Origin of the sequence: Streptomyces sp. NPDC047917 (assembly GCF_043204345.1) — a bacterium.
In the GTDB taxonomy this organism is placed as follows: Bacteria; Actinomycetota; Actinomycetes; order Streptomycetales; family Streptomycetaceae; genus Streptomyces; species Streptomyces sanglieri.
This window is the reverse complement of sequence record NZ_JBIDCA010000010.1, coordinates 1-115,343: the sequence shown is the minus strand read 5'-3', so window position 1 is coordinate 115,343 and position 115,343 is coordinate 1. Positions and strand designations below refer to the sequence as shown.

General features: G+C 70.8%; 86 protein-coding genes and 3 pseudogenes. 56 read left to right on the top strand and 33 right to left on the bottom strand.

Features of this window, described 5'->3' with window-relative positions; genetic code table 11:
* Positions 1 to 20: 20 nt before the first annotated feature.
* Complete coding sequence (locus ACGF8B_RS24490) at positions 21 to 464, top strand: HIT family protein (protein ID WP_392742277.1); 444 nt, start codon at positions 21 to 23, stop codon at positions 462 to 464.
* Positions 465 to 519: 55 nt separating this feature from the next.
* Here ACGF8B_RS24490 and ACGF8B_RS24485 read toward each other — a convergent pair whose 3' ends face one another.
* From ACGF8B_RS24485 to ACGF8B_RS24470, 4 genes are all read right to left on the bottom strand, one after another.
* A complete protein-coding gene (locus ACGF8B_RS24485; protein ID WP_392742274.1) occupies positions 520 to 861 on the bottom strand; it encodes a DUF5713 family protein in 342 nt (113 codons plus the stop codon).
* Positions 862 to 1,026: 165 nt separating this feature from the next.
* Positions 1,027 to 1,557 carry a hypothetical protein gene (locus tag ACGF8B_RS24480; RefSeq protein ID WP_392742271.1) on the bottom strand — a complete coding sequence of 177 codons (531 nt, stop codon included), beginning with the start codon at positions 1,555 to 1,557 and terminating at the stop codon, positions 1,027 to 1,029.
* A gap of 218 nt (positions 1,558 to 1,775) precedes the next feature.
* Entirely contained in the window at positions 1,776 to 2,405 is a 630-nt protein-coding gene (locus ACGF8B_RS24475; protein WP_392742268.1) for a GrpB family protein, read from the bottom strand.
* A 92-nt stretch (positions 2,406 to 2,497) separates the two neighbouring features.
* Positions 2,498 to 3,181, bottom strand: a complete 684-nt coding sequence (locus tag ACGF8B_RS24470; protein ID WP_392742267.1) for a TetR/AcrR family transcriptional regulator — start codon at positions 3,179 to 3,181, stop codon at positions 2,498 to 2,500.
* 261 nt (positions 3,182 to 3,442) lie between these two features.
* Between ACGF8B_RS24470 and ACGF8B_RS24465 the strand changes: the two genes are divergently transcribed.
* From ACGF8B_RS24465 to ACGF8B_RS24450, 4 genes are read left to right on the top strand one after another with little or no spacing between them, the layout of a single operon-like run.
* On the top strand, positions 3,443 to 3,991 hold the full coding sequence (locus tag ACGF8B_RS24465; protein WP_392742947.1) for a (2Fe-2S)-binding protein: 549 nt from the start codon (positions 3,443 to 3,445) through the stop codon (positions 3,989 to 3,991).
* Entirely contained in the window at positions 3,988 to 4,980 is a 993-nt protein-coding gene (locus ACGF8B_RS24460) for an FAD binding domain-containing protein (RefSeq protein ID WP_392742264.1), read from the top strand. The genes ACGF8B_RS24465 and ACGF8B_RS24460 overlap by 4 nt, the downstream gene beginning before the upstream one ends.
* Positions 4,977 to 7,220, top strand: coding sequence for a xanthine dehydrogenase family protein molybdopterin-binding subunit (locus tag ACGF8B_RS24455; RefSeq protein WP_392742261.1), 2,244 nt, complete (start codon positions 4,977 to 4,979; stop codon positions 7,218 to 7,220). Before ACGF8B_RS24460 ends, ACGF8B_RS24455 begins: the two co-directional genes overlap by 4 nt.
* Complete coding sequence (locus tag ACGF8B_RS24450; RefSeq protein WP_392742259.1) at positions 7,213 to 8,361, top strand: XdhC family protein; 1,149 nt, start codon at positions 7,213 to 7,215, stop codon at positions 8,359 to 8,361. The genes ACGF8B_RS24455 and ACGF8B_RS24450 overlap by 8 nt, the downstream gene beginning before the upstream one ends.
* Positions 8,362 to 8,374: 13 nt before the next feature.
* Here ACGF8B_RS24450 and ACGF8B_RS24445 read toward each other — a convergent pair whose 3' ends face one another.
* The 5 genes from ACGF8B_RS24445 to ACGF8B_RS24425 all read right to left on the bottom strand — a co-directional run bounded on the left by ACGF8B_RS24445 (position 8,375) and on the right by ACGF8B_RS24425 (position 12,758).
* On the bottom strand, positions 8,375 to 9,004 hold the full coding sequence (locus tag ACGF8B_RS24445) for a MarC family protein (RefSeq protein ID WP_392742256.1): 630 nt from the start codon (positions 9,002 to 9,004) through the stop codon (positions 8,375 to 8,377).
* A gap of 476 nt (positions 9,005 to 9,480) precedes the next feature.
* Positions 9,481 to 9,939: a hypothetical protein gene (locus ACGF8B_RS24440; protein ID WP_392742253.1), complete on the bottom strand. Its 459-nt coding sequence runs from the start codon at positions 9,937 to 9,939 to the stop codon at positions 9,481 to 9,483.
* 281 nt (positions 9,940 to 10,220) lie between these two features.
* Complete coding sequence (locus tag ACGF8B_RS24435; RefSeq protein ID WP_392742250.1) at positions 10,221 to 11,237, bottom strand: hypothetical protein; 1,017 nt, start codon at positions 11,235 to 11,237, stop codon at positions 10,221 to 10,223.
* 166 nt (positions 11,238 to 11,403) lie between these two features.
* Entirely contained in the window at positions 11,404 to 12,141 is a 738-nt protein-coding gene (locus ACGF8B_RS24430; protein ID WP_392742248.1) for a class I SAM-dependent methyltransferase, read from the bottom strand.
* A gap of 140 nt (positions 12,142 to 12,281) precedes the next feature.
* On the bottom strand, positions 12,282 to 12,758 hold the full coding sequence (locus ACGF8B_RS24425) for a hypothetical protein (protein ID WP_392742246.1): 477 nt from the start codon (positions 12,756 to 12,758) through the stop codon (positions 12,282 to 12,284).
* Between the two features lie 271 nt (positions 12,759 to 13,029).
* Here ACGF8B_RS24425 and ACGF8B_RS24420 point away from each other — a divergent pair, with 271 nt between their 5' ends.
* From ACGF8B_RS24420 to ACGF8B_RS24405, 4 genes are all read left to right on the top strand, one after another.
* Positions 13,030 to 13,791, top strand: coding sequence for a DeoR/GlpR family DNA-binding transcription regulator (locus ACGF8B_RS24420; protein ID WP_392742944.1), 762 nt, complete (start codon positions 13,030 to 13,032; stop codon positions 13,789 to 13,791).
* Positions 13,788 to 14,735: a 1-phosphofructokinase gene (gene pfkB / locus ACGF8B_RS24415; protein WP_392742244.1), complete on the top strand. Its 948-nt coding sequence runs from the start codon at positions 13,788 to 13,790 to the stop codon at positions 14,733 to 14,735. The genes ACGF8B_RS24420 and pfkB overlap by 4 nt, the downstream gene beginning before the upstream one ends.
* A gap of 142 nt (positions 14,736 to 14,877) precedes the next feature.
* Positions 14,878 to 16,887: a fructose-specific PTS transporter subunit EIIC gene (locus tag ACGF8B_RS24410; RefSeq protein WP_392742242.1), complete on the top strand. Its 2,010-nt coding sequence runs from the start codon at positions 14,878 to 14,880 to the stop codon at positions 16,885 to 16,887.
* Positions 16,888 to 16,981: 94 nt separating this feature from the next.
* On the top strand, positions 16,982 to 17,254 hold the full coding sequence (locus tag ACGF8B_RS24405) for an HPr family phosphocarrier protein (protein ID WP_392742240.1): 273 nt from the start codon (positions 16,982 to 16,984) through the stop codon (positions 17,252 to 17,254).
* A 106-nt stretch (positions 17,255 to 17,360) separates the two neighbouring features.
* Here the strand turns inward: ACGF8B_RS24405 and ACGF8B_RS24400 are convergent, their stop codons facing one another.
* A complete protein-coding gene (locus tag ACGF8B_RS24400; protein WP_392742237.1) occupies positions 17,361 to 18,011 on the bottom strand; it encodes a formylglycine-generating enzyme family protein in 651 nt (216 codons plus the stop codon).
* A gap of 310 nt (positions 18,012 to 18,321) precedes the next feature.
* Positions 18,322 to 19,494 (bottom strand): serine hydrolase domain-containing protein, encoded by a 1,173-nt coding sequence (locus ACGF8B_RS24395; protein ID WP_392742234.1) that lies wholly within the window; start codon positions 19,492 to 19,494, stop codon positions 18,322 to 18,324.
* A gap of 218 nt (positions 19,495 to 19,712) precedes the next feature.
* On the opposite strand from ACGF8B_RS24395, the gene ACGF8B_RS24390 reads away from it, so the two are divergent.
* Positions 19,713 to 20,708 carry a GNAT family N-acetyltransferase gene (locus ACGF8B_RS24390; protein ID WP_392742232.1) on the top strand — a complete coding sequence of 332 codons (996 nt, stop codon included), beginning with the start codon at positions 19,713 to 19,715 and terminating at the stop codon, positions 20,706 to 20,708.
* 101 nt (positions 20,709 to 20,809) lie between these two features.
* Here ACGF8B_RS24390 and ACGF8B_RS24385 read toward each other — a convergent pair whose 3' ends face one another.
* The gene (locus ACGF8B_RS24385) at positions 20,810 to 21,256 is read right to left on the bottom strand and encodes an NUDIX domain-containing protein (RefSeq protein ID WP_392742230.1); all 447 of its coding nucleotides are present in this window, start codon (positions 21,254 to 21,256) and stop codon (positions 20,810 to 20,812) included.
* 235 nt (positions 21,257 to 21,491) lie between these two features.
* On the opposite strand from ACGF8B_RS24385, the gene ACGF8B_RS24380 reads away from it, so the two are divergent.
* On the top strand, positions 21,492 to 22,193 hold the full coding sequence (locus ACGF8B_RS24380; protein WP_392742942.1) for a 2-phosphosulfolactate phosphatase: 702 nt from the start codon (positions 21,492 to 21,494) through the stop codon (positions 22,191 to 22,193).
* Positions 22,194 to 22,317: 124 nt separating this feature from the next.
* Here ACGF8B_RS24380 and ACGF8B_RS24375 read toward each other — a convergent pair whose 3' ends face one another.
* On the bottom strand, positions 22,318 to 23,202 hold the full coding sequence (locus tag ACGF8B_RS24375) for an alpha/beta fold hydrolase (protein ID WP_392742227.1): 885 nt from the start codon (positions 23,200 to 23,202) through the stop codon (positions 22,318 to 22,320).
* Positions 23,203 to 23,287: 85 nt separating this feature from the next.
* On the opposite strand from ACGF8B_RS24375, the gene ACGF8B_RS24370 reads away from it, so the two are divergent.
* Complete coding sequence (locus ACGF8B_RS24370) at positions 23,288 to 23,413, top strand: hypothetical protein (RefSeq protein WP_392742225.1); 126 nt, start codon at positions 23,288 to 23,290, stop codon at positions 23,411 to 23,413.
* Positions 23,414 to 23,531: 118 nt separating this feature from the next.
* Here ACGF8B_RS24370 and ACGF8B_RS24365 read toward each other — a convergent pair whose 3' ends face one another.
* Positions 23,532 to 24,710 carry a S1 family peptidase gene (locus tag ACGF8B_RS24365; protein ID WP_392742222.1) on the bottom strand — a complete coding sequence of 393 codons (1,179 nt, stop codon included), beginning with the start codon at positions 24,708 to 24,710 and terminating at the stop codon, positions 23,532 to 23,534.
* 359 nt (positions 24,711 to 25,069) lie between these two features.
* Between ACGF8B_RS24365 and ACGF8B_RS24360 the strand changes: the two genes are divergently transcribed.
* On the top strand, positions 25,070 to 26,488 hold the full coding sequence (locus ACGF8B_RS24360) for a nucleotidyl transferase AbiEii/AbiGii toxin family protein (protein WP_392742219.1): 1,419 nt from the start codon (positions 25,070 to 25,072) through the stop codon (positions 26,486 to 26,488).
* Between the two features lie 81 nt (positions 26,489 to 26,569).
* On the opposite strand, the gene ACGF8B_RS24355 is transcribed toward ACGF8B_RS24360, so the two are convergent.
* From ACGF8B_RS24355 to ACGF8B_RS24345, 3 genes are all read right to left on the bottom strand, one after another.
* Positions 26,570 to 26,839: a hypothetical protein gene (locus tag ACGF8B_RS24355; protein ID WP_259934195.1), complete on the bottom strand. Its 270-nt coding sequence runs from the start codon at positions 26,837 to 26,839 to the stop codon at positions 26,570 to 26,572.
* Positions 26,840 to 26,874: 35 nt separating this feature from the next.
* On the bottom strand, positions 26,875 to 27,366 hold the full coding sequence (locus ACGF8B_RS24350; RefSeq protein ID WP_392742215.1) for a MarR family winged helix-turn-helix transcriptional regulator: 492 nt from the start codon (positions 27,364 to 27,366) through the stop codon (positions 26,875 to 26,877).
* Between the two features lie 108 nt (positions 27,367 to 27,474).
* Complete coding sequence (locus ACGF8B_RS24345; RefSeq protein WP_392742212.1) at positions 27,475 to 28,026, bottom strand: glycoside hydrolase family 25 protein; 552 nt, start codon at positions 28,024 to 28,026, stop codon at positions 27,475 to 27,477.
* A gap of 135 nt (positions 28,027 to 28,161) precedes the next feature.
* Here ACGF8B_RS24345 and ACGF8B_RS24340 point away from each other — a divergent pair, with 135 nt between their 5' ends.
* Positions 28,162 to 28,875, top strand: coding sequence for an NADPH-dependent F420 reductase (locus ACGF8B_RS24340; RefSeq protein WP_392742209.1), 714 nt, complete (start codon positions 28,162 to 28,164; stop codon positions 28,873 to 28,875).
* A 108-nt stretch (positions 28,876 to 28,983) separates the two neighbouring features.
* Here the strand turns inward: ACGF8B_RS24340 and ACGF8B_RS24335 are convergent.
* A pseudogene (locus ACGF8B_RS24335) lies at positions 28,984 to 29,614 on the bottom strand (SDR family NAD(P)-dependent oxidoreductase).
* On the opposite strand from ACGF8B_RS24335, the gene ACGF8B_RS24330 reads away from it, so the two are divergent.
* Positions 29,499 to 30,149 (top strand): LysR substrate-binding domain-containing protein, encoded by a 651-nt coding sequence (locus tag ACGF8B_RS24330; RefSeq protein ID WP_392742207.1) that lies wholly within the window; start codon positions 29,499 to 29,501, stop codon positions 30,147 to 30,149. The pseudogene ACGF8B_RS24335 and the gene ACGF8B_RS24330 sit on opposite strands and share 116 nt — an antisense overlap.
* Positions 30,150 to 30,186: 37 nt before the next feature.
* On the opposite strand, the gene ACGF8B_RS24325 is transcribed toward ACGF8B_RS24330, so the two are convergent.
* Both ACGF8B_RS24325 and ACGF8B_RS24320 read right to left on the bottom strand, forming a co-directional pair.
* Positions 30,187 to 31,551: a radical SAM protein gene (locus ACGF8B_RS24325; RefSeq protein WP_392742204.1), complete on the bottom strand. Its 1,365-nt coding sequence runs from the start codon at positions 31,549 to 31,551 to the stop codon at positions 30,187 to 30,189.
* 180 nt (positions 31,552 to 31,731) lie between these two features.
* Positions 31,732 to 32,568, bottom strand: a complete 837-nt coding sequence (locus tag ACGF8B_RS24320; RefSeq protein WP_392742201.1) for a pentapeptide repeat-containing protein — start codon at positions 32,566 to 32,568, stop codon at positions 31,732 to 31,734.
* A 234-nt stretch (positions 32,569 to 32,802) separates the two neighbouring features.
* Between ACGF8B_RS24320 and ACGF8B_RS24315 the strand changes: the two are divergent.
* The 7 genes and pseudogenes from ACGF8B_RS24315 (at position 32,803) to ACGF8B_RS24285 (ending at position 41,767) form a co-directional block, all read left to right on the top strand.
* A pseudogene (locus tag ACGF8B_RS24315) lies at positions 32,803 to 34,169 on the top strand (FAD-binding oxidoreductase).
* Positions 34,170 to 34,256: 87 nt separating this feature from the next.
* Positions 34,257 to 34,748 (top strand): hypothetical protein, encoded by a 492-nt coding sequence (locus ACGF8B_RS24310; RefSeq protein WP_392742199.1) that lies wholly within the window; start codon positions 34,257 to 34,259, stop codon positions 34,746 to 34,748.
* Between the two features lie 88 nt (positions 34,749 to 34,836).
* On the top strand, positions 34,837 to 35,064 hold the full coding sequence (locus tag ACGF8B_RS24305) for a hypothetical protein (protein ID WP_266920213.1): 228 nt from the start codon (positions 34,837 to 34,839) through the stop codon (positions 35,062 to 35,064).
* 305 nt (positions 35,065 to 35,369) lie between these two features.
* Positions 35,370 to 36,536, top strand: a complete 1,167-nt coding sequence (gene rhaI, locus ACGF8B_RS24300) for an L-rhamnose isomerase (RefSeq protein WP_392742197.1) — start codon at positions 35,370 to 35,372, stop codon at positions 36,534 to 36,536.
* A gap of 69 nt (positions 36,537 to 36,605) precedes the next feature.
* The gene (locus tag ACGF8B_RS24295; protein WP_392742194.1) at positions 36,606 to 38,651 is read left to right on the top strand and encodes a bifunctional aldolase/short-chain dehydrogenase; all 2,046 of its coding nucleotides are present in this window, start codon (positions 36,606 to 36,608) and stop codon (positions 38,649 to 38,651) included.
* An 88-nt stretch (positions 38,652 to 38,739) separates the two neighbouring features.
* Entirely contained in the window at positions 38,740 to 40,218 is a 1,479-nt protein-coding gene (locus tag ACGF8B_RS24290) for a rhamnulokinase family protein (RefSeq protein WP_392742192.1), read from the top strand.
* 85 nt (positions 40,219 to 40,303) lie between these two features.
* Positions 40,304 to 41,767 carry an arabinose isomerase gene (locus tag ACGF8B_RS24285; RefSeq protein ID WP_392742188.1) on the top strand — a complete coding sequence of 488 codons (1,464 nt, stop codon included), beginning with the start codon at positions 40,304 to 40,306 and terminating at the stop codon, positions 41,765 to 41,767.
* 99 nt (positions 41,768 to 41,866) lie between these two features.
* On the opposite strand, the gene ACGF8B_RS24280 is transcribed toward ACGF8B_RS24285, so the two are convergent.
* On the bottom strand, positions 41,867 to 42,940 hold the full coding sequence (locus tag ACGF8B_RS24280; RefSeq protein ID WP_392742185.1) for an enoyl-CoA hydratase/isomerase family protein: 1,074 nt from the start codon (positions 42,938 to 42,940) through the stop codon (positions 41,867 to 41,869).
* 251 nt (positions 42,941 to 43,191) lie between these two features.
* Here ACGF8B_RS24280 and ACGF8B_RS24275 point away from each other — a divergent pair, with 251 nt between their 5' ends.
* Positions 43,192 to 45,324 carry a SpoIIE family protein phosphatase gene (locus tag ACGF8B_RS24275; RefSeq protein WP_392742183.1) on the top strand — a complete coding sequence of 711 codons (2,133 nt, stop codon included), beginning with the start codon at positions 43,192 to 43,194 and terminating at the stop codon, positions 45,322 to 45,324.
* A 102-nt stretch (positions 45,325 to 45,426) separates the two neighbouring features.
* Here the strand turns inward: ACGF8B_RS24275 and ACGF8B_RS24270 are convergent, their stop codons facing one another.
* The 4 genes from ACGF8B_RS24270 to ACGF8B_RS24255 all read right to left on the bottom strand — a co-directional run bounded on the left by ACGF8B_RS24270 (position 45,427) and on the right by ACGF8B_RS24255 (position 48,476).
* Positions 45,427 to 46,050, bottom strand: a complete 624-nt coding sequence (locus tag ACGF8B_RS24270; protein WP_392742180.1) for an LAETG motif-containing sortase-dependent surface protein — start codon at positions 46,048 to 46,050, stop codon at positions 45,427 to 45,429.
* A 180-nt stretch (positions 46,051 to 46,230) separates the two neighbouring features.
* Positions 46,231 to 46,719, bottom strand: coding sequence for a GNAT family N-acetyltransferase (locus tag ACGF8B_RS24265; RefSeq protein WP_392742178.1), 489 nt, complete (start codon positions 46,717 to 46,719; stop codon positions 46,231 to 46,233).
* A gap of 93 nt (positions 46,720 to 46,812) precedes the next feature.
* Positions 46,813 to 47,958, bottom strand: a complete 1,146-nt coding sequence (locus ACGF8B_RS24260; RefSeq protein WP_392742175.1) for a DUF6397 family protein — start codon at positions 47,956 to 47,958, stop codon at positions 46,813 to 46,815.
* 104 nt (positions 47,959 to 48,062) lie between these two features.
* Positions 48,063 to 48,476 (bottom strand): roadblock/LC7 domain-containing protein, encoded by a 414-nt coding sequence (locus tag ACGF8B_RS24255; protein WP_392742172.1) that lies wholly within the window; start codon positions 48,474 to 48,476, stop codon positions 48,063 to 48,065.
* Between the two features lie 272 nt (positions 48,477 to 48,748).
* Between ACGF8B_RS24255 and ACGF8B_RS24250 the strand changes: the two genes are divergently transcribed.
* From ACGF8B_RS24250 to ACGF8B_RS24240, 3 genes are read left to right on the top strand one after another with little or no spacing between them, the layout of a single operon-like run.
* Positions 48,749 to 49,114, top strand: a complete 366-nt coding sequence (locus tag ACGF8B_RS24250; RefSeq protein ID WP_392742169.1) for an ArsR/SmtB family transcription factor — start codon at positions 48,749 to 48,751, stop codon at positions 49,112 to 49,114.
* Positions 49,107 to 51,806 carry a magnesium-translocating P-type ATPase gene (gene mgtA, locus ACGF8B_RS24245; RefSeq protein ID WP_392742167.1) on the top strand — a complete coding sequence of 900 codons (2,700 nt, stop codon included), beginning with the start codon at positions 49,107 to 49,109 and terminating at the stop codon, positions 51,804 to 51,806. Before ACGF8B_RS24250 ends, mgtA begins: the two co-directional genes overlap by 8 nt.
* Complete coding sequence (locus ACGF8B_RS24240; protein ID WP_392742164.1) at positions 51,803 to 52,378, top strand: GNAT family N-acetyltransferase; 576 nt, start codon at positions 51,803 to 51,805, stop codon at positions 52,376 to 52,378. Before mgtA ends, ACGF8B_RS24240 begins: the two co-directional genes overlap by 4 nt.
* A gap of 7 nt (positions 52,379 to 52,385) precedes the next feature.
* Here the strand turns inward: ACGF8B_RS24240 and ACGF8B_RS24235 are convergent, their stop codons facing one another.
* Positions 52,386 to 53,825 (bottom strand): LCP family protein, encoded by a 1,440-nt coding sequence (locus ACGF8B_RS24235; RefSeq protein ID WP_392742161.1) that lies wholly within the window; start codon positions 53,823 to 53,825, stop codon positions 52,386 to 52,388.
* A 255-nt stretch (positions 53,826 to 54,080) separates the two neighbouring features.
* Here ACGF8B_RS24235 and tatA point away from each other — a divergent pair, with 255 nt between their 5' ends.
* From tatA to ACGF8B_RS24220, 3 genes are all read left to right on the top strand, one after another.
* On the top strand, positions 54,081 to 54,269 hold the full coding sequence (tatA, locus tag ACGF8B_RS24230) for a Sec-independent protein translocase subunit TatA (protein ID WP_392742159.1): 189 nt from the start codon (positions 54,081 to 54,083) through the stop codon (positions 54,267 to 54,269).
* A gap of 158 nt (positions 54,270 to 54,427) precedes the next feature.
* The gene (locus tag ACGF8B_RS24225) at positions 54,428 to 55,003 is read left to right on the top strand and encodes a TerD family protein (RefSeq protein WP_392742156.1); all 576 of its coding nucleotides are present in this window, start codon (positions 54,428 to 54,430) and stop codon (positions 55,001 to 55,003) included.
* A 216-nt stretch (positions 55,004 to 55,219) separates the two neighbouring features.
* Entirely contained in the window at positions 55,220 to 55,819 is a 600-nt protein-coding gene (locus ACGF8B_RS24220) for a class I SAM-dependent methyltransferase (protein ID WP_392742153.1), read from the top strand.
* A 23-nt stretch (positions 55,820 to 55,842) separates the two neighbouring features.
* Here the strand turns inward: ACGF8B_RS24220 and ACGF8B_RS24215 are convergent, their stop codons facing one another.
* Positions 55,843 to 56,745 (bottom strand): oxygenase MpaB family protein, encoded by a 903-nt coding sequence (locus ACGF8B_RS24215; RefSeq protein WP_392742150.1) that lies wholly within the window; start codon positions 56,743 to 56,745, stop codon positions 55,843 to 55,845.
* A 380-nt stretch (positions 56,746 to 57,125) separates the two neighbouring features.
* Between ACGF8B_RS24215 and ACGF8B_RS24210 the strand changes: the two genes are divergently transcribed.
* Positions 57,126 to 58,163, top strand: a complete 1,038-nt coding sequence (locus ACGF8B_RS24210; RefSeq protein ID WP_392742147.1) for a hypothetical protein — start codon at positions 57,126 to 57,128, stop codon at positions 58,161 to 58,163.
* 6 nt (positions 58,164 to 58,169) lie between these two features.
* Here the strand turns inward: ACGF8B_RS24210 and ACGF8B_RS24205 are convergent, their stop codons facing one another.
* Positions 58,170 to 58,352: a hypothetical protein gene (locus ACGF8B_RS24205; protein WP_124722584.1), complete on the bottom strand. Its 183-nt coding sequence runs from the start codon at positions 58,350 to 58,352 to the stop codon at positions 58,170 to 58,172.
* A gap of 83 nt (positions 58,353 to 58,435) precedes the next feature.
* Positions 58,436 to 59,545, bottom strand: a complete 1,110-nt coding sequence (locus ACGF8B_RS24200) for a fatty acid desaturase family protein (protein ID WP_392742144.1) — start codon at positions 59,543 to 59,545, stop codon at positions 58,436 to 58,438.
* 294 nt (positions 59,546 to 59,839) lie between these two features.
* Between ACGF8B_RS24200 and ACGF8B_RS24195 the strand changes: the two genes are divergently transcribed.
* The 8 genes from ACGF8B_RS24195 (at position 59,840) to ACGF8B_RS24160 (ending at position 71,011) form a co-directional block, all read left to right on the top strand.
* The gene (locus tag ACGF8B_RS24195) at positions 59,840 to 62,734 is read left to right on the top strand and encodes a DEAD/DEAH box helicase (RefSeq protein ID WP_392742141.1); all 2,895 of its coding nucleotides are present in this window, start codon (positions 59,840 to 59,842) and stop codon (positions 62,732 to 62,734) included.
* The gene (locus ACGF8B_RS24190) at positions 62,731 to 64,077 is read left to right on the top strand and encodes an SWF or SNF family helicase (protein WP_392742138.1); all 1,347 of its coding nucleotides are present in this window, start codon (positions 62,731 to 62,733) and stop codon (positions 64,075 to 64,077) included. Before ACGF8B_RS24195 ends, ACGF8B_RS24190 begins: the two co-directional genes overlap by 4 nt.
* A 169-nt stretch (positions 64,078 to 64,246) precedes the next feature.
* Positions 64,247 to 65,599, top strand: coding sequence for an esterase-like activity of phytase family protein (locus ACGF8B_RS24185; RefSeq protein ID WP_392742135.1), 1,353 nt, complete (start codon positions 64,247 to 64,249; stop codon positions 65,597 to 65,599).
* A gap of 635 nt (positions 65,600 to 66,234) precedes the next feature.
* Positions 66,235 to 66,828: an N-acetylmuramoyl-L-alanine amidase gene (locus ACGF8B_RS24180; protein WP_392742132.1), complete on the top strand. Its 594-nt coding sequence runs from the start codon at positions 66,235 to 66,237 to the stop codon at positions 66,826 to 66,828.
* A 105-nt stretch (positions 66,829 to 66,933) separates the two neighbouring features.
* Positions 66,934 to 68,184 carry a GAF domain-containing protein gene (locus ACGF8B_RS24175; RefSeq protein WP_392742129.1) on the top strand — a complete coding sequence of 417 codons (1,251 nt, stop codon included), beginning with the start codon at positions 66,934 to 66,936 and terminating at the stop codon, positions 68,182 to 68,184.
* A gap of 107 nt (positions 68,185 to 68,291) precedes the next feature.
* Positions 68,292 to 69,815, top strand: a complete 1,524-nt coding sequence (locus ACGF8B_RS24170) for an aldehyde dehydrogenase family protein (RefSeq protein WP_392742126.1) — start codon at positions 68,292 to 68,294, stop codon at positions 69,813 to 69,815.
* Between the two features lie 128 nt (positions 69,816 to 69,943).
* The gene (locus ACGF8B_RS24165; RefSeq protein ID WP_392742123.1) at positions 69,944 to 70,291 is read left to right on the top strand and encodes a transposase; all 348 of its coding nucleotides are present in this window, start codon (positions 69,944 to 69,946) and stop codon (positions 70,289 to 70,291) included.
* A gap of 276 nt (positions 70,292 to 70,567) precedes the next feature.
* Entirely contained in the window at positions 70,568 to 71,011 is a 444-nt protein-coding gene (locus tag ACGF8B_RS24160) for a Ser-Thr-rich GPI-anchored membrane family protein (RefSeq protein WP_392742119.1), read from the top strand.
* A 76-nt stretch (positions 71,012 to 71,087) separates the two neighbouring features.
* Here the strand turns inward: ACGF8B_RS24160 and ACGF8B_RS24155 are convergent.
* Positions 71,088 to 71,411 (bottom strand): annotated as a pseudogene (locus ACGF8B_RS24155) (transposase); the annotation flags it as partial.
* Positions 71,412 to 71,579: 168 nt separating this feature from the next.
* A complete protein-coding gene (locus ACGF8B_RS24150) occupies positions 71,580 to 72,266 on the bottom strand; it encodes an HAD family hydrolase (RefSeq protein WP_392742116.1) in 687 nt (228 codons plus the stop codon).
* A gap of 551 nt (positions 72,267 to 72,817) precedes the next feature.
* On the opposite strand from ACGF8B_RS24150, the gene ACGF8B_RS24145 reads away from it, so the two are divergent.
* The 12 genes from ACGF8B_RS24145 (at position 72,818) to ACGF8B_RS24090 (ending at position 98,387) form a co-directional block, all read left to right on the top strand.
* Positions 72,818 to 73,459, top strand: coding sequence for a ScbR family autoregulator-binding transcription factor (locus tag ACGF8B_RS24145; protein ID WP_392742114.1), 642 nt, complete (start codon positions 72,818 to 72,820; stop codon positions 73,457 to 73,459).
* Between the two features lie 639 nt (positions 73,460 to 74,098).
* Positions 74,099 to 76,627, top strand: a complete 2,529-nt coding sequence (locus ACGF8B_RS24140; protein WP_392742111.1) for a Pls/PosA family non-ribosomal peptide synthetase — start codon at positions 74,099 to 74,101, stop codon at positions 76,625 to 76,627.
* Positions 76,628 to 76,690: 63 nt separating this feature from the next.
* Positions 76,691 to 79,945, top strand: a complete 3,255-nt coding sequence (locus ACGF8B_RS24135; RefSeq protein WP_392742108.1) for an amino acid adenylation domain-containing protein — start codon at positions 76,691 to 76,693, stop codon at positions 79,943 to 79,945.
* Between the two features lie 23 nt (positions 79,946 to 79,968).
* Positions 79,969 to 80,973, top strand: a complete 1,005-nt coding sequence (locus ACGF8B_RS24130) for a TauD/TfdA family dioxygenase (RefSeq protein WP_392742105.1) — start codon at positions 79,969 to 79,971, stop codon at positions 80,971 to 80,973.
* Positions 80,970 to 82,040 carry a 2,3-diaminopropionate biosynthesis protein SbnB gene (sbnB, locus tag ACGF8B_RS24125; RefSeq protein ID WP_392742102.1) on the top strand — a complete coding sequence of 357 codons (1,071 nt, stop codon included), beginning with the start codon at positions 80,970 to 80,972 and terminating at the stop codon, positions 82,038 to 82,040. Before ACGF8B_RS24130 ends, sbnB (ACGF8B_RS24125) begins: the two co-directional genes overlap by 4 nt.
* A gap of 209 nt (positions 82,041 to 82,249) precedes the next feature.
* Entirely contained in the window at positions 82,250 to 83,257 is a 1,008-nt protein-coding gene (gene sbnA, locus ACGF8B_RS24120) for a 2,3-diaminopropionate biosynthesis protein SbnA (protein ID WP_392742940.1), read from the top strand.
* Between the two features lie 600 nt (positions 83,258 to 83,857).
* Positions 83,858 to 85,468, top strand: a complete 1,611-nt coding sequence (locus ACGF8B_RS24115; RefSeq protein ID WP_392742099.1) for an amino acid adenylation domain-containing protein — start codon at positions 83,858 to 83,860, stop codon at positions 85,466 to 85,468.
* A 148-nt stretch (positions 85,469 to 85,616) separates the two neighbouring features.
* Positions 85,617 to 89,039: an amino acid adenylation domain-containing protein gene (locus ACGF8B_RS24110; RefSeq protein ID WP_392742097.1), complete on the top strand. Its 3,423-nt coding sequence runs from the start codon at positions 85,617 to 85,619 to the stop codon at positions 89,037 to 89,039.
* Entirely contained in the window at positions 89,036 to 94,411 is a 5,376-nt protein-coding gene (locus tag ACGF8B_RS24105; RefSeq protein WP_392742094.1) for an amino acid adenylation domain-containing protein, read from the top strand. Before ACGF8B_RS24110 ends, ACGF8B_RS24105 begins: the two co-directional genes overlap by 4 nt.
* A gap of 88 nt (positions 94,412 to 94,499) precedes the next feature.
* Positions 94,500 to 95,639: a Glu/Leu/Phe/Val dehydrogenase dimerization domain-containing protein gene (locus ACGF8B_RS24100; protein ID WP_392742091.1), complete on the top strand. Its 1,140-nt coding sequence runs from the start codon at positions 94,500 to 94,502 to the stop codon at positions 95,637 to 95,639.
* Positions 95,636 to 96,598: an NAD(P)-dependent oxidoreductase gene (locus ACGF8B_RS24095; protein ID WP_392742088.1), complete on the top strand. Its 963-nt coding sequence runs from the start codon at positions 95,636 to 95,638 to the stop codon at positions 96,596 to 96,598. Before ACGF8B_RS24100 ends, ACGF8B_RS24095 begins: the two co-directional genes overlap by 4 nt.
* A 793-nt stretch (positions 96,599 to 97,391) precedes the next feature.
* Positions 97,392 to 98,387, top strand: coding sequence for a LuxR C-terminal-related transcriptional regulator (locus tag ACGF8B_RS24090; protein ID WP_392742085.1), 996 nt, complete (start codon positions 97,392 to 97,394; stop codon positions 98,385 to 98,387).
* Between the two features lie 85 nt (positions 98,388 to 98,472).
* On the opposite strand, the gene ACGF8B_RS24085 is transcribed toward ACGF8B_RS24090, so the two are convergent.
* Positions 98,473 to 107,334, bottom strand: coding sequence for an amino acid adenylation domain-containing protein (locus ACGF8B_RS24085; protein ID WP_392742083.1), 8,862 nt, complete (start codon positions 107,332 to 107,334; stop codon positions 98,473 to 98,475).
* Between the two features lie 367 nt (positions 107,335 to 107,701).
* Here ACGF8B_RS24085 and ACGF8B_RS24080 point away from each other — a divergent pair, with 367 nt between their 5' ends.
* The 6 genes from ACGF8B_RS24080 to sbnB (ACGF8B_RS24055) all read left to right on the top strand — a co-directional run bounded on the left by ACGF8B_RS24080 (position 107,702) and on the right by sbnB (ACGF8B_RS24055) (position 113,741).
* On the top strand, positions 107,702 to 108,172 hold the full coding sequence (locus tag ACGF8B_RS24080) for a cobalamin B12-binding domain-containing protein (protein WP_392742080.1): 471 nt from the start codon (positions 107,702 to 107,704) through the stop codon (positions 108,170 to 108,172).
* Positions 108,159 to 109,442 (top strand): methylaspartate mutase, encoded by a 1,284-nt coding sequence (locus tag ACGF8B_RS24075; protein WP_392742077.1) that lies wholly within the window; start codon positions 108,159 to 108,161, stop codon positions 109,440 to 109,442. The genes ACGF8B_RS24080 and ACGF8B_RS24075 overlap by 14 nt, the downstream gene beginning before the upstream one ends.
* Before the next feature lie 82 nt (positions 109,443 to 109,524).
* Positions 109,525 to 110,541, top strand: coding sequence for an asparagine synthetase A (locus tag ACGF8B_RS24070; RefSeq protein ID WP_392742073.1), 1,017 nt, complete (start codon positions 109,525 to 109,527; stop codon positions 110,539 to 110,541).
* Positions 110,538 to 111,764, top strand: a complete 1,227-nt coding sequence (locus tag ACGF8B_RS24065) for a glutamate synthase-related protein (protein ID WP_392742070.1) — start codon at positions 110,538 to 110,540, stop codon at positions 111,762 to 111,764. The genes ACGF8B_RS24070 and ACGF8B_RS24065 overlap by 4 nt, the downstream gene beginning before the upstream one ends.
* On the top strand, positions 111,761 to 112,708 hold the full coding sequence (sbnA, locus tag ACGF8B_RS24060; protein WP_392742068.1) for a 2,3-diaminopropionate biosynthesis protein SbnA: 948 nt from the start codon (positions 111,761 to 111,763) through the stop codon (positions 112,706 to 112,708). Before ACGF8B_RS24065 ends, sbnA (ACGF8B_RS24060) begins: the two co-directional genes overlap by 4 nt.
* Before the next feature lie 25 nt (positions 112,709 to 112,733).
* Positions 112,734 to 113,741 carry a 2,3-diaminopropionate biosynthesis protein SbnB gene (gene sbnB / locus ACGF8B_RS24055; protein ID WP_392742065.1) on the top strand — a complete coding sequence of 336 codons (1,008 nt, stop codon included), beginning with the start codon at positions 112,734 to 112,736 and terminating at the stop codon, positions 113,739 to 113,741.
* Positions 113,742 to 114,281: 540 nt separating this feature from the next.
* Here the strand turns inward: sbnB (ACGF8B_RS24055) and ACGF8B_RS24050 are convergent.
* Positions 114,282 to 115,343: alpha/beta fold hydrolase (locus ACGF8B_RS24050; protein ID WP_392742062.1), on the bottom strand; the 1,062-nt coding region annotated here is incomplete at its 5' end.

Genomic DNA, 115,343 nt, shown 5'->3' with positions numbered 1-115,343 from the left:
TGGAGCCTGGGGGGACATTCATGGCGGACGACGGATGCATCTTCTGCACGATCGTTCATGGTCGGGCGGAGGCCAGCATCGTCCATGAAGACGAATCGGTGATCGCCTTCATGGATCTCCGGCCCGTCAACCCCGGTCACCTGCTGGTCGTTCCCAAGACGCATTCGGCGGGGCTGGAGGATCTTCCGGAGGACGTCGGCGTCCAGGTCTGGAGGGTGGCGCACCGGCTCGGGCGGGCACTGCGCCGATCAGGTCTGCGGTGCGAGGGCGTCAACCTGCTTCTCGCGGACGGCGAAGCCGCGTTCCAAGAGGTCTTCCATGTGCACCTGCACGTCATCCCTCGCTTCACAGGTGATCCGTTTCGCATTGGCTCCGACGCGCGCGTCCATGAACGCGAGCAGCTCGACGTGGCATCTGCCGCCGTCCGTGGCGGCCTCGCCGTCCTGGATGCCCTGCAGCCTTGAGAGCCGGAGGGCGGCAGCTCCCAACGGTCGCATCAGCCGTCGGGAGCACATTCGCTCACCAATCCCTGGCGGCGATCAGCTCCTCAGCGTCCGCGTCCGCGAAGCCGTACGCCGTCGCCACGAACCAGAAGTCCTCGCCGATCTCCTCGCGCGCGACGGTCTCGATCTCGCTCCCCGCCGCCACGAACTCGGCTTCCAGCGCATTGAACTGCTCCGTCGCCACCTCCGTGAGCACGTACAGCGCCGGCAGGTCCGCCGGCTGCTCGGCCTCGATCCGCTCGCACAGATTCAGCAGGATCGCCTTGCCCTTGTCGAGGACATGGTCCGGAAAGTAGGCGTCCGCATACAGCGGCCGCAGAAAGGCGCGCTCAGTCACCTGCTGGTTTGTGATCGGCATGGTGCCCCATCTCCTCGAAGAGCCAACGCGCCGATCATGCACCACACCACTGACAGTCCCGGCGCATGCCCGGAAGCAGTACTTTCGTGGCCCGCCCCCGCGATCCGGTGCACGACGGCGAGTTGGCGGCTCCCTTGCCGCAGCCCCTGTGAGCGGCTTGGGCGTCTACCGCTCGTCGATGGCGTGTTCCCTCAGGAATGCGCCCGCGTGGGCGGCAGCCTCTTCCTTCGTCGCGTAGCACGAGGTGCTGTCGGCCTCGTCGCGCGTGCCGTCCGCCCCCTGTCCGGTCCACCGCCAGCCGCCCGATGACGGATCCCGGGACAATTGGGCACTGCCCCCGCACAGTTCGACGAAGCCGGCCTCCGCCGTCGAGACCGACCTGTCGATGGCTTCGGGCCACTTCTTGCGGGCACCCTGCCGGGTGATCCCCCAAGCAGCGCCCAACTGTTCATAGCTCGCGCCGTAGGAGCCGGCGGTCCTTGCCGCGATTGCTGTCAATCGCTTGACCTCCGCGTCCACCACCTTCCAGGTGGTGAGGATCGAGAGAGTGACGTCGACGGGGTCGGCATCCCACATGCGTTCTTCAGGAAGCCCGGTCGCTCGGGCACGCACGGCCGAGGCCAGTGGGTTGAGGGCATCCAGAAGAGCTTTGCCGAGGGCCGTCTCTTCCTCGGTGGTGATCTCAGGCGGCATCATGCGTGCAACTTTAGTTACCGGTAGACGATTTGGCAACCAAAGTTACCGGAGGCGCTACGGCGTGGAATCGATACTGATTCCGCGGCCCTGGTGGCTCGCGACACCGGCGGCCCCCTGGAGGTGGCCCACGTCCAGCAGACCGCCGTGTTCGAGGATCAGGCCGTCGACACCGAGACCGCCGACCGGGCGCGCCGCCGTAACCGCTCGTCTCGACCGGCTCACCGGGTGCCGTCGAAGTCCGCTCGCGTCGCGGGAGCCGTGCGCGGTGCGGGGCGCCCCGGAGGCGGCCGCCAGCCCGTTGCCGCCGCCCAGCGTTCGGCCGCGACCATCAGGATCTCGGTGGCCGGGGCCTTGATCCGCCCGTAGTCCAGAAGGTCCGGCACGCTGTGGGCCAGCCGCCGTTTGAACTCCCCCCACTGCTGTCGGGCAGCCTCGTCGGCACGCAGGTAGTCGCGGAACAGAAGCGCGAAACGGCAGTTCGGGTCGTACTCCCGGCGCAGGTGTACGTTGCACCTGCGCGCACCCACCGGTGGGGCGAGCACCAGCTTGCCGCACTCCTGTCCGCCCGAGAGCTCGGCCCGATTCCACGGTTCGGGCCGGCAGCGGAAACCGATCGCGGCGAGAAGCCCGGTCTGCCGGGCCTCTTCGATCTCGGCGACGCGCACCTGGACGTCCACACAGTCCTTGGCCGCCAGGCCCGGCACCGATGTCGATCCGATGTGGTCGATCGTGTGCGCCTCGCCGCCCAGCGCGTCGTACAACTTCACGGCCAGGCGGTCGAAGTCCACCGGCCACTGCGGTTGATACTCCAGTACGGCCACCGGAGCCGCTTCATCTGCGAAAGCCATGCCTCCAGCCTGCCCGCGCAACTGTTCCGGACGCCGGAACGGCGAAGAGAATCGGAACGAGCGAAGGGAATCGGACAGCTTCCGGAGAGGAGTCAGCCCGTCCCCCTGCCCACCGGTCCCGATACGCCCGGGTCCGTGCCATCCGTTGCGAGTCCGCCCGCGCCGGAGGCTTCCGCACCAGGAGCTCCCGCCCGCAGCCCGTCCATCACGAGGTCCAGGAGGCGCGTCGCGCGCGGCTGCCAGTCGCTGTGCGGGTCGATCTGCCAGAGCCCGGCGATGGCAAGTACGAAGTCGTCGGGAGTCATGCCCGGGCGGATGGTGCCTGCCTGCTCGTTGGCGGTCAGCAGCAGGGTGACCGCCCGGGTCACCGGGCCGTGCCCCAGCTCGGCCAGGCTGCCGCCGGAGTTCCTGGTGGACTTGCGCAACGCGTCCGCCAGACCGGCCTTGGCCATGGCGTACTGGGCCAGCCGGTCCATCCACTCCCTCAGGGCCCGGTCAGGTGCGCGGGTACCGAGCAGCTGGGCCGCGGTGTCTGCGACCTGCTGCATCTCGAAGCGGTAGACCTCCAGGACGAGGGCCTCCCGGTTGGGGAAGTTGCGGTAGAACGTCCCCTGTCCGACGCCCGCCTTCTTCGCGATGGTGCTCAACGGGGCGTCCGCCGCCCGCGTCAGCTCTGTCAGCGCGACTTCCAGAATGCGTTCACGGTTGCGTTGCGCGTCCGGCCGCAGAGGCGCGCCCTGCCCGTCGCGCATCTCGCCCCGTACCTCGTCCGGCATTCGTCCTCCTCACGGAAAGGGCAGCCGAACTCCCTGAAAGGGCAACCGAGTCCGGCCTTGCTGAGCGGACAACTGTCCGCTAGGTTCGACAACAAGTGGACAGCTGTCCGCTTGGACTCACCTTAGCGGCAGATCCGGCCGGTGTGACTGACCTGCGCCCACCGCCACCGGTTCATTCGTTCTCATCGCCCTCTCCCTCCCGTAATGTCCACCGGGATCGTCTCGCTCGACGCGCATCAGCAATGCGAAAGAAGGCTGATCATGACTCCATCGACGTCCAGTGCCATCACCCTGAACATCAATGGCGAAAAGTACACACTGCCCGTCGACCATCGCACCACCCTGCTCGACGCCCTGCGTGAGCACCTCGATCTGACAGGGTCCAAAAAGGGCTGTGACCTGGGTCAATGTGGTGCCTGTACGGTGCTGCTCGATGGGCGGCGAGCGGTTTCCTGCCTCCAGTTGGCAGTCGCGGCCGAGGGGCGCGCGATCACCACCATCGAGGGTGTGGCCGACGGCGAGCGGCTTCATCCGGTGCAGCAGGCCTTTCTCGACCTCGACGGCTATCAGTGCGGATACTGCACTCCCGGGCAGATCTGTTCAGCCATCGCGGTGATCGAGGAACACGCGGCGGGCTGGCCGAGCGCGGCGACCGACGATGTCCGGCCGGAGGCCGGGGTGCCCGCGCTCAGCGCTGAGGAGATCCGCGAGCGGATGAGCGGCAACCTGTGCCGCTGCGGTGCCTATGTGTCGATCGTCCAGGCAGTGGCGCAGGCGGCCGAGGCCCGGGACAAGGAGGCAGTGGCGTGAGGGAATTCGGCTACGAGCGGGCCTTCGATGTTCCCGGAGCGGTCGCCCTGATCGGTTCCGACCCCGACGCCCGCTTCCTCGGCGGGGGCACCAACCTCGTGGACCTCATGAAGACCGGCGTGGAACGGCCCGCTCTCCTGATCGACGTACGTGAACTTCCGCTCGACAGAGTCGAGTTGGACCGCGAAGGAGGGCTGCGGATCGGGGCAACCGTCACCAACAGCGACCTGGCCGCCCATCCCGACGTGCGGCGCCACTACCCTGCGTTGGCGCAGGCCGTGCTGGCAGGAGCCTCGGGACAGCTGCGCAACATGGCCACGGTCGGCGGGAATCTGCTCCAGCGGACCCGCTGCGGCTACTTCACCGACATCAGCAGGCCTTGCAACAGGCGTTCCCCCGGCAGCGGTTGTCCCGCTGTCAACGGCGAGCACCACAACCACGCCATTCTCGGCGCGTCCGAGCACTGCGTCGCCACCCATCCTTCGGACATGGCGGTCGCGCTCGCCGCCTTCGACGCCGTCATCTCGTACGAAACGGCGGACGGGCCGGGCGAGTTGCCGATCGACGCGTTCTACCCGCCGGTGGGCGACACACCGCACATCGAGACCGCGCTCCCGCCGGGCGCTCTGATCACCGGCGTCACGCTGCCGCCCGCCCCGGTAGCCGCCCGCTCGCGGTACCGGAAGGTGCGCGAGCGCGCCTCGTTCGCCTTCGCGATCGGGTCGATCGCCGGCGCGCTCGACGTCGAGGACGGCGTCGTACGCGAAGTCCGTCTCGCTCTCGGGGCTGTCGCCTCGATGCCGTGGCGGGCCCGTGCGGCCGAGCGCGTGCTGGTCGGCGGACCGGCGAGCGCGGAGGCGTTCGCCGCAGCGGCGGACGCCGAGCTGGCGGCCGCCGAGGCTCTTCCCGACAACGGATACAAGGTGACGCTGATGCGCAACCTCATCGTGGCCGTGCTGACCGAGCTCACCGAGGAGGTCTCCCGATGACCACGACGACCGGGATCGCCGGCGTGACCGGAGCCATCGGATCCGTCCGCACCCGGGTGGAGGGCCGAGACAAGGTCACCGGGGCGGCCCGGTACGCCGGAGAGGTCCCCTTCACCGAACTCGCCCACGGGTGGCTGGTGTTGTCGGCGGTGGCCCGTGGCCGGATCCGCTCGGTGGAGGACGGTCCGGTGCTGGCCATGCCCGGAGTCCTGACCGTGCTGCACCACGAGAACGCGCCTCGCGTCGACATCGAGTACATGGGCATGCTGGGGCGGCCGAACCCGATCGTCGGGATCTTCCAGCACGACCGCGTACCCTTCGCGGGCTGGCCGGTGGCGCTGGTGGTGGCCGAGACGTCGGAGCAGGCCAGGGAGGCCGCCGAGGCCCTGGTGGTCGAGTACGACGTGGAGCCGCACGATGTCTCCTTCCGTGCCGACCGCCCGGATGCCTACACACCGCAGAGCACTCCGATGGTGCAGCCGGAGACGGAGAAGGGGGATGTGGAGGCTCAACTCGACGCGTCCGCCGTCGTCGTGGATGCGGAGTACACCACTCCGGAAGAGCACCACAACCCTATGGAACCGCATGCGGCCACGGCCCGCTGGGACGGCGGCCGGCTCGACGTCGTCGACTCCAACCAGGGCAGCAGCTGGGTGGCGAACGAGCTGGCACAACTCTTCTCCCTCGATCCGGCATCCGTGCGGGTACGGTCGGAGCACGTCGGGGGCGCGTTCGGGTCGAAGGGGCTGAGTCCGCATCAGGTGGCGGCCGTGATGGCCGCCACCGTCCTCCAACGGCCGGTGCGTGTCGTGCTGACTCGCCGCCAGATGTTCTCCCTCATCGGCTACCGCAGCCCGACGGCGCAGCGGATCAGGCTCGGCGCCGACGCCGACGGCCGGTTGCGTGCGCTCGACCACCGGGCGCAGAGCCTCACGTCGACCGTGTACGAGTTCATCGAGTCGAGTGCCGTCCTGGCGCGTGTGCTGTACGACGCCGACGCGCATCACACCCTTCACCGGCTCGTGCGGCTCGATGTTCCGACCCCGACGTGGATGCGGGCGCCGGGCGAGGCACCCGGGTCTTTCGCCCTCGAATCGGCTCTTGACGAGCTGGCCGAGAAGTGCGGCGTGGACCCGATCGCGCTGCGCGCACGCAATGAACCCGCGACCGGCCCGGTGTCCGGGCTGCCCTTCAGCAGCCGCAATGTGCTCGCCTGTTTCGAGGAGGGCGCCCGCAGGTTCGGCTGGGCGGACCGTGATCCTCGTCCCGGCCTGCGCCGCGAGGGGCGCCGGCTGATCGGGACTGGTACGGCGGCGGCCACCTACCCCTCGGGGGTCGCTCCCTCCACAGCGGCCGTGACCGCGGAGCCGGACGGCACCTTCACCGTACGGATCAACGCGGCGGACGTCGGGACCGGGGCGCGGACGGCGATGCTGCTGGTCGCCGCGGACACGCTGGGCGTGGATCCGGATTCCGTACGGGTACGCATCGCGGACAGTGACATCGGCCCGGCGATGATCGCCGGCGGCTCGATGGGGACGCGCTCCTGGGCGTGGGCCGTGACGATCGCCGCGAACGAGCTGCGGGAGCGTCTGGCCCTGGGAGGTGGCATTCCGCCGGAGGGGATCACCGCCCGGTCGGACACGGCGGAGGCGATCGCCGCGCTCTCCCGGAAGGAGCGCCATTCGTTCGGTGCGCAATTCGCCGAGGTCGCGGTGGACATGGACACCGGTGAGGTGCGCGTACGACGGCTGCTCGGCATCTACGCGGCGGGCACCATCGTCAACCCGCTCACCGCGCGCAGCCAGTTCATCGGCGGAATGACCTGGGGCCTGTCCATGGCCCTCCACGAGGAGGCGGTCAGGGATCAGGTCTCGGGCGGCCATGTCGGCCCCGACCTCGCCGGCTACCACGTAGCCGCGCACGCCGACGTCCCGCTCATCGAGGCCGACTGGGTGGACGACCCCGTCCCGGGCGACCCGATCACGATCAAGGGCATCGGCGAGATCGGCATCGTGGGCGTCGCCGCCGCGATCGCCAACGCGGTGTGGCATGCGACCGGCGTACGTCACCGGGAACTGCCGATCCGTCCGGACCGCGTCCTGCGTGCGGCGGACGAGGCCCGTCGTCGGGCGGCGGAGGGAACTCCGCGCGGCCGGGACGAGGGCGGACCCCGGAGTGACCCGGCGGAGGGCGGAACTCCGGGCGGCGGAGCGGAAGGAGGAGCGCCGGGTGCTTGACATCGCCGAGGAGCTGAGCCGGTGGTTCGAGGAGGGCCGGGACTTCGCCGTCGCCACCGTCGTGGCCGTCAGCGGCAGCGCGCCACGCGGTCCGGGCGCCGCCCTGGCCGTCGACGGTGACGGCACCGTCATCGGCTCGGTTTCCGGCGGTTGTGTGGAGGGCGCGGTGTACGAGCTCTGCGTCCGGGCTCTTGGGGACGGGCGGCCGGTACGCGAACGGTTCGGTTACGACGACGAGGACGCCTTCGCGGTGGGGCTCACCTGTGGCGGCGTCATCGACATCCTGGTCACGCCGGTGCGCACGGACGCGCCGGTGTTCCGGGCGGGGGTGTCGGCCGCGGGCCGGGGAGAGGCCGCGGCGCTCGCCCGGGTGGCCCGGGGCCCGGTGGAACTGCTCGGCCGGGCACTGCTCGTCCGCCCGGACGGATCGTACGAGGGCAGCCTCGACGGGCCCTTGGAACTGGACCGCACTGCGGCCGCGGAGGCCCGGGCGATGCTGGACATCGGCCGCACCGGCACCGTCGAGATCGCGGAGGACGGGGCGCGTTGTCCGGGCGGCGTGACGCTGTTCGTGGAGTCGAGGGTGCCGCCGCCCCGGATGATCGTGTTCGGTGCGGTGGACTTCGCGACGGCATTGGTCCGGGCGGGCAAGTTCCTGGGCTATCACGTGACCGTGTGCGATGCCCGGCCGGTCTTCGCCACTCGCCTACGCTTCCCGGACGCCGACGACCTGGTGGTCGACTGGCCGCACCGCTACCTCCGGCGTACCGCGACCGACGCACGAACCGTCCTGTGTGTGCTCACCCATGACGCCAGGTTCGACGTTCCCCTCCTGGAGGCGGCCCTGCGGCTTCCGGTCGCGTTCGTCGGCGCGATGGGCTCGCGCCGCACCCACGAGGACCGCGACCGACGCCTGCGCGAAGTCGGCTTGACCGACCAGGAGTTGGCTCGTCTGCATTCTCCGATCGGCCTCGATCTCGGTGCGCGTACCCCGGAGGAGACCGCACTGTCGATCGCGGCGGAGATCGTCGCGGCTCGGCGCGGCGGAACGGGTGTTCCGCTGACCGGAGCGCGGACACCGATCCACCATGACTCCGACGGCAGGGAGGCCGGAGCCCCCCGCTCGCGAGCGGCGGCCTGATCCGGCCGGCCCCTCAGTGGCCGCGCCCGCTCAGCCCGGCGCCGAGTTCCGCCAGGCCGTCGAGGACCAGGTCGATGCTGACCGCGGCAAGCAGAAGCCCCAGAAGCCGGCCGAGCAGTTCGAAGGTCGCATGGTGCGCGGCGCGCAGCAGCCGTTCCAGGAGCAGGATGCAGACGAGGTCGAGCAGAATCACCGCCACGTACGCACCGGCCACCGTGGAGCGCCAGGTCCAGGACGAACGTGCTGTGGCCTCGATGAGCAGTGCTGTCATGGCCAGCGGACTGACGACGAACGGTACGAGAAGTTCACGCAGTCCACTGGTCACATCGGGGGCGTCCCGGTCCGGTGCGTCCATTCCGGTCGGAATCCCCAGGACGAGACCGACGGCGTAGAGAAAGAAGATGATGCCGCCCGCGAGCAGGAGCGCGGGTGTACTGATGTGGAAAAGGTCCAGCAGCAGAGGAGCGGTCAGGCTGGCCACCAGACCGATGAAGACCGCCGCGCCACAGGAGATGAAGGCGATGGTGCGCAATTGGCGAGTCGGGTGCAGCTCGGCGAGGTGGGCAAAGGAGATCAGGACCTTGGGCGGCCCGACGACCGAGACGAAGGTGATCAGAGCGGCGGAGAAGGTAAGCGCGTTCACCTACGAAATCTAGGCTGCGGGGACCGGCTGATCGTGGCAGGGCGAGGCTGGTGTCGCTCACCTCCTGGGGGGGGATCCGCCTCGCAGCCGAAGCACATCCCTGCCCCTGCCCCTGCCCCTGCCGCGGCCACTGCCGCGGCAACGGCAACTTGCTGCCCGGGCGATCGCAGTCGGCTCCAGCGCACATGCCCGGGTTTCCTGCTGCGGTTCCTGCCTTCACATCAACAGGCCCGCAGGCGAATACGAGTTCAGTTCTCTCCGCTGCTTGGCCCGGATCGGCGGGGCGGCCGAAAGCGTCGCCAGAGGCATACGGCCTGCCGCACCTGTGGGCAGCGGAGCCGGGCGGCGACCGGCGGACGGCCCGTGCCACCTGCCCGCAGGCGGGGACACGGGCCGACCGTACCTCGGACGCAGCCTCGACCTCGACCTCGGCCTCGGTCACCGCCGATGCTTCACTCAGGCTCGCGGAGGCCGGCTCAGAACACGAACGGGCCGGGCGACTGCGTGGATGTCGCGTTGCAGGTCGCGGTGATGCCGAAGACCACGACCTTGAGGGACGTGGCCACCAGGCTGTCGCCCGAGGCCACGGTCCCCTTGAGCGGTCCCGTCGACACAGGACTTCCGGCGGGTATGGCGGGGTTGGAGCTACCGGTGAACGTGACGGCTCCCGAGCCGTTGTTGGCGAGTGTGAGCGTCGACTTGACCGAGTTGGCCCCGACGCTGATCGGTGCCGTGATGGCAGACGTCGAGACGTCGATGGTCGCGGTCGTGCCGCTCTGGGAGGCGGTGAGGGTCGCGCTGCCCGAGCCGTAAGATCCACAGTCGAAGGAAATGGTCGCGGTGGTGGGGGTGACCGCGTCGGCCGTGGGTGCCAGTGCGAGCGTGCCTGCGGCGAAGGCGGAACAGAAGGCGAGTCGCCGTATGCCATGCCTCATGGTGATTGCCCTTCATGTGGGGGGACTGCCGACGCGTCGAATCGGGGAGCCGCGCCGGAATGCAGCAATTTCCTGACGAGCCGTCAGTCTGAATTGCCTTCCTCATTGAGGCACGACGACCTTGAAGCAACAAGGCACATCGCCATGATTCTTGACATGCTACGGCCAAATTCGGTCACGTTCGGACAGACCTCCGGGGCATGGGGCGCCCGCGCACGGGCGCCCTGCGGGCATCCGGGGTTCGCCGGGGATACGAACCGCCGGGCGTCAATCCGTACCGGTCAGGAGGGCAGCTTCAGGTCCGTGCATCCATGACGCTGTGCCGCCCGTTCGGCAAAGGCACGCAGGGCGGTACGGAGGTAGCCGCGCGACGGAGACGCGTATTCCGTGTCGTTGACGGTGAAGAGGGCGCGCGGGCCCCTGCCGCACGCGGCGCTCGCCCAGGCGCTGTGACGGTCACTACCCGCGTCGCCCCAATAGCCGTCGTCGGGGGTCCGCAGGCTCTGGGCGTACGGTCCGAACGAGGCTTCGAACCAGTAGAGTTCCTCGTACCGCGCCTTGGTCTCGCCGAGTGCGCAGGTCTCCAGGAGCGCGGTGCCGGGGGCGGTGACTCCACGGTGCCAGTCGACGGAGTCGTTGTCGGGGGCGGGTACCCCCGCGCAGGTGCCGGTGGTGTTCCCGGGAGTCGGGCTGTCGGATTGCACGGGGATGGGCGGCACCCGGGAGCCGTGCGGGGCGTCGCACGACCACCGTTCGGCGGCCCGCTCGGCGGTGGCCGTGGCCAGTCGGGCGATCTTCCCGGTCTCCTCGGCGTTCTCGTGCGACTCCTCGGCACTCACGGTCACCACGAGGGAGGCGGGCCGGTTGGTGCAGTTGAGCACGATGCCGGTGCCGCGGAAGTCGGTGTGGCCCTGCCAGCCGGCGCCGATGGCAACGGGCAGGTGGCCGGAACTTCCGTAGCGGAGCATCGAGAGCGGTTCCCCGGAGACGTATCGGTTGCGGACGGCGTCGTACGGGATCAGGGCGACCAGCAGTCGGGTGTCCGCCACGCCGCACTTGTCCCAGCGGTTGTCATCCGCACCACCCGTACGGTCCCCCGGTAGTCCGGGGTCGATGGAGTACGAGGTCAGGGCGGCGGATTCGACGGCCGGAATCAGACCCTCGCAGTATGTGGCGAGCCTGTCCTCGTACCGCCACCGCTTGCCGGTGTCGCTCATCCGGTACCAGCCGTAGCCGGCCGCGAGCAGCAGGACCAGTGGCAGCGCCACGTACAGCGCGATCCGGCGCATCGTCTTCATCGGGCGTCGCCCTCCCCCGTATCGATCAGGCGCCCTGCCTATCATCCCTGGCCCGGGGCCCGGCAACCTCCGTATCCGGAATGAGCGCTGCTGCGGGTTCTGAGCAGCGCGGAGCACACCGTCCGTCCGCACAGCCCGCCCGGTATCGCAGTACGGACGCGGACGGTCAGCGATCGATCGGGGGACGTCGGGCGAGGAAGACCAACTCGCGGCCGGGGCGGTCGGGAGCGTCGCGAACGTCGTCCACCACGAACCCCTGAGCGACCAGCTCCGCCTCGACCTCCCGCCGCTCACGGAAACGCAACGTGGAATTCGCAGTCAGCACCTGTCCGTCCGCGGTGAACTCGAAGGTCCAGCGGAAGGTCACCAGCGGCCCACGCACTTCGAGCAGTTGAACCCAGCTCGCGACCCCGCCGGCTCCAGGGATCTCCGTCACGCGGTAGGAGGCCTCACGCTTCCACTCCTCCCAGGCACGCCGGGCCGGATCCCGTGTCTCGAACACAAGGATCCCGCCGGGTCGCAGGGATTCGTACGCCGCCCGAAGCGTCATCCGCCACACCTGCGGGTCAACGATGGCCTGGGCCACGTTCGCCGTCATGGTCACGAGGTCCACCTGCAGGGGCGGCAGTGCCCCCGCATCACCGCAGACCCAGCGCACCCGTTCGCTGCCCGGCTTGCCACGGGCCACATCGACGGACGCCGTTGCCGGATCCACGCCCACGACCTCGATCCCACGTTCGGCCAGCAGAAGGGCGAACACTCCTGTCCCACAGCCGATGTCCAGGACCTGGCGCGCTCCCAGCTCCTCGGCCAGGCGGATGTAGGGGGCGAGATCACTCCGATCGGATTCGAGCACGTCGTAGAGCGCGGCCAGCTGGGGATGCGTGAAGCTCTCGTCAGCCATGCGGCCGAAGCTACGCAGGACCGACAACGAATGGCTACGGATTTACTCCTTCGGCAGGGGGCGGGCATACGGCCGACGACTTGCCGTCGCTCGCGAGCCAGGACTCCGGCCGCAGGTGGGACGCCGTCAGGAGGAGCCCGCTAAGCCGGCCACGTGATCCGCCCGTTCGCCACCTCGATCACTTCCGGCGTCAAGGATTCGTGGAACCTCAGGAGGCCGATCGAAACGACATCGTCCCCGTGCCGGTGGGTGTCCTGGACGCGCTCCGCCAGCCAGCAGAGCAGTTCACCGGCCTTGTCGAAATCATCGGGGTGGATCTCCTGCCGGGAGGTCAGCGACCAGCCTTTCCGCGGCAGGTCCGCGCGCCCCACCAGCGCCGAACCGAGCACACCGCCGATCCGCCGGGCCGCACCGCTGCCGGCCAGCAGCGGGCGGGGATCGTCCTCGATCACCGGCTCCCCCGCCTCGCCCTCCACCACGATCGGGAACTCGGTCACGACGGACAGGCGCTCCGGCCGCGGCCCGATTCCCAGGTGCCAGCGCAGATCGGCCAGCTCCGCCCCGGAGAGCTCGTCCCGCAGATCGACCGATACCGCCAGCTCATACACATCGCTCATGCGCCGCAGCCTACAAAGGACGACTGACACGGCGATCCGGGTCCGGGACAGGAGCACCCGTCGCATGTCACCCGCAGGCCCGCACCACCGCGGCCCTCCGCCCGAATCCGTACCCACGCCCGCTCCGGTGCTGCCGACAGAGACGGCCCCAGCCCCGGCGCCGTATGTCCGTTCAGGCCCGCGGATGCCCGAATCCATTTACATCCCCGAACTTCGGGCGTAACCTGACGACGAAACCACACACTCGGGCATGGAACGGATTCAAACCAACATGTATGCACCGGAGCGGCAGCAAGCAATCCTCCGCCTCGCCCGCGAGAGCGGCCGGGTCGAAGTGCTGTCCCTGGCTGAGGAATTCCAGGTCACGGCCGAGACCGTGCGGCGCGATCTGAAGAGCCTCGACCGGGCCGGGCTGCTGCGCCGCGTCCATGGCGGTGCGATTCCCGCCGGGCGGCTCGACTTCGAGCCGGATCTCGCCGAGCGCGATGCCGTCGCCATCGACGAGAAGGAACGCATCGCGTCGGCCGCGATCGGTGAGCTGCCCAACGACGGCAGCGTGATCATCGACGCGGGCAGTACGGCCGCCCGGCTGGCCGCGGTCATTCCGCTCGACGCCCGCCTCACCGTGGTCACCCATGCGCTTCCGGTGGCTGCCCGACTCGCCGACCACCCAGGCATCGCGCTGCATCTCGTCGGCGGCCGGGTCCGGCCCCGGACCCGCGCCGCGGTCGATGCCTGGGCGTTGAACGCCTACCGTGAGATCAACGCCGACGTCGTCTTCCTCGCCACCAACGGCTTCTCGCCGAAGGGCGGTCTCACCACACCGGACCTGGCCGAGGCCGCCGTCAAGCGGGCCATGATCTCCGCCGCCCGGCGGGTCGTGCTCCTGGCCGACTCCGCCAAGTTCGGCCAGGAGCATTTCGCCCGGTTCGGCGATCTCGCCCAGGTCGACCTGCTCATCACCGACACCGGACTCGGCTCCGACGACGCCCTCGCCATCGAGGGCCGGGGCACGGAAGTAGTGCGCGCATGATCCTTACCGTCACCCCCAATCCGAGCCTCGACCGGACGTACGAGCTGCCCCTGCTGACCCGCGGCTCCGTACTGCGGGCCACGGGCGACCGGGTGGACCCCGGCGGCAAGGGCATCAATGTCTCGCGTGCGGTCGCGGCGGCCGGCCACCGTACGATCGCCGTCGCACCGCTCGGCGGACCCGAGGGCGCACTGCTCACCCGGCTGCTGGGTGAACACGGCATCGAGGCGGCCGGGGTGCCCATCGCCGGCAGCACCCGGATCAATGTCACCCTCGTCGAGCCCGACGGCACACTCACCAAAATCAACGCGGAAGGCCCGGAGATCACCGGGGCCGAGGCCGAAGCCCTGCTGGATGCCGTACAGAGCCGGTCGGCCGCCACGGACTGGATCGCCTGCTGCGGCAGCCTGCCGCGTGGACTGCCCCCGCAGTGGTACGCCGAACTCGTCGCCCGGAGCCACCGTTCCGGGGCCCTGATCGCCCTCGACACCTCCGGCGCCGCCCTGACCGCAGCGCTGCCGGAGCACCCCGATGTGATCAAGCCGAACGCGGAGGAGCTCGCCGGAGCCGTGGGGCGTCCGTTGGCGACGGTGGGCGATGCCGTGAAGGCGGCGGAGGAGCTCCGCGGGCGAGGCGCCGGGGCCGTTCTGGCGAGCCTCGGGGCCGACGGGCAGTTGCTGGTCGACGGTACGGGGGTGTACTTCGGCAGCGCGCGGGTCGATGTGGTCCGCAGCAACGTGGGAGCGGGCGACGCCTCGCTCGCCGGCTTCCTCGCTGCCGGCGGCACCGGGCAGGGCGCGCTCGCCGTGGCGGTCGCCCACGGCGCGGCGGCCGTGCAACTCCCGGGCAGCGTCATGCCGACGCCCGCCGATCTCGATCTGTCGGCGGTCACCACGACCGCCGAAATCCCTCTGGACCGCCCTCTGACGGAGCCGACGTCATGACCGCCGCCTATCGGAGCCGGCGTCCTGACGGCCGCACATCCGCGCCCTCGTCCGCATCCGTGCCGGCGCCCGCGCCCGCACCCACCGCCCCGAATGTCCCCCGTGCCGCCCACCGGACGGTCCACGAGCAAGGAGCCCCGCGATGAGTGAACTGATCACCGCGGCACTGGTCGATCTGGATCTGTCCGCCGAGACGAAGCAGGACGCCGCCCGGTCGCTCGCCGAGCGCATGGTCGCCGAGGGCCGGGTGACCGACCTCGGTGGCTTCCTCGCCGATGTCGCGGCCCGTGAGGCACAGATGCCGACCGGTCTGGACGGTGGCATCGGCATCCCGCACTGCCGCAGCGAGCATGTCACCGCGCCCACACTCGCGTTCGGCCGCAGCGGCCCGGGAATCGATTTCGGCGCGGCGGACGGCCCCGCCGATCTGGTCTTCCTGATAGCCGCGCCGACCGGGGCCGACGACGATCACCTCACCATTCTGTCCGCCCTGGCACGACGGCTGATGGATCCGCAGTTCACGGAAGCACTGCGCGCGGAGCGCGACCCCGGTGCGGCCGCGGCCCTGATCCGGGGCGAGGAGGCCGAGGCGTCTGTGCGGGAGACCGCGGCTGCGGCTGACGGCACACCGGTGGACGGTCCGGTACCGGGCAACGCCGCACCGTCCGCCGAACCCTTCCGGATCGTGGCCGTCACGTCATGTCCGACCGGGATCGCACACACCTACATGGCCGCCGAGTCCCTCGCGGCCGCGGCCCGCGCCGGGGGCGTGGTGCTCGATGTCGAGACGCAGGGATCGGCCGGGTTCGACCGGCTCGATCCGGCGCTGATCGCCGCTGCCGACGCGGTCGTCTGGGCACATGACGTCGAGGTGCGCGACAAGGCACGCTTCGACGGCAAGCCGATCGTCGACACCGGGGTCAAGGCGGGGATCAACCGTCCAGCCGAGCTGATCGCCGAAGCCAGGCAGAAGGCGGAACGGGGCGAGACCACCGTCCTGGCCACCGGCACCGCCGCTCATCAGGACGGTGGAGCCACCACCGGTGGCGACCACGCGCACTTCGGGGTCCGGCTGCGGACCTACCTGATGTCCGGCGTCAGTTACATGGTGCCGTTCGTCGCGGCCGGCGGGCTGCTCATCGCGCTGTCGTTCGCCATCGGCGGCTACGAAATAGCCGGCGCGAAATCCGTCGCGGACCACTTCGTCTGGGGCGAGGCCGCCAGCTGGGCCGCTCTGCTCAACCAGATCGGCACCGCCGCGTTCGCCTTCCTGGTTCCGGTGCTGGCCGGGTACATCGCGTACGGAATGGCGGACCGGCCCGCGCTCGTTCCCGGCTTCGTGGGTGGAGCCATCGCGCTCACCATCGACGCCGGCTTCCTCGGCGGGCTGGTGGCGGGTCTGCTGGCCGGTGCGGTGGTGATGGCGATCCAACGTGTGAAGGTCCATCCCACGCTGCGGGGCATCATGCCGGTGCTGGTGATTCCCCTGATCGCCTCGGCGGTCGTCGGCTTCCTCATGTTCATCGTCGTCGGCAAGCCGATCGCGTCCCTCCAAGGTGCCCTGACCGACGGCCTCAACGGGCTCTCGGGGTCCAACGCGATCATTCTCGGCATCGTGCTCGGCCTGATGATGTGTTTCGACATGGGCGGCCCGCTCAACAAGGTGGCGTACGCCTTCGCGGTCGGCGGTCTCGCCGATCCGACGCCCGGCAGCCTCAAGGTGATGGCCGCGGTGATGGCGGCCGGCATGGTGCCGCCGTTGGCCATGGCACTCGCAACCACCGTACGAGGCGGGCTGTTCAGCAGGACCGAGCGGGAGAACGGCCGGGCGGCCTGGGTCCTGGGTGCATCCTTCATCAGTGAGGGCGCGATCCCGTTCGCGGCGGCCGACCCCCTCCGGGTGATCCCGTCGGTGATGGCGGGCGGCGCGGTGACCGGTGCGCTGTCGATGGCCTTCGGCTGCACCCTGCGTGCCCCCCACGGTGGCATCTTCGTGGTGCCGCTCATCGGGAATCCGTTCCTCTACCTGTTGGCCATCGCTGCCGGAACGACGGTCGCGACCCTCCTGGTCGTCCTGCTCAAGAGCATGGGCCGGAACGCGGAGGCGGCCGCCCCGGCGACCGGGACGCCCAAGACCCCCGTCGCGGCCTGAGGGGAATCCCGATTCCTCCGCTCCGTCGACACCCCACCGATTCCGCCGCATCCCCGTTCCCCTCCGTCCGTCCATCCCCACAGGAGAGTCCCCCATGCATCAGCGCACCGTCGCCGTCGGTTCCCGAAGCGGTCTGCACGCCCGCCCGGCCTCGTTGTTCGTCAAGGCGGCCACCCAGCAGCCGGTGAAGGTGAGGATCGGCCGGGACGGCCAGATCCCGGTCGACGCCCGGAGCCTGCTCTCGGTACTGGCCCTCGGGGCCCTGCACGGAGATTCAGTGGTACTGACTGCCGAAGGCGACGGCGCGGAAGCCGCGGTCGAGGAGCTGGCCACGCTTCTCGCTCGTGACCTCGATGCAACGCCGTGACCCCAGCTGCCCTGCGACTGCCCTTCGGCTGCCCGGTGGTCGACCGCCCGCCGGGCAGCGGGCAGTTGGCCGGCACCTCACCATCATCCCAACACTTCCCACCCGCTCACAGCGTTCGGGCGAGCCGGAACCCCAGGTCATCGATACGGAAGGTCGGGTGGCTCCTGCGGCGGCACGACGCCCGGCAACTCCGGGGCCGGTCGAAACCACCCCCGCCACGGAACACGCGGTACGGGCCGTAGACCTGCGGGTCGTACAGGTCCCAGCACCACTCCCACACGTTGCCGATCATGTCGTGGACGGCCCACGCGTTGGGCGTCCTGGTCGCGACGTCGTGCAGCTCACCGCCGGAGTTCCCGCGGTACCAGGCGATCTCGTCCAGGTCACCGTAACGAACCCCGGAGGTACCGGCTCTGCAGGCGTACTCCCACTCCGCCTCGGACGGGAGCCGGTAGCCGTCGGCCCGCCAGTCGCAGACCACGTCCAGAGCGTCCGGGTCATCACCCGTCGAGTAGCAGGGCCGGAGCCCCGTCGCCTGCGAGAGCAGGTTGCAGAACCGGACAGCACCGATCCACGAGATCTCGGTCACCGGTGTACGCGGTCCGGCCTCACTCGCGGGCACCTCACCTCGAACCGCGTGGTACAGCTCCCGGGTCACGGGATACGACGCCAGCCCGAAGGCACCCACCTCCGCCCTCCACTCCGTCCGCGTGCCCTCGTCGCGCAGAGTGATCTCTCCGGCGGGAATGCTCCTCATGCTCTCGGCATCGACCTGGCGAAGTACGGATCCCAACCCCATCACAGCTCCTCATGTGCACCGGCGCATCGGACCGACGCGCAGGACCGGCAGCCGTGCGGGACCGATTCCACGCGCCGCCGCCCCCTGAGCGACCGACCTTACAGACGGGAGTGAGCCGGCAGTGTGGCCGATCTCCTCGATACGTCGTCATATCACCGCGTATGCACATCACTTGTGAGCTCAGGTCCCGTAAGTCCGGGTGAAGGTACGGCCCGTCGCGCTCAGGGCATGATCCACGGGAGTCGGGTTGCGCACCACGGGTTACGGGTTACGGGTTACGGGTGAGCAGATCGGCGACCCGAGCGACCATCTGCGTCTCCTCTCCGTTGCGCGGGGACGTCGGATGGTGCGCAAGCACGAAGCGGCGCCGCTGGTCACGAGTGGAGAACGCGGCGTTCTTGTATCCGTACGTCTCCCCGGTCTTGCCCCAGAGCGTGATGCCGTTGACGGTGGCCTGCTGAAGCCCTGAGCTGTAGCGGGCGGGAGAGCCGTCGAGCATCCGTACATCGGCGGGTGGCAGGGTGAACATCAGCCGGAGCAGCTCTGGTTGGAGCAGTTCGCCGGAGAACAGCGCGACGAGCATTCGGTCCACATCACCCGTGGTGGAGATGATGTCGCCCTCGCCCCGGACGGACGACTGGTCGAACGTCGTGATGTCCCGCAGCCGGCCGTCGGTCATCGTCAGGTAGCCGTGCACGTGGGGTCCATGGATGCCCGGATCGTCGCCGGGCACGACGGTGTGCTTCAGGCCGAGCGGACGCAGGATGCGGGCCCCGACCTCCTCTCCGTACGGACGGCCCGTCACCTCTTCGATGATCAGTGCGACCAGTACGTAGTTGATGCCGCGGTACTCCTGTCGGGTGCCCGGGGTGAACTTCAACGGCCCGTGCGTCGCCGTGGCCACCCACTCCCGCGGTGTCCAGTGATCGAAGCGGTGGCGGAACACCTCCTCCGCGGTCTCCGGTTCCGGGATGCCGACGTGGTCGGGCAGTCCGCTGGTGTGGTTCAGCAGGTGGGCCACGGTGACGGAGGAGAAGCCGGCAGGCAACCACCCGGGCAGGAGATTTGTGACGGGCGCGTCCAGATCGACCCGGCCCTCCCCCACCAGCTGAAGCAGCACCGTGGCGACGAAGACCTTGGTGATGCTGCCGATCCGGACCCTGTCCCCTGCCCTCACCGGCCGCCGCGTGACTGTATCGGCCACACCTGAAGTGCCGTACCAGTGCCCGGCCGTGCCACCGACTCGCAACTGGGCCCCGGTTGACGGCGGGTGTTCCAGGTCGCCGATGGCCGCCTTCAGGGCGGTGGGATCCAGCGGCGGGAGCGACGGTGATGAGGCGGTGGCGCGCGGCGTGGGCAGCGCCACGGTGGCGAGCAGCGCCGCCGTTCCCGACAGTGCCGCGCCCACAACGGCCCTTCGTGTCACATCTGTTGAGGTCATGTCCCGCATGCTGTCAGCGGGCTGCGGCCCCGACATCAGGTACTTCCCGGAGCGATCCCCCAGCACCCACTGAAATCTCCCCTATGCCTGTCCTGCTTGCCGCAGCGGGTGCAGATCACGTGCGCACAGGCTTGAGATCGAGTTCTGCCGTCCGATCGGCTCGGCCCGAACTCCCTTGACCGGCGGCACCGTCTGTTCGATCTGGCATAGTTCTTGGCATGTGCGTGAGCAGCGGCAGTGACCTCGCATCGGCGGAACGGGTGCCCGGCTACACCTTCCGGCCGTACCACGGTCACAGCGACCATGACGCAATGGCCGCCGTGCGACTGGGCTGTGCGCAGCGGGATCGGATCGACGCCCGCTCGATCGTGGAGGGAATCCCGACGGCGGCCGAGCTCGCCGAAGGCTCCGCCGAGCTCGACGACCCGTCCGAGAACCAGGCCCTGGTGGAGTACGACGGTGGTGTCGTCGGCTACTCGACGATCAGGTGGTGGCAGGAGCGGGACGGGACGTGGTTGTACTTGCACCGCGGATATCTGCTGCCCGGGCACCGCGGCCGGGGAGTGGGTTCGGCCATGGTCGGCTGGGCGGAACGCCGTATCCGCCGGCTCGTGCAGCAGCACGGAACCACGCCGACGGCCGTGTTCGGCGCGAATGCCCTGGGCACTGAGCAGGATGCAACGGCGCTACTGCTCGACAAGGGATACCGGCGTGTCTTCAGTCTGGTGGAGCTGGAGCTGGCCGATCTCCGGCAACTGCCCGACGGCAAGCCGTTGCCGGCAGGCATCCGAGTCGGTGCGGTCGATCCACGCAGCTACCGTGCGGCCTGGAAGACGGTGGTCGATTCGTATGCCGATGCCGCCTTCACCGAGAGGTGGACGTTCGAGAGCTTTCTCGCCACGGCCGAGCCGACCTGCTGGCGGGCCGCCTGGGAGGGAGATCTGCTCTCGGCTGTCGCTCTGTGTTCCATCCGCCGCCACGATCCCGCTCTCGGCGAAGTCGAAGAACTCAGCGTCCGCGCGGAGTCGAGGCGTCGTGGCCTTGGACGAGCCCTGCTGCTGGACGGGTTGCGATGTCTTCGCGAGCACGGCGCGAACACGGCCCGGTTGTACACCGGGGCCGCGAATCCGTACCGCTCCTACGACCTCTACGAAAGCGTGGGGTTCCGACGACGGAGCGAACACGTCCGCTACCGCAAACCAGTCGCTGCCTGATCCGGCGACGATGGCTCCGCAACACTCTTCGGTGGGCTCCGGTGTCACAGCACACGATCCTTCGGCCGGCCGTCGGGACGTGTCGCATCGCCGCCGTCGGACTACTCGGGCGTGGCCCAGAGAGGGTCGACGCGGCCCAGCCAGGCGTCTTGTCCATCCGCCAGCGGTTGCTTCAGAGGAAGGGCGAGGAAGCGGCATGCGAAGGTGAGACCGGAGTCCTCGTCATCGCCATTGACCCTGTGCTCCCACATGTCCGGGGTGTCGGCTGACGTCCGGAGGAAGAAGAAGGTGGTCCTGCGCGGCTGCCCCGTTTCGGGGTGCGGCTTGTCCTCCACCGCAACCTGCCGGACCACGGCAACGTCCAACAGCCCGGTCTCTTCGGCGACTTCTCGTAGAACGGCCGGTTCAAGTTCCTCGTCCGGCCCGACACCACCTGCGGGCACCTGGGTGCCGGCGGCCGGAGTCCCGACATGGTCGAACACCAGCAATTCGGGTACGGAGCCATGCCGGATCACGTATGCGGCAACACGGATTCTGGGGCGGGTCATGCGCTCATTGTCCGGGACCACGCCCGTGTCGTACGCCGACCGGGACAACTTCCTGGCCGTGCACCGGAGTTCTCCTCGCTGAGATGCGGGGCTTCGGCAGAATACGCCCCTGGAGCGACGTCTCCACCACCTTGCCCGCGACACGCAGGCAAGGTGGTCTCGCATCCCGAGAACATCGACGTGATGCGCGTCACTGCCCGGGTACTTGGGGTCGGGCATGCGCGATCATGACCGGATGGATCCCCGCTTTCTCGGCATCACCGAGCTGGCCGAACCCCCGCGTGTGGCAGTGGTGGTGGACGTCATGCGTGCTTTCACCGTGGCTGCCTGGGCGTTCGCCCAAGGAGCGGAGAGAGTCGTCCTTGCCGAGTCACTGGACGAAGCCCTGGCGCTCAAGGATCGCCATCCGGATTGGGTGGCGATCAAGGACGGTCCGTCCGCGCCCGGGTTCGACACCGTCAACTCGCCGGGCCTGCTGCGGTCCATCGACCTCGGCGGACGGACCGTTGTGCAGAAGACCACGGCAGGGACAGTCGGCGCCCTTGCGGTCAGGGAGGCGTCGCTGGTGCTGTGCGCCGGCTTCGTGGTGGCAGAGGCAACGGCCCGGCTCCTGCGGATTCGCGAGTGTGACGCTGTCACCTTCGTGGTCACTGGCGAAGACGGGCGCGCAGACGAAGATCTGGCGTGCGCTCAGTACATCGCCCGGAGGGCCACCGGGGCTGGGACGGATGCGGCTGAGTACCTCCGTCGCGCCGGCGAGTCGCGTGCCGCCGCCGAACTGGCTGAGGGGGTACGCCAAGGAGTCCACCCCGACGATGTCGCGCTCTGCCTTGAGCTCGACCGGTTTCCCTTTGCCATGGTGGCGGCATGGGAAGACTCGCTCATGGTTCTTCGTTCGCGCGCTGTGCCTTCGCCGACCGGCGAGTCCTCGGTCTGACCGTCGGCGAGGCCCGGTCCGGCTATCGCCGTGCGAGAGCCGGCATCCGGTCGGGGCGGCGCCGGTGACGTCCGCGGGCGACGGGAAGACAGCGCCTCCAGGCAGAACACGGTCTCCTGCACAGTCACGGGCCGCCGGCCCGGTCACCCACCGAGTCCCGCACGAATCGCCTCAGGTGCGCACGTACAACGTCGGGCTGCTCCAGCCAGGGCTCGTGACCTGCGTTCTCGATCCTCGTCAGCGGAAGATCGAGCCGGAGCGCGAGCGATTCAAGCGCCGAGAACGGCCGGGGGTCGTTGGCTCCGCCGAGGAGTTCCGCCCTCACGGGCATGCACGCGCGCAGCTCGGCAAGATGGTCATCGAGCGGGTCCACGCGCCCTTCCTTGCCGAGTTCACTGTTCATCGTCCAGTTGACGGGACGTCGGTGCCGGGCACCCTGCGCGGCCCAGTGCCATCCCCGCTCGGGGTCGGCGTGGTCGGTGAACCAGGCCAGCGTGAGCAGTTCGGCTTCCTGCTCCTCCGTACGGTGCGGCGCCCCCTCCAGTTCACGGAGCCGCTCCTGCTGTGCTGCGGACATCCGGCGAGCGCGCTCCGCCCGGTCCCCACTGCGCCAGTCACCTACGAACGGCCCGCACATCAGCAACATCGCGGCGACCCGGTCGGAGTGCCTCAGGCAGAACCGGCTCGCCAGCGTGCTGCCGTAGGAGTGTCCGATCAGCACGGCCTCGGGCACGTCCCACGCGTCGAGCACCTCGGCGAGATCGTCGATGTGCCGGTCGAAGGAGTGGCGGCCCCGCCACGGGGACTGGCCCGTGCCACGCTGGTCGTACCGGTACACCGGCGCAAGGTCCGCGACCATGGGGGCGATGCCGTCCAGATAGTCCGGCAGGCCCGGACCGCCGTGCAGCATGACCACTGCCGGCCGCCGGGATGCGTCTCCCAGCGCCCTCCAACGTATCTGTGCCCCATCGGTCATCGACGTGAGGCCCTGCGTCTCCGCCAAAGTCATCTCAGAGAACCTACAGCGGGACCGGGGTCCTGTGCAGCGGAGGTGCCGGTCGGGCCGGCCTCCGCGGTACGCGATGCCGGGATTCGTGGACGGCCCCACCCGGCAGCTCGAACAGCGCAACCTCCAGCCGGTCATCCGCCGGCTGTGGCAGGCGATCACGTCGGCGGCCGTCCTCGTACGGCCCTGTGGATTCCGGGCCGACCGGTCGTAGCACATGAAGGGCCTGCCGCAATTCGAGCGATCACACTCGTGCTGCGACAGGCCCTCACCATGGGATTCGGACGGGCCCTGTTCCGCCGGACCTGCGTACCGTCAGGCCGCGTGCAGAGTCAGGCCGTGTGCAGAGTCAGCCCGTATCGGTTCAGGATCTCGTTGATGGGCTGGTGCCAGGTCTCCCCGCCGCTGGTGCAGTTGCCCCAGCCGCCGGAGGTGACCCCCTGGGCCTGGTCCCCGCTGATGAACGAGCCACCGGAATCCCCCGGCTCGGCGCAGACGCTCGTCTTCGTCATCTGGTGAACCGCGCCCTGGCTGTAGTTCACGGTTTCGTTCGTGGCCAGCACATTGCCGCAGTGCCAGTGGCTCGTGGAACCGGAGCGGCATATCGAGGAGCCGATGGGTGCCTCTGCGGAGCCCCGCACCAGTTGGTCCGAGATGGTGCCCCAGCCGAGTACGACGGGGACGGTCCACCAGCCGTTGCCGACACTGACCCAGGCATAGTCGTCACCGGGGAACGACGAACCCTGGAAGTTGCCGATGGCCGAACGGTCCCAGCCGCTGACCGCCGCGCCGGCCTGTCCGCAGTGGCCCGCCGTGACGAAGCCGCCGTGCACCGAGAAGCCGATGGAGCATCGCACGTTGCCCGTGTAGTAGGGGTCGCCGCCCACGGTTCCGGCAGCGAAGGTCCTGGGCCCTTCAGGAGTGTGCTTCACCGTTACGGGGCCGGTCTTGCGGGCCTGGTCGACGAAGGTTCGGACATCGTTGTCATCCGCTGCCGAGGCGACAACGTCGACGACGACCCGGTTGGCCTTCGGGTCCACGTGCCAGCTGCTGACACCCGCCGGTGCCGTCAGCCCGTCGATCCGCGCCTTTGCCGCGTCGAGCTGCCGCGCGGTGTGCCGCACCAGCTGGACGGACGCGCCGGAGGCGCGCACGGCGGCCGACTTCCGGCTGTCGGTGACTGCCACGGTGAGGCGGTTCGTGGCCGGGTCGAACCAGGCCCCGGCATAGGACGACCCGGCGACCCGGCGCGCCCTGCCCTGTACGGCGGTCGCCGTCTTTTCCGCGGCCAGCCTCGCCCTGGCCTGGCCTTCCGTCAGGCCGAAGTCCTTCCGCATCGCGGAGAGCAGCCCTTCGGACGCCGGCGCCTCACCGGTCGCGGAGCGGGGTGTCCCGGGCGGGAGATCCACGGCGGCGGCGGATGCCGGGCCGGAGGCAAGACCCACGGTGGCCCAGGCTCCGACGACGAGTGCGGCAGCCAGGCTCGTACGCAGCGCATTGATACATCTCAAGGCAATGGCCCTTCTGTTGTTCCGGCATCGTGGGGGAGGAACAGCAGGCGTCCGAGAGCTCCGATCTGAGAGCGCTCTCAGAATGTGCCGCAAACGGACTGTAACGCAGCGCGCCTATCAGGTCCATGCCAATGGGTGGGTGTATCCCGGCCGTTGGGCGACAGACCCGCACCGCACCCGTCGCGCCTACCCCTTCCGGCCGCCGGACCCGTCGGGCCTACCCCCTCCGGCCGCCGGACCCGTTGCCCGACACTCGGCGCGGACACCTATGCTCACGTCGGATGATCACGCGTGCCCCACACGCCGCCCCATCACCTGCGTCACGAACTGCTGCGCACTCCCCCAACAGGAGCCTCACCATGACATTTTCGGCCGACGGGCCCGCCACCTGGCGGGGTCTGTGGAGGGGCACGCCACGCGTTCCGCATGAGCCCCTCGACGAGGAGACACGGCGCAACTCCGAACTCCCGGGAACCTTGCTGCCCGCGCCGGCCGGGATGGATCAGCCATTGATATTCGAGCCCGCCCTGAAGCAGTTCGCCAACGCCTACCGAGCGGGCGAGCCGGTCTTCGGAGAGGGCCGGGAAGACGTGGGCCGGGCCTGGCGCCGGGCGCGACGCACGGCACTGGACACGGTGCTCGCATCCGTCGCGAACGGCCCCTGGGGCGGCCATCTGGTGCTGCGCGGCAGCGTGTTGATGGCCACCTGGTTCGGGGAGGCCGCCCGCGACCCGGGGGATCTGGACTTCCTCTTCGTGCCCCGGGACTGGGCCATGGACGACCCCAGGTCCGCCGGCCTCTTCGAAACGATCGCCCGGGACGCGGCGGAGGCCGCGGCCGCCGCCCGTGACTCGGTCCGGATCGACGCGGCAGGTCTGGTGACGGAGGACATCTGGACGTACGACCGGGTTCCGGGCCGGCGCATGCTGCTGCCGTGGACGGCGGACGGGGTGCCCGGCGGCACCGTACAGCTCGACGTGGTGTTCAACGAGACCCTGCCCTCCCCCGCCGTGCTCACCGGACTTCAGCCGCTCGGGGACGGACCGGGTTGCCGGGTGCAGGCGGTCTCGCCCGAACTGTCACTGGCCTGGAAGCTGCTGTGGCTGGTGACCGACGCATACCCGCAGGGCAAGGATCTGTACGATGCCGTGCTGCTCGCGGAACGTACTCCACCGACCTACGAACTGGTGCGGGAAGCCTTCGTTCTCGGCGGCACCGAGGGTCTTCGGCCCCCGGGCGCCTGGTGGCTGAGCGGGTTCGGCGGGCAGACCGAATGGGAGCACTTCACCGCCGAACACCCATGGGTCACCAGGAGTGCGGCCAGCTACTGCGGCCGTCTGGCGCGGGCGCTGGCACCTCTGCTGGAGACTGCGGAACGCCCGGCCGGGGACGACGCGACGGACTTGACGCCCGGGGCGAATGGGTCCGATGGGGCAGACGCGGATGATGCGGCAGACGCGGCAGACGCGGCAGACGGGATCGACGAGGTGGGTTCCGAGGTGTCGGGCCGGTATCGGCTCTGGGCCCGCTGGCTGGAGCCGCTGGTGGAGTCCACCCGCGCGGCAGCCCCACAAGACCCTGCCTCGGCTCTCGGGTTTCTGGCCGAAGGCGGGCAGGACGGGCTGACGGCCGCCGTCGTGGTCGTAAGGGAGATCGCGGGACCCCGGCATCTCGGACTGGCGGACGCACTCGCCGCCGTCCTGTCCCATCGGGCAGGTTGGCGGTACTGGCGGGAGCACCCCGAGGCATGTGAGCGGGTCCTGAACGAACTGCGCTGATCCACTCCCCGCCCTGGGCCGCAGGCTGATCGGTCGGCCCGACCGGACAGACCGATCGGCCGACCCGGTCGGCCGGCGGGGTCAGCCCGCCCGGCCGATCGCGCTGCGCAGCATGGCGACCGTTGTCGCGGCGGCCGCGCGTTCCGCGTCGTCCTGGGTCGCGCGCACTCGTTCTTCCAGGAGGACCACGGCCGCCTGAAGGACGCCCACGCGTACCGGAACGCTCTGCATCGCCGTCAGTACGGCCGCGGCCTGTTCGGCCGGGGTGGCCGTGGCGGCCTGCGGAATGAGGGTGGTGATTCCGCGCCCGAGCGCGCGGTCGCGAGGCGGCTGAGCCGCGGCTGTGGTCACCCGAGAAGTGTGCCGCACCGGCCCCGGGGATTCGGTCAGCGACCTGGCCCCGACGCCGTGGCTCCGTCGTGGACATTCGATGCTGCGGGGCTGTCGTGAACATGGGCGTGGACACGCTTCAACAGCGCTGCCAGCTGGGATTGTTCGCGCGCGTTCAGGGGAGCGAGCATTGACGCCTGCACGCTCCGGGCATCGTCCTGGAGCTCCGCGAGCACGGCACGGCCGGCCGGGGTGGGCGTGACAGTCACCCGGCGGCGGTCGGCGGTGTCCCGGGCCCGGTCGACGAGACCGGCCAGCGCGAGATCGTCCACGATCTTGACGATGTCGCTCCGGTCGATCCCGAGCCTCGATGCCAGTTCCCGTTGCACATGAGGGCCGAAGTCGATGAGCGCCGAGAGTACGGCCATGTGCCAGAGCCGGAGATCGCGCTCGGCCAGTCGCGCCGCGAGTCGGCTCCGCGCCGCCTTGCCGGTCCTGGACAGCAGATAGGTCGTGAGTCCCAGGAGGCTGGGCGGGGTCTCGCTCATCGGCACTATCCTAGGCGCACACCAATCATGGGTACGCACCCACCAATGGGAGTGCGCCCCGCCCGGCACGGCCCGGGCCGCACCCCCGCGCGCAAGGCCCCGCGGCGTCTATCCCTTGGCCCAGTCGCGCATGGCCGTCCGTGAGGAGAAGGCGGCGACATCCTTGTCCAGCGGATGGTCGGTGTACTGGTGGATACGCCAGGACGCCTTGATCCGGGGCTTCCCCGCGGTCACGTAGTCGGCGATCCACAGGCCGTCCCCCGCGTACGACGTGGTGTCGTGGTTCAGCCAGAAATAGCGGTTGCAGTACAGCAGAACCTTGTGGTGCGGCCGCAGGCGCTTGACCTCGCGGATGAAGCGGTCCTTCTCCGAGTTGCCGGCCCGCGTGCCTTCGCCGTTCTCCTCCCAGTCGACGGCGAGCAGATCACCCGCCTTCTCCGGAGCCTTGCTCACGAAGTACTCGGCCTGGGCCGTGATGTTCCCCGGCCAGAGGAAATGGTAGAAGCCGAGCACGCAGTCCGCGTCCCTGGCCCTTTTCACCTGCGCCGAGAGATGTGGATTGACGTACGAGCGGCCCTCGGTTGCCTTGATGAAGACGAAGTCCAGTCCGTCCGTGTCGAAGGACGACTGATGGGAACTGACATCGACGCCATGGAGCATGGGCACCGCCTTCAAGTGGTATGGGCGCTTCCGTTCTCTTTCTGTACGTGCCCGCAGTCGGTCGTTCCCATCCTTCGGATGAACGGGCGAATCGTTTTGCCATTGCCAGGAATATGGACTGGAAACGGGTAGTTGATGAACCGGCGAGACCACATCACGTACCGCAGTCGCCATCGGAAGGTCGGATCCATGAAGATCGGCATCATCGGAGCGGGCAACATCGGCGGAAACCTCGCCAGGCGCCTCACCGCACTGGGTCACGAGGTGTCCATTGCCAATTCACGCGGCCCGCAGACGCTCTCTGCACTCGCCGAGGAGACCGGAGCCACCGCGGTCAACGCGTCGGAAGCGGCCAGGGGAGCCGAGGTCGTTGTCGTCACCGTCCCCCTCAAGGCCGTCCCCGATCTGCCCACCGGGTTGCTCGACGGCGCCGCGGCCGGGGCCGCGGTCATCGACACGGGCAACTACTACCCGCAGCAACGCGACGGCCGCATCGCCGAGATCGAGGACGGCAAGCCCGAGAGCCGGTGGACCGAGGAACAGATCGGCCACCCGGTGATCAAGGCGTTCAACGGGACGTACGCACAGGACATCCTCTCCAACGGGCTCCCCAAGGGCAGCCCCGGCCGTCAGGCACTGCCGGTGGCGGGTGACGACGCGACAGCCAAGCAGGTCGTGCGCGGCCTCATCGACGAACTCGGCTTCGACACAGTGGACGCCGGGGGCCTCGACGACTCCTGGCGTCAGCAGCCCGGCACACCTGTCTACGGCCATCAGGGCGATGTGGAGGCGATCCGCAAGGCGCTCGCCGAGGCGTCCCCCGAGCGCACGGCCGAGTGGCGCGCCTGACGTTCCCGACGCCGGGGACGACGAGCCTCCCCCGTCGCCTCCGCCCCGTCGTCCCCGGCGCCCGGTCGTCGTCGGACGCGCCGGCAGCCGTGGGGGCGGCCGCGCTCCTCAGCCGTCGAAGGCGGTGCTGCGGCTGCCCCCTCCCCCAGAAGTGTCTCGGCACGGGCCTCTTCGAGGTGGGCCCGGATCGCGTCGGTCGCATCGTTGCCGAGCGGCAGTCGCAGTGGCGTCTTCTCCGCGGCGAGGGCGGTGAGAATGGCTGCCGCGGCCTTGTCGGGGTCACCCTCCTGCTTGCCGTCCGAGCCGGGGAGGTCCGCCCGGACGGGGCCGACGGTCGCCTCGTACGCGGGCATCGCGGTTGTCTGCCGGAGCGCACCTCCCCCGGCGAACCCGGTGCGGAACGATACGGGTTCGACGATGAGTACCTTGATCCCGTGCGGGGCCACCTCGGCCGCGAGCGCCTCGGACAGACCTTGACGACGACGTCGATGCGTCCGTGCCGGAGCACCGTGTCGGCGACGACGGCGGCGATGCGAGCGGTCTCGGTGACGTCCGGTCGGGCCGCGACGGCCCGGTCGGGGTACGCGGCGACCAGATCGTCGAGCGCCTCGGGCCTGCGCGCCGTGGCCACGACCGTTTCCCCGGCGGCCAGTGCGGCGGCGACGATCGAACGGCCGAAGCCGGGGGACGCCCCCGTGATCAGCCAGACGCGACCCGTCGTCCCGTCGTGGTCGGGCACGCGCCGGGTTCGCGCGACGTCATCCCGGAGTGCAAGTGGTGCCCAGGCGGTACGACTGGGGCAGGAGGCCGCCGCGCTGCGTGAAGGACTGGTGGACGTGGCCTTCGCCCGGTTGCCCGACGACCTGACCGGCCTCCGCTCCGAACCGGTGCACACGGAGCCACGCGTCGTGGGGTTGCCGTCGGGACACGCGCTGCCGGAACGCGACGAGGTCTCCGTACTCGACGTGGGTGACGAGCCGGTGATGTGGACCGAGCGCGCGTCGCGCGGATGGGTGGACTGGTGGGCCGTCAACCCCCGGCCGGACGGGTCGAGTCCGAGATGGGGTCCGACCAACGACAACGCCGAGAAGATGCTGGAGCAGGTGGCGGAGGCCTCCGCCACCTGCTTCGCGCCGATGAGCATGGCCAGGTACTACGCCCGGCCCGATCCCACCTGGGTGCCGCTCACCGATGTCGAGCCGCTGCGGACCGTGCTCGCCCGGGTCGACGGCACGGACAGCAGCCTCGTGCGGGTTCACACATGTCGTGCGTGAACTGGCGGGCCGCCGCACCCGGCGGCCCGCACCAGCGCTAGAGGGAGTCGTCCGGACGGGCCGGAAGACTGTCCATGAACGAGCTGACGGAGAACACGGCGCGGCCGGCGCCGGGCGGGCCGTAGCCGGGGGGCGAGCTGAGACCGTACTCCTCCATCGTTGCCCGGTAGGCGTCCAGCAGGCGGATGTGGTACTCCAGTGGCGCCCCGTCCGGGTTGGTCTTCCCGAGCGGAGTGGTGGGCTCCGGGCACCAGGTGGTGAACCGCGGGGTGATGCCGCGCGACATGAAGAAGCGCAGGCCCTCGGTGGTCGAGGCGATGGCTTCGTCCACCGTGGTGAAGCCGAAGGGCTCGGCCATCTCCACGCCCGCCACGAAGTTGGGGATGACATTGCGGGGGCCGAAGACCTCGGCGGAGTCCAGGATCCGGCGGTGCCACTCGTCACGGCCGACGTAGCGCTCCTTGCCCGGGCAGTAGAGCTCGAACAGCCTGCGGTCCCACACCTCGTAGTTGGGGTGGTAGATCTGCACACCGTAGTCGTGGAATCGCTGCACGTCGGCCTTGGGCAGGGCCTGGGCCACGACCTTGCCGATCCACCGGCCGGGGAAACGCTCCTCGATGGCCCTGGCGTACTGACCGTAGAAGTCGGCCTCGTCGCGGCCGCCGATGTGGGAGGTGATGGCCCCGCCGGTGAGGGTATAGGCGGTGGAGGTCTTCGCCGTGTCGTACTTGTCGATGATGGCGAGCGCCTCCAGGACCTCCTCGACCGGCTTCACTCCGGTGTACGGGCGTCCCGCCGCCTTGTGCTGGCGCCAGTTGTGGTTGATGTCGCAGTACTGGCACTCCTCCTTCGCGCCGAAGTACTGGCAGACCCGGAACACCGTCAGATAGACGAGGTACCCCCACTGGATGGTGGGCGCCACCTCCATCACGGACTTGCCGTTCTCCAGCGTGTGCCGGTAGTAGTCCGGCATGGGCGGCAGGCCCACATCGGAGATCCGCCGGCCGTCGAGATACAGCCCGAGCACGCCGTCGTCGTCGGCCGCGACGCGGTACGGGGACGCCGGGTTGACCCGGACCGACACGACGGTCCTGCGCAGGTCGTACGGTCCGCCGGTGAGGACGATCTCCTCCGGCGGGCGGCGCAGGGCGGCGGCGCCGAGCTCGGGTAGCGTCCCGTGGTCGAAGGAGAAGATGAAGTAGGACTTCGGCTTGACGTCACCTCCCTCGTTGTCGCTCAGCGCGGATTCGTCGAAGGCCAGTCCGCCGCGCAGCAGGTCTTCCTTGATGACGGCTTCCCGGGGCACGTGCGGGAACTGCTCCATCAGGTGCTCGACCAGACGGGTGCGGTTCCCGTCCGTGCGATGCGGTTCGGTGCGGCTGCGGTCGGTACTGCTGGCCATGTTCGGGACTCCTCGGTCCGGTCGTCTGCGGCGTTCCGGGTACGCCACACTGTGCAACGAACCGGACACGTCCGCAGTGCCCCGACGCACCGGCCGATTCCCGGGGTGCGTCCGGACCGGCCCGCGACCGTGGGTCGCGCGGCACGGGTCATCGGTCGGTGGTCGCCTCCGGGCCGGAGTTCACCGCGCCCAGTGCGTGGGGCGGTCGAGGGACGGCGGGAGTTTCGTCGCGGCGTCTCCCCCGGCGGCGTTGAGCTGGGACCGGGTGAGGAAGAGGCTCGTCGTGAGGTCGGCGCCGGACAGGTCCGCGTCCCGGAAGTCCGCACCTATCAGGTCGGCCAGGCGCAGATCGGCACCGGTGAGGTCCGCTGCGATCAGATACGCGCCACGCAGGTCGGCGCCCCGCAGATCGGCACCCCTGAGCCGGGCTCCGATGAGGTCTGCGCCCCGGTGATCGCGCTTCTTCCTGCGCGGCGCCGTAGCTCGTACCAGCGCGCCGACACGGCGCAGCAGCTCGGCCACGACGTCGCGGTGCCCGGCCACGTCCAGTTCGTGGAAGGCGTCCGCCGGGAGGTGGGTGAGGCGTTCCGTCTCGTCGAGTGCGCGCCGGATCTCGTGGTGGAGGGAGCGCGCCGCTTCCAGGGACAGCGCTTCCGTGAGGTACCAGAGCAGTTCGTGGAGCTGCCGCATGACCGGGAACACCTGGAACATCTGCCGGGCGGTCCGCGGGGCGCCGCGCCAGTCCTGTCCGTGGAAGGTCTCGCCGGAGACCTTCTGGCCCGCCCCGAAGCAGTCGTACACCGTGCAACCGGGGAAGCCCCGGGTCCGCAGCTCGGTGTGGATGCCGCAGCGGAAGTCCTCCTGGAGGTTCCGGCAGGGCTTCCCGGCGTCCTTGTCGATCGCGAAGTCCGCGGACCGTGTCAGGGTGAGTGCTACGCAGCACAGCCCGAAGCAGTTCGCGCAGTCGGCGCGCAGCGCGGCACGGTCGGTGCCGGGGCCTTGGACGTTGTCGGGCACGGTGCGTGGATCCTCTGGGTACGGAATTGTCGGACGGTCGACCCTATCGGGATCCGACACCCGTTCGCGTTAATTTCATGATCATCGCAGTACTGGTCGGCCGTGGATCCCTCGCCGCGGGGCATCCTTCGGCCACCTGTCCGGCGGGTCGGAGCGGGGGCTCCGGTCCGGTCCGGGATCCCACGCGCAATGATGATGGGTAATACATCTTTGCAGTGGGAGGTGGCCACGGACGTGGCGAACGCAGCAGTCGACGACATCCCTGCCCGGCGGGTACTGACCGATCCGGCCGGCCTCGCCCGGTATCAGCACGACGAGGCCGAGTGGGCCCCGTACGGAACGCCCCTGGCCGTGGTGCGTCCGCAGAGCACCGAAGAGGTCCGGGATGTGGTCCGGCACTGTCTCGCCCACCGCATTGCGCTGGTGCCGCGCGGCGCGGGCACCGGCCTTTCGGGCGGTGCGAACGCCGTGGACGGGGCGCTCGTCGTGTCCTTCGAGGACATGAACCGCATCGTCCGCATCGACCGGCGGAGCGGCTGGCCGTCGTCCAGCCGGGGGTGGTCAACGACGATCTGCGGGCGGCGGGCGCGGAGCACGGGCTCTGGTATCCGCCGGATCCGGCCAGCTCGCCCTGGTCGACGATCGGCGGGAACGTCGCCACCAATGCCGGGGGCATGTGCTGCGTCAAGTACGGAGTGACCCGCGACTATGTGCTCGGTCTCGAAGTGGTCAACGGGCTCGGCGAGGTCGTCCCGCTCGGCCGGCGCACCGCCAAGGGCGTGGCGGGATACGACCTGGCCGGGCTGATGGTCGGTTCCGAGGGCACCCTCGGCGTGATCACGGAGATCACGGTGCGGCTGCGTCCGGCACGCCCGCAGGAACGGACCGTGGCCGGATACTTCTCGTCGGTGGTGGCCGCCGGTGAGGCGGTGAGTGCCGTGACCGTGTCGGGCGTGATTCCCTCGGCCCTCGAACTGGTCGACCGTCATTGTCTCGCGGCCGTCGACGCCTGGAAGAAGATGGGGCTCTCCGCCGACGCGGACGTGGTGCTGCTGGGACGGGTCGACACACCGGGCGCCGAGGGCGACGCCGAGGCCGAGCTGGTACGGGAGTGCTTCGAGCGGGCCGGGGCCACCTGGGCCGCGGTCTCCACGGACCAACAGGAGGCCGATGCGCTGTTCCAGGCGCGCCGGCTCGCCTACCCGGCGCTGGAACGGCTCGGTCCGGTCCTCACCGAGGACGTGTGCGTGCCCAGGACCGCGGTGCCCGAGATGCTGGCCCGGATCGAGAGGACGGCGGCCCGGCACGACATCCTGGTGGCCAACATCGCCCATGCCGGGGACGGGAACCTGCACCCGCTGATCATCACGGCGCCCGGCGACGAAGCCGCGCGCGCCCGCGCCCAGTCGGCCTTCGAGGACATCCTCGACGACGCGATCGCCCTCGGAGGCACGGTGACGGGTGAGCACGGGGTGGGGCTGCTGAAGATGCGCGGCATGAACAAGGAGCTGGGTTCCGCGGTGCTGGGCATGCATCACGCGGTGAAAGCGGCACTGGACCCGCACGGCATCCTCAACCCGGGCAAGGTGCTCGGCGGCTGAGGAGGCCGCCCATGCCCGGCGCCAGAGCCGCTGTCAGTGGCACGACGCACACTGGCAGCGGTACGGCGCGGCCGAAGGGGGACACTGATGGACACCGGGAACGGGGCCGGTTTCGAACCGGCGACCGGGGACGGTCCGAGGGCTCCGGAGCCGGACACGAGACGCTCCGCTTCCGTGCGGACGGCGTTCGAGGGAATGCTGCAGATCCGTCGGCTGACGAACACCGGACACGCCGACCCGCGGCGTGTACCGGCGCGATGGGAAGTGCTCCGGCCGGTACGGGCGGTCGCCATCGCCCTGGAGTCATCGGGCCTGGCCCCTTCGGCCGTCGACGGATCGGGGCTGCGGACGGCGGTCGGATACCGCTTGCGGCAGGGCGAGGCACCGGGCGGTGTCCGGGTCGAGTGGCTCGGTCCGCCCGGCAGCGGGGCATCCCGTTCGGAGGAGGCGGGGCTGACCCGGTGCTCGGCGGTGCTGCGGGAGTTGGGCTGGACGGTGCTGCTGTACCGGGGAGCGCGGGGCCGAAGATTCCTGGAGGTCGAACCGCCGACCGGGGCACGGGGACCGGACGGCGGATGACAGGCCGCCCGGCGCCGCCGTCGACCGGCATTGTCAGACCCATGGGGAATGCTGGTGGGTCCGACACCTCTGACCGGGAGATGCTGAGATGCGCAATGACGAACTCGCCGCGGCCCAGGCGTACGTCCGACTGCTGGAGGCCACCCGCGCCGCGCTCGCGGATCCCGACGACGGTCCCTTGTACGTGCCCCTGCTCGCCTCTCCGATCGCCGAGGCCGACGGCGCCCTCCGCCGGGCCGGCCTCTGCGGCAACGAGTCACGGTTCTTCGACCTGGTGAGCTCGCTGCAGCCGGGCATGTCCGTCGGCGGCCGCTGAACCGACGGGCCGTGCGGGCGCCACCGCGATCGCAGGGTGCTCCCGGCAGCCCGACACGGCCGGCCGGGATCGCACCGGTCGGCCCCCACGCGGGCCCTCTTCACCCCGCCGCCCCGATGCGCCACCATGCACCGAACGGCTCGTCAGGCCGGGCACTCCCGCGATGAATTGATTCAACCCGCCAAGAGAACCCGACCAGCGCCTTGACTGGAAGCTCATGGCAAACCTAGCGTACGGTCCAGATGAAACGATTCACACATCCGAACGGTCTCCGGTCGCTGGATGACTCTGCTTACGAGGTGTTCATGTCTGATGTGTCGGCCGTCAAGGCAGCTCTGAAGTCCCAGGTCATCGAAACGCCCTCGTGGGGGTACGGGAACTCGGGGACGCGTTTCAAGGTGTTCGCGCAACCAGGGGTGCCGCGCGACCCGTTCGAGAAGATGGAGGACGCGGCCCAGGTGCACGCGTTCACGGGTGTGGCGCCGAAGGTGTCCTTGCACATTCCGTGGGACAGGGTCGAGGACTACGCCGCGCTGACCCGGCACGCCGAGGGGCTCGGGCTGCGGATCGGAGCGATCAACTCCAACGTGTTCCAGGACGACGACTACAAGCTCGGTTCGGTCACCCACCCCGATCCGAAGGTGCGCCGGAAGGCCACCGACCATCTGCTGGAATGCGTCGGCATCATGGACGAGACCGGGTCCCCCGATCTCAAGCTCTGGTTCTCCGACGGCACGAACTACCCCGGACAGGACGACATCACCGCTCGCCAGGACCGGCTCGCCGACGCACTGGCCGAGGTGTACGAGCGGCTGGGCGACGACCAGCGGATGCTGCTGGAGTACAAGCTCTTCGAGCCCGCGTTCTACGCGACCGACGTTCCCGACTGGGGCACGGCGTACGCGCACTGTCTGCGGCTCGGCCCGAAGGCCCAGGTGGTCGTGGACACCGGGCATCACGCGCCGGGCACCAACATCGAGTTCATCGTGGCCTCCCTGCTGCGCGCGGGGAAGCTCGGTGCCTTCGACTTCAACTCGCGGTTCTACGCGGACGACGACCTGATGGCGGGGGCCGCCGACCCGTTCCAGCTGTTCCGGATCATGCACGAGGTGGTCAGGAACGACGGTCTGAAGGCCGAGACGAACGTCAACTTCATGCTCGACCAGTGCCACAACATCGAGGCGAAGATCCCCGCCGTGATCCGGTCGGTCGCCAATGTGCAGGAAGCGACCGCCAAGGCGCTGCTGGTCGACATGGCGGCGCTGGGTGCCGCGCAGCAGTCCGGCGATGTGCTGGCCGCGAACGGCGCCCTGATGGACGCGTACAACACCGATGTGCGTCCGCTGCTGGCCGAGGTGCGGGAGGAACTCGGCCTGGCGGGGGATCCGTTCGCCGCCTATCTGGCCTCGGGCAATCAGGAGCGGATCGCCGCCGCCCGGGTCGGTGGCGATCAGGCCGGCTGGGGCGCCTGAGCCCAGGGCTCCCCTCCCCCGTACGACCATCGACCGGTTCAGACGGACCCCCGACCACGAAGGAAACTCATGACCTCCGCGACGCATCCCGAAGTCGCCGCGCTCCTGGAACGCGCCCACCGGATCGGCTCCGACGCCCGGAACACCAACTACGCCGGTGGCAACACCTCGGTCAAGGCCGGCGGCTCCGACCCGGTCACGGGTGACGACACCGAACTGCTGTGGGTCAAGGGTTCGGGTGGCGATCTCGGCACGCTCACCGAGTCCGGGCTCGCCGTGCTGCGCCTGGACCGGGTGCGCGCCCTCAAGAGCGTGTACCCCGGGGTGGAACGCGAGGACGAGATGGTTGCCGCTTTCGACTACTGCCTGCACGGCAAGGGCGGTGCGGCCCCGTCCATCGACACGGCGATGCATGCCCTGGTCGAGGCCGCACACGTCGACCATCTGCATCCGGACTCGGGGATCGCGCTGGCGTGCGCCACCGACGGCGAGAAGCTGACCGCGGCGTGTTTCGGCGACAAGGTGGCCTGGGTGGACTGGCGCAGGCCGGGATTCCAACTGGGTCTGGACATCGCCGCGGTCAAGGAGGCCAACCCCCGGGCCGTCGGGGTGATCCTCGGCGGGCACGGCATCACGGCCTGGGGCGAGACGTCCGAGGAGTGCGAGCGCAACGCCCTGTGGATGATCCGCACCGCCGAGACCTTCCTCCAGGAACGGGGCAGGGCCGAACCCTTCGGCCGCGAGTGGGCGGGCCGTGAGCCGCTTCCCGAGGAGCGGCGCCGCGAGCGCGCGGCCGCGCTCGCCCCGCTGATCCGCGGTCTGGCCTCCACCGACCGTCCGCAGGTGGGGCACTTCACCGACACCGGGCCGGTGCTCGACTTCCTCGCCCGTGCCGAACACCCGAGGCTCGCCGCCCTCGGCACCTCCTGTCCGGACCACTTCCTTCGTACGAAGGTCAGGCCTCTCGTCCTCGACCTGCCCTCGGACGCCCCGCTGGACGAGGCGGTGGCACGGTTGAAGGAGCTGCACGAGGAGTACCGGGAGGCGTATCGCGCGTACTACGAGCGTCACGCCGCGCCGGACTCCCCCGCGATGCGCGGTGCGGACCCTGCGATCGTGCTGGTGCCCGGGGTCGGCATGTTCTCCTTCGGCAAGGACAAGCAGACCGCCAGGGTCGCCGGGGAGTTCTACCTCAATGCCATCAATGTGATGCGTGGTGCGGAGGCCGTCTCCTCGTACGCACCGATCGAGGAGTCCGAGAAGTTCCGGATCGAGTACTGGGAGCTGGAGGAGGCCAAGCTGCGCCGGATGCCGAAGGCCAAGCCGCTGGCCACCCGGGTGGCGCTGGTCACGGGCGCGGGGTCCGGCATCGGCAAGGCCATCGCACACCGGCTGGTCGCGGAGGGAGCCTGTGTCGTCGTCGCGGACATCGACGCGGCCAACGCCTCCTCGGTGGCGGAGGATCTCGGCGGGGCGGACAAGGCGCTCGCCGTGACGGTCGACGTGACCAGTGAGGAGGAGATCGCCGCCGCGTTCCGGGCCGCCGCGCTCGCCTTCGGCGGCGTGGATCTCGTGGTGAACAACGCCGGGATCTCCATCTCCAGGCCGCTGCTCGAAACGACGGCCCGGGACTGGGATCTCCAGCACGACATCATGGCGCGCGGCTCGTTCCTGGTGTCGCGCGAGGCCGCGCGGATGATGGCGGTGCAGAACCTCGGTGGCGACATCGTCTACATCGCGTCGAAGAACGCGGTGTTCGCGGGTCCGAACAACATCGCCTACTCGGCCACCAAGGCCGATCAGGCGCATCAGGTGCGGCTGCTCGCCGCCGAACTGGGCGAGCACGGCATCCGCGTCAACGGTGTCAATCCCGACGGTGTGGTGCGGGGTTCGGGAATCTTCGCGGCCGGCTGGGGCGCCCAGCGTGCGGCGACGTACGGCATCGAGGAGGAGAAGCTCGGCGAGTTCTACGCCCAGCGGACCATCCTGAAGCGCGAGGTGCTCCCGGAGCATGTGGCCAACGCCGTCTTCGCGCTGACCGGCGGGGATCTCACACACACGACCGGCCTCCATGTTCCCGTCGACGCCGGCGTGGCGGCGGCCTTCCTCCGATGAGCCCTGTCGCGGCGATGCCCTGGACGGATGTGCCGGGGCGAGCCTGCGGGGCGCCTCGGTGTTCCGCGATCCACCGGATGAGATGGTCATGTCCGTGACGTCACAGAGCGACGCGACCTTCGCCGCCGTGGACCTCGGTGCCACCAGCGGGAGGGTGATCACCGGCCTGGCCGGGCCGGAAAGGCTCACGCTGACCGAGGTGCGCCGGTTCGCCAATACGCCGGTGCGGCTGCCGGACGGGCTGCGGTGGGACGTGCTCGCGCTGTACCAGGGGATGCTGGACGGTCTGCGGTCAGCCGCGCGAGGCGGTCCGATCACCTCGATCGGCATCGACACATGGGCGGTCGACTACGGCCTTCTCGATGCCGACGGGGCCCTGCTCGGGCTGCCCTTCCACTACCGCGACAGCCGGAACGGAACGGCGGCCGAGCAGGTGCTGGCGGTGTGCGGGGCGCAGGAGCTGTATGCAGTCGGAGGCTTGCAGTATCTGCCGTTCAACACCGTGTTCCAGCTGGCCGCGCACCGTACGAGTGCCCAGTGGGATTCGGCTCGGACGATGCTCCTCATCCCCGATCTGCTGACGAACTGGCTGACCGGCACGGTGGGGGCGGAGATCACCAATGCGTCGACGACCGGTCTGTTCGACGCGTCGGCCGGCACCTGGTCCGACGAGCTGATCGGCAGGCTGGGCCTGGAGCGCTCCTGGTTCCCGCCCCTGCGTGAGCCGGGTGACTCGGCGGGAGAGCTGCTGCCGCATGTCGCCGAGTACACGGGGCTGCCGTCCGGGACACCGGTGACGGCCGTGGCCTCGCACGACACGGCGTCGGCGGTCGCGGCGGTGCCCGCCACCGAGCCGGGGTTCGCCTACGTCTCCTGCGGTACGTGGTCGCTGGCCGGACTGGAGCTGGCGGCTCCGGTACTGACGGAGGAGTCCCGCGCGGCCGGCTTCACCAACGAGCGCGGGGTGGACGGTACCGTGCGCTATCTCCGCAACATCATGGGCATGTGGCTGCTGGAGGAGTGCCGCCGGACCTGGGACCTGCGGGGTGTCGCACCGGGCCTGGCCGAGCTGCTCGCTTCGGCGGCCCGGGCCCGGCCGTTCGCCGCGGTGATCGATCCTGACGACGAGGCGTTTCTCGCGCCGGGTGACATGCCGTCGCGGATCGACGCCCATCTCGTACGGACCGGGCAGGTCCCGCCCGACGGGCCGGGAGGCTATGTCCGGTGTGTACTGGAGAGCCTGGCGCTGGCCCATCGCAGGACGCTGTGGCAGGCCGCCTCCCTCGCGGGGCGGGAGCTGAGCCGGATCCACCTTGTCGGCGGGGGTTCACGCAATGAACTCCTCTGCCAGTGGACCGCTGATGCCACGGGGCTGCCCGTCACGGCCGGCCCGGCGGAGGCGACCGCGCTGGGCAACATCCTGCTGCAGGCGCGCGCCCATGGACTGGCGGGCGACCTCACGTCCATGCGACAACTGGTGGCACGGACCCAGGAGTTGCGCCACTACACCCCGCAGTGCGACCGGCGGGTCTGGGACCGGGCGGCCGCGAGGCTGGACCCGGGCTGAGCCGGTGCGGCCCCTGCCCTCGTCGGAGAACCGGGCACCCCTCCGGGAATCCCGGGTCTCCGACGGAACCGAAGGAAGGAAACTCATGACTGATGTCCCGCCCGCCGCGCTCGACGGTGTGCTCGCCCGTACCGCGCGCCGTCGTACCCGGATCGGTCTGGTGTCCGGCGGACTCGGTGCGTACTGGCCGCAGTTCCCCGGTCTTCTCGACCGGCTGCGGGAGTCGGCCCGCTTCGTGACCGGCCGGTTCGAGGAGATGGGCTGTGAGGTCGTCGACGCCGGTTTCATCTCCGATCCGCAGGAGGCGGCGACGGCCGCGGAACGGCTCCGCTCGGCCGACTGCGACATCGTCGTGACGTTTCTGACGACGTATCTGACCGCGTCGATGGTGCTGCCGATCGCCCAGCGGGCGCACGCTCCGGTGCTGGTCATCGATCTCCAGCCGACCGAGGCGATGGACCACCCGGACACCGATACGGGCAAGTGGCTGGCGTACTGCGGGCAGTGCCCGCTGCCGGAGATCGCCAATGTGTTCCGGCGCGGCGGCATCCCCTTCCGCTCCGTCTCGGGCCATCTGCGCGACGAGAACGCGTGGAACCGGATCCGCCGCTGGATCCGTGCCGCTCAGGTCCGCGCGGCACTGCGCCACGGCCGGCACGGCCTGATGGGCCACCTCTACCCCGGCATGCTCGACGTCTCCACCGACATGACGCTGGTCTCCACCCAGTTCGGCGGGCATGTCGAAGTCCTCGAATTCGACGACCTGCGGATCCGGGTCGCCGCCGTCACGGATGAGGCGGCCGCCGAACGGGTCGCGCTCGCGCGCAAGGTCTTCACCCTCGACGACTCGGTCGACGAGAACGATCTCGCGTGGGCCGCCCGCGTGTCGGTCGGGCTGGACCGGCTCGTGGAGGACTTCGCCCTCGACAGTCTCGCCTACTACCACCGCGGTCTGGAGGGCGAGATCCACGAGCGGCTCGGCGCCGGCATGATCCTCGGCGCGTCGCTGCTGACCGCGCGCGGCATCCCGATGGCGGGTGAGTACGAGCTTCGCACCAGCCTCGCCATGCTGATCGCCGACACCATCGGCGCCGGAGGCTCCTTCACCGAACTCCAGGCCCTCAATTTCCGGGACCGGGTGGTGGAGATGGGCCACGACGGTCCGGCCCACCTCGCCATCAGCGCCGAGGATCCGCTGTTGCGCGGACTCGGCGTCTACCACGGCAAACGCGGGTGGGGCGTGAGCGTGGAATTCGACGTCAGGCACGGACCGGTCACCACGTTCGGCGTCGGGCAGGAGGCCGACGGGACCCTCACCTTCATCGCCTCCGAGGGCGAGGTGGTGCCCGGGCCGCTGCTGGAGATCGGCAACACCACCTCGCGGGTCGACTTCGGTTTCGACCCGGGCGAGTGGACCGATGCCTGGTCCGCGACCGGCATCGGTCACCACTGGACGCTGTGCACCGGCCATCGCGCCAAGGACCTCAGGGCCGCGGCCGACCTGCTCGGCGTCCCGTTCCGCACGGTCGACGGGCCGAACGACCTCTGATTCCCGAACGTGGCCCGCCGCCCCTCCGAGTGCGACCGCCGCCCCTCCGAGTGCGACCGCCGCCCCTCCGAGTGCGACCGCCGCCCCTCCGGGTGCGACTCAGTCCGTCGATCCGGAGGTGGTGGCCAGGCCGAGTTCGCGGTCGCCGAGCGGGGCGAAGAAGAGTGCGACATCGGCGTCGGCGACCCCGGCGAGAGCCGCCGGGCTCCACCGCGGGTCGCGGTCCTTGTCGATGATCCGGGCGCGCACGCCCTCCACGAAGTCGGGCCTGGTGAAGGCGGTGCACGAAGTCCGGTACTCCTGGTCGAGCACCGCCTCCAGGCTGCCGATCCGGCGCGCCCTGCGCAGAGCCGAGAGAGTCACCTTGAGCGAGGTGGGCGACTTGGTCAGGATGGTTTCGGCGGCCTGCTTGGCGGCAGGAACACCGCTGTTGTCGAGCCGCTCGACGATCTCCTCCACCGAGGCCGCCCCGTAGCAGGCGTCGATCCACTCGCGGTGTGCGGCCAGTTCACCCTCCGGTGCCGGTGAGGCGTACCGCAGCACCGTCTCCTCGATTTCGGCGGCGGTGCCGCAGCCGGCCAGGTCCGCGGTGAGTTCGGCGAGCCGCCGCGAGGGTACGAAGTGGTCGGCGAGGCCGCACAGCAGCGCATCGCCCGCGCCGACCGCTTCCGCGGTGAGCGCCAGGTGGGTGCCCAGCTCACCGGGCGCCGCACCGAGCAGGTGGGTGCCGCCGACGTCGGGGACGAATCCGATGCCGGTCTCGGGCATGGCGATCCGGGAGCGCTCGGTGACGATACGCACGTCACCGTGGGCCGAGACTCCTACGCCGCCGCCCATCACGATGCCGTCCATGATCGCGACGTAGGGCTTGGGGAATCGGGCAATGCGGGCGTTGAGCCGGTATTCGTCGCGCCAGAAGTCCATCGACTCGCTGCCGCCGGCCCGGGCGTCCTCGTAGATGGACCGGATGTCGCCGCCCGCGCAGAGTCCCCGCTCGCCCGCCCCGGTGATCAGGACCGCGATGACCGAGTCGTCGTGCTCGGCTTCGGCGAGTGCTTCGGTGAGGCGCGCCACCATGGCGTGATTCAGCGCGTTGAGGGCACGTGGGCGGTTCAGCGTGATGTGCCGGACGCGTCCTTCGGTGTGCAGCAGAACTGGATCTTCGTGGTTCATGGATGCGCTCCGGTCAGCCCCTGTGCCGTATCGACCGCCGATCGCGGACGATCTTCCGCTGCCATTCTGCGGGGCGGGGCCGGCGTAGGAACAGCAGGGTCCGGAGTCCGCACGGCCCGCCCGATCCCGTCTTCCGGCCGGATTTCGCCGGGTTTCCGCTGTGGCAACCTGCTGGAAGCGGCTCGACAATTGAGTCACCCCGTACGGGCCGCGCCGCCCGGCAGCCCCGCCCGGCGACCTCCGGAGCAGGAATGACCGATCACGACCAGCAACCGAGCACCTCCGTCCCGCCTCGCCCGCTGATCGAGAAGACGCACAACGGCGAGATCGCGACGGCTCAGCGGCTTGCCATGAACCGGATGGGGAGCTTCGAGTGGGATGTGGAGGCGGGGACGCTCGACATGGACGATGCCGGGCTGCTGGTGTTCGGCCTCGATCCGCAGGCCTTCGATTCACGGCCCGAAACCGTACTCGCCCGCCTGGAACAGTCGGAGCGGAACCGTCTCGATGTGGCGATCGACGAGGCGATCAAGAGCGGTCGCAGTTCGTACAGCGTCCATTTCCGGGTGCCGATGGACAACGGCAGGGAGCAGTGGACCCACATCCAGGCACGGATACTGCGCGCCGACGACGGCCGGGCGCACCGGATCGTCGGGGTGGTTCAGGACGCCACCGCGGAAGTCACCCATTCGGCCTTCGTGCTCGATCTGGAAAAGCGGCGGCAGCGACAGACCAGCATCGTTGAACGCACAACGAGCGCGCTGTCACGTGCGGTGACCGTAGACGACGTCACCGCTGCGCTCACCGGACCGGGCGGGCTCGCCCGGCTCGGGGCGGACGGTCTCTCGCTGGCCCTGGTGGAGAACACCACGCTGAGCGTCATCGCCCTGAGCGGCGACTCGGCGGAGGCGGTCGACGGACTCGGGGACGCCGGGCTGGACCGGCGGTTCCCCCTGGCGGACACCGTACTCAGCGGCCGGCCCCGCTTCCTGACCTCGGTCTCGGCTCTCACCCACCGCTACCCGGTGCTGGCCCCCTCAGCCGGCCGGCTGAGGTTCCGGGCCGCCGCCTATCTGCCGCTCGTGGCCCAGGCCCGTCCCCTCGGCACACTGGCGCTCTTCTACCGCGAGAACACGTCCTTCAACGCGGACGAGCGCAATCTGTGTCTGGGGCTGGCCGCCATCGTGGCGCAGTCCCTCCAGCGCGCGAAGCTCTTCGACGAGGAGCGCGAATTCGCCACCGGGCTCCAGGCCGCGATGCTGCCGCGGCGGATCCAGGAGATCGAGGGCGGCGAGATCGCCGTGCGCTACCACGCCGCCTGGAGCGGACGTCAGGTCGGCGGTGACTGGTACGACGTGATCGCGCTGCCCAAGGACCGGTTCGGGATCGTGGTCGGTGACGTACAGGGGCACGACACGCACGCCGCCGCCATCATGGGCCAGTTGCGCATCGCCCTGCGCGCGTACGCCGGCGAGGGGCACCCTCCCTCGACGGTACTGGCCCGGGCCTCGCGCTTCCTCGCCGAGCTGGACACGGACCGCTTCGCGACCTGTACGTACGCCCAGGTCGATCTCGCGTCGGGCACGGTGCGTGTGGTCCGCGCCGGACATCTGGGCCCGCTGATCCGGCACATGGACGGGCGGGTCGGCAGCCCCCAGGTGCGCGGCGGAATGCCGCTGGGCATCTCGACCGACTTCGAGGACGAGGAGTTCCCGGAGACCCGGCTGGACCTGGTTCCGGGCGAGACGCTGGTTCTGTACACCGATGGACTGGTGGAAGAGCCGGGCGCCGACATCGATACGGGGTTGCAGGCCTTGATCCATGAGGTGAGCGCGGGGCCGGAGAGCGCCCAGGCGCTGGCCGACCATCTCTCGGACCGGCTCTGGGAGCGTTGGGGTTCGGGGGACGATGTGGCTCTGCTGGTCCTTCGGCGCAGCCCGGACCCCGGTTCGCCAAGGGCACCGCGGCTGCACCAGTACGTTCACCAGGCGGACCCCGAGGGCCTTTCCGACGCCCGGAACATCGTGCGCCAGGCCCTGACCGACTGGGACATGGCCGAACTCGCCGACGACGCCGAGCTGGTGACCGGGGAACTGCTGGTGAACGTCCTGCTGCACACGGAGGGCGGCGCGGTCCTCACGCTGGAGGTGCTGCCGGAACCGGTCCGGCGGGTCCGCCTCTCCGTCCAGGACCGCTCCAGTGCCTGGCCGAGACGGCGCAGTCCGGGCGAAACCGCGACATCGGGCCGGGGGCTGCTGCTGCTGGATGCCGTCGCCACGCGCTGGGGCATCGAGCCTCGCGGCGAGGGCAAGGCGGTCTGGTGCGAGATCGGGCCCTCGGGGCCGCCCGTCGTCGCTGCCCGGCCGGCCGGGCAGCAGGTGTGATGGCGTATCGAAGTCCGTGCCGCCGCACGCGCCGGGCGTGCGGCGGCACGGACACGACCGGTGGTCCCGGCACAGCCTGTGTCAGGACCACCGGCTCATGCGTCAGTGCTGTACGGTACGGCGCTTGCGCACGGACCACATGATGCCGCCGCCCGCCAGCAGCACGGCCACGGCCGCTCCGGCGATGACCGGGGTGGCGGACGAGGAACCCGTCTCGGCCAGGTCCGGCGAGCTCGGGCTCGGGGTGGCCACGGCGGGCGCGGACGTCGAGGGCTCCTCGCTGGGCTTGGTACTCGCGGTCGGCGGCTCGGTGGAGGGTGCCGACGACGGGGTGCCCGCGGACGGAGCGGGCGGCGGGGTGGTGGCGTCCTCGCACACGGGTGCCGACTTGGTCTCGTCGCGCGAGAAGTTGTCACCGTCGCCGGCCTTGACGACGAGGTGGACCGTGAGCTCCTTGTCGTGCTTGGGCAGCTCCAGCTTCTTGTGGAACTCCCTGCCGAAGGACTCGGTGGGCAGGAGGTCCTTGCCGTCGACAGTGACGGTCACCTGGTTGGTGACCTTGCTGTTGTAGGCGGTCAGGTCAAGGCTCACCTCGGAGCAGGTCACGGCCCAGGTGGGGGTGTGGGCTGCGGCCGGGCCGGCGGTGAGCACCGCGCCGGTCAGGCCGACGACCGCGGCGGCTGCGAGCGTTCCCGCAGCACGCAACGATCTCCTGGGTATGGTCATGGATTCTTCCTCCGCATGTGTTTCATCGCCCGAATGGCGGTGGGGCGCAGAGTACTGCCCTCGCCGACACCTCCCGCACCCACCCCACGAGGCACCTGCGGCAGCAACTGCCCACACATCACCACGGCTTCGGACATGACGGACACACTACGGACTGCAGAGCGAGCGGCGATGCCGTTGTCAGAGGCGGCAGTGCATGATGTGCAGCCCGACGAAGCCCCGTTGCGGGTGGTCGAATCCCTCCGGGAGCGTTCCGAGGATCTCGAATCCGAGCGAGCGGTAGAGCCTGACGGCGTGGACGTTGGTCTCGACCACCGCGTTGAACTGCATGGCACGGAAGCCCGACGTGCGAGCCCAGTCCAGGGTGTACTCGCACAGGGCCCGGCCGACGCCCTGACCCGAATGCTTGGGGTCGACCATGTAACTGGCACTCGCGATGTGCGAGCCATTGCCCATGTGGTTGGTGTTCATCTTGGCGGTGCCGAGGACGGTCCCGTCGTCGTCGACCGCGACGACCGTGCGGTTGGGAGACTCCAGGAGCCACCAGGAGCGGGCCTCTCCTTCGCCGAGATCGAGTGGGTAGGTGAAGGTTTCGCCCGCTGCGACGATTTCGTGGAAGAAGGGCCAGATGGCGGGCCAGTCCTCGGTGGTGGCTTCCCTGATCAGCATGGAGACAGGATGCCGGTGCCGCTACCGCTCCGCGAGCTCTTTTCCTCCGTCCGGCACCCGACCATCGGAGTGCGTCCAGGGGCATCATCCTCATCACCCGGCGAACGGCGCACGCCTTGGCGGGGATTGCCGACGGCCCGCCTTCCTGCTTGTGCGCCTGCGCAGACCGATCCGGGCAAGCAGGCCGACCACTGCTTCCGCTGCGCCCGTCGGCGCCTGGACGGGGTCGGGCTCCGGGCATGGACCCGGCGGGGCAGAAGAAGGGGCCCCAGGAACGAGGTCGCACTCCGGACCGGACCTGGCCCCGGACCTGACGTCGGCATCGGCATCGGCATCGGCATCGGCATCGGCATCGGCATCGGCATCGGCACGAGAATCCGGGGCGGGCGCACGCTCGCCCACCGGAGTCGGGAAGGCACGCCGATCGCCGCCCGGACGCGGTGCCGGCCGTACCTCCCGGGCGTTGTCCAGCTCCATGATCAGGTTCACCCGCCGCCACAACAGCTCGTCCGGCTCATCCGCTCTCATCAGATGCGCCATGGTCTCCCGCGCCCACACCGGACCGGTCGGCCCGAAGGCAGGATCGGGTCGGAGCCGGGCGAGGTACGCGCGTTCGTACGGATCATCGACCACCTCCGCCAACTGCACCGGGTCCAGCGTGTCCGCGAGCACGGCCACTCGGGCCCACGGGTCCTCCGTGAGGCTCAACAGCCGTTCGACCCGGTGTGAACGCCAGTTGCCCGCCCGGCAGTCGGCACCGCCCTCCAGCCGGTCGCGCAGCCAGCCCGGACTCCTGCCGGTCAGAAGCTGCGGTTCCCGGGCGGCGAACCCCGCGAGCTCGTCGGCGAGATAGAGCCAGACGATCGCCCGGTACCGGTTGAGGTAGAAGGTGACGGGTGTGAGGCATCCCGCGCGGGCGAACCTGGTGAAGCGGTCCGGACTGATCCCGAGCCGCCGGGCACCCTCTGCCGTACCGACCGTGCGCACCCGCTCCCTCAGCGTCTTGGGGAATCCGTCCTGCGACCGGAGCCGCTCGATCTCGTCACGGCCGACCCTCGGCCGCCCACCGCCCTGCGGCATCATCAGGCGGATCAGCCCCAGGTGTACGGCGATCGCGAACTCTCCGCGTTTCAAGCCGAGTTCCCCCGCTGCCGTGCCCACCGCCATCGCGCTTGCGGCGGGCTCGCCCACCGCTGTCGGGCCGGCGGTGGGCATGCACACGTCTTCAGCAACAGTCATGACACTCTCCCCCGTGAGGCTCAGTCACTCTCTGTGAGCACCGTAACCCGGAAGAGAATCCATCCGCTCGGCCTGTGGACAACCCCCGCGGCCTGATCACCGGATCAGGGGCGGTCGGCCCCCTCGCCCGCCGCCTGCCGCGCGGCGACACTCAGATGTTCACCGACCCTGTTGACCAGCAGTGTCATCTCGTAGGCGACCTGGCCGACATCGGCCTCCGCCTCGCTCAGCACACAAAGACAGCTGCCGTCCCCCGCCGCCGTCACGAACAGGAGTGCCTCGTCGAACTCCACCATGGTCTGGCGGGCCTTCCCGGCCCGGAAGTGGCGGCCCGATCCGCGGGCCAGACTGTGCAGCCCGGACGAGACCGCGGCGAGATGCTCGGCGTCCTCGCGGGCCAGCCCGGTACTCGCGCCGGTCACCAGTCCGTCGTTCGACAGCACCAGCGCGTGCCGTATGTATTCGACCCTGCTCGTCAGGTCGTCAAGGAGCCAGTCGAGTCCCCTGTCCAGCGCCATTCCCCGCTCCTCCCCGCTCATACGTTCCCCGTGCCCCGTTGCCGTAAGCCTTGCGCACTGGTCACTCGGGGGCAAGCACTCCTTCGTCATGTGGCTTGGTCCGGGCCCCATATCGGGCGATGGAGGAGCATGGTGATGTGACAGGTCCGGCTCGTTCGCCGCGCGGACCGGTCCGCAGTCCGCCCGTCCTCGCCGGGGACCGTATCTCTCCGGCGCCTACACTGAAGACTTCGGGTGCGAGGAATCGAGCCACGCGGACAGGGAGAGCAAGAGTGTCGAGAGCTGCCGACGGCGGTTTCGAGGATCCGCCCGCGGAGGTACTGGCGGAGGCCGCAGCGGCCTTCGGCCTGCTGGCGACGCCCGCGCGGTTGCACATCGTATGGGCCCTGTCCCAGGGTGAGAGCGATGTGACCGGACTCGCGGACCGGGTGGGCGGCACCCTTCCTTCGGTGAGCCAGCATCTGACGAAGCTCAAACTGGCTGGGCTTGTACGGTCCCGGCGCGAGGGCCGCCGCCAGGTGTACCTGGTCGACGATCCCGATGTGGTGACCGTCGTCCGGCTGATGGTCGGCCAGCTCGTGGAGCGTGCCGGACAGGCGCCCGCACAGTCCTCACGCCTCCGTGGGCTCGGTGCCTGAGAGCAGTGCCGCCGCAGGTCCCGGCAGCACCCACGACCCCGATGGCCCCTCCGCCGCCGTCGTGCCGTTGGCGGCCGCGACCGCCCGGCGAGGCGCCACCCACGACACCGCGGCTGCCGCACCGACCTCTCTCCAGGTGCTGCGTTCACTGGACAGCGGACCGAGAGGGTTGCTGGAGGAACAGGCTGGTGAGCGGCTGGCGCGCTACGGCGAGAACACACTGCCGGCCTGGCGTCCGGTCTCCTGGCCCCGCCGTTTCCTGCGCAGTCTGCGCGATCCGTTCACCTCGGTCCTGCTGTGTCTCGGCCTGGTCTCGGCGGCGGTCGCCTCGTGGGGCACGGCGTGCGTGACGCTCGTGCTCGTGGTCGTCAGCTGTCTGCTGCGTTCCGCGGAGGAGCACCGGGCCGACCGGTCCACGGCCGCGCTGCGGCAGCTGGTGGCGACCACCGCGACCGTGCTGCGCCGTACGGACGCGGATGCCACGCCGTACGCCCGTGAGCTGCCCGTCGGGGAACTGGTGCCGGGTGATGTGATCCGGCTCGGTCCGGGTGATCTCGTACCCGCCGATGTGCGGCTGTTGCGTGCCAGTGGCCTGACCGTTCATCAGTCGGCGCTCACCGGCGAATCGGTGCCGGTCGCGAAGCGCCCCGTGGACACTCCGCCGGGATTCCGCGCCGCCGGCGACGGGAGCGACGCCGAGGAAGGGCCGTTCGCCCGGCCGGAGCTGTGTTTCCAGGGCAGCAGCGTGGCGTCCGGAAGCGGTACGGCGGTGGTGACGGCGACGGGCGCGAAGACCAGGTTCGCGGCCGCGTACGACGGATCGGCTCGCCGCCGCGGTACCAGTGCCTTCGACCGTTCTGTGCACGGGATCTCCTGGACGCTGATCCGCTTCATGCTGCTCACTCCGCCCCTGGTGCTGATGGCCAACGCGGCACTGCGGGGCCGGGGTCTGGAGACGCTGCCGTTCGCCGTCGCGGTGGCTGTCGGGCTGACGCCGGAAATGCTGCCGGTGATCGTGACAACGGCGCTGGCCAGGGGCGCTTCGCTGCTCGCCGGGAACCACGGGGTGATCGTCAAGCGGCTGCCCGCGCTGCACGACCTCGGTGCGATCGACGTGCTGTGCGTGGACAAGACCGGAACCCTCACCCAGGACCGGCCAGTCCTGGAGAGCTCCCTGAACGCTGCGGGCCGTCCCGATCCGGCGGCGCTCCACTGGGCCGCGGTCAACGCGCTGTGGACGCTGCAACTGGCCGATCTGCCTGCCCCCGACGCACTCGACGAGGCGGTGCTGGACGCGGCCGAGGAGCGGGAGGAACCGCTGTCCGCGTACGACGGCGTCGCCGCGCTGCCGTTCGATCCGGTGCGCCGTCTCGCCACCGCGGTGGTCCGCCGCCCCGGGAAGCTCGGTGTGCACACGCTCGTGACCAAGGGAGCCGTCGAGGCGGTGCTCGAACGGTGTGCGCTGGACGAGGCCGAACGGACCCGGCTGGGCGAACTCGCCGCCCGCGAGACCGCGAACGGCCTGCGGCTGCTCGCCGTGGCCCACGCCGAGCGCCCGGCCAGGCCGCGTCCGTACACCACGGCCGACGAGAGGGGGCTGACCTTTCTCGGCTTCGTCACTCTGCGGGACGCGCTCACACCGAGCGCGGCGGATGCCCTCGACGCGCTGAAGGGGCGCGGCATCGCGGTCAAGGTCCTCACCGGCGACGATCCCGGCACCGTCGCCCGTGCCTGCCGGGATCTCGGCCTCGACCCGGGCGAGGTCCTGTCCGCGGACCGGATCGACGCGCTGCCGGACGAGGCGCTGGCAAAGGCCGCCGACCGGGTCACGGTCTTCGCGCGCTGCACGCCGGAGCACAAGGCACGGATCGTGTCCGCTCTGCGCACGGGCGGGCGGACCACCGGGTTCCTCGGCGACGGGGTCAACGATCTGCCCGCGATGCACGCGGCGGATGTCGGCATCTGTCCGCGCAACGCGGTCGATGTGGCGCGGGAGACCGCGGATGTGGTTCTTGCCGAGAAGGACCTCGCGGCCATCATTCACGCGATCACCGCGGGCCGGCACTCCAGCGGGAACATCGCCACGTATCTGCGCATCACGCTCTCGTCGAACCTCGGCAACGTCATCGCGATGCTCGCCGCGGGGCTGATGCTGCCGTTCCTGCCGATGCTTCCGGCGCAGGTCCTGGTGCAGAACCTGTGCTTCGACGTCGCGCAGCTCGCGTTCGCCTTCGACCGGCCCGCTTCCGCGGTGCTGCGGTGGCCCACGGTGCTGCGTCCGCGCGACTTCCTCCGCTTCATCACGGGCTTCGGTCTGCTGAACGCCACCGCCGACCTGGCGACGTTCGCGGTGCTGGCCGTCGCCCTGCACGGTTCCGCGGCGTCGGGCGGGCAGGACGCCTTCCACTCCGGGTGGTTCACCGAGAACCTGCTGACCCAGGCCCTGGTGATGCTGCTGCTCCGTACGGGCGGACGAGTCGCCGGCGGTGGGGGCGGCGGGCCGCTGCGGGTGGCCGCGTGCGGTCTCGCCGTGGTCGGCCTGCTGCTGCCGCTCACCCCGCTCGGTGGGCTGCTGGGCATGAGCGCGCTGCCGCCGCTCTACTACCTGTTGCTGGCGACGGTGCTGGCCCTGTACGCATACGGCCTGCGGGCGGCCCGGACCCGCTACGAGCGGAAGTGGAGCCGATCATGAGCCCGTCTCCTGTCGAACGCCGGGAGACGCGCGGCGAGGCCGGCACCGGTCTCGGTGACGGGCCGGTTGTGCGTGCCCGTCGCGCCACGCTCGACGACGTGCCGGCCCTGGTCCGTCTGCGCGGGCTGATGCTGGACGGTATGGGTGTGGAGACGGGTGGCGCGGACGCGCCGTGGCGGGCGGCCTCCGCGCAGTGGTTCGCCGACCGGTTGCGCCGGCCCGTCGAGTTCGCCGCGTTCCTGGTCGACAACCCCGTGCTCGGCGTCGTCGCCGGCGCGGTCGGGACGTGTGACGCGCACGCCCCGGGCCCGGCGAACCTCAGCGGTCTGCAGGGGCACGTCTCCAATGTCAGCACCGATCCCCGACGGCGCCGGCTGGGGCACGCCCGGGTCTGCCTCGACGCCCTGCTCGGCTGGTTCCGCGAGGAGGCCGGAGTCACGGTGGTCAATCTCAACGCCACCGAGGACGGGGCCGCGCTGTACGAGTCGTACGGCTTCGCGGCTCCCCGCCACCCGGTGTTGCAGCTCCGGACGGCCGGGACGCCGCGCCGAGCGCCGTCGTCCCGCTGCTGATGGCCGGTCAGCCGTACGTGAGGTCGGCGCAGGGGTCGTCGTCGGCCGACCGGGCCTCGTCGGCGACGGCGGAAGGAACGGTCGAGGGGGTCGGCGCCCCGGCGGAGGCCGTGGGGTTCTGTGCGTAGTCGCTGCCCAGGATCACCTGGATCCCTGCGGTAGCCGACTCCGACGTCCGGGCGCCCGGGAAGAGCCGGGCGGTGGTGGCCGCCTGGTCCTTCAGGCCCGGCCCGTACTCGATGACGGTGGAGGTCCGGTCCTGGCTGCTCGCCGTGGCCGTGGTGGTGATGGTGAAGTCCCGGGAGCGCAGGAGTTCGGCCGCCTGGGCTGCGAGCCCCCTGACCGTGGTTCCGTTGTAGACGGCGACGCTGATTCCCTTGCCGGAGACCGGGGCGTCCGCCGTGGGGGACGCCGAGCGGCCGGCCTTGCCGTCGCCCCGGTCCGAGGACTTGCCCGAACCCTTGGCGCTGGCGTCCTTGCCGTCGACCGTACGGTCGGCCCTCAGCGCGGCCCAGAGCGCGTCGGCGTCCGGCTCCACGATGGCGACGCGGGCCCCCTCGTAACGCCAGGGGACGGTTACGAACTTGGTGTTGTGCAGGTCGATCTTCTTCATCGACAGGGCGAACGACAGCAGCCGCTCGGCCGATCCGAGTCCGGGGTCGACGGTCATCGCGTCGGTCGCCGCGTTGGCCAGGGGCAGCAGCGTGGTGGGGTTCAGTCCCTGGGACTTGACCTTCTTGATGAGGGAGGCGACGAAGGCCTGCTGCCGCTTGATGCGCCCTATGTCCGAGCCGTCGCCGATGCCGTGCCGCAGCCGGACGTAGTCGAGCGCCTGCTGACCGGAGACGGTCTGGGGCCCCTTCGTGAAGATCTTGGCCCCTCGGGTGGTCCGCTTCGGGCTGAGGTCGCGCTGGTAGATGTCCTGCGGCAGGCACACCGGCACGCCGCCGACCGCCGAGGTCAGTGACGAGAATCCGGCGAAGTCGATGACGAGTGTGTGGTCGACGCGCAGGCCGGTGAGGTGTTCGACGGTGTTCTGGGTGCAGGCCGGGTTCCCCTCGGCCGTCTCACCCACCGAGAACGCCCCGTTGAACATGACGGCGTGCTGCGGGGCGGTCCACTTGCCGTCGCGCCCCTTGCAGGCCGGGATGTCGACCAGTGCGTCACGCGGAATGGACACGGCGACCGAGTGCCTGTGATCGCCGTAGACATGGAGAAGGAACGCGGTGTCGGAGCGTCCCACCTCGCCCGTGCCGCCGCCGAGCCTGCTGTTGTCGCCGGAACGCGAGTCCGATCCGATGACCAGGACGTTCTGCCCCTGCGAGGAGTCCGGCGGCCGGTTGTCGGAGATGCCGTCCGCGCTGAAGGTGTCGATGCTGCCGCCGAGTTCGAGGTAGACCCAGCCGACTCCGGCGACCAGCAGCACGAGGAACGACAGCCCGAACATGGCTGTCCGGCGCAGGCGCCCGGCCCTTCCCCTGCCCGGTCCCGCTTTGCGACTTGCCGTCATCGGCCACCCCGTCCGTCCGGTTCCCATGAGGGAAGACGTGCTCCGCCGCCCCATGGTTGTACAGTTGCGCAATGTAGCAAGTATTGATGTTCGAACCGATCATCGGACCTGCCTACAGCCAGCTTGAAGCACTGTCCGCGAATGCCGAACGGAAACTCCGGCCAAAACACCGAAAGGAAGGGCGGGACGCACATGTTGCGCAACGGCCTCGAACCCTGGCACCTGTTGATCGTGGTGATCGTGGTGATCGTGCTGTTCGGCTCGAAGAAGCTGCCGGACACGGCCCGAGCCCTGGGCAAATCCATGCGGATCCTGAAGAGTGAGGCGAAGGCCATGAAGGAGACCGATGTGCAGGCGCCCCGTACCGACCCACCCGCGTAGGGCGCCGGCCAACCAACGTACGGCACGTCTCACGGACGTTCACTTCAAGGCTTGCGCAAGCAAGGGAACCATGGTCACGACGCCGTCGTTGACCGGGTGACGGCGAAAGCAGCGCCGTTCACCGAATCGCTGGACCACTGGATCAATGGAGGATGTTCATGGGTGTGACCCTGGCCAAGGGCGGCAACGTCTCCTTGTCGAAGGAGGCACCCGGCCTGACCGCAGTGACGGTCGGCCTGGGCTGGGACGTACGGACGACGACGGGCGCGGACCACGACCTGGACGCGAGCGCACTGCTGTGCTCGGACGCGGGGAAGGTCCTCTCCGATCTGCACTTCGTCTTCTACAACAACCTCACGAGCCCGGACGGTTCGGTCCAGCACACCGGCGACAATCTGACCGGTGAGGGCGAGGGCGACGACGAGTCCATCAATGTGGAACTGTCGACCGTCCCGCCGGATGTGGCCAAGATCGTCTTTCCGGTCTCGATTCATGACGCGCAGAGCCGCGGGCAGAGCTTCGGCCAGGTCCGCAACGCGTTCATCCGCGTGGTGAACCGGGCGAACGGCGTCGAGCTGGCCCGCTACGACCTCAGCGAGGACGCGTCGACGGAGACCGCCATGGTCTTCGGCGAGCTGTACCGGCACGGCACGGAGTGGAAGTTCCGTGCGGTCGGGCAGGGATACGCCTCCGGCCTGGCGGGAATCGCGTCCGACTACGGCGTCAACGTCTGACGGGGACGGACCCCGCGAATCACAGACACGGGCCCTCCCTCCCCCTCCGCCGGAGCGGGGAGGGAGGGCCCGTGCGGCCCGGGGGCGCCATGCGAAAGCGGCCGGCACCAGGCGGAGAAAGCTCGCCGACCGATCGGCCCGCCACCCGAGCACCCACAGCATTCCCTGACGTTTCGTTCCGTTTCGCTGTGTCGGCGACTACGCGATCATGTCCGTATGACCGATGACCACACACACGTCCAGGCGTTCTTCACGGCGCGCGCGGCGGACTGGGACACCCGCTTCCCGGACGACGGGCCCGCCTACGAGGCGGCTGCCGGCTCCCTCTCGCTGAACCCGGGGGACTCGGTGCTCGACGCCGGCTGCGGCACGGGGCGGGCGCTTCCCGCCCTGCGGGCGGCGGTCGGACCGCAGGGCACGGTCGTGGGCGTGGACCTGACAGTGGCGATGCTGGAGGAGGCGGCACGGGCCGGGCGGGACCGGGACGGGGCGCTGCTGCTCGCCGATGTCGCCCGGTTGCCGCTGAGGTCTGCATCATTGGACGCGGTGTTCGCGGCGGGGCTGATCTCCCACCTGTCGCGTCCCGGCCCGGACCTGGCGGAGCTGGCACGGGTGGTGCGACCGGGCGGACGACTGGCACTCTTCCATCCCGTCGGGCGGGCGGCCCTCGCGGCGCGTCACGGACGCCGGATCACGGACGACGATCTGCGGGCCGAGCCGAGTCTCCGGCCGTTGCTGGCCCGTTCGGGCTGGCGGCTCGATGCGTACACCGACGAGGACGACCGTTTCCTCGCCCTCGCCGTACGAGCGTCCTGATCCCCCGCCCTGTGCCGCAGGGCTCACTCCACGGGTGCTCCGGAGCGCGGCTTGTGCGGGATCGGGCAGCCTCCGACACCCGGGACGGGGAACGTTCCCAGCCCGGAGACCTCGTAGCCGTCCGGGTAGCCCTTGATCTCCGGGTTCTGCCGGGCGTAATGAGGGGTGGAGCGCGGCGGCAGGAGTCGCACCGCGCGCGCCCTCAGCCGGAGTGCGCCATGCGTGAGGCCGCGGGCCACAGCACTCGGGCGTTCGTACCGGAATGCCCGCAGCAGGGGGTCGTCGAGCAGCGCGAGGGCGACCTTCCGCGCGGCGGGGGCCAGCGGGCGCGGGTACCAGGAACTCATCAGGTCCAGGGTGGCGTCGGCGACGCGGCGTCCCCCTTCGTCCCAGCCGAAGTGTTCGGCCTCATAGGCGTCGAGGACGCGCTCGAAGTCCTCGTACGTCTGCGGGAGTTCCTTGATGCCCATGTGCGAGCCCAGGGCCCGGTAGTAGGCGGCGGACGCCCGTAGTTCGTGGTCGGAGAGCCGACGCCAGCCGTAGGCGTCGAGCCAGCGCTTCGGGGTGACGACGAAGGTGCACAGCACATAGCGCATGTCGTCGTTGCTGATGTCGTAGCTGCGGTGCATCTGGTTGATCCGGCGCAGTGCCGTACGCCCCGGGTCGCTGTCGAAGCCGTGCTCCATGACGGTGTCCAGGAGCAGCGCGGTGTCGTCGTAGCGCTTCTGCGAACGGTCCGTCAGCTCGGCCGTCCGCGCGAGGAGCCGGCCGATGCTGGGTACGGCGTAGGTCCGGTACAGGGCCAGTTCGAGCGCTCGGGTGATGTCCCAGGGAAACTCGTGGGTCGCCGTGATCCGATGGATTCGAAGGAAGTCCCGCTCCGGGTCGAGACGCTGAATCTCCTTCAACCAGTCGTACCGCTTCACGGCGATCCCCCCTTGTGTCGGCCGAAGGCCCAACTCTACTTCGGCGGGGAACACCTCATGCGGGAACGGCATGTCGCGCGGTCATCGCTCTTCGGGAACGCGGTCCCCGTGATCGGCGCAGCCGACGAGCCGGCCGGGCCGGCACCGCGTCCGCTCGCCGGGCACGGCGAATCTCCGCAGTCAGTGGTCTGCCCTCCGGACGGGCCCCCGCGAACGACGGGCCCGGTCCGGCCTCGCACACGGCCGTCGTCCGGCCTCGCACACGGCTGTCGTGCGGCCTCGCACGCAGTCGGCGTCCAGCCTTGTCAGGGCCTCGACGAGTGGGTTACTCACTCGTTAAGGTGCGCCGACGGACAACGACGACGGACGAGGAGAGTGCCGTGGCTGCGCCGATCGACACGGTCGCCGACGACGACGCGCTGTATGTGCTGACCGCGGTGCTGCTGACACCGGCGCAGTTCCCGAGCGTCCTCGGTGACGACTACCCGGCCGCTTGTGCGGCGCTCGCGCTCGAACCGTACGCCGAGGGGTACGGGCTGGTCCTCGGCCAGGACGGGAGTGGCGCGCGGTGGACGGTCGTCGTCGAGGACGTGTCGCTGGTCGCCGCCGCGATCGCGGCCTGGGACTGCGGCATGGACTACGACCTCTCCCCCGACGACCGTTCGGTGGTCTGTGCGCTGCCCGGCTGGCCGCTTCCGGTGGCGGTCGCCGCTCCGGGCGTGGCCGCGCCGCATGATCCGCTGCCGGACCCGGAGGCCCAGGGGGCCGGACCGGAGCCGCTGACACCGCCCGACACGGAGTCGTGGGGGCCCGCCCAGCGGCGCATGGGCGCGGACGAGATAGCGCACCAGTGGACCGCGTGGCGCGAGCAGATCGACGACGAGACGGCCTTCGCCGACCCGCCGGGCGTGGACAGCACCGGGGGCGAGGACCCGCGCGAGCCCGAACCCGCGTCCGCAACCGGACCGGGATCCGGACCCGGTGCTGAGCACGGGGTTGGACCTGCGCCTGAGCCCGATCCGCGCCGCGAGGCACCCGACCCTCACCCTGAAGTAGAGGTTCAGGGTGAGGTCGGCATCGAGACCGAAGCCGGGGACTGCCAGGACGACGATGCCGCCATGGGCCCGGTCACGGACTCGCCCTCCGGTGTGCACCCCGGTGTGCGGCGGGCGCTGGCTCAGGCGCACGACTACGTCGATGCCCCGCCGCCTCCCGGCCGCGTCCGGTCCTCCTTCGCCACGGGCGAGGCACGAATGCTGCGCGCCGACGGGCCCGGCTGGTCCCTGGTCGCCCGGACCGACGACATCGCGTTCATTCTGTTGGACGAGGAGCCCGGCGAGGTACTGCCGGTCGGGCGTGGAAGCGAACTGCCGGGGCTCCTGAGAGCTCTGGACGCGCTCGCGGTTCGGCCGGCCTGAGTCCCGTCAGCGGCCTATTTCCTTGCGGGTGATCCTGCGGAGCCTGCGCCGCTGCCCCGGGTCCAGCAGCAGATACGCGACGGCCGGAACTCCGATCAGGACAAGCAACGACAGCCAGAAACCGATGAACGGCATCAGGATGACCGCTACGACCACTCCCCCGATGGCGATCTTCGCGCTGTTCGACATCGTCCACGCCTCCTTCGCGGCCCGGAGCCGCTCCTGCTGTGAGAACGCATGTGCCCGCCCATCGGTTCCAGCCACCCGGTGACTCACCTCAGCGGTTCGCCGACCTCGTGCATGTGCCGCAGCGCCTGCCGGTAGGACTCGATCAGTCCGGTCTCCGCATACGGCATGCCCAGCGACTTGCAGTGGGCGCGCACCATGGGCTGCGCCAGGCGCAGGTGCGGTCGGGGCATGCTCGGGAAGAGGTGGTGCTCGATCTGGTAGTTGAGCCCGCCGAGGAACCAGTCGGTGAGGATGCCGCCGCGTACGTTGCGCGAGGTGAGGACCTGGCGCTGGAGGTGGCCCCAGCGTTCGCCGTCGGGGTCCGGCATTTCCATGCCCTTGTGGTTCGGGGCGAAAGCCATGCCCAGATGGAGGCCGAACAGCGCGTGGTGCACGAGCGCGAAGACCACCGCCTTCCCCGGGGACAGCACGGTGAACAGCAGTGTCGCGTAGAGACCCAGGTGGGCGACCAGCAGCAGTGCCGCAAGAACTCGTTCCCCGGTGGGCTGCCGGCGCAGGTACTGGAATCCGGAGATCTTCAGCGCGATGCCTTCCAGGAGCAGCATCGGGAAGAAGAGCCGGGCCTGGTTGCGGGTGAGCCAGCGGGCGAAGCCCTCACGCTGGGCGGCCTGCTTCTGCGTCCAGACCAGGGCTCCCACGCCGACGTCCGGATCCTTGTCGATGTGGTTGGGATTGGCGTGGTGGCGTACGTGTTTGTCGTTCCACCATGCCTCGTTCATCCCGAGCAGCAGGTTGGCGTGCACGAGGCCGACGGCGCGTCCCACCCTGCGGTCGCCGGTTATCTGGGCGTGCCCCGCATCGTGTCCGACGAACGCGGTGCGCGACCAGAAGACCGCCAGCGGCAACGCCAGGAGCAGGGTCCACCACGTGTCGCCGAGGAGGACCATGCCGGTGATCACGGCGCCCAGGGCGATCAGATTGACGGCGATGCCCGCGGCGTACCAGCCGGTTCGCCGCTCCAGGAGGCCCTGCCCCTTCACGTCCCGCAGCAGCGGCGCGAAGTCGCTGCCCTGCGACGGACCGGTCCCGGCGCCGGCGGCTCCTGCCGCACCCGCCTCCCCGTCACCGACCGCTCCGGAACTGCCTGCGCCGTCGCGGGTGCCTCCCGCTGCGGTGGCTATGGCCTGGGGCATGACGTCTCCGGTCTCTGGAAAGCTGCGCTGACCTGTAGAAACGTACGGGGAACGGGTATGCGGCAGCCATGGCGCCACCACCCGGGGTATCCGGGGGTATACCCCCGCTCTCGATGGGGGTGCTGGCCACACCCGGGGATGAGGGCCTGCCCCCTGGCCGACACGCGGCAGGGCGTCCCGACGGAATGAAATGTGTCCTGGATCACTGCGAATTCCCTCATGGGCGAGGGCGCCGATGGGGTACCCTCGGCGGCCCGACCCCCACTAGTCAAATTTGAGGAACTCGGCATCACTGTGCAAAGACTCCCTGCGGCAACGCTCCCCGAGATCTCCGCACTCTCCGCCTGCTCCGTGGTCTTCCTGCCCGGGGACCCCGCCCGCTCCGGCCACATCGCCTTCTGGCATCCGGACGGCAGCGGCCCGCCCGATGGTCCCGGTCGCGTGGAGGAACTGGCCGTCGTCGGCGCCGACGCACAGGCGTACGACGTACCGGCACGGTTGCTCCCGGTACGCGACGCGCTGCCGGTGCTGACGCGTGCCCGGCTCTCGGCGCACGCCTCCGACGCTGCCGCATTCTGGGGTGCGGCCGCTCTCCTCGCTCTCCAACTCGCCGCCCGGGGCCTGCTGCTGCCGGGGCTCACCGACACGGACCACGATGCCTGGCGGGCCGGTCCGCTCACCGCGGACGACCAGTCGCGGATCCGGACGCTCGCCGCCTCGATGCCGCCGTCGGCCCACGCGGTTCCGCTCGACGGATCCATGGAGCCCGTTCTGCTGCCCGAACCCGAGCGGCTGCTGCGTGCGTTCCTCGACGCGGTGGTGGACGGTCTCCCCCGGACCCCCGCCGCCTCGTCGGCCGGCGGCGGCCCTGCCTTCACCGCCGACGAACCGCAGCGTCTGCCCGTCCATCGGACGTGGGTCACCGATGTCGCGGCCGGGCACGACGCGGGCGTCCGGCTCTCGCTCCGGGTGGAGGTGTCCGGGCTCACGGCGCCCGACGAGGGCGGCGAGCGGTCGGCCGGACCCTCCTTCCGTGTGGTCCTGCAGATCCACAGTGTCAGTGATCCGACGCTGGTATCCGACGCGGCCGAGGTCTGGGCGGGCGGTGCGGGCACCACAGCGGCCTTCGGGCCCCGTGCCCGGATGGACGTCCTGCCCGCGCTGGGCCGGGCGGCCCGTGCCTGGCCGGCGCTGACCCCGCTGCTGTCCGCGGCCGTGCCCGACTCCGTGGAGCCGGACGACGACGAGCTCGCCGAACTCCTCGGACCCGCCGGACGGGCACTGGCCGCGACCGGGGTCCAGGTGCACTGGCCCAGGGAGCTGGCCCGCAAGCTCACCGCCCGCGCCGTGATCGGGCCGCCCGACGCCGAGGAGGACGGGGAGCCCGGCGGCGTCGCACGCGGCGGGTCCGAGGCCCCACCGCTCCTGTCGGCCGACGCGCTGCTGGCGTTCGACTGGTGGTTCGCGCTGGGTGATCAGAAGCTGAGCCGCGCCGAGCTGGATCGCCTGGCCGAGGCCAACCGGCCGGTGGTGCGGCTCCGGGACCAGTGGGTGCTGATCGACCCCGAGGAGGCCCGGCGAGCCCGCGGGACCCGGGACCGCAAGGTCACCCCGATCGATGCGCTGGGCGCGGTCCTCACCGGTTCCACCGAGGTCGACGGGGAGCGGGTCGAGGTCCGGGCCACCGGCTGGCTGGAGCAGTTGCGCCGCAGGCTGGCCGATCCGGAGGCGGCCGGGCTCCGGGGCGACCCGCAGCCGGTCGGACCGCCCGAGGACCTCGCCGCCACCTTGCGCGACTATCAGCTGCGCGGTCTGAACTGGCTGCACACCATGACCTCGCTCGGACTCGGCGGCTGTCTCGCGGACGACATGGGGCTGGGCAAGACCATCACGCTGATCGCGCTGCATCTGCACCGCCGGAGCATCGAATCGGCCGCCGGTCCGACGCTGGTGGTCTGCCCGACGTCGCTGATGGGCAACTGGCAGCGGGAGATCGAGAAGTTCGCGCCGGGCACTCCGGTGCGCCGCTTCCACGGCCCCTCGCGCGGCCTCGACGACCTGGCGGACGGTGAGTTCGTCCTCACCACGTACGGCACCATGCGGCTCGACGCGCCGAAGCTCGCGGATGTCCGATGGGGCATGGTGGTCGCGGACGAGGCGCAGCACGTGAAGAACCCGTACTCGGCCACGGCCAAGCAGCTGCGGACGATCGGCGCGCGGGCCAGGGTGGCGCTCACCGGCACCCCGGTGGAGAACAACCTCTCCGAGCTGTGGGCGATCCTCGACTGGACGACGCCCGGGCTGCTGGGCCGGCTCGGCACCTTCCGTACCCGCTACGCGCGGACCGCGGAGGGCGGTGATCCGGCGGCCGCCGAGCGGCTCGCGGCCCTGGTCCGGCCGTTCCTGCTGCGACGGCGCAAATCCGATCCGGGTATCGCGCCGGAGCTGCCGCCGAAGACCGAGACGGACCGCACGGTGTCGCTGACGGCGGAACAGACGGGTCTGTACGAGGCGGTGGTGCGCGAGACTCTGGACGCGATCTCCGGCGCCGACGGCTTCGCCCGGCGTGGTCTCGTCGTCAAGCTGCTGACGGCGCTGAAGCAGATCTGCAACCACCCGGCGCAGTACCTGAAGGAGAACGAGCCCCGGATCGCGGACCGTTCGGGGAAGGTAGAGCTGCTGGACGAGCTGCTCGACACGATCCTGGCGGAGGAGGCGAGCGTGCTCGTCTTCACCCAGTACGTACAGATGGCCCGGCTGCTCGAACAGCATCTGGCGGCGCGTGGGGTGCGTACCCAGTTCCTGCACGGCGGCACGCCCGTCGCGGAGCGCGAGGCCATGGTCAACCGCTTCCAGGCGGGCGAGGCACCGGTCTTCCTCCTTTCGTTGAAGGCGGCCGGGACGGGTCTCAACCTCACCAGGGCCGGTCATGTCGTGCACTTCGACCGCTGGTGGAATCCTGCGGTCGAGGCGCAGGCCACCGACCGCGCGTACCGGATCGGCCAGACCCAGCCGGTGCAGGTGCACCGGCTGATCGCCGAGGGCACCATCGAGGACCGGATCGCCGACATGCTGGTCCGCAAGCAGGGGCTCGCGGACGCGGTGCTCGGCTCCGGCGAGGCGGCGCTGACCGAACTGAGCGATGCGGAACTGGCCGATCTGGTGGAGCTGCGAGGGGGCACACGATGAGCGACGGACACGACGGCGGCGAGTACGGGAGCGACGGCCGGGACTGCGCCGCCCCGGGACAGGAGCGGACCTTCGCCGCGCTGCCGCCCGCACACGGCCAGGGCTTCGCCCGGTCCTGGTGGGGCCAGGCATGGCTGAAGGCCCTGGAGGACACGGCGCTGGACGGCCGGCAACTGAAGAAGGGGCGCAGGTTCGCCCGCGAGGGCCGGGTCGGTGCGGTCTCGGTGCGGCCCGGCCGGATCACCGCGGTGGTCCGGGACGGGGACTCGTCCACGTACCGCAGCGATGTGCTGCTCCAGGAGCTGAGCGAGGCGGACTGGGAGCGGTTCCTCGGCATGGCCGTCGAGCGGGCCGGGCACATCGCGGCCCTGCTGGACCGGGAGATGCCGCCGCACCTGGTGGAGGACGCGGCGGCGGCCGGGGTGGAGCTGCTGCCCGGGATCGGCGATCTGGATCCGGAGTGCACCTGTGAGGCGTGGGACCACTGCCCGCACACCGCCGCGCTGTGCTACCAGGTGGCGCGGTTGCTGGACCAGGACCCTTTCGTGCTGCTGCTGATGCGGGGGCGTGGTGAGCGGCGGCTGCTGGACGAGCTCCAGGTCCGGATCGCGGCCCGTGCCGAGGGGCACGCGCCGTCCGGTCCGGCCGACGGTTCCGGGGCCGTGGCGGCGAGGACCGACGATCGGGGGATACGGGCGGACGAGGCGTTCGCGGCCCGGGACATCCTGCCCCCGCTGCCCGGTCCTCCGCCGCTGCCCGCGGAGTCCGGCTCGGCGCCGTCCCTGGACACGGAGACCGAACCGCAGGCGGGCGTCGATCCGGCGGCGCTGGAGATGCTGGCGACGGACGGAGCTGCGCGCGCCCGTCGGATGCTGTCCGAGGCGCTCGCGCCCGGCCACGAGAAGCAGCCGCTGCCGGCCGCCCTGACCCCGCGGCAGGATGCCGTGCGGCTGGCCGCGGAGGCCCGGCCGGAACCCGGGGTCGCGAAGCGGCTGGCCGCCGGGTCGGGGCGGCGCGGGCCGGAGCTCGACGTGGCGGTGCGGGCCTGGCGGTACGGCGGGGTGGCCGCACTGACCGTGCTCGAAGAGGAGTGGGCTCCCGGTCCGGAGCACCTGGCCAGGGCGCGGGCACGGCTCGCCGAGGCGTGGGAGGAGGGCGAGCGGCCCCGGCTGCGGGCGGCGGGCAATCGCTGGACCGCGGTGGACGGCGGCGTCCAGCTCCGGTACGGACAGGACGGGCGCTGGTGGCCGTACCGCAAGGAGAGCGGGCGCTGGGTCCCGGCGGGTCCGGCGGACGACGATCCGGCGGCCGCGCTGGGTGCCTCGTACGGCCCGGAGGACTGAGGCCGGCCCGTACGGCGGGCGGAGCCGGCCCATGACGGGCGGGGGCGTCGGATCCGCGCCCCCGCCCGCCGCCGCGTTCTGTCCGTGCGTTCAACCGGATGTAACCATGTGTTGAGGGCGAGGGCAGAACCTGACGGCCGTCAGAGCTGTTCATGCCCCAGGAGGCCCCATGTCCGCGCGCGTTGTCCGTCGTTCCCTTGCCGTCGGTCTGCCGCTCGCCCTGCTCGGTACGGTGATCGCGACCGGGACGGCAACCGGCGCGCAGGACGACCGGCATCATCGTCCGGAGCGCACGGCGCGGGTCACCGGCACCGCCGTGCTCGGCGACGTTCCGCTGGCAGGCTTCAGCAACGGGCTGCTGCCGGGCACGGTCGCGGACGACCGCGGGGTGCAGCTCGGCGGCATCGGCAGCGACATCTATCCCGCGGGCCGCCGGGGCGAGTTCTGGACCGTCACCGACCGCGGGCCCAATGGACAGATCAAGATCGACGGGAAGAAGCGACGCACCTTCCCGGTGCCCGGCTTCGACCCGGCGATCGTCAAGGTGCGGGTCAGCGGGAAGCGCGTCAAGGTCCTCGAAGCCATACCGATCACCACCCGGTCCGGGGCCGCCGTCACCGGTCTGTCGAACCAGCCGGGCCGCGACGAGGCCCCGTACACCTACGACGCGAAGACCCCGCTCGCGTACAACCCGAACGGTCTGGACACCGAAGGCATCGTCCGCGCCGCCGACGGCAGCTTCTGGCTCGTGGACGAGTACGGCCCCTCCCTGGTGCACGTCTCGGCCCGCGGCCGGGTCCTCGCCCGGCACGTGCCGAAGGGGCTCGGGCTGACGGGCGCCGACTATCCGGTGGTGGAGTCGCTGCCGGGCGTACTCCTGCACCGCAAGATCAACCGCGGCTTCGAGGGGCTGGCCCTCCTCCCGGGCGGCGATCTGGTGCTCGCGGTGCAGAGCCCGCTCTCGCTGCCGGACCAGGACGCGGGCGAGGCCTCGCGCAATGTGCGGCTGCTGCGCTTCTCGACGAAGAAGCGCACGGTCACCGCGGAGTACGCCTACCGCTTCGACGCGGTGGATGTCGTGGACCCGGGCGAGGACGACACCTCCGAGCTGAAGATCTCCTCCGTCGTCGCGCTCGGCCGGCACGAGTTGCTGGTCGAGGAGCGCACGGACAAGGCGGCCCGACTGCACCGGGTGACGCTCCCGCACGGTTCCGGGATCCTGGGATCCGCCTGGGACGACCCGACGACGTCCCCCTCGTACGAGCAACTCACCGACCCCTCGGCGTCGGGCGTGCCGGTGCTCCGCAAGAGCCTGGTCGTCGACCTGGGCAAGGTCGCGGGCGTGCCCGGGAAGATCGAGGGCGTCGCGGTGACCGGCCGGAACACGCTCGCCCTCATCAACGACAACGACTTCGGGATGGCCGACGGTGCCGAGGCGTTCGACGCGAACGGCCGTCTGGTCGACAGCGGCATCGAGACGTCGGTGACGGAGCTGAAGCTGGCCCGCCCGCTGCGCGGCTGACCCACATGCCCGCGCGCGGTCGGCGGCCGGTGCGGCGGCCCGGATTCGGGCGCAGCCGACCCGCGCGCCCGCCAGCGGGCTCCTGTGCCGCATCCGGCCCTGCGCAGCGACCGCTGCGGAGGGCCGGTCTCGTCAACCAGCCCTGCCTGCAAGGACCTTCCCGCGGCGCACACCGTACTGCTGCCCGGCCCGCAGGTCCCGGGTCCCCTGGCCCGTAACGACATCGGCGTACATTCCGGCGTTCCCCCCGTCCGCAGAGGCCATTTCCTCGTCCGCTGTCTTCCGCCGCCCGCGCGTCGCCCGTACGGTAGGGCGCGCGAGACACTCGGCCGCACATCGGACAACACCTTCCGGCCATCGGACACCAAGGGGGCCGCGGGATGTCGGGGGAATCGGGCAGCGGACTCCCGGGCGCTGCCCCTCGTACTCCGCTCCTGTTTCCCGGCGCCCGGGATCGCGGTGTCCGTCCCCGCGTCGCCGACGGCCTCCGCCGGGCTCCCGGCGTCGGGCATCGTCCGCGGGCCCGGCTCGTCCGTCTCCTACACGGGGCCGGTCGCCGGTGTCCGGATGCCGATCGGGTCGTTGTGCCCGTGGTACTCGCCGCATCCACCCCTCCCCCCCCCACAGGAGTGTTCATGCACCGCAGAAGGATTCTCCAGGGCGCCGCGGCGACGGCGGCCGCCGCCCTGATTCCCGCCTCCACCCGCGCCGTGGCAGCGACGACCGCGGGTGACACGGACTACCCGCTCGCCCACTGGACGCCCGCCTCCGCCTCCAACTACACGGCTTCGAGCCGTCCTTCGGCCTATCCGGTCCAGTACGTGATCATCCATGTGACTCAGGAGACGTACCCGGACACGATCGGGATCTTCCAGAATCCCGCGAAGCAGGTCTCCGCGCACTATCTGGTGCGCTCGGCCGACGGCTATGTCGCCCAGTGCGTCCGGGAGAAGAACGTCGCCTGGCACGCGGGCAATTGGGACTACAACACGCGCAGCATCGGCATCGAGCACGAGGGATGGGTGGACAAGCCTTCGTACTTCACCGACGCGATGTACGAGAGGTCGGCGCTACTGACCGCCTCGGTGTGCGACCGCTACAACATCCCCAAGGACCGCGCACACATCCTCGCCCACGCCCAGGTCCCCGGCACCGACCACACCGACCCCGGGCCGAACTGGGACTGGGTGCGGTACATCCGGCTCGTCAATCTGTACTCGGCGGGCTGACCCGCCCTCGCCACCCGGGACGGCCGCTCCCTCCACCGCGGTTGTCGCAGCGGCCCGCCGCGACGACGATGGGGGTGTGCGGGAACCCCTGGACGGGAGGGTGAATTGACGGATCCCTGGGTGGCGCTGGCAACCGATACCGACCCCGGCGAGCGGATCGGCCAACTGCGCCGCGCACACGAGGCGTTCACCACGGCGGGCCGGCTTGAACGACCGGTGCGGCCGGTCGTCGGTGAGTCGTGGCGGCGCTCGGCGCGGGCCAGGGTCAGCCCGGACAGCGCGGCCCTGGTCGAGCTGGGCCCGGACGATCTCGGCCCGTACCGGGACGGACATCCGCTGGCGCCCGCCATGCCGGTGATCCGTGAACTGATGGGCGCCTACGCGACGGACGGGGAGCATCTCCTCGCGGTGTGCGACGCACACGGCAGGCTGCTGTGGGTCGAAGGCCCCGCGGTGACCCGGCGGGCCGCCGACCGGATGAACTTCGTGGAGGGTGCCCGCTGGTCCGAGGCGGCGGCGGGGACGAACGCGCCGGGGACGGCCATCGCCGTGGACCGTCCGGTGCAGGTCTTCGCCGCCGAGCACTTCCTGCGGCCGGTCCAGCAGTGGACCTGCGCGGCGGCGCCGCTGCACGACCCGCACACCGGGCGAGTGCTGGGCGCCGTCGACATCACCGGGGGCGACCGGCTCGCGCATCCGCACAGCCTGGCGTTCGTGCAGGCGGTGGCCCGTGCCGCCGAGTCGCATCTCGCGCTGCTCCGCCCCTCGCCGGCCGCCGGGACCGTGCGGCTCGGCGCGCTCGGCCGGGACGAGGCGCTGCTGGTGGCGGGAGACCGCAGGATCAGGCTCAGCAGACGGCACAGCGAGATCCTGACGACCCTGGCCCGCCGCCCCGAGGGCCTCACCGGCGACGAGCTCCTCGTCGAGCTGTACGAGGACGAGTCGGTGACCCAGGTGACCCTGCGGGCCGAACTCTCCAGGCTGCGGCGGCTGCTCGGGCCGGAGCTGCTGCTGTCCCGCCCCTACCGCCTCTCCGCTCCGGTCGACGCCGACTTCGACACGGTGGCGCGCCGACTGGCGTCGGGCGCGGTGGCCGCGGCCCTCGCGGCCTACGCGGGCCCGCTGCTGCCGGGCTCGCGGGCACCCTGCGTCGTCCGGCTGCGGCGCCGGCTCGACGAGCAGCTGCGGGCGGCGCTCGTCGCCCGGGGCGATCCGGGGCTGCTGGCCGACTGGGCCTACAGCCCGTGGGGCGAGGACGACCTTCCGGTCTGGGAGGCGCTCGCCGCGGCCGTTCCCGCCGGGCAGCGCCCCGCCCTCCTCGCCAGGGTCCGGGCACTGGACGCCGAGCAGCGGTAGCCGCTCGCGCGTGCGGCCCGTGCAACGGGGTTGCAACGTAGGGCTGCCTACCCTCGCGCCGAGGGCCGTCCGACGGCGGGCGGCACCGGAGCCGGGAGGCCACAGAGATGACCCGTTACGCCGCGCCGGGTGCCGAGGGCGCCATCGTCTCGTACGAGTCCCGCTACGACCACTGGATCGGCGGCGCGTACGTGCCGCCCGCCCGTGGTCAGTACTTCGAGAACCCGAGCCCCGTCAACGGCCGCCCCTTCACCGAGATCGCCCGCGGCACGGCCGAGGACGTCGAACTGGCCCTGGACGCTGCGCATGCCGCGGCTCCCGCCTGGGGTGCTACGGCGGCCGGTGAGCGCGCGGGGCTGCTCAACAGGATCGCCGACCGGATGGAGGCCCATCTGGAGGAGCTCGCGGTCGCCGAGAGCTGGGACAACGGCAAGCCGGTGCGCGAGACCCTGGCCGCCGACATCCCCCTCGCCATCGACCACTTCCGCTACTTCGCCGGTGCGTTGCGCGCCCAGGAGGGTTCGCTGAGCGAGATCGACGACGACACCGTCGCGTACCACTTCCATGAGCCGCTCGGCGTCGTCGCGCAGATCATTCCGTGGAACTTCCCGATCCTGATGGCCACGTGGAAGCTGGCCCCGGCGCTCGCGGCGGGCAACGCGGTGGTCCTGAAGCCGGCCGAGCAGACCCCGGCCTCCATCCACGTGTGGCTGAAGCTGGTCGCCGACCTGCTCCCGCCGGGCGTCGTCAACATCGTGAACGGCTTCGGGACGGAGGCCGGCAAGCCCCTCGCCTCCAGCCCGCGCGTCGCGAAGATCGCGTTCACCGGTGAGACCACGACGGGGCGGCTGATCATGCAGTACGCCTCCGAGAACCTCAGGCCGGTGACCCTGGAACTCGGCGGCAAGTCGCCGAACATCTTCTTCGACGACGTGTGGAACGCGGACGACGACTTCCGCGACAAGGCTCTCGAAGGCTTCACCATGTTCGCCCTCAACCAGGGCGAGGTCTGCACCTGCCCGTCACGCGCGCTGGTCCAGCGCGGGATGTACGGCGAATTCCTGGAGGCGGGCATCGCCCGCACCGAACGGATCGTGCCCGGACACCCGCTGGACACGGACACGATGATCGGCGCGCAGGCCTCCGACGAACAGCTGAAGAAGATCCTCTCGTACCTGGACATCGGCCTGCAGGAAGGCGCGAAGGTCCTCACAGGTGGAGAACGGATCGAGTACGACGGGGAGTTGGCGGGCGGCTTCTACGTCCAGCCGACCGTCTTCGAGGGCGACAACCGGATGCGGGTCTTCCAGGAGGAGATCTTCGGCCCGGTCGTGGCGGTCACTTCCTTCTCCGACTTCGACGACGCCATCAGGACCGCGAACGACACGCTGTACGGCCTCGGGGCCGGTGTGTGGACCCGCGACATGAACACCGCGTACCGGGCGGGCCGCGCCATCCAGGCGGGCCGGGTCTGGACGAACTGCTACCACGCGTATCCGGCGCACGCGGCGTTCGGCGGCTACAAGCAGTCCGGGATCGGCCGGGAGAACCACAAGATGATGCTGGAGCACTACCAGCAGACGAAGAACATTCTCTGTTCCTACAGCCCCAAGAGGCTCGGGTTCTTCTAGAGCCTGAAGTCGGTTGCCTGGAGGCTCCGTTGCCCTCCAGGCAACCTGTGCGGTAGTCACCCCCTGGCACCCGGGCCGCGAATCACCGTCCGGCCTCTCGGAGGTCTCCGGACGGCGACTGCCACACCGTGCGCTGCGAGCGGCGCGGCCACCTGTTCACGGGGCGGGCCGACGAGGACTGCCCGACCCCCGCGCCGGCCCGCCGCACGTCCACACCCGGTCCGTTGGCCAGGGAACACGCCGCAGTACCGCTGGAGCACGAGAGGCTCCAGGCCGTGCCTTCGAACAATCTTGTGGTGGATCACGGTCGGGTGATACGTCGTCATGAACTGTCGGATGCGGAGTGGGAGTTCGTCCGGGTGCTGTTGCCCGTTTCGCCGCGGGGGCGTAAGCGGCTGGACGACCGGCGGGTTCTCAACGGGTTCGGGTGGAAGTTCCGGACCGGGACGGCCTGGCGGGACGTGCCCGAGCGTTAGGGGCCGTGGGCCACGCTCCGCACCCGGTTGCGGCGGTGGGCCCTGGACGGCACGTTCGAACAGACGCTCCGGGCCGCCCGGGCAAGGGCCGACACGGTCGGGAACATCGACTGGCTCGCGTCGGTCGGCTCCACCGTCGTCCGAGCCCACCAGCATGCCGCCGGAGCCCGGCCGGCGGGATCGGTCCCGTCCCCAGTGCGGTCCGGCACCCTCTTTCGAGGGAAAGATCACCGCTCTGTCCGCACGGTCCTGGATGGTGCCGACAGACTTGCGATCATGAAGATCTGGAAGAGGGCAGCCGTGGGCATGGCGGCATGGTCCCTCGTGGCTGCGCCGAGCCTGCTCGCTTCGACGCAGGTGCGGGCGATGAACCCGGCCGCGGCTCACACCGCCTCTCGAACCTCTCTGCTGGACGTGTTCGTACCGCCCGTGACCTCTCCCACCGCGGAGTCGGTCTGGACGGCCGGTCAGACGGTTGAGGTCACCTGGGACACTGCCGACCCGCCACAGCACATCACCAACCCCAAGGGCGCGATCTACTTGAGAAAAGGCGACAGGACCGGCCCCATGCTTGACGATGACTTCGACATCCTGAAGGGGAGGCAGGATGTGGTCGTGCCGGACGTTCCTCCCGGGAACGACTACAGGATCGTCCTCTTCGGCGACTCCGGTAACTTCTCCGCCCCCTTCACGATCACGGAAGGGCCGACCGATTCCTAGCGGTGCGGCCCGGCCGTCCAGGCGACAGCCCAGCGCCTCGGCAGCCGAACGTCGCGCTAAGGGCTGTCGTCAAATGTCAGACCCACATCAGGAGTGATGCGAGGCTGACGGCTGCTTCGTAGGACCGGGCGGTCTTGTCGTAGCGGGTGGCGATGCCGCGCCACCGCTTGAGCCGGTTGAAGCACCGTTCCACGGCGTTGCGGTGCTTGTGGACCTCGCGGTCGAAGCCCGGCGGTCGGCCTCCGCGGCTGCCGCGCCCGGCCCGGTTGCGGGCCTGGCCGGCCCGTTCGGGGATCGCGTGCGGGATGCCGCGGCGGCGGAGCCAGGTGCGGATCGCTTCTGAGCTGTAGCCCTTGTCGCCCAGGACGTGATCGGGCCGGACGCGGGGCCGTCCCGGTCCGGAACTTCCACACGATCCCATTCAGGACCCTGCGGTCGTCCAGCCGCTTCCGCCCCCGCAACGACTCGGGAAACAAGGGCCGGACGAACTCCCGATCGGCATCGGACAGTTCATGGCGACGTATCGCGACACCATGATCCATCACCCAAGATCATTTGAAGACACTGCCTAGGCGGTCTCTTCCTCCCAGGTACGGGCCCATGCCTGGAGCTCCGGATCAGCCAGGGTACGCAGCCACAGGTCGGCCCGGTCAGCTCCCTCCTCGGCCGGCCGAGGCCCCACGCCGAGCACGCGCATGCCGGCTCTCCGGGCCGACTCGACGCCGGTGACCGAGTCCTCCACAGCCATCGCTTCCTCCGGCCGCACACTGCACAGGCGGACCGCGGTGGCGTAGACGTCGGGATGGGGTTTCGGCAGCAGTCCGTCACCCGCGACGACGACATGGGTGAAGTAGCTGAGCAGTCCGACCCGGGCGAGGCAGGTCTCGACCACGTCCAACGGGCAGTTGCTGGCGACCGCGAGCGGGAGATTGCGGGCGGCGAGGCGGACCAGTGCCGCCGCACCCGGCATGGTCACGGGGTCTTCGGCGACGAGCGCCATGAAGTTCCTCAGGAGCGCGTGCGTCATGTCGTCGGCGAGCTGCGGCTTCCCGGCCTCTCTGGCCATGAGACTGCCGCACTCCGTGTAGTGCACGCCCTTCGCCCGCTCGGCGAAGCCGGCGCGGGGCTTCAGTCCGAACTCTCCGAAGGCTCGGATGCGCGCGTCCTGCCAGTGTCGTTCGGTATCCACCAGGGTTCCGTCACAGTCGAAGACGATGGCAGCCGGGGACCAGGTGAAGATGTGACGAGATGTCATTTGCCTGCCGTTCTCGAAGAGCGCGCCGCCCCGCGTCGTCAGTGCTCGCAGTACGGAGCAGGGGACTACGGAGAGGCCCGCTCGGCCGCAGAAGGTGCGCTGTCGAACGAGCCCCGATCGACCACGCGTGAAGGCCGATGCTTCGCCTCCGGGCCCGCCGACGATGGACATCGTCCGGGCTCTGTGGATGACCCGAGAAACATCGTGATCACTACGATAATTTTCCGGCCCAGCGAACGCAATCATCATTTCGAGTGTTTGACGGCACGCTCGATACCAAGTAATCGCGCAGCGCGCGCGACGGTCGGCGATGGACGAACAAGGCTATTGAGCTGCTCCAACTCCATTGAGACACAAGGTATTTGGCCGCAGGCGCCGACCCTCCCGAGATGCGCTGAAGCGTGAATTTCCGCCATTGACCGAACCCGCTCGCACCCCAAGAACAATAATAATCTCCACGCATTAACGGCACGGAGCGCCGTCAGTGCGCCGCGGCGCACGACTTTCCCGGATCAAAAAAATGGGTACAGACGAACGAAGGCAGAACACACATGCAGGACAGGGCGCGTGCGACCCGAAGGTCTCTGCTGGAAGCCGCAGCACACCTTTTCGTTGAACAGGGGTATGCACGGACCAGCATCAATGAGATCAGCGAACTCTCGGGGCGCACCAGCGGAGCCGTCTACTTCCACTACTCCAGCAAGGAGAGACTCGCGCTGGCGGTCGTGCGGGAACAGTTCGCATCCTGGCCGTTGTTGGCCGACCGTTACGCCGCCCCCGGGATCCCCCCTCTGGAGAAGCTGATCGCTCTCAGCTTCGATGTCGCCGAGGCGCTGCGCGACGACGTGATGGCCCGGGCCGGCGCGCGCCTGTGGGCCGAGCGCCGCACCATCGACGTCGCCATACCCACCCCCTTCGCCATCTGGACCACTGCCGTCACACACCTTCTGGCCGAGGCCCGCGCCGGAGGCGAACTGGCCGACGAAGTCGAGCCGTCGAGCACCGCCACGACCTTGGTGTGCGCGTTCTTCGGGTTGTACGACCTCACCGAGGAGATGGCGGAGCACGAGGACCTCTCCGACCGGCTGCGTCTGTGGTGGCTGCTGATCCTGAAGGCGTTGCAGGCACACCCCGAGCCCGCCGCTCTGGTGGCGCGGTCCCTGGCACACCACCGGCGGGCGCCCACCGGATGAACCGCGCCCCCGCTCAGTCCCTGTGCTCCGGGCAGAGACTTCGCGCGGCTACGGAGGTGGTTCGCCGGACTGCGGTCCGGGCCGGCAGCAGGCCGGTCAGCGGGTGCCTCGCCCGCCGACCGGGGCCACCACGATCACTCCGCTGGCGGGCGAGCCCATCGCGCTGATGGAGTGACATCGGACGGTTGCGACCGTGTGGGCCACCGTGCCACCACCGCGAAGCGCGCGGGCGTCGCTCCGCCGCCGCACCGCTGCGATACGCCCGGGTGCCGTCACCGAGCCCCCTTCCTGCCCGGCCACCAGAACGGGGCTGCTGATGAGTGAAGCCTGTACGGGACGACGAAACGCCTGGTAGACGGGTCCTCGATCAAGATCACGCCCGTCCGCCAGGGGGGTCGCCGTTCTGCCAGGCAGGATCCCTGCCGGGGAGCAAACCGGGAGAGTCACTGCCACAGCGGAGCGACCGAGTCCGAGTGGCATCCCGGCGGTGGACAGCTAAGACTGAGGCAGCGGTTTGGGATACGGACAGCAGATCCCGATCTCGTGGCTTCCGGACCACTCGCTCCGGCCATCGAAAACGCGAGTACAGGGCGCCGACCACAATGAAACGGCGCCCGGAAAGTTCCTCAAGGAGCTCGCATGGAGGACAAACCCCTCGACGTCTTGACTCCCGGGCCGGATGAATCCGCAATCGGTACACGCAAGTACAGCGGCCCGGAGACCGGCGTCGAGAAGAGCCTCGCCGAAGTGCTGGCTGACGTCATGTGCGTCGAACGGGTGTCTGTCGACAGCCACTTCTTCGACGACCTCGGCGCCAACTCATTGGTAATGGCCCATTTCTGCGCACGAGTCAGGAAGCGGGAAGACCTTCCCTCGGCGTCGATGAAGGACATCTACCGGCACCCGACGATCCGCAGTCTGGCGACGGGGCTCGCGAATGCCGCGCCCGTCGAACCGTCGGTCCCGGTGCCGACCGGGGTGGTGGCCCCGGCCCGCACCATGCGATACGCCCTCTGCGGAACCCTGCAGTTCCTGCTTTTCCTGGGGTATTCCTTCGTCGCCGGGCTTGTCGCCGACCGAGGCTACGCATGGGTCTCCGCCGGATCGGGTGTGGTCGATGTCTATCTGCGGTCGTTCGTCTTCGGAGGCCTCGGCTTCGTCGCTCTGTGCACCTTCCCCATCGCGGCGAAATGGCTCCTCATCGGCCGCTTCAAACCATGTGAGTTCCCGGTCTGGGGCCTGACCTATCTGCGCTTCTGGACCGTCAAGGTGCTGATCCACGCCAACCCGATGATCTTCTTCGTCGGCAATCCCCTGTACGTGCTGTACCTGCGAGCGCTGGGCGCACGGATCGGCAGAGGGGTCACGATCCTCTCCCGCAACGTTCCGGTCTGCCCCGACCTGCTCACCGTCGGCGCCGGCACAGTGATCCGCAAGGACTCGTTCTTCCTCTGCTACCGAGCGCACGCCGGCCGTATCCAGACCGGCCGGGTCACTCTGGGCCAGAACGTCTTCATCGGCGAGAAGACCGTGCTCGACATCGACGTGTCGATGGGCGACGGGGCTCAACTCGGCCACACGTCCACGCTGTACAGCGGCCAGGCGGTGCCTGACGGTCAGCGCCGGCACGGGTCCCCGGCACAGCCCACACAGCACGACTACCTGAGGGTCGAACCGGCCGTATGCGGCACACTGCGCCGGGCCGGCTTCGGTCTGGTGACCGTGCTCCAGTTGTTCTTCCTCTATGTGCCACTGGCCGTCGGGGGCGCGTACATGCTGGTAGCCCTGGTTCCGGCGCTGCACGACCGGCTGGGGCCGGGCACGGGAGGGCTCACGTCGCCGGATCTCTACGTCGACGCGCTGGTCCTTTCCCTGCTGCTGTTCTTCGGCTTCGTCTTCGTTGGCCTGGCCGTGATGTTCACCGTTCCACGCCTGCTGAACCTGGTCGTCAAGCCGGACAAGGTCTATCCACTGTACGGGCTCCACTACTCGGTGCACCGGGCGATCGGGCGCATGACCAACATCAAGTTCTTCACGTGGCTGTTCGGTGACAGCTCCTACATCGTCCACTACTTGCGCGGCATCGGATACGACTTGTCCCGGGTCGAACAGACCGGGTCGAACTTCGGCACGGAAGTGCAGCACGAGACCCCGTTCCTTTGCTCGGTCGGGAGCGGGACCATGGTCGCCGACGGGCTCTCCGTCATCAACGCCGACTATTCGAGCACGTCCTTCCGGGTGTCCCGGGCCTCGATCGGGTCGTACAACTTCCTCGGGAACAACATCGCCTTTCCCTCGGGGGCCAGAACTGGTGAGAACTGTCTCCTCGCGACGAAGGTGATGGTTCCGCTCGAAGGCGAGGTGCGCGAAGGGGTGGGACTGCTCGGTTCGCCGTGCTTCGAGATTCCCCGTTCGGTCGAGCGAGATTCCCGGTTCGACCATCTGCGCACCGGCGACGAGTTGCGCCGCAGCCTCGCCGCGAAGAACCGCTACAACATCCGCTCGATGATCTTCTTCCTTCTCGTGCGGTGGCTGCACTTCTTCGTTCTCGCACTGTTCGGCCTGGCGAACGCCGAACTGTACGACTCCTACGGGCATGTGGTGATCGCCGCGTTCCTGGTGTTCAGCCTCGGATTCACCGCTGTCTACTTCGTACTGGTGGAGCGCGGCATCGCGGCGTTCCGCGCGCTGCAACCACAGGTGTGCTCCATCTACGAGCCCTACTTCTGGTGGCACGAGCGCCTCTGGAAGGTGCCGGACACCTACCTCAACATCTTCAACGGAACACCTTTCAAGAACGTGATCTGGCGAATGCTGGGAGTTCGGATCGGCAGCAGGGTCTTCGATGACGGCTGCTACATGACGGAGCGCACGCTCACCACCATCGGAAATGACTGCACGCTCAATGCGGGAAGCAAGGTCCAGTGCCACTCCCAGGAGGACGGCACCTTCAAATCCGATCGCAGCACCCTCGAATCCGGCTGCACCATCGGTGTGGGAGCCCACGTCCATTACGGCGTGACGATGGGCGCCGACGCGGTACTCGCACCCGATTCCTTCCTGATGAAAGGCGAAGAGGTCCCCCCGCACGCTCGCTGGGGAGGAAATCCCGCCGCGGAGATGCGCGAGGCCCCCCATCAGCCGGAGGCGCTTATGCGGAAGCGGTAGCGGCCCGGCCCTGGTCGGCGCGAAAAAGCACGGTAGCCGAGGCGAATGGAGAGAGACGGCCTGATGGAAAAGCAAGTGAAGGCCGACCGGGAATTCTGGCGCGAAGTGCTCGTCGCCGGTGGAATCACCGAAATCCCGCGGTGGACGCTCAATCCGGTGAAGGGCGTCGGCGAACACGAGGTGCCGGTCCCGGACGACGTCGTGGCGGCGTTGCGCCGGCTGGCCGAGGACCTGGCGGTGCCGCTCGACTCGGTACTGCTGGCAGCACACGCCAAGGTGCTCGCCGCGCTCTCCGCCGAGCACGAGGTCGTGACCGGACATGTCGGTGCGGGAAGCGGCCGGCCGCTGCTCTGCCGGCTGACGACCGAGCCCGGCTCGTGGCGGACACTGCTGCTGGAGGCGCATCGGGTCGCGTCGGATCTGCTGTCGCACCAGGACTTCCCGGTCGATGAGCTCAGGTGCGAACTGGGCCTGGCCGAGCCGCCGATCGAGGTCGTGTTCGATCCGTACGGCACGGGCGGCGAAGTCACCGGCGACACCGTCCTGCGGGTGGGGTTCGCGCACCGCGGCGGCCACCTCGCGCTGCGCCTGCGGTATCGGACCGACGTACTGGACGAGGACTGCTCCGTCAGGATCGCCGGTTACCACCTCGCCGCGCTGGCGCTGATCGTCGCCGATCCGGACGCCGAGCACGACCGGCAGAGCCTGCTCTCCCCCGAGGAACTCCACTTCCAGCTCGAAGAACTCGCCGGTCCGCACCGGGAACTGCCGGACCACAGGTTCCACGAACTGTTCGAGCAGCGGGTGGCCTCACACCCGGACGCCGTCGCCGCGGTGCACGGCGATCTGCGGCTGACGTACCGAGAGCTCAACGCGCGCGCCAACCGGGTGGGACGAGCCCTGCTGGCGCGGGGGCTGCGCCCTGAGGGCGTCGTCGCGGTGGTGACCGAGCGCAACCTGGACTGGATGGCCGCCGTCCTCGCGGTCTTCAAGGCCGGCGGCGTGTACCTGCCCATCGAGCCTCATTTCCCGGCCGACCGGATCGCGACCATGCTCTCCCGTGCCGCATGTGAGCTCGTGCTGACCGAGTCCGGCAGCACCGCCACGCTCGACCGGGCCCTCGGCCCACTGCCCGGGGTCCAGAAGCTCCTGGTCGGCGCGGCCTACGAGGAAGACCATCCCGACGGTGATCTGGCCGTCCGTGTCGCACCGGACCAACTCGCCTACATCTACTTCACTTCCGGCTCCACAGGTGAGCCCAAGGGCGCGATGTGCGAGCACGCGGGCATGCTGAACCACCTCTACGCCAAGATCGACGACCTGGGGATCGGCGAGGGACAGGTGGTCGCCCAGACCGCACCCCAGTGCTTCGACATCTCGCTCTGGCAGCTGATGTCCGGGCTGCTGGTCGGGGGACGGACCCTGCTGGTGGAGCAGGAAGTGATCCTGAACGTCCAGCGGTTCGTCGACAAGATCATCGACGACCGGGTCTCCGTCCTCCAGATCGTGCCCTCCTACCTGGACGTGGTGGTGTCCTGGCTGGATCAGCACCCCCGCGAGCTGCCGGACCTGCGGTGCGTGTCGGTCACGGGCGAGGCGCTGAAGAAGGAGCTCGTGCAGCGCTGGTTCGCCGCCCAGCCCGGGATCAGGCTGGTCAACGCCTACGGGCTGACCGAGACCTCGGACGACACCAACCACGAGGTCATGGACCGCGCGCCCGACGGGGACCGGGTCCTGCTGGGCCGCGCGGTCAACAACGTGCGCGTCTACGTCGTCGACGAGCACCTGATCCCGGTGCCGCTCGGAGCCCCCGGTCTGATCGTCTTCTCCGGCGTCTGCGTCGGCCGCGGATACGTCAACGACCCCGAGCTCACCCGGCAGGCCTACCTGGCCGATCCGCACCGTGAGGGCGCCCGGCTCTACCGGGGCGGCGACTACGGCCGCTGGACGCCCGGGGGAAAGCTGGAGTTCCTCGGCCGCCGCGACACCCAGGTGAAGATCCGTGGCTTCCGGATCGAGATCGGCGAGATCGAGAACGCCTTGTTGCAGGTGCCCGGCGTTCGCGACGGTGCGGTCGTGATCACCGAGCGGGCCGACCAGAGCAAGCACCTGGTGGCGTTCTGCTCCGGTCGGCGGCCGCTCGATGCGGACGTGGTGCCGGCCCGGCTCGGTGAGTCGCTGCCCGCGTACATGGTCCCGTCGGCCGTTCACTGGCGGGAGAGCCTGCCGCTGACGGCCAACGGCAAGGTCGACAGAAGGACTCTGCGGGCACTCGCCGGAGAACTCGATGTCGTGCCGGACGACTTCTGTGCGCCGGACACACCGGCCGAACGGCAGCTGGCGGCCGCGTGGGCGAAGGTGCTCGGCATCCCGCAGGACCGGATCGGGCGGCGGGACCACTTCTTCGACCGGGGCGGTACGTCGCTGTCGGCCGTGAAACTGGCCATCTTCCTGGACCGCGCGGTGTCCCTCAAGGATGTCACCCGTCACCCGGTCCTCGCGGATCTGGCCGGGCTGGTCGACGACAGATCCGCGCGGCGTGCCGGGCTGCTTCAGCCGCTGTCGGCAGCGGACGGTGCGCAGACCTCAGCCCTGGTGTGCTTCCCCCATGCCGGCGGCAACGCGGTGAACTTCCGGCCGATGGCCGGGGCACTGCCGGACAGTGGACCGGCGGTCTACGCCGTCGAGCTGCCCGGTCACGACGTGGCCGCCGAGAGCGAGCCGCTCGCGCCGATGACTCAGGTGGTCGAGCAGGTCGTCGACGAGATCACCGGGCGTGGTCTGACCAGTGTCCTGCTGTGGGGTCACTCCTCGGGCGCCGCGTTGGCCGTGGAGACCGCCAGGAAACTGCGGGAGCACGGGGTGGACGTCCATCGGGTGTTCCTCGGCGCGCAACTGCTCGGTGACGCCGACGACCGGCGCGCCGCCATCGCCGAGCTGACCGGGCGCGGCGACGCCGAGATCGCCGCGGACCTGAGCACGGACGGCGGCTGCGGCTCACCCGGTCCGTCGGATCCGCAGCACGCCGAGCACGTCGGCGCCGCCTACCGCCACGACTGCGTGTCCGCTCACCGCTACTTCATCGATGCCCTGGAGAGCCCGCCCGCGCAGAAGCTGTCCGTGCCGGTCACCGTGGTCGTCGCCTCGGACGACCCGAGCACGGCGGACTACCCGCGCCGGTATCTCGACTGGCAGCTCCTGGCCGAACAGGTCGGCCTGCACGAGGTCGCCGACGGCGGCCACTTCTTCCTGCGTACCCGTCCGGCCGAGGCAGCCAAGGCTGTTCTGCAGGCCACCGATTTGTTCGCTTCTTCCTGAGCATCAGTCGAAAGGAGATCGAGATGTCGTCCACACCCACGGCTTCGCCGGTCGACGTGGAACTGGAATCCGGCAAACCCCCGCGGCTGAGGACCGAGGTCACCGGTGACGCACCGGCCTGGGCGGCCGAGCACCGGGAGACACTGCGCGCGGTCGTCGCCGAACACGGTTCGGTCCTGGTCCGGGGTCTCGGGCTGCGCGACATGACCGAGACCGCGGCCGTCTTCTCGAAGCTGGCCACCGGTCTGATGACCGAGCAGGAGGCCTTCGCGCCGCGGCAGACCTACTCCGACGGGGTGTACTCCTCATCGAAGTGGCCGTCGAACCAGCCGATGTGCATGCACCACGAACTGAGCTACACGCTTGAGTTCCCCGGCCTGATGATGTTCGCCTGTCTCACCGCTCCGACCGGCGGCGGGGCGACCGCGGTGGCCGACTCAGCGACCGTGCTCGACGCGCTGCCCACCGAGTTGACCGAACGGTTCGAGCGCGAGGGCTGGCTGCTCACCCGCGCCTACAACGACGAGATCGGCGCGTCCGTCGCCGAGGCCTTCGGCACCGATGACCGGGGCGCCGTCGAGCGCTACTGCCGCGCAAACGCGATCGCGTTCGAGTGGCAGCCCGACGGTGGACTCCGTACCAGACAGCACCGCAGCGCCGTGGTGCGCCACCCGGTCACCGGCCGACGCTGCTGGTTCAACCAGATCGCGTTCCTCAACGAGTGGACGATGGCCCCCGAGGTGCACGAGTACCTGGTGGACGTCTACGGCGCCGACGGGCTGCCGTTCAACACCCGCTTCGGCAACGGCGACCCGATCGGCGAGGACGTCGTGCAGCTCCTCAACGGCGTCTACGAGGCGAACACCGTACGTGAACCGTGGCAGGCCGGCGATCTGATGGTCGTCGACAACATCCGTACCGCGCACAGCAGGGAGCCCTTCGAGGGACCGCGTGAGGTGCTCGTCGCGATGGCCGATCCGGTGCGTCTGGACGACTGCTCGCCGACCGTGAGGGTGACCACACGATGAGCGCCGTCGATTCCACCGCGAGCGGGCCCGAAACGGTCCCGCCGGTCACCGTTCCACCGTTCGCGGTGATCTCCGGTGCCCAGGTCCAGCGCACGCTGCACAGGTGCGAGAAGCGGATCACGGAGCTGGTCGAGGCCACCTACCGGCTGCACGGCGACGGTGATTCGGTGAACCCGCCGTCGTACTTCCTTCGTTTCCCCGACCGTCCGTCCTCCCGGATCATCGCGCTGCCCGCCTCGATCGGCGGGAAGGCGCGGGTGGACGGCCTGAAGTGGATCTCCAGCTTCCCGGGCAACGTGACGGCAGGCATCCCGAGGGCATCGGCGGTGCTGATCCTCAATGACCCCGACACGGGCTACCCGTTCGCCTGTCTGGAGAGTTCGATCATCAGTGCCACCCGGACGGCCGCGTCTGCGGCGTCGGCGGCCGACTGGCTCAGCCGCGACCGGCCGCGACCGACACGTGTCGGGTTCTTCGGGGTGGGCCTGATCGCCCGCTACATCCACTCCTTCCTGGTCGGCACCGGCTGGTCGTTCGACGAGATCGGCGTACACGACCTGTCCGCCGAGAGCGCGGCGGGCTTCCGGTGCTATCTGGAGCAGTCGGACACCGCCGGCCGGATCACCGTGCACGACAGCGCCGAGCAGTTGATCCGCAACAGCGACCTGGTCGTCTTCGCCACGGTCGCCGGTCAACCGCACGTCAGCGACCTGTCGTGGTTCGCACACAATCCACTGGTGCTGCATGTGTCGCTGCGCGACCTCGCGCCGGAGATCCTGCTCGCCTCGACCAACATCGTCGATGACGTCGAGCACTGCCTCAAGGCCGACACGTCCCCGCATCTGGCCGAGCAGCTCACGGGCAACCGGGACTTCCTGCACGGCACGTTGGACGACGTGATGGCCGGGCGGGTGAAGGTGCCGGCGGACCGGCCGGTGGTGTTCTCGCCCTTCGGTCTCGGGGTGCTCGACCTCGCCGTGGGCAAGTACGTGTACACCGAGGTGGCCCGCTCCGGAGAGTTGCACGTCGTCGACGACTTCTTCCACGAAACGAGCCGGTACGGATGAGCCGGCCGGGAGCGCAGGCGGCTCCTTCGAGGCTGAGCCCGCAAGGGCACATCAGTCGCGTCGCAGCAGGTCCTGACGCACGGGACAGCGGCCGCTGAAACAGGGCCCTGTCCCGCCGGCCGGAGACGGTGGCTCGCCCGCACAGGCGAGGAGCCCGCCCCCGGCCGGACGACTCCGAAAGTGCTCTGTTCCCGACAGAGGAGACCATGGTGCCCGTCATTTCCACTCCCTACGGCTTCAACGAAGAGAATCTCTATGTCGACCTCCGGTCGATCTTCGGGCATTCGCTCTTCCTGAAGTGTGAGGGCTTCAACTTCGCCGGCTCGATCAAGCTGAAGGCCGCGACCGCGATGGTGGAGGCCGCTGAGCGGGACGGAATCCTGACACCGGAGTCGATCCTGGTCGAGTCCTCGTCCGGAAACCTCGGCGTGGCGCTGAGCGTGATCGCGGCGAGCAAGGGCTACCAGTTCCTGTGTGTGACGGACTCACGCGGCAATCTGTCGAACAGAATGATGATGGAGGCGTTGGGCAGCAAGGTGCATGTGCTCGCCGAGCCGCGAGCGGACTCCGGCTTTCTCGGCGCGCGGCTCGACTACCTCCGCGAGCTGTGCGCCTCCGACGACCGATATGTGTGGCTCAGCCAGTACACCAATCCGAGCAACTGGAAGGCGCACTACCGTACGACGGCGCCGGAGGTCGCCCGGCAGTTCCCGCGGCTGGACGTGCTGTTCGTCGGAGCCGGTACCACCGGGACCCTGATGGGCTGTGCACGCTACTTCCGGGGATGGCACCGGCCGGTACGGATCATCGCGGTGGACAGCGTCGGCTCGGTGTCCTTCGGCGGTTCGCCGGGCCCCAGGATGATTCCCGGCCTGGGCATGAGCATGCGCCCGCCACTGCTCGACGAGTCCTATGTCGATGAGGTGATTCTTGTCGAGGAGGCGGACACCATACGTGCCTGCCATCGTCTGGCCAGGCGCGGCTTCCTGTTCGGCGGCTCCACCGGCACGGTGATCAGTGGCGCGACGGAGTGGTTGGCACGGCACGACGCGAGCGAACTCACCGCAGTGGCCGTCGGTCCCGACCTCGGTGAGCGCTACCTCGACACCATCTACCAGACCAATTGGCTGGAGGATCTCTACGGTGAGAACGTGCTCGGCTCCGACAAGGAGGCCGCCCGCTCCTGGGCAGCCGCGCCTCCCCCGACAACGCGGTAGAGCCGTCGGCCGGGCCCCGGCCCGACGGACCGGAAGCCGCGGTGGCGTACCGGCCGAGGAAGACGGGCTTCTTCCCGACACATGACAAAGGGCGCCCGACCTGGTTTGCCACCGGTCGGGCGCCTTTCGCACGCTCGTCATCGAGGCGGCGGGGGCAAGTCCTGCGCCTGGTACCGGCGTCCGCACACCGTCCCGCCCGGTTGGCGCGCCGGGTGCCGCGCCGCCAGGTCGCGCGATGCTTCAGGAAGATTTTCCGGATGGTTGTGCAACCTCACCGCGGATGCCTCCGTCTCCTCTCACGCAGGCTCCAGTGCCACGGCAGCCCGTGATGCGAACCAGTGGGCTTCGTGCTCGGCACCGGGCCGGGGCACTGCGCCTCCCGGCGCTCACCTGCGCGTTCCTCCCCTGACGGGAAGGAAGCGTCAGCGTGGCATCAAGGAATCTTGTGTTGTGCTCCACAACCTCTATAAGTTCACGCCGAAACAGTCACAAATGAGTGGAGCGGATGTGCGCCCCCAACAGGACCTGTCGAAAGCCGAGTTATCCGGCCGGCGGACAGTGTGTTCCTTCCCCGCAGGACTCCCGGGGCTGATCAGGGAAGTGTCCCGGACGCGGCCCGCGGCCGTCGCCGTCGAGTGCGGCGACGAGCGGCTGACGTACGCACAACTCGAAGCGTGGTCCGACGGGATCGCCCGTACGCTGCGAGCCACAGCGACGCCTGGACTGCCCGTGGCCGTGGCCGTTCCGCGGAGTGTCCGGTTACCCGTGGCCCTGCTCGGCATCCTGAAGGCAGGGCTTCCCTACCTCCCGCTGGACGCGGACGACCCCCCGGACCGGCTGCGGCGCGTACTCGACGTATCGGGCAGCACCCTGGCCCTCGTGGCCGACACGACACAGGACCGGTTGGCCGCGCAGGGGCTGCGTACGCTCACGTTGCCCGCGCGCTTCGGGGGCCCGGCGGCCGGAGAAGCGGAATGGGACTCCTTACCGCCGGTCTCCGACACGCAGCCCGTCTACGTGCTGTTCACGTCGGGATCCACCGGCACACCCAAGGGGGTCGTGCTGCCGAGCACCGCCCTCGCCAACCGGCTCGTATGGATGCGCGACGCCTACGGGGCCGGCCCGGACGACCGTGTCCTGCAGAAGACGCCCGTCACCTTCGACGTTTCCGGGTGGGAACTGTGGCTCCCCCTCATCTCCGGCGGCACCTGCGTCCTGCTGCCGCCCGAGGAGCATCGCGAGCCCGGACTCGTGGCACACGCCATCCGCGAACAGGGCATCACGATCTGCCATTTCGTCCCCACCATGCTCCGCGAGTTCCTCCGCCACCGCGATGCCGCACGGTGCACCTCGCTCCGGCACGTCTTCTGCAGCGGCGAGCCGCTGCCCGTCGAAGTGGCGCGCGCGTGCGTGGAGACCCTCCCCGCCACTTTGCACAATCTCTACGGTCCCACCGAGGCCGCCATCGAGGTCAGCCACTGGACCAGCCCCGCCTCGGCGCGGGAGATCGACCGTGTCCTCATCGGCCGTCCGATCGACAACTGTGTACTGCTGGTGGTCAGCCAGGACGGCGGGCCGGTTCTCGACGGCGACGAAGGGGAGTTGTGCATCGGGGGCACACCACTGGCCCTGGGCTACCTCAACGATCCCGTACGGACCGCCCGCGCCTTCGTGCCCGCGCCGCCGGGGTCCTCCGTGGACCGGATCTACCGGACCGGCGACCGGGTGCGCCTGATCGACGGGAACCTGGAGTACCTGGGACGGACCGACGACCAGGTGAAGATCCGGGGGCAGCGCATCGAGCCGCAGGAGGTCGAGCACCGGCTGCGCACCCACCCCCTGGTGAACGACGCCGTGGTGGTGGCGGTCCGGCTCGGGGAGGACACCGCACTCGTGGCCTGGATCCGCACGGCCGAGGCCGGTACCTCCCCTCGTGAGCTCTCCGCCGCCCTGCGCACGCACCTCGCTTCCGCCCTCCCCTCCGCGTACGTACCCGGGCACTACCTGATGCTCGACGAAGTCCCCCAGACCGGCAGCGGCAAGCTGGACCGGGCAGGGCTGCGATCACGCGCCGAACAGCAGCTCGGTGCCGGGCCGGCCGCGACCGCCACCCCCTCCCCCGCGCCGGGGGAACGGCCCCTGCTCGCGGCTCTGCTGCGGGAACGCGGCACCCGTGCCGTCGCGGGCGAGTCCCGCGACGGGACCCACTGACCGCACGGTCGGCCCTCACCGGGGTGCCATGCCCCCGGTCCTTCCCACTTCTCCGTCCGTCCGAGACGCCCCCGCACCCATGGGGCGTGTCCCCACGCGTCACGGGCGTCCCAGCCCCGCGGCGCTCCCGAAGATCTGGAGCCATCCCATGCCGGTCGATTCTCCGCAGCAACCACGGACCGAGGAGTGTTTCCCTCCCCGCACGGTCCACGACCTGGTGGCCCGTCAGGCCGCCCACCACCCCGAGGCCACGGCCGTGATCGCGGGCGAGCGCAGGACGAGTTACCGGGAGCTGCTCGCTCTCGCCGCGCGGATCAGCGCGCTCCTCCCGAGCACCGAGTGGGGCAGAACCGGCATCTGTCTCGGGCGCGACGAGCGCACGGTTGCCGCCTTCCTGGGAGTGTGGCGGGCCGGCCGCTCCTGCGTAGCCCTCGATCCCTCGCTCCCGCCCTCCCGGCTGGCGCACATGGTCAGCTCCGCCGGGATCGGCGAGGTCCTCACCACGCCCGAACTGGCCCCCGTCGTCGCGGCCGCTGGCGCCCGCCCCCTCATCGTCGACGCCGCCCCGCACCAGGACGCTCACGACAGCCCCGCACCGCACCCGGCGCGAACCGCGGGTGAGGAGGCGTACGTGCTGTTCACCTCCGGCTCCACCGGCACGCCCAAGGGTGTGGTCATCGGCCACTCCTCCGTCCTCGCCCTGCTGGAATGGATGACCCGGACGATCGAACCCGCGCACCTGCGTGTGGGTCTGGCGACCGCGTCACTCTCCTTCGACGCCTCCATCCACCAGATCTTCGGCCCGTTGTGTGCGGGAGGCAGCGTCGTCCTCGCCGACGACATCCTGGCGTTCCCCGACCTCCCCGCGCGGGACGAGGTCACCATGATCAGCGCACCGCCCTCCGGTCTCGCGATCCTGCTGGAGCGACCGTTGCCGCCGGGCGTGCGCCGGGTCAACGCCGGAGCGGAACCGGTACCCCGCCCGCTGGTCGACCAGCTCTACGCACAGCCGGGGGTCGAAACCGTCGTCAATCTCTACGGCCCCACCGAGTGCACCGTCTTCTGCGCCACGTACCCGATAGGCCGCGACGAAACGGGCACGCCGCCGATAGGTACGGCCGTCGCCGGCTGCGACCTCTCGGTGCGCGACACCCGGCAGCGCCCCGTCCCGGACGGAACCGCCGGCGAGCTGTGGGTCGCCGGACCCCTGGTCGGCCTCGGCTACCTGGGATCCCCGGAGGCGACGGCGCAGAGCTTCGTCCCCGACCCCGGCGTACCCGGCGGCAGGCGGTACCGCACGGGCGACCTCGTGCGCCGCACGAACGGTGTGCTGCACTACCTCGGACGCCTCGACGAGCAGGTCAAGGTGCGCGGCTTCCGCGTCGAGCCCGGTGACATCGAGGCGGTCCTCGCGACGCTCCCGGGTGTGCGGCACACCGTTGTCCTCGCTCCCGTGGACCAGGGGGGAACACGGACGCTGCACGCGCATGTGGAGACCGTGCCGGACGGCTCTCCGGTCCCCACCGAAGAAGAACTCCTCCGGCTGCTGCGCGCCCGCCTCCCGCACTACCTCGTGCCGGCCCGTGTTCTGGTGACGGACCGGCTGCCGCGGAGCAGCAACGGCAAGGTGGACCGCAAGGCCCTGTCGGCCGTGGCCCCTCCCACCCGCACGACGGAGCCGGGCGAGCGCCCCCGTCCGGGAGCGGAGACTCGACTCGCGGCGATCGTCGGCGAGGTGCTCGGCACGGACCGGCCGGTGGGCCGCACCGATCGCTTCGACCTCCTCGGAGGGCACTCCCTGGCCGCGGCGCGGGTCCTCGCCCGGGTCCGGGCGGAGTGGGGAGCGGTGGTCTCCTTGGGGGACTTCCTCACCGAGCCGACCGTGGCTGCGCTGGCCGGACTCATCGACGCCGCTCCACCGGTGCCCGCGCCGGCCCGGCTGCCGGACGCCACCGAGTCGCCGCTGAGCGACATGCAGCGCGAGTTGTGGACGACCCGCCAGATCAGCCCGGTCCCCGGCGTCACCACGGAGGCGTTCGTCCTCGGCATCGACGGCGCCGTCGCCACCGACGCGCTTCGATCCGCCCTCGACGCGCTCGTGGTGAGGCACGAGGCGCTGCGTACCGTCGTGGAGGAGACCCCGCACGGCCCGGTGGCGCGGGTGCTGTCCCCGGCACCGGTTCCCCTCACCGAGCACGACATGGCGGAACGGACGGCGGAAGAGGCCGACGTGCTCGTCGACGCGGCGGCCCGGCAGGTGTTCAGCCCCGAGGACACTCCGCTGCTGCGCGCCGTGCTCGTCCGCACCGGCCCCGACCGCGCACGGCTGGTGATCGCCGTCGACCACCTGGCCTTCGACGGATGGTCGGGGGGCCTCGTCCTGGACGAACTCGCTGCCGCCCTCGACGGCCGGCCCGTGCCGGAACCGGAGGTGCAACTCGGGGATGTGGCGCGCTGGGAGGAACACGCTTTCGCGCCGGCCGCCCGTTCCGACCGCGACTTCTGGCGCGAGGAGCTCAAGGGGGCGCTGCCCCCGTGGGACCTCGCACGCCGCGTGCGTTCCGGGACACCCGCGCATCGGGGCGCCCGGCTGGTGCGCCGGCTGCCGCCCGGCACCGCCGAAGCCGTACGGGACCTGGCGGCCTCCTCGGGCGTCTCCGAATTCGCGGTCCATCTGGCAGCGCTCGACGTGCTCATCGCGCACTGGACCGGACGGCACGACGTCCTCGTCGGCGTGCCGGTGGCGCGACGCCCCGTACCGGAACTCGATCGGGTGGTGGGGCCCCTGCTCTTCGTTCCTCCGGTCCGGGTCGGCTTCAGGCCCGAGGAGACCTTCCGTACCGTGGTCGCGCGGGCGGCTCTGGCGCGCAACCGGGTACTCGCACACACGATGCTCCCCGCCGCCGCGCTCGCCGAGGCGGCCACGGCGGCGGAGCTGCCCCGACGCCCCGGCGCACCCCTGACCCCGGTCTCGCTCTCCATGCGGCCGTCGGGGGCGCCGGTCCGGGTCGCCGCCGGTGCGGTGACCCTGCGGGTGCTCGGCGAACGCGACACCGGCAGCGCGCGGGACGACGCCACCTTCCTCGTCAACACGACGGTGTCGGGTACCGAGATCCATCTCGTCCACGACATCGAGTGCTTCGGCGAACAGGACGCCGAGGCCCTGCTGGACGGACTCCTCCATGTCCTCGCCCGGGGCACCGCGGCACCCGACCGCTCCTGCTCCGCCATCGGTCTGCCCCTCCCGCCCCCGACGACCGGGCTCCCGGTCCCGGACCGGAGGCAACGGGTCGCACCGTCCACCGTCGTCGAGGAATTCCTGGCGACGGTCTGGGAACAGCTGCTGCCGGTGAAGGACGTGGCCGCCTCCGACTCGTTCCTCGACCTCGGAGGTACCTCGCTCACCGCGATGCGGGTCGCGGCCGAGATCTGGGACGCGCTCGGCGTCGATGTCTCGGTACGCGCGGTCTTCGCGCTGCCGGTGCTGCGCGATCTGGCCGCCGAGGTCGAACAGCGGGCGCTGGCCGCCCTGGACGCGGCGGCCCCGGGCGAGAAGGGGGAGACGGCATGAGCGATGCGACGGCCGCGACCGCACAGGCCGACCAGGACCGGCTGCGTGCCCTGATGTCCGCCCGCAGGGCAGAGCGCCCGCAGGTCGCACCGCGACGGGGGGACGAGCCCGTGCCGCTCAGTTCCGCGCAGCAGGCGATGTGGCTCGCCTCCCAGCTCCAGCCGGACAGCCCCGCCTACCTGGTCCCCGTCCTGCTGCGGCTGAGCGGCTCGCTGGACCGTCCGGCTCTCCTGGCCGCGCTGCGCGGGCTCGTCGGACGGCACGACGTACTGCGTGGTGTCGTCGACGCCTCGGGCCCCGTCCCCGTCCTGGTCATGGGCCCGGCCTCGGCCGTACCCATGGACGTCGTGGACCTCACCGATGCCACGGACACCGAGGCCGAACTCGAACGGCAGGTCCACGAGCGCGTACGGCAGCCGATCGCACCCGAGCGCGAATGCCCGCTCCGCGTCATCTGCTTCCGCCTCGACGAGCAGGAGCACGCCCTGCTGCTGGTCCTCCACCATGTGGCGACCGACGCGTGGTCCAACGGCCTCCTGCTCACCGACCTGGCCGCGCTCTACGCCCACGAATCGGGGCGGGGGCCGCTGCCACCGCGACCCCCGCAGTACTCCGAGGTGGTCACGCCTCTCCCCGAGGCCCTGGCCGCTCGTCGTCTGCAATGGTGGCAGGAGAGGCTGCGGGACGCGCCCACCGCACTGGACCTGCCCGCAGACCGTCCTGCCCAGCCGATTCCCTCCGACGCGGGTGCCGGCGTTCCCCTCGTGTTCCCCACCGGACTCAAGGCACGGCTCGACTCCCTGGCCGCTGACAACGGTGTCACGCTGTTCATGGTGCTTCTCGCCTGCTGGCAGGCGCTGCTGGCGCGGGTGTCCGACAGCGAGGACATCTCCGTGGGGGTACCGGACGGGGGACGGCACACGGCACTCGGCGAGCGGGCCGTCGGCCCGTTCGTCAACACGGTCGTGATGCGGACGGTCCTGTCCCCGGCGTGGTCGGGTCGGCGCCTGCTGGCTGAGGTGCGCGATGTCGTGCTCGACGCGCTGGCCCGGGCGGACGTTCCCTTCGACCGTGTCGTCCATCAGGTGCGCCCCGAGCGCGCGTCCGGCACCGGGCCCCTCTTCGAGACGATGGCGAACCTGTACGTCCGGCCCGATCTCACCGGCCTCTTCCCCGGGCTGACGACACGGCTCACCGAGATCGCGACCGGCGCGGTCAAGAGCGAGCTGGCCCTGCACTGCTTCCTGGCGGGTGCCGAGGGCCCGCTGAGCGGAGTGCTTCAGTACCGTCGCGAGCGCTTCGGGCCCGCGACCGCACAGCGGCTGGGCGATTCCTACCTGCGGCTGCTGACCGGTCTGGTCGACGACCCCGACCGCCCCGTGGGCGAGCTGCTCCCGACGGACCCGGCGGAGGGGGTGCTGCGCGGGCCGGCGCGCACGTACCCGGACGATCCCGTTCCCGAGCTGGTGCGGCGCTGGGCCCACTCGGCGCCCGGACGGACCGCCGTCGTCGCGGAGGACGGCACCCTCACCTACGCGGAGCTGGAGGAGCGGGCTGCCCGCGTCGCCGACGGCCTGCTCGCAGCCGGGGTACGCGTCGGCGAGCCGGTGGCGGTACTGGCGGAGCGGGACATCCACCTGCCGGTGGCCCTGCTGGGCGTGCTCAGGGCCGGCGCGGCCTTCGTCCCGCTGGAACCCGCTCACCCCGACGAACGGCTCGCCCGCACCGTGGCGGCGTCCGGCGCACGGTTCGTACTGGCCCGGCGCGCCCTGGCCGGCAGGGTGCGGTCGGCGCACGTCCTGGTGACGGAGGACTTGTCCGCCCCCGGCGCCGCCCCCACGGACCGGCCCGGGGCGCGGGTGGAGGCGGCAGGGGACCGGCTCGCCTACCTGATCTTCACCTCCGGAACGACCGGCACGCCCAAGGGCGTCGCCGTGGAGCACCGGTCCCTCACCCACTATCTGCACGCCGCGCTGGAACGGATCGACGGTCACGGGCGGTCCTTCGCGCTGCTCTCCACGGCGGCGGCCGATCTCGGATACCTCTCGCTCTTCGGGGCGCTGGTGAGCGGCGGCACGCTGCACCTGGTGGAACGCGAGCGGGCCACCGACCCCGCGGGGCTGGCGGCGTACCTCGCCACCCACCCGGTGGACGTCGTCAAGATGGTGCCCAGCCACCTCGAACTCCTCGCCGCACACGGCGACCTGGCGGCCGTACTGCCGAACCACCTCCTCGTGCTCGCCGGGGAGGCATGTCCGCCGCAACTCGTCGCCCGGGTGCGCGCGGCCCGCCCCGGCCTGCGGGTGCACAACCACTACGGCCCCACCGAGACGACCGTGTCGGTCCTCGGGTGCGAACCCGCCGACACCGACGACCCCTCGGACACGACCGCCGTGTCCGTCCCGCTCGGCACCCCCTTCCCGAACGCGCTGTGCTACGTCGTCGACCGCAGCGGACGGCTCGCGCCCCCGGGAACTCCCGGGGAGCTGTGGATCGCCGGCCCCGGAGTCGCGCGCGGTTACGCCGGGAACGCCGAAGCCACCGCGCGGGCATTCGTCCCGGATCCGGTCGGGGGAACCCGGCGCTGTTACCGCACGGGCGACCGGGTGCGTCTGCGCCCGGACGGACTCGTGGAGTTCCTCGGCCGTCTCGACGACCAGGTCAAGGTGCGCGGGTACCGGGTCGAACCCGGTGAGGTCGCGGCGGCCTGCCGGGCGCTTCCCTCCGTCCGCGAAGCGGTCGTGCTCGCCGTCGGGGAGGCACACCGGCGCCGCCTCGTCGCCTGGGTCGTCCCGGCGGACGACAGCACTCCGCTCGACATCACGGCCGTGCGTTCCGCCCTGCGCTCCCAGTTGCCCGACCACATGGTCCCGTCGGCCCTGGTGCCCCTGCCCGGGATCCCGGTGACCCCGAACGGCAAGGTGGACCGCGCCGCCCTGCCCGTCCCGCAGGCTTCCGACAAGCACAGCGGTACGGCCCCGCGCAGCGCTGTCGAGCAGCGCATCGCGGCGGCCTGGCAAGAGGTACTGGAACTCCCCGACCAGGACCTCGACATCGACGCCGACTTCTTCGCACTGGGCGGGGATTCTTTCAGCGCACTGCGCGCCGCCCGGCTGATCGGCCCCGATCTGCGGGTGGTGTCCCTCTTCACACACCCCACGGTGCGGGAACTGGCGACCCTGCTCGACGATCCCGCGTCCGCCGGCACCGGGCTTCTCCAGCGACTGGCCGGGCCGCCCCCGGGCACGTCCCCGAAGGTGACCCTCGTCTGTCTGCCCTACGGCGGTGGTTCCGCAGCCTCGTACCAACCCCTCGCGCACGAACTCACCGCGCGGCGGCCGGACATTCAGGTGCTCGCCGTGGAACTGCCCGGCCACGACCCCGCACGCGCCGACGAGGACCTGCGTTCGCTCACCGAGGTCGTGGCACGCTGCCGGGACGAACTCGCCGGCATCGACACCGGCGAAGTCCTGGTCTACGGGCACTGCGTCGGCACGGCTCCCGCGGTCGCGCTGGCCCTCGCGCTGGAGGAGGCGGGCGAGGAACTCGCCGGTGTCGTTCTCGGCGCCGCCTTTCCCAGCGCCCGGCTCCCCGGCAGGCTTTCCGCGCTCGTCCACCGCTGGTTCCCCGACGACCGGCGCACGTCCGACCGGGCCTATCACGACGTGTTGCAGGCACTCGGCGGGCAGATGGAGGAGGACACCCGGGGCTCGGTGATCCGTGCGGTCCGGCACGACGCGCGCCAAGCGGTCGATTGGTTCAGCGCCCGCTTCGAGACCCAGGCCCCCCGGCGGCTGCGGGCGCCCGTGCTGTGCGTCGTCGGCGACCGCGACCGCACCACCGAGCTCTTCGAGGAGCGGCACCGCGAGTGGACCGTTGTCGCCGACGACGTCTCCCTCTCCCGCATCCCGCACGCAGGGCACTACTTCCTCAAACACCAGGCCTGCGAACTCGCCGGGATCATCGAGGAACAGCTCTCCTCGCCGGCGGCCTCCGTGCCTGTGCCGGCAGCACCGGACAGCTCGCCGGAACGACGGGACCTGCGCCGGTTCGGGCTCTTCGCGCTCGGCCAGACGGCCTCGATGACCGGCTCCGCGCTCACCTCCTTCGGCCTCGGGGTGTGGGTCTTCCAGAAGACCCACGAGGTGTCCGCCTACTCCCTGGTCACCATGCTGGCCATGCTTCCGGCCTTCCTCGCCGCGCCGCTCGGCGGTGCCGCCACCGACCGCTGGGACCGTCGCCGGGTCCTGCTGGGCTGTGCCGCCGTCTACGGTGTCACCCTGTCCGGCCTCGTCGCGGCGGCTGCCACCGGGACACTGCGGGTGTGGGAAGTCGCGGTGTTCGCCGCGCTCACCTCCCTCACCGCGGCGTTCCAGCGGCCTGCCTATCTCGCCTCGGTCGCCCAGCTGGTGCCCAAGCCCTACCTCGCTCAGGCCAATGGCGTGGTCCAACTGGGCACCGCCCTCAGCACGCTGATCGCACCGGTGCTGGGCGGAGCGCTGGTCAGTCTCACCGGCCTGGCCGGGGTGGTCTGCGTCGATCTCGTCGCCGTCGTCGCCGGTGGGGCCGTCCTTCTCGTCATCCGCTTCCCGGACCGCCTCTTCCGCAGGCGCCAGGAGGGTTTCCTGCCCGCGATCACCGGAGGCTGGCGCTTCCTGGCCCGGCGGCCACCCATGGTGGCGATGGTGCTCTTCTTCATCGTCGTCAACTACATCATCGCCACCACCACGGTGCTGACGGCTCCGCTCGTCCTTTCCACGAGCAGTCCGGCCGTCCTCGGTACGGTCACCGCGGCGGGCGGCCTCGGCGCCGCGGTCGGCGGCCTGGCCATGGCCTTCTGGGGCGGCACCAGGCGCCGGGCCGACGGCATGATCGGCATGACGATCGGGATGGGGCTGGCGACGGCGCTGATCGGGCTGCGACCGGAACCCGTCCTCATGGGTGCGGGCCTGTTCCTGTGGTGGGTGTGCAACGCCCTGCTCAACGCACACTGGCTCGCCATCCTCCAGGCCAAGGTGGGCCTGGAGCTGCAGGGCAGGGTCGTGGCCACCAATCAGATGCTTGCCACCGGGCTGATGCCGCTCGGCTTCCTGCTCACCCCCCTCCTGCTGCACCACCTCTTCGACCCCCTCGTCGGGCACGCCCCCTTCCTCCAGATCACGGGTGGCGCGGGTCCGGGCCGGGGCATGGGGCTGCTCATGATCACCGGCGGACTCCTGCTGGCCGGATGGGGTGTCCTCGGCCTGCGGTACCGCCCCCTGCGCCACATCGAGAGCCGGCTCCCCGACATCTCGACGGCGGAGGTCGTGGCGGACGACCTCGACACGCTCCAGGACGAGGCGGACGCCCTGCTGCGCCGCAGCACCGGCTGACGCCGCTCAGGTCGTGCCGTCCCCCGGCGCCGGGACGCGTACCCCGCCCACGCCACGACGTACTCACCGGAACCAGAAAGACGTGAACATGCACCAACTCCTGCACAGCGACGACGCCCTGATCCCGTCGCCGCTCTTCACGACCACGCTCTCGCTGCCCGGCTGCGAGGCCGACGCCTGGGTCGTCGTCGACAGCACCGTACGGGGCCTCGCGATGGGCGGAACCCGCCTCACCGAGACCGTCGACGAGCGCGAACTGGCGTCCCTGGCAAGGGCGATGACCCACAAACTCGCACTTGTCGACCTGCCGATCGGCGGCGCCAAGGCGGGCATCCGCCCCCGATCCGCCGTCAAGGACCGCGACCGGCTGATGTCGACCTTCGGCCGGGTCGGCCGTCCGCTCCTGCACGGTGGTGTGTACCTGGGCTGCGACCAGGGCACGACGCCGGCGGATCGCGACGCGTTCTTCGCCGCGGCGGACTACGACCTCACCGAAGTACCCGGGGCCACCCGGCTGGACGTGCCCTGGGAGCAGTTCTACGGGACCATGTCCGACATCACGGGCTTCGGTGTCGCGACCGCGGCCCTGAGCACACTGGAGGCGCAGCAGCTCACCGCACCCCAGCGCGTGGTGGTGCAGGGCTTCGGAGCGGTGGGCCGGTCCGCGGCTCTGCATCTCGAACGCGCGGGCCACCGGATCGTGGCCGTCGCCGATGTCCTGGGCACGCTGGCCGACCCGGCCGGTCTGAGCGCGCAGGGGCTGATCGCGGCGACCTCCGCGGACGGCACCGTCGACCGTTCGCGGCTCCCGGCCCGGGTGCGGTCCCTGGGTCCGGACCGGGCCTGGCTGACGGTGGACGCGGATGTCCTCGTCCTCGCGGCCGCGGCCGACGCGATCGATCCCGGATCGGTCCCGGATGTGCGCGCACGGGTCATCGTCGAGGGCGGCAACCTCAGCTGTGGCCCCGTACCGCGCCGTCTCCTGCGCGAGGCGGGCCACACGGTGTTGCCGGACGTGGTGGTGAACGTCGGCGGGGCGGCTCTGACCGGGGCGATTCTCACCGGGGTGGCCCCGTCCGGACTGTCCGCGCCCCGCCTCGCGGACTGGTTGCGCACCTGGATCGCGAACAAGATCAGACGCAATTGCGCCCTCGTGACCGAGCTGACCGGCCAAGGAAGCGCCGACCCTGTCGCGGAACTCCTGGCACACCGGGCGGTACAGCGGTGAAGCCGTCCACCTGGCACGATCCGCGTATCCTCGTCGCACACACGGCGATGGGCGCGGAGTTGCTCACCCACCTGGATCCGACGGTCACGGCGGTGCAGGCCACCTCTCTTCTCGACGTGCCACGGAACGAACTGGCCGAGGTCGAGGTACTGATCGGCCACCACTTCCCCGCGCACTCCCTCGCGTTGCTCCCCGGCCTTCGATGGCTGCATCTCACCGGCACCGGAACCGACCATCTCTCCGCCGCCGGGCTCGCACCCGGGACGCTGGTGACCAACTCGGCGCGCGTCCCCGTCGAATCCGTCGCGGAATACGCGCTCTCCGCACTGCTCATGCTGCTCAAGGAGTTCCCGACGCTGTCGGCACGTCCGCAGCGTCGTGTCTGGCACGCGTCCACCGCCGCGATGCTGTGCGGATCGACCGTCCTGGTCGTGGGGGCCGGAAGAATCGGCCAGGCCGTGATCCGCAAGGTCACGGCGCTGGGTGCCCGGTGCGTCGCCGTCACCCGCACCGGGGAACGAAGCGTACCGGGGGCGGACCGCACCGTGGGTGCCGGGCGCCTGGCCGAGGTCGCCGCTGTCGCGGACCACATCGTCTGCTGTCTGCCGGCCACCACCGGAACCCGTCATCTCGTCAACGGCGATGTGCTCGCCGCGCTGCCGGCCGGTGCGGCGCTGGTCAACGTCGGCCGAGCCGGCACGGTGGACGACGAAGCGTTGCGCGAGGCGTTGGAGGCCGGAGCGCTGCGCGGAGCGTTGCTCGACGTTCACGACATCGAGCCTCTCCCCGCGGACGACCCCCGGTGGCGGACACCGGGTCTGGTGGTCTCCCCGCACTGCGCCTTCGCCTTCCCCGGCGAACCCGCCGCCGTCGGCCAGGTGTTCCAGGACAATCTCACCGACCTGCGAGCCGGCCGGGAGGCCCGGGACGCCGTCGTGGTCGGGGGGCACCCCGGGTAGGGAACGCGATGTCGTGGTGCCCGCGCCGGGCGGAGCCCCCGCTCCGTCCGGCGCGGGTTCCTCTTCGAGCCGGGTGCCGTCGTGGAGGCCCGCCCGGAGGGGGCCGGGGGCGCGGCCGGTGGAGTGGTGTGCGCGGCCGGCCCGGCCACCAGACCTGGATCACAGTGGTGCCGGGCCCCGGCATGGGGGACTGTCCCCCATATCCTCGGTCCCCCGACCGGTGAGGTGGGGGGCGCACGGAGCTGTGCGGCGTCGGAGGGCGGCCGGTCGCGGCCGGGTCCGCGGCGTGCGCGCGACCGGGAGCCGCCCGGCCGAAGGGCGTACGGGCGGGTGGTCGGCCCGGCAGGTATATGGGGGCATGCGCGACGCACCATGGGGGACGCCCCCGGACGCGGCCGCCACTGCACGGCCCCGTCCGCCGTGGCTGCTCGGCGCGCATGTCCACCGGGTCGGGCGGGCCGCCCGGTCGTCGCAAGCCCGCCGCGGCCTGATCGGTCGTCCGGTCGCACAGCACTGCCACGGCCCGGTCCGGTGTGCGCTCCGGTCGCGGCACACCGGCCCGTCGAGGCGCGGGAGCCGTCCGTGGAAATGCCTTCGCCCACCCCACGCGTGCTCGTCCCGCAGGAACTTGGGGGATCACCCCGCATCCGCCGCCGCTCCGGCACCCGCTCTACTGGTGACCGGCCGGTGGATTCCCGCGGTGACCTCCCGAGGGAGCCCCGCCGGTCCGAACTCGACTCGTTGTCCCACAGTCAACAGGTGCCGTACGACAAGACATACAGGAGCGCGCGACATGCGGACCTCTCTGGGTATCGACTCCGTTGCACGGAGTGTGTACATCTCGATGGTCGACCGGCCCGGCGCGGAGGTGGCCGAACTGGCCGCGCAACTGAAGGAGACCGAGGAAACGGTCCGGGGCGGGCTGGAGCGGCTGTCCGCCCTGCTGCTGGTCGTGCCGGGGGACTCCGCCAGCGGCTGGCGACCGATCGACCCGGAGGTAGGGCTGGCGGCGATGCTCACCCGGCAGCAGGAGGAACTGGCCCGCCACCGGCTCCAGGTGGAGGGCAGCCGGCTGGAGGTGACGCGGCTGCTGTCGCAGCGCGGGCAGGGCGGCCGGGAGAGCGTTCCGGACGTCAAGTGGCTGGCCGGCGCCGACGCCGTGTGGCGGCACATCACCTTTCTCGCCGATGAGTGCGCGACCGAATGGCTGACCGTCGGGCCGGCCGAGCGGCCGGACTCGGCGGCCTTCGAAGCGGGCCACTCGCTGGACGAGATCCTGCGGCGACGCGGTACGCCGGCTCGCGCCATCGTGCTGGAGAGCGTCCGCAACGACCCCGAGGCGACGGAGCGGCTGCGCCGCAGCGAGGAGTACGGCGGTGCCGTCCGCACCCTGCCGTCGCTGCCGGTGTGGATGATCGTCTCCGACCGCAGGCACGCCGTCGTGCCGGTCACGAGCGGCCACAGCGTGGTCGGCGCGATGGCGTGCGGCGTCGAGTCGGTCACGGAAGCCTTCGCGACACTGTTCGCCCGTCTGTGGAAGGAGGCCCTGCCTCTCGCGGAGGCACGCCCCCGTACCCGCGGCAACCTCTCCCTCCAGGAGCAGCACGTGCTCCGGCTGTGGGCGCAAGGGCTCACGGACGCGGCGGCGGCCCGCCGCATGGACGTCTCGCTGCGCACGGTGCGCCGGCTCTCGGAGAAGCTGACCGACCGATTCGGTGCCCAGAGCCGGTTCCAGCTCGGCGCCCTCGCGCTCGCCAGCGGCGGCATCCGCGCCGAGGACATGGCCTGAACCGTCCCACTCGGCGCAGGGGCCGTGAGGGGGCCGCACCTCGGCGACGAGGTCCGGCCCCTTCATCGCGTGTGACCGGGGGTGGTCACCCGGCCGGCGCGAACTGGGCCGTGATCGCCGCCATCATCAGGTCGGCGATGCCCTGGGCGAGTTGCGCCGGGGTGGGCGAGTCGAACACCGCTCGCACCGGCACGTCGACCCGCAGTGCCTTCCGCAGCCGGGAGGCCACTTGTGTGGCGAGCAGCGAATGCCCGCCCAGTTGGAAGAAGTTGTCGTGCACGCCGACGCGTTCGATGCCCAGCAGTTCCTGCCACACGGTGGTGACCGTCCGCTCGACGGCGTTGCGCGGCGCCGTGTACTCCCTTCCCAGATCCGGCCGCTGATGGTCCGGCACCGGCAGGGCCGCCCGGTCCACCTTGCCGTTGGCGGTCAGTGGGAGGCGGTCCAGCGTGACGAAGGCCGCCGGGATCATGTAGTCGGGCAGAAACCGCCCCAGGTGGGCGTGGAGATCCGCGGTGCTCGGCGCGTCCGTGCCGGTGGCCACGAGATACGCCACGAGCCGTTTGTCGCCGGGCGTGTCCTCGCGGACGATCACACTGACCTCGCCGATGCCGGGGTGGGACAGCAAGGTGGACTCGACCTCGCCGAGCTCGATGCGGTTGCCGCGGATCTTCACCTGGTTGTCGATCCGCCGCAGGAACTCAAGCTGCCCGTCCGCCCGCCACCGCACCAGGTCACCGGTGCGGTAGACCCGGGTGCCCACCCCTTCGGCCTCGTACGCGGTGAACTTCTCCTCGGTCAGTTCCGGCCTGCCCAGGTAGCCGCGGGCCACCGGCACGCCCCCGATGAGGAGTTCGCCGGGCACCCCGACCGGCACCGGTCGGCCGTGCTGGTCCACCACGAACGTCAGGCTGTTGGGGATGGGCCGGCCGATCGGCGGGACCGCGTCGCCGGGTTCGACCACCGTCGAGGTGGCGAGGACCGTGCTCTCGGTGGGTCCGTAGTTGTTGATCACGCGGAACGGCAGCCGCGCCGGCGGCCCCGTCCGCAGCCGGTCGCCGCCGGTCAGCACGTAGTCGAGGGTGCTGTCCGCCGGCCACGGCAGCGCCGCGAGGGCCTCCAGCATCGGCGTGGACAGGAACGTGGCGTGGACCCGCTGCTCGCACAGCCAGTCCCGCAGCAGCGGCGGAGTGAGCCGGACGGTCTCGGTGGTGACACAGCAGGTCGCGCCGCGGAGCAGGCCGAGCCACAGCTCCCACGCCGCCGCGTCGAAACCGATCCCGGCCAGCAGCGCGAGTCGCTGTCCCGGTTCCAGCCCGTACTCCCGCGCCGTCCAGTGCACCAGATTGACCAGGCTGCGGTGCTCGACCTGGACGCCCTTGGGACGGCCGGTGGAACCGCTGGTGTAGATCACGTAGGCGAGGTGGTGCGGTGCGGCAGTGGGCCGGGGGTCGGTGTCCGGCTCACAGGCCAGCGTCGCGGTGTCCTCGTCGAGCAGCAGCACGGGTACGTCCGAGGGCAGCCGGCCGGTGTGCGCGGAGCCGGTGACGACGACCGGGGTCGCGGTGTCCCGCACCATGTACGCCAGCCGCTCCGCCGGATGGTCCGGATCCAGCGGCACATACGGTGCCCCGGCCTTCAGGACGCCCAGCACGGCCGTCATCAGGTCGGGGCCACGCTCCAGGCACACCGCGACGGGCATGTCCGGCCGCACTCCGTAGCGAATGCGCAGGTGGTGCGCGACCCGGTTGGCACGCGCGTTCAGCTGGCCGTAGGTCAGCGTGCCCTGCGGCCCTTCGACGGCCACCGTGTCCGGCTGTTGTGCAGCCCGCTCCTCGAACAGGCCGTGCAGTGTGGCGGTGTCCGGGAAGGCGGCCTCGGTGTCGTTCCACTCCACCACTGTCCGCCGTCGTTCCCCGGCAGTGAGCAGGCACAGCCGGGACAGCCGTGCCGCGGGCTCGCCGGCCACCGTCTCCAGCAGGGTGCCCAGGTGGCCGGCCAGCCGGGCGACCGTGTCCCGTTCGAAGAGGTCCGTCCGGTACTCCAGGGCGCCGCGCAGCCCGCCGTCCGCGTCCTCGGACATCATCAGGGTGAGGTCGAACTTGGCGTCCGGCAGCGTGACCGTGAACGGCGCCACGTGCAACCCCGGAAGGGTCCAGCCGTGTTCGTCCGGTGTGTTCTGGAGCACGAACATCGTCTGGAACAGGGGGTTGCGGGACGGGTCGCGGTCGGGGGCGAGCTCCTCGACGAGGCGCTCGAAGGGCAGGTCCTGGTGGTCGTAGGCACCGAGGGCGGTGTCCTTGACCCGGTCGAGGAGTTCGGTGAACGCCGGATCGCCGGACAGATCGGTGCGCAGGACGAGGGTGTTGACGAAGAAGCCGATCAGCTCCTCCGTCTCCGCGCGGTTGCGACCGGCGACCGGGCTGCCGACGGTCACATCGTCCTGGCGGGCGTACTTGGCCAGCAGCACCTGGAAGACGGCCAGCAGCACCATGTACAGGCTCGCGGAACCGCTTCTGGCCGCCTTCCTCAGCCCGGCGGCCACCGCAGCGCTCACCTCGAACGTCACGGTGTCGCCGCCTCCGGGCCGCCCCGCCGGACGGCGGTGGTCGGTGGGCAGTTCCAGCGGTTCCACCCCGGCGAGCCGCCCCTTCCAGTACGCCAGCTGCTCCTCCAGCACGTCACCGGTGAGCTGCTGTCGCTGCCACACGGAGAAGTCCGCGTACTGCACGGGCAGTTCGGTTCCCTCGGGCCGGCTTCCGGTCGTCGCCGCCCGGTATCCCTCCCGCAGTTCGCGCGCCATGACAGGCTCCGACCAGCCGTCGCAGGCGATGTGATGCACCGTCAGCAGCAGGTGCGCCTCCTCGTCGGCAAGCCGCACCAGGCGCGCACGCACCAGCGGACCCGCAGCCAGGTCGAACGGCCGGGCGGCCTCCTCGCGCGCCAAGTGCCGGGCAGCCTCCTGGCGTTCCTCCGGATCGACGATGTGCCGCAGGTCGTGGAAGGCCGCGTGCACCGGCGCCGGCGGATCGACGATCTGCGCCGGCTCGCCGTCGTCGTCGGCGACGAACCGCGTCCGCAGGACCTCATGGCGCGCGAGCATGCGGGTCAGCGCCGCGTCGAGGGCCCCGGTGTCCAGCGCACCGCTGACGCGCAGTGCGAAGGGCACGGCGTACTCGGCGCGTCCGGGCTCCAGTTGGTCGAGGAACCACAGCCGTTGCTGGGCGAAGCTCAGCGGCAGTGGCCCGACGTTGCGGTCGGCCGGCACGATCCGGCCCGTACCGGCCGCTCCACCGGCGACGAGCTCCGCCACGGCGGCGGCCAGCCCGGCGACGGTGGGTGCCGCGAACAGCTCCCGCACCGGCACCTCCACACCCAGTGCGTCCCGCAGCCGTGACGTCACCTGGGTGGCGAGCAGGGAGTGGCCGCCGAGCGCGAAGAAGTTGTCGTCCACACCGGTGACCTCGATGTCCAGCACCTGGGACCAGGCCGCCGCGATCGCGCGTTCGGCCGGAGTGCTCGGGGCCGGTCCGCCGGCCCCGGACGCCCGGGGCTCGGGTGCGGGCAGCTCCCGCCGGTCCACCTTGCCGTTCGGGGTCAGCGGCAGCCGCTCCAGCGTCACGAACGCGGACGGCACCATGAAGTCGGGCAGTTCACGGCGCAGCCGCTCGCGCAGGGCCTCGCCGCGCCCCGTGGCGCCCGCTGCCGGGACGACGTACGCGACCAGCCGCTTGCCGCCGGGGGCGTCCTCGCGTACGACCACGGTGGCTGCGGCGACGTCGGCGCCGGCCAGCAGCACCGCCTCGATCTCGCCGGGCTCGATGCGGTGCCCGCGCAGCTTCACCTGGTCGTCCAGCCGCCCCAGGAACTCCAGTTGCCCGTCGGCCAGCCAGCGCACCCGGTCACCGGTGCGGTAGACGCGGCGCGGTGTGCCGTCGATGTCGGCGGTCACGAACCGCTCGGCCGTCCAGCCCGGCTGCCCCCGGTAGCCGCGCGCCAGCCCGGCGCCACCGACGAGAAGCTCGCCCGGCACCCCGGTGGGCACCGGCCTGCCGTGCCGGTCCACCACATATACGAAGGTGCCGCGCACCGGGCGGCCGATCGGCGGCACGGCCGTGCCGGTGACGACCTCGGCCGAGGTCGTCACCACCGTCGACTCGGTCGGCCCGTAGTTGTTGACGACGCGGAAGGGCAGGCGCAGCCCGGCCGGCAGGCGCAGCGCGTCACCACCGGTCAGCACGTACTCCAGGGAGGTCGGCTCCGACCAGTCGAGGGCGGCCAGCGACTCCAGCATCGGCGTCGAGACGAAGGTGCCGGTGACCCGCCGTTCGCTCAGCCAGCGCTGGAGCAGTTCCGGCGCGAGCCGCACAGTGTCGTCCGGTACGCACACGGTGGCCCCGGTCGCCAGCGCGGGCCACAGCTCCCACGCCGCCGCGTCGAACCCGACCCCGGCCAGCAGTGCGACACGCCGTCCCGGGACCGCGCCGAAGGTGTCGGCCGTCCAGCGGACCAGGCCGGCCAGGCTGCGGTGCTCGATCTCGACGCCCTTGGGCCGGCCGGTGGATCCGCTGGTGTAGATCACGTACGCCAGGTCGCCGGGGGCCGCTGCGGGTTCCGGGTCGTGGGCCGGCAGCTCCGCGAGGGTAGGCCAGTCCCGGTCGGTGAGGAAACGGCCGGGCCCTTCGGGCAGTCGTGCGGCCCGGGCGCTGTCGGTCACCACGAGTCCGGCCCGCGCGTCCGCGACCATGTGGGCGAGCCGGTCGGCGGGGTGCTCCGGATCCAGCGGCAGGTAGGCGGCGCCGGACTTGAGCACCGCGAGCAGTGCGGTGATCTGCTCGGGGCCGCGCTCCAGGCACACGGCGACCGCCGCCCCGGGACCGGCTCCGTGGAGACGCAGGTGGCGGGCGAGCCGGTTGGCCCGCGCGTTCAGCTCCCGATAGGTCAGTTCTCCGCCGGCCGAGAGCACCGCCGTCGTGTCCGGCCGCAGGGCGGCACACTCCTCGACGAGCCGGTGCACCGTCGCCCCGCCCCCGGCCTCGGCCCCGATGTGCGCGGCGGACGCCGTCCCGCTCCACTCGGCCAGCACCCGGCGCCGCTCGGCACCGGTCAGCACCTCCAGCTCGGAGAGCCGGCGCTCCGGGCCCGCGACCGCCGCGCGCAGCAGCGTGGTGAAGTGCCCGGCCAGCCGCTCCGCGGTGTCGGGTGCGAACAGGTCGAGGGCGAACACCAGATCGCCGTCGAGCGAGCCGTCGGGCCGCTCGGTGAGCATCAGGGTCAGGTCGAACTTGGCCTCCTCCGCACGGACCGCGAACGGCTCCACCGCCGCTCCGGGCAGCTGCCAGGCGTGGCCGTCAGGGGTGTTCTGGAGCACGAACATCGTCTGGAACAGGGGGTTGCGGGACAGGTCCCGGTCGGGGGCGAGCTCCTCGACGAGCCGCTCGAAGGGCAGGTCCTGGTGGTCGTAGGCACCGAGGGCGGTGTCCTTGACCCGGTCGAGGAGCTCGGTGAACGCCGGATCGCCGGACAGATCGGTCCGCAGGACGAGCGTGTTCACGAAGAAGCCGATCAGCTCCTCCGTCTCCGCGCGGTTGCGACCGGCGACCGGGCTGCCGACCGCGATGTCGTCCTGGCCGCTGTACTTCGCCATCAGCAGCTGGAACACCGCCAGCAGCGACATGAACAGGCTCGCCCCCTGCCCCGCCGCCAGCCGCCGGGCCGCGACGGCCACGTCGGCGGGCACCGAGAAGGACACCGTGCCGCCCCGGCCGGACCGCTCGGCCGGCCGTCGGTGGTCGGTCGGCAGCTCCAGCGGCTGCACTCCGGCGAGCCGCTCCCGCCAGTACGCCGACTGCCCCGCGAGCGCCGGACCGTCCAGCACCTCGCGCTGCCAGCTCGCGAAGTCCGCGTACTGGAGGCCGAGGGGGGCCGGGGTGCACGGCCGGCCGGCCGCCGCCGCGCCGTACAGCTCACCCAGCTGCCGAGCCAGGATGCCCTCCGACCAGCCGTCGGAGACGATGTGGTGCACCGTGAGCAGCACGAGCCACTCCGTGTCGGCCACCCGCACCGCCGCTGCGCGCAACAGCGGCCCGGTGGCCAGGTCGAACGGTTGTCCCGCCGCCTCGCGCAGCATCTCGCGCGCGGCGCCCGTACCGAGGTGTCTGGCGTCGTGGACGTCCACCACCACCTCCCGCACGGCGTCGACGACTTGGAACGGGTGTCCGGTGGCGTCCGCGACGAACCGGGTCCGCAGGATCTCGTGCGAGGCGGCCAGGGCCGTCAGCGCGGCTCCGAACGCGGCCGGCTCGAACTCCCCCTCGACCCGCAGCCCGACCGGGATCGCGTACTCGGCCCGACCCGGCGCCAACTGGTCGAGAAACCAGAGGCGCTGCTGCGCGAAGGACAGCGGAAGCGCACCCGCCGACCGGTCCGCCCGCGGGATCGCCGCACAGGTCCCCGGATCCAGCGCGTCCACGGCCGTCGCCAGCAGCGCGGGCGTCGGCGCGTCGAACAGCGTCCGGTACGGCACGTCCACCCCGAGGTCCCGGCGCAGCCGGGAGGCGACCCGGACGGCCAGCAGGGAGTGACCGCCCAGCTCGAAGAAGTCGTCGTCCGCGCCGACCTCGTCGACGCCCAGCAGTTCGGCCCAGATACCGGTGACCGCCCGCTGGGTGGGTGTACGCGGCGCGGCGAACGCGGCGGAGACGTCCGGGCGGTGGCCCTCGGGTGCGGGCAGCGCCCGGCGGTCCACCTTGCCGTTCGGGGTGAGGGGAAGCCGCTCCAGCACGACGTACCGGGCGGGCAGCATGTGCTCGGGCAGCTCCCGCGCCAGTGCAGCGCGCAGCCCGGCCACGGCCACCGCTGTGCCGCCGGCCGGCACCAGGTACGCCACCAGCCGCTTGTCGCCCGGGACGTCCTCGCGGACCACGACCGTGGCAGCCGCGACGGCCGGCCGGGACAGCAGGGCGTTCTCGATCTCTCCGAGTTCCACCCGGTGCCCGCGCAGCTTGACCTGGTCGTCCATGCGGCCCAGGTAGACCAGCCGCCCGTCCGGCAGCCACTTCACCAGGTCGCCGGTACGGTACACGCGCGCCCCGGGATCGGCCGAGAACGGGTGCGGCACGAACCGCCGCGCCGTCAGATCGGGCCGGCCGAGATAGCCGAGGGCCACGTTCACGCCGCCGATCAGCAGCTCGCCGGGCACTCCGACCGGCTGTATCTCGCCGTGCGCCCCGACCACGTACACCTCGGTGTTGTCGATCGCCCGGCCCATCGGCACGTGGTCCGCCGCCGGGTCCACCGACACCGTCCGTCCGACCACGTTGCCGACGGTCGCCTCGGTCGGCCCGTACTCGTTGACGATCGCGGTGTCCCCGGTGCCCAGTGCCAGTGTCCGGTGTGCCAGCGCCGGTGTCAGGTCCTCGCCACCCGCGACCACCGTGGCGATGCCGTGCCGGACGCCGTCCTGTTCCAGCCGGGCGGTCAGCAGCTCCAGGTGCGAGGGCGTCGCCTTCAGGAAGCTGACCGGGACACCGGTCGCGACGATGTCCACGGCCGCGTCGAACACGCCCCGTCCCGGGTCCGGCTGCGGCACCACCAGGCACAGCCCCTGCACCAGCGGCAGGAACAGCGCGGTCACCGTCAGGTCGAAGGCCGCCGACGAGCACAGCAGCGAACCGATCCGTGCACCGGGCGCCGGAGGATAGTTCCGGTCGCACCAGTGCAGGTAGTTGACGACGCCCCGGTGCCCGACCCGCACGCCCTTGGGGCGGCCCGTCGAACCCGAGGTGTAGATGACGTACGCCAGGTCGTCCGGGCCCGCAGCGGCGACCGGGACGGTGCCGGTGCCGGCCGGCCACTCCCGGTCGGCCAGCAGCAGTGCGGTGCCCGGCGCGAACAGGCCCGCGTGCGCGGACTGCGTCACCACCACCGGCGCGGCACTGTCCTCGACCATGTACCGCAGCCGATCGGCCGGGTAGGCCGGGTCCAACGGCACGTAGGCGGCACCCGATTTGAGCACGCCGAGCAGCGCGCACACCAGGTCCGGGCCGTGGTCCAGGCACACCGCGACCAGCGCGCCGGGCCCGACGCCCCGCTCCGCCAGGTACCGCGCCAGCCCCTCGGCGCGCTCGTCCATCTCCCGGTAGGTCAGCCGCTGCCCGCCGTGCTCCAGGGCCACCGCGTCGGGCCGCAGCGCGGCCCGCTCCTCCACCAGCCGGTGCACCGTCGCGGTGTCCGGGAACACGGACCTCGGCCCGTTCCACTCGGTCAGGATGCGGTGCCGCTCCGGCTCCGTCAGCATCTCCAGCGCACTGAGCGGATCACCGGGGGTGTCGGCGGCGGAACGCGCGAGCGTCGCGAGGTGCCCCGCCATCCGCTCCGCCGTGGCCCGTTCGAACAGATCGGTCCGGTAGCCGAGGACACCGCTCAACCCACCGCCGTCCGCGACGACTTCCAGGGTGACGTGCGCGTCCGGCGGGAACGCGGCGGCCTCCTGGCCGGCCGTGCGCCACGCGAACCACGCGACCGCGCCGCCGACCGCGTCCGCCAGCACCGCGAGCGGCACCGGACCACGGCCGACGGCGTCCGCCATGCCCCGCGCGACATGCGCCAGGGCCTCGGTGAACGCCGGGTCGCCGACCGGGCCCCGCACCACGGTCGCCACGGCAGTGTCCCGCGTGCCGTCCGCCGGAACCGCCACCGGGACGTCCCCCCGGCCGGCGTGCCGCGCCAGCAGCGTGTGGAACACCGTCAGCAGGACCGTGGGCAGTTCCACGCCCCGGTCGCGGGCCAGCGCGGCCAGCGCGTCGGCGGTGCGGGCGGGCACGTCGAACGGGATCCGGTCCGCGAGGCCCGGTCCTTCGTCCGACGGCCGGCGGTCCGACGGCAGTTCCAGCGGCTCGATGCCCGCCAGTGCGTGCCGCCACTCCCCCAGCTGGTGATCAGCCACCGTTCACTCCCCATCGTCAGGACATCGTCAGCGGTACAGCGGTTCAGGACGGCACGTCGCACGGCGCGGCGGCGGGGCGGGGCCCCGGGCGGGCCGGGGACCGTGCCGCCGGTCAGAACCGCGACCGCCGGCGCCGAACGTCCGCGACGAGCAGGCTAGGAGGAGCGGACGCGGCCCCCCAGTGGACACAAATGACGCCCCTCGGGATGGCCACAACTGCCCAGTGCCGCTCGCGATCACCGATATCCACCATGGACGGCGTCACTAGTGCACAGCCCGGACGCCCACACGGAGGGCGATTTCACGGGTACCCGGCCCGATCGCAGCGGTCGCGGCCCCATCACGGTGTCGAGAGGAAAACCCGGTCGTGTACCCGCATCGCCAGCCCCCGGACAGCCCGCGCCACGCAGTCCTGACCACCATCGCCTCGGACTCACACACCTGGAACCTGCTCTTCCTGCAACTACTGCTGGAGGAAGAGGGCTGGGAGGTCACCAATCTCGGCGCGTGTGTCCCGGTCGATGTCCTGATCGAGGAGGCCACGGCCCGCCCGCCCGGCCTCATCGTCGTCAGCACGGTCAACGGACACGGCGCCGAGGAGGCCCCGGGCCTGGCCCGCGCGGTGCGCGCCGTACCGGCGTTGGCCAGGGTGCCGCTCGTCGTCGGAGGCAAGCTGGACACCTCGGGCACCACCGCCCCGGAGGTCCACGCCTCGCTCACCGACGCCGGTTTCGACGCCGTTCTGACCGGCGCGAACGCCGTCCCGGGACTGCTCGCCCTGCTTGAGGCCCTGCCCGACCACCGGCACGGAAAGTCCCACGCCGATGCCGTCCGCTGAACCCGACCTCGCCGGCGGCGCCTTCCACCGCTTCATTGCCGACGCCGCCCGCACCGGCAGCCTCGTGGTGCAGCCCCGTATGGGCTTCGCCGACCCCGCCCGGATGCGCACCGGTCTGATCGCCACCCGTGCCGCCGACGCCACTACCGTCGGCACCCTCACTCTGGACAGTTTCACCCGCGTCGGCGATTACGCCGCCGCCGCCCGCGCCGTCGCCCAGGGCCACCACCTGAACGGCTATCCGCTGGTCAGCATGCCCATCGAGACCACCACCGGGCTCCTCGACGGCGTCCACGGAGCCGGTTTCCCCGTCCAGGTACGGCACGGCTCCGCACGGCCCGGCCGGATCGTCGAAGCTCTCGTCGCCGCCGGACTCGACGCCACCGAGGGCGGCCCCGTCTCCTACTGCCTGCCCTACGGCCGCACCCCGCTGGCCACCTCGGTCCGTGCCTGGGCCGACGCGTGCCGCAAGCTCGCCGCGCTGCGCGAGGCCGGCGGCGAACCGCACCTGGAGACCTTCGGCGGCTGCATGCTGGGACAGCTCTGCCCGCCCTCCCTGCTCGTCGCCCTCTCCGTGCTGGAAGCCATGTTCTTCCGCCAGCACGGCCTGCGCAGCATCTCTCTCAGTTACGCCCAGCAGACCAGCCGCGAACAGGACGAGGAGGCCGTCCACGCGCTGCGCGCCCTCGCGGCCGACCACCTCCCGGACACCTCCTGGCACGTGGTCGTGTACGCGTACATGGGTGTCTACCCGGAGACCTGGGACGGTGCGCTGCGGCTCGTGGCGGACGCCGCCCGGCTGGCCGTGCGCACCGGCGCCGCCCGGCTCATCGTCAAGACACCGGCGGAGTCGGCCCGCATCCCGTCCGTCGAGGAGAACGTCATCGCGCTGGAGACCGCCGCCGCGGCCGCCCGCACCGCGAGGCCGGCCGCTCCGCCGCCGTCAACCGGCATCGAGGCGGAGGCCCGCTCCCTCGTCGCGGCCGTCCTGAACCTGCACGACGACCTCGGCCAGGCCCTGATCCGTGCCTTCGCCCACGGCTACCTCGACGTCCCCTTCTGCCTGCACCCCGACAACGCGGGACGCACCCGCAGCTTCATCTCCGACCGCGGCCGGCTGGAGTGGTCCCGCACCGGGTCGCTCCCGCTCGGCCGGCCCACCGCCGCACAGCCGTCCCATCGGCTGACCTCGTCGGGACTGCTGCAGGCGCTCAACCACGTCAAGAACCGCTACGACGACCCCGCCGCCCGCCTCGACAGGGCGAGCTGATCCGAGCGGCCCCGACCCGGTGGCCCTCAGCCACCGGTGGCTGTGCCCCCGACCGGCAACGACAGGACAGGACATGACAGACATGACACTTCAGACAGATCTCCCGTCGGCGCCCGAGGCCGCCGTCGCACTGCCCTCCCCGCTGGAACATCTGCGCGACCCGCGCACCCGGGCGGCCTTGCGCATCCAGCAGGCGATCGTGGCCGGTGCCCGTTCCTTCCTGCGCTCCGGCGGCGCGGTGGAGATGGCCCACCCGATCATCGGCCCGGTCACCGACCCGGGCTCGCGCGGCGCCAAGCAGGTCGACGTCGACTACTACGGTCACCGCTACAAGCTGATGACCAGTGCCATCCTCTACAAGCAGGCATCGCTGCTGGCCTTCGACCGTATCTTCCTCGTCGCGCCCAACGTCCGCCTCGAACCCGTCGAGACCAGCAGCACCCATCGTCACCTCACCGAGTTCCGGCAGATCGACGTCGAGTACGCGGGCGCCACCCGGGACGACGCCATGGGTGTCGCCGAGCAGCTGGTCCGCCACGCCGTGACCACCGTGGTCGACGAGTGCGGCGACGACCTCGCCGTCCTCGGTCGCGACGCCGACGTCCTGCGCCGTCTCGTGGCCCGGCCGTTCGCCCGCGTACCGCACGGCGAGGTCGTCGACGGCCTGCGCCGCGACGGGTACCCGCAGGCCGCCGGAACCGAGATCGAGTGGGAGGCCGAGGAACGCATCTCCCGCCGGGCCGACGCCCCGTTCTTCATCGTCGGCTACCCCAAGGGCTCCCGCGGCTTCTACGACAAGGAGAGCACGACCGAGCCCGGCACCCTGCTCAACTTCGACCTCATCGCCCCCGAGGGCTGCGGCGAACTGTGCAGCGGCAGCGAGCGCGAGTACGACTACGCGGCCCTGGTCACCCGGATGCGCGAAACCGGTGAGAACCCCTCCAAGTACGCCTGGTACCTCGACGTCGCCCGGCACGGCATCCCCAGCAGCGCCGGCTTCGGTATCGGCCTGGAGCGCCTGACCCGCTGGGTCACCGGCCTGGACTCGGTCTGGCAGGCCACCGCCTTCCCGAAGATCGCGGGGGTCGTGTCGCCGTGACCCAGCTGGCTGCACCCGGCCTGCCCGAGGACACCGTCCGCGCCCGGGCCCGCGACGGCGCCGCCGCCGTCTTCCCGCCCCTGAACAGCTACGGCACCACCGTCTTCGGCGCCACCCTCGAATCCTCCGGCGACGAGATCGACGGACTGCGCCTGGTCCCGCCCGTTTTCATGCCGGGCCGCCTGGCCAAGCTCATCGACCTCGGTCGCGAACCCCTCTACTCCGATGTCCGCCTCGATACCGCCCTCGGCGGCTTCACCGCCCCGCTGCCGGTCTACCTGTCGGCGCTCGGCTCCACCCGCGTCACCGGCACCGGCCTCGCCCTCAGCCGCCAGGCCGGACGGCTCGGCATCCCCATGGTCATCGGCGAGAACGTCGCCCCCATGAACGGCTTCCGCTCCAGCGGCGACGACCACCGCAAGGGCCTGCTGGAACGCGTCCAGGCGTACTGCGAGGAACTCCCCGACGGCGTGGGCGGCATCTGCGTCCAGCAGAGCACCGAGGACGCCGACTCCGAGGTCTGGAACCATGTCTACAGCGACCCCGCCGTCACCGGCCTCCTGACCACCGGCCGCCTCGGCTTCGAACTCAAGGTGGGCCAGGGTGCCAAGCCCGGCCTCGGCGGCCTCACCATGATCAGTGAAACGGTCGCGGCCGACCTCGACGGACAGTACGCCGTCGAACGGCTCGGCCCCGGCGCCTCTTCGATCCTGCGCTGCGCGAGCCCGGGCACCTTCACCGACGAGATCTTCCGCCGGCAGATCCAGCTCATGCGCAACAACTACCCGCGCGCCCGCTGCTGGGTGAAGCTCTTCCCCGGCCGGGACATCGGCCGAGCCGCCACCATCGCCTGGGACGCCGGCGCCGATGCCGTCGCCGTCGACGGTGCCGAGGGCGGCACCGGCTGGGCCCCGACCGGTTTCCTCGGCCACGTCGGACTGCCCCTCGCCGAATGCCTGCGCCGCGTCGAACCCGCCGGCCGCACCCTCCTCGCCAGCGGACGGGTCTGGGACGGCATCCGCGCCGTCAAGCTGCTCGCCCTCGGCGCCCGCGCCGTCGGCCTCGGCCGCGCCGCGCTGATCGCCGCCGACGAGGACCCCGAGCACGGCCTCGAACGCCTGCTGGACGCCATGGCGCTGGAACTGCGCATGACCGTCAGCGCACTGGGCCGCTACGCGGCGGAGGAGACCGGACCCGAAGACCTCTGGGAGCCCCGGTCATGATCTACGAGCACACCTACGAGCTGGTCACCGACGACCTCTTCGTCCTGCTGCCCCGGATGGTGCCCGGCTCGGACCTCTTCCTTAAGGTCGAGGGCCTCAACCCGGCCGGCTCCGTCAAGCTGAAGACCGCGCTGAGCCTCATCGAGGACGCCGAGCACCGCGGAGTCCTCACGCCGGGCGCCCGCGTCATCGAGTCCTCGTCCGGAAACCTCGGTATCGCCCTCAGCTCCATCTGCGCCACCAAGGGCTACCGCTTCACCTGCGTCGTCGACCCGAACACCAACGCCACCAGCATCGATCACATGCGTGCCCTGGGCGCCGAGGTGGTCGTCGTCGACACCGTCGACGCCAACGGCGGTTTCCTCCAGTCCCGCATCGCCCACATCCGGCGTCACATCGAAGCGGACCCGACCGTGGTCTGGCTCAACCAGTACGCCAACCCGGCCAATCCGCGCGCCCATTACGAACAGACCGCGCGCACGCTGCTCAAGACGATTCAGCATCTCGACTACCTGTTCATCGGCGTCGGGTCCACCGGTACGTTCGTCGGCTGCGCCCAATACCTGCGCGAGTTCTCGCCGCACACCCGGATCGTCGCGGTGGACGCCCGCGGCTCCGTCATCTTCGGCTCCACCCCCGGCCCGCGACACATTCCCGGACTGGGCGCCAGCCGCGTCCCCGAACTGTTCGACCCCGGCCTCGCCGACGACGTGGTGCTGGTCGCCGAGGAGGACGCCGTACGCGAGTGCCGGCTGCTGGCCCGCACCCACGGTCTGCTCACCGGCGGCTCCACCGGCTCGGTCCTGGCAGCCGTCCGCCGCAGCGCCGACACCATCCCGGCCGGTTCCCGCGTCGCCGCGATCTCTCCCGACCTCGGCGAGCGCTACCTCGGCACCGTCTACAACAACGACTGGGTCGAGCGGAACTTCGGCGTCCTCACCTGATCCAGCCCGCGAAAGGCAACCACCGATGTCAACCTTCCACGTGATCGACGGCTCCGTTTCCCAGGATGTCATCGACTCCGCGCCGTCGGAGGTCCTGGACCTCGTGCGGGAGACCTACCTCCAGCACAGCCTCGGGGACACCGTGAACCCCAACAGCCACTTCCTGCGCTTCCCCCACGATCCCGGTGCCCGGATCATCGCCCTGCCCGCCCACCTCGGCGGCGACTCACCGGTCTCCGGCCTCAAGTGGATCGCCAGCTATCCGCAGAACGTGGGCCAGAACCTGCCGCGCGCCTCCGCCGTTCTCCTGCTGAACGACGCGGAGACCGGCTACCCGTTCGCCTGTCTGGAGGCGTCCGGCATCAGCGCCGCCCGCACCGCGGCGTCCGCCGCGCTCGCCGTGGAGACCCTCGCCGCCGGCGACAGCCCGAAGACGGTGCTCTTCGTCGGCGCCGGCGTCATCGGCCGGACCGTCTCCGACTTCCTCGCGGCGCGCGGCACCGACGTCCGCGAGTGCCTGGTCCACGACCACGTCGACGCGTACGCCGAGACCTTCGCCGCGTACACCGCCGGCACCCACGGCTGGGAGTCCCGCACCGTGGAGCGGGTCGACGCGGCCCTGGCCACCGCCGACCTGGTCGTCCTCGCCACCACGGCGCCGGCACCCTGGCTGACGGACCGCCATACTCTCCTGCCGGGCCAGCTCATCCTGAACCTGTCTCTGCGCGACATCCACCCCACCGTCATGATCAAGTGCCACAACGTCCTGGACGACATCGATCACTGCCTCACGGCGCAGACCTCGCCCCATCTGACGGAGCTGGAGCACGGCACGCGCGACTTCATCGACGGCACACTCGCCGACGTGCTGCGCGGCGAGGTGACCCTGGCCCACGACCGCCCCACCGTCTTCTCCCCGTTCGGCCTCGGCGTCCTCGACCTGGCCGTCGGCCACCACATCTACCGAACCGCCCTGCGCACCGGCCGGGCCACCGAGATACCGGGCTTCTTCCCCGGGTTGCAGCGCTGGTGAGCCGAGCGGCGCCGGCCGCATCCTCCGACGCCCCGGTCTCGCGCTTCCACCGCACACATGGTGGGACCACGGGACCGGGGCGTCGGCATGTGCGCCGAGAGGGCAGTGAGAGGAGGAGCGGATGCGGGAGGACGGGGGTGGCCACGTCAGCGACAGCGGCGGCCGGGGCTGCGCCGGGCGGAGAGACCCCGCGGCCCCGAAGTCCCCACCGTCCCGGGCGGGAGCCACCGGGGCTCCGAAGTCCCCACCGCCCCGGACCGGCAGCACGGGCCTGGCCCCCGCGGCGACCTGCCGGTCCGGGTGCGCCGCGCGGTCGGCCTGGCCCGCTCCGGGTGCGCCGTGCGGTCCGGCCCGGCCGGTCCGGGGGGAGCCCTGGTGAGGTCGGCGAGAGAGTACCGGGCGGGTCGGCGCGTTCCCCGGGTCCTGGCCACCTCTGCTCCCGGACGACGGCGAGCCGGCGAACACGACGAGGGGCCCACCAGAACGCGGTGGGCCCCTCGTCGGTGCTGCCGGCTCCCGTGCTCCGGCGACGGTCCACGGTCAGACCTGCATCAGCTCCTGTTCCCGGTCGACGCCTCCGGCCGACGGCGCCGACGCCAACACGGATACCACGGCCTCCAGTTGCTCGTCGCCCCTGACCATCTCCATGTGGCGCCCGGGCATTGCCCGCTGGGCCAGACCTGCCGGGTAGAGCTCACGCCAGTGGGCGAGGTACCGGGCCTCCGGCACCTCGTCGCCACTGCCGTCGCGCACCGTGTCACTGACGAACAGTGTCGCCCTGGCAGCCGAGCGGCCGGGCCGGTAGGCGGCGAGCGAACGTACCTCGGCCTCCAGCACCGCAAAGGGAAGCCACTCGTCCAGCGTGACCAGATCCTCGTCGAGATTCATCTCCGGAGCCAGACGCCGCAGCTCGCGCTCCGTCGCGGCCCGCTCGGCACCCTGCTCGTCCTGACCGCGGTGCCACATCTCGTTCACCCGGCTGTACACCTCGGCGTGTCGCTGGAAGCGGTCCTGCTGGTCGTCGCCGGTCACCGCCGGTTCCAACAGGTACAGACCGGCCACTTCCTCCGGGGCCTGCGCGCCCATCGCGTGTGCGATCACCGCGCCGGTCGACCATCCGAGAATGGTGCACGGGCCCACGGGTTGCACACTGCGGATCTCCTGCCAGTACCGGTCCGCGATCGACTCGATCCCGACGAGCGGCACCTCGTCCTCGTTCAGTCCGGGCGCCTGGACGCCGTACACGGTGAACCTGCCCGCCAGGCATCGTGCGAGAGCCCGGTACGGGTGGGTGCTGCCGCCGCCCGGGTGCACGCAGAAGAGGGCGGGGAGCTCCGGGTCCGCTCTGGAGGACAGGAGCACCACCAGCCCGGCCGACGCCACCTGCGGGACGTCCAGCGCGGCCGCCAGCTGGGCCACCGTCGGGTGCCGCACGAACTGCTGGAGGGCGATGCCCAGACCCGCGTCCCGCAGCCGGGAAACCACCCGCACCGCACTGATCGACTGTCCGCCCAGTTCGAAGAAGTTGTCGTGGATGCCGATGGTGTCGATGCCGAGGACGTCGGACCACACTCCGGTGATGGTCTCCTCGGTCGAGTTGCG

Bases quoted from the DNA above. Each gene is read 5' to 3' on its own strand.
- ACGF8B_RS24170 (WP_392742126.1), top strand. From the start codon at position 68,292: ATGACCCGTTACGCCGCGCCGGGTGCCGAGGGCGCCATCGTCTCGTAC.
- ACGF8B_RS24205 (WP_124722584.1), bottom strand. From the start codon at position 58,352: ATGTCGAACAGCGCGAAGATCGCCATCGGGGGAGTGGTCGTAGCGGTC.
- ACGF8B_RS24440 (WP_392742253.1), bottom strand. From the start codon at position 9,939: ATGAGGCATGGCATACGGCGACTCGCCTTCTGTTCCGCCTTCGCCGCA.
- ACGF8B_RS24375 (WP_392742227.1), bottom strand. From the start codon at position 23,202: ATGACTTTGGCGGAGACGCAGGGCCTCACGTCGATGACCGATGGGGCA.
- ACGF8B_RS24185 (WP_392742135.1), top strand. From the start codon at position 64,247: ATGTCCGCGCGCGTTGTCCGTCGTTCCCTTGCCGTCGGTCTGCCGCTC.
- ACGF8B_RS24135 (WP_392742108.1), top strand. From the start codon at position 76,691: ATGGAAAAGCAAGTGAAGGCCGACCGGGAATTCTGGCGCGAAGTGCTC.
- ACGF8B_RS24075 (WP_392742077.1), top strand. From the start codon at position 108,159: ATGCCGTCCGCTGAACCCGACCTCGCCGGCGGCGCCTTCCACCGCTTC.
- ACGF8B_RS24395 (WP_392742234.1), bottom strand. From the start codon at position 19,494: ATGACCTCAACAGATGTGACACGAAGGGCCGTTGTGGGCGCGGCACTG.
- ACGF8B_RS24425 (WP_392742246.1), bottom strand. From the start codon at position 12,758: ATGAGCGATGTGTATGAGCTGGCGGTATCGGTCGATCTGCGGGACGAG.
- rhaI (WP_392742197.1), top strand. From the start codon at position 35,370: ATGTCTGATGTGTCGGCCGTCAAGGCAGCTCTGAAGTCCCAGGTCATC.
- ACGF8B_RS24200 (WP_392742144.1), bottom strand. From the start codon at position 59,545: ATGCCCCAGGCCATAGCCACCGCAGCGGGAGGCACCCGCGACGGCGCA.
- ACGF8B_RS24435 (WP_392742250.1), bottom strand. From the start codon at position 11,237: ATGAAGACGATGCGCCGGATCGCGCTGTACGTGGCGCTGCCACTGGTC.
- tatA (WP_392742159.1), top strand. From the start codon at position 54,081: ATGTTGCGCAACGGCCTCGAACCCTGGCACCTGTTGATCGTGGTGATC.
- ACGF8B_RS24475 (WP_392742268.1), bottom strand. From the start codon at position 2,405: ATGGCTTTCGCAGATGAAGCGGCTCCGGTGGCCGTACTGGAGTATCAA.
- ACGF8B_RS24470 (WP_392742267.1), bottom strand. From the start codon at position 3,181: ATGCCGGACGAGGTACGGGGCGAGATGCGCGACGGGCAGGGCGCGCCT.
- ACGF8B_RS24180 (WP_392742132.1), top strand. From the start codon at position 66,235: ATGCACCGCAGAAGGATTCTCCAGGGCGCCGCGGCGACGGCGGCCGCC.
- ACGF8B_RS24190 (WP_392742138.1), top strand. From the start codon at position 62,731: ATGAGCGACGGACACGACGGCGGCGAGTACGGGAGCGACGGCCGGGAC.
- ACGF8B_RS24090 (WP_392742085.1), top strand. From the start codon at position 97,392: ATGCGGACCTCTCTGGGTATCGACTCCGTTGCACGGAGTGTGTACATC.
- ACGF8B_RS24260 (WP_392742175.1), bottom strand. From the start codon at position 47,958: ATGACTGTTGCTGAAGACGTGTGCATGCCCACCGCCGGCCCGACAGCG.
- ACGF8B_RS24240 (WP_392742164.1), top strand. From the start codon at position 51,803: ATGAGCCCGTCTCCTGTCGAACGCCGGGAGACGCGCGGCGAGGCCGGC.
- ACGF8B_RS24150 (WP_392742116.1), bottom strand. From the start codon at position 72,266: ATGACATCTCGTCACATCTTCACCTGGTCCCCGGCTGCCATCGTCTTC.
- sbnA (WP_392742068.1), top strand. From the start codon at position 111,761: ATGATCTACGAGCACACCTACGAGCTGGTCACCGACGACCTCTTCGTC.
- ACGF8B_RS24400 (WP_392742237.1), bottom strand. From the start codon at position 18,011: ATGAGGAGCATTCCCGCCGGAGAGATCACTCTGCGCGACGAGGGCACG.
- ACGF8B_RS24255 (WP_392742172.1), bottom strand. From the start codon at position 48,476: ATGGCGCTGGACAGGGGACTCGACTGGCTCCTTGACGACCTGACGAGC.
- ACGF8B_RS24350 (WP_392742215.1), bottom strand. From the start codon at position 27,366: ATGAGCGAGACCCCGCCCAGCCTCCTGGGACTCACGACCTATCTGCTG.
- ACGF8B_RS24360 (WP_392742219.1), top strand. From the start codon at position 25,070: ATGACATTTTCGGCCGACGGGCCCGCCACCTGGCGGGGTCTGTGGAGG.
- ACGF8B_RS24225 (WP_392742156.1), top strand. From the start codon at position 54,428: ATGGGTGTGACCCTGGCCAAGGGCGGCAACGTCTCCTTGTCGAAGGAG.
- ACGF8B_RS24295 (WP_392742194.1), top strand. From the start codon at position 36,606: ATGACCTCCGCGACGCATCCCGAAGTCGCCGCGCTCCTGGAACGCGCC.
- ACGF8B_RS24285 (WP_392742188.1), top strand. From the start codon at position 40,304: ATGACTGATGTCCCGCCCGCCGCGCTCGACGGTGTGCTCGCCCGTACC.
- ACGF8B_RS24140 (WP_392742111.1), top strand. From the start codon at position 74,099: ATGGAGGACAAACCCCTCGACGTCTTGACTCCCGGGCCGGATGAATCC.
- ACGF8B_RS24430 (WP_392742248.1), bottom strand. From the start codon at position 12,141: ATGGCTGACGAGAGCTTCACGCATCCCCAGCTGGCCGCGCTCTACGAC.
- ACGF8B_RS24405 (WP_392742240.1), top strand. From the start codon at position 16,982: ATGCATCAGCGCACCGTCGCCGTCGGTTCCCGAAGCGGTCTGCACGCC.
- ACGF8B_RS24280 (WP_392742185.1), bottom strand. From the start codon at position 42,940: ATGAACCACGAAGATCCAGTTCTGCTGCACACCGAAGGACGCGTCCGG.
- ACGF8B_RS24325 (WP_392742204.1), bottom strand. From the start codon at position 31,551: ATGGCCAGCAGTACCGACCGCAGCCGCACCGAACCGCATCGCACGGAC.
- ACGF8B_RS24100 (WP_392742091.1), top strand. From the start codon at position 94,500: ATGCACCAACTCCTGCACAGCGACGACGCCCTGATCCCGTCGCCGCTC.
- ACGF8B_RS24480 (WP_392742271.1), bottom strand. From the start codon at position 1,557: ATGATGCCGCCTGAGATCACCACCGAGGAAGAGACGGCCCTCGGCAAA.
- ACGF8B_RS24380 (WP_392742942.1), top strand. From the start codon at position 21,492: ATGGATCCCCGCTTTCTCGGCATCACCGAGCTGGCCGAACCCCCGCGT.
- ACGF8B_RS24485 (WP_392742274.1), bottom strand. From the start codon at position 861: ATGCCGATCACAAACCAGCAGGTGACTGAGCGCGCCTTTCTGCGGCCG.
- sbnB (WP_392742065.1), top strand. From the start codon at position 112,734: ATGTCAACCTTCCACGTGATCGACGGCTCCGTTTCCCAGGATGTCATC.
- ACGF8B_RS24220 (WP_392742153.1), top strand. From the start codon at position 55,220: ATGACCGATGACCACACACACGTCCAGGCGTTCTTCACGGCGCGCGCG.
- ACGF8B_RS24345 (WP_392742212.1), bottom strand. From the start codon at position 28,026: ATGCTCCATGGCGTCGATGTCAGTTCCCATCAGTCGTCCTTCGACACG.
- ACGF8B_RS24340 (WP_392742209.1), top strand. From the start codon at position 28,162: ATGAACCGGCGAGACCACATCACGTACCGCAGTCGCCATCGGAAGGTC.
- ACGF8B_RS24465 (WP_392742947.1), top strand. From the start codon at position 3,443: ATGACTCCATCGACGTCCAGTGCCATCACCCTGAACATCAATGGCGAA.
- ACGF8B_RS24290 (WP_392742192.1), top strand. From the start codon at position 38,740: ATGTCCGTGACGTCACAGAGCGACGCGACCTTCGCCGCCGTGGACCTC.
- ACGF8B_RS24105 (WP_392742094.1), top strand. From the start codon at position 89,036: ATGAGCGATGCGACGGCCGCGACCGCACAGGCCGACCAGGACCGGCTG.
- sbnB (WP_392742102.1), top strand. From the start codon at position 80,970: ATGAGCGCCGTCGATTCCACCGCGAGCGGGCCCGAAACGGTCCCGCCG.
- ACGF8B_RS24420 (WP_392742944.1), top strand. From the start codon at position 13,030: ATGTATGCACCGGAGCGGCAGCAAGCAATCCTCCGCCTCGCCCGCGAG.
- ACGF8B_RS24265 (WP_392742178.1), bottom strand. From the start codon at position 46,719: ATGCTGATCAGGGAAGCCACCACCGAGGACTGGCCCGCCATCTGGCCC.
- pfkB (WP_392742244.1), top strand. From the start codon at position 13,788: ATGATCCTTACCGTCACCCCCAATCCGAGCCTCGACCGGACGTACGAG.
- ACGF8B_RS24160 (WP_392742119.1), top strand. From the start codon at position 70,568: ATGAAGATCTGGAAGAGGGCAGCCGTGGGCATGGCGGCATGGTCCCTC.
- ACGF8B_RS24310 (WP_392742199.1), top strand. From the start codon at position 34,257: ATGGACACCGGGAACGGGGCCGGTTTCGAACCGGCGACCGGGGACGGT.
- ACGF8B_RS24270 (WP_392742180.1), bottom strand. From the start codon at position 46,050: ATGACCATACCCAGGAGATCGTTGCGTGCTGCGGGAACGCTCGCAGCC.
- ACGF8B_RS24145 (WP_392742114.1), top strand. From the start codon at position 72,818: ATGCAGGACAGGGCGCGTGCGACCCGAAGGTCTCTGCTGGAAGCCGCA.
- ACGF8B_RS24110 (WP_392742097.1), top strand. From the start codon at position 85,617: ATGCCGGTCGATTCTCCGCAGCAACCACGGACCGAGGAGTGTTTCCCT.
- ACGF8B_RS24070 (WP_392742073.1), top strand. From the start codon at position 109,525: ATGACACTTCAGACAGATCTCCCGTCGGCGCCCGAGGCCGCCGTCGCA.
- ACGF8B_RS24410 (WP_392742242.1), top strand. From the start codon at position 14,878: ATGAGTGAACTGATCACCGCGGCACTGGTCGATCTGGATCTGTCCGCC.
- ACGF8B_RS24235 (WP_392742161.1), bottom strand. From the start codon at position 53,825: ATGTTCGGGCTGTCGTTCCTCGTGCTGCTGGTCGCCGGAGTCGGCTGG.
- ACGF8B_RS24130 (WP_392742105.1), top strand. From the start codon at position 79,969: ATGTCGTCCACACCCACGGCTTCGCCGGTCGACGTGGAACTGGAATCC.
- ACGF8B_RS24305 (WP_266920213.1), top strand. From the start codon at position 34,837: ATGCGCAATGACGAACTCGCCGCGGCCCAGGCGTACGTCCGACTGCTG.
- ACGF8B_RS24390 (WP_392742232.1), top strand. From the start codon at position 19,713: ATGTGCGTGAGCAGCGGCAGTGACCTCGCATCGGCGGAACGGGTGCCC.
- ACGF8B_RS24455 (WP_392742261.1), top strand. From the start codon at position 4,977: ATGACCACGACGACCGGGATCGCCGGCGTGACCGGAGCCATCGGATCC.
- ACGF8B_RS24275 (WP_392742183.1), top strand. From the start codon at position 43,192: ATGACCGATCACGACCAGCAACCGAGCACCTCCGTCCCGCCTCGCCCG.
- ACGF8B_RS24385 (WP_392742230.1), bottom strand. From the start codon at position 21,256: ATGACCCGCCCCAGAATCCGTGTTGCCGCATACGTGATCCGGCATGGC.
- ACGF8B_RS24490 (WP_392742277.1), top strand. From the start codon at position 21: ATGGCGGACGACGGATGCATCTTCTGCACGATCGTTCATGGTCGGGCG.